Raw genomic sequence first — 112397 nt, 5'->3', positions numbered from 1 at the left:
CTTCGACGCCGCCGGGATGTCGACGTTGTCGACCCCGATGCCAGCCCGGCCGATCACCTTCAGATTGGTGGCCTGGGCCAGGATCTTCTCGGTCACCTTGGTGGCCGACCGGATGGCAAGGCCGTCATACTGTCCGATCACCTGGGCCAGCTTGTCCTTGTCCTTGCCAAGGGAGGGTTCGAAATCCACCTCGATCCCGCGGTCGCGGAAGATCTGCACGGCGGTTTCGGAAAGCTTGTCGGAAACGAGTACCTTGGGGGCCATGTCAGGCTCCTTTTCGCATGAAATGTGGGGGCGACGCGCGCGGCCCTCCGCATCGGGGGCGGACGCGCGCGGCCGGAAGGTTGTTCAGGCGGCTTTGGAAAGTGCGGCGATCTCGGCCCGGTAGGCCCAGTCGATCCAGGGCATCAGCGCACGCACATCGGCGCTTTCCACCGTCGAGCCGCACCAGATCCGCAGACCAGGCGGCGCATCGCGATAGGCGCCCACGTCCAGCGCCACGCCCTCGTTCTCCAGCCGCTTCGCGACCGCCTTGGCAAAGGCCGCGCCGTCGGTGATGCGCGGATCGGTGAACTTCAGGCACACGCTGGTGGTCGAGGCCGTCGCCGGGTCCACGGCCAGGTTCTCGATCCAGTCATGGGCGGCGACGAATTCCGCCACCGCCGCGGCATTGTCATCGGCGCGCTTGATCAGCGCGGGAAGGCCGCCAATGGATTTCGCCCAGTTCAGCGACACCAGGTAATCCTCGACCGCCAGCATCGAGGGCGTGTTGATCGTCTCGCCCTTGAAGATGCCCTCGATCAGCTTGCCGCCCTTGGTCATGCGGAAGATCTTCGGCAGCGGCCATGCGGGGGTATAGCTTTCCAGACGCTCGACCGCGCGGGGGGACAGGATCAGCATTCCGTGCGCGGCCTCGCCGCCCAGCACCTTCTGCCAGGAGAAGGTGGTGACATCGAGCTTGTCCCAGGGCAGATCCATCGCGAAGGCGGCGCTGGTCGCGTCGCAGATCGTCAGGCCCGCGCGGTCGGCGGGGATCGCGTCGCCGTTCGGCAGCCGCACGCCCGAGGTGGTGCCATTCCAGGTGAAGACCACGTCGGTGTTGAAATCGACCGTTCCGAAATCGACGATCTCGCCGTATTCGGCGGTCTTCACATCGGCGTCGATCTTCAGCTGTTTGACCACGTCGGTCACCCAGCCCGCGCCGAAGCTTTCCCAGGCCAGCATGGTTGCGCGGCGCGCGCCCAGCATCGACCACAGCGCCATTTCCACCGCGCCGGTGTCCGACGCGGGCACGATACCGATGCGGTAATCGTCCGGCACGCCGAGGATTTCGCGGGTAAGATCAATGGCCTGCTTCAGCTTGGCCTTGCCCACGGCGGCACGGTGCGACCGCCCCAGGGGCGCGTCGGCAAGCAGATCCAGCGAATAGGTGGGGATCTTGGCGCAGGGGCCAGAGGAAAAACACGGATTGGCCGGCCGCGTAGCCGGGGTCTTGATGGTCATCGGTGGTATCCTTACAGATATGCGCCCCTCGTTGGGGAGGGGTGTCCCACCGCCGCTCATACGCCCCGCCCGGTACTGGCGCAAGCGAAATTATTGCGCTATTGCGCCGCTTGATCGCCCGTATGCGACCTTGCCGCCCGCCTTTGTTGTTCCGCCTCATTGCCATCCCCATCCCCGACCGGAGCCCCCATGCAGATCGTTACCCTCCTCGCCAATCCCGATCGCGCCAATCTGTCGCGCACGGGGGTCGACACGCTGCGCCGCGCCTGGGGCGGGGGCGAGGTGCGGTGGCTCGACCCCGGGATCGCGGTGGAATTCCCGCTGGAATCCGTGCCTTCTGATTTCCGCGCGCGCTGGCAGGAGTTGCAGGATCAGGGCTTCGATCTGAACATCCTGCCCGCCGAGGGGCGGCGCAAGAAAGTGCTGCTGGCGGATATGGATTCGACCATGATCGGCCAGGAATGCGTCGACGAACTGGCCGCCGAGGCCGGCGTCGGCCCCCGGGTGGCCGAGATCACCGCCCGCGCGATGAACGGCGAACTGGATTTCGAGGGTGCCCTGCGCGAGCGGGTCGCGCTGCTGGCAGGGCTGCCCGCCGAAGTGATCCACAAGGTGCTGGCCGAGCGCATCACCTTCACCCCCGGCGGACGCAAGCTGATCGGTACGATGAAGACCCAGGGTGGCTATACCGTGCTTGTCTCGGGCGGGTTCACCGCGTTTTCCGAGGCGGTGGCGACCTACCTGGGGTTCGACGAGAACCGCGCCAACGTGCTGCTTGTCGAGGATGGCAAGCTGTCGGGCAAGGTGGCCGAGCCGATCCTGGGGCGCGCGGCCAAGGTTGCCGCCCTAGAGGCCACCTGCGCGCGGCTGGGCGTGGCCGAGGATCAGGTGATCGCGGTGGGCGACGGGGCCAACGATCTGGACATGCTGCACAGGGCCGGCTGCGGCGTGGCGCTGCACGCCAAGCCCACCGTCGCCGCGCAATGCGAGGTCCGGGTCAACCACGGCGACCTGACCGCGTTATTGTACCTTCAGGGCTACGGCCGGGACGAGATCGTCGCCGCCCCGTAAAGCTGGCTAGCGCTGGCGTCCGCCGGCCGAATACAGCACGTCGCCATGACGCGGCACCCGTCGATAGGGGTGCGACACAAGCGCGAAGCCCTGATCGCGGAAGTGGGTGTCGACATCGTCAAAACGCGCCCCGCCCTCATAGAAGGGCTCGCGCGAGATTTCGCATTTGCAGAAGGCGAAGTCCCGCAGGGATTCGCCCAGGCCGCGCAGCACCGCCAGTTCGTGACCCTGCACGTCGACCACCAGCAAGGCCTTGCCGGCCGCGCCCGGGGCGATGCCGTGATCTGCCATGATCTCTGGCAGGGTCTGGCTATGCAATTGCACCACTTCGCCGGTTTCCTCGACCTGCGTGAAACGTTGCCTGAACCGCTCGGACGCGCGATAGACAGAGGATGATGCGCCATCGCCGTTGAAGCGATGAAATTCCATCTTGGCCCCCGGCGTCGACGACACAAGGCCCAGATGCGCGATATGGCGGCCCGGGCCCCGGTGAGCGTCAAGCACCTGTTGCAAGGTGGTATGGGTGTCGGGGTCGGCTTCGATCCACAGCACCGTTCGGGCACCGAAGCTTTCGTAAAGCGCGCGATCCTCGGCGTGATGAGCGCCGACATGGACCACCAGGTCGACCGGCCGCGCGCGCATCGCGATCAGTTCGAACTTCGAACTGCGCAGGCGGCGGCGCAGCCCCGGCGGCAGCTTCCGCTTGACGGCGCGTTCGACGCCCTGAAGGAATTTGACCACTGAACGACCTTTCCCAGGGGGCTAAATCAGATGCCCTAGATTCGTAACATCCTGGGTTCATAATTTCGAGTACTTGAAGGCAAAGATACCTTAGGCGAAGCCCGGAGCGGTCCGCAGCCCGCCGGTTTCGATCCCGCGCCAGTTGCGTTCCGGTCCCAGCCGTTTCAGGGCCGCCGGATGGGCCGCATCCAGAACGCCCAGCCGGATCAGAAGCGCGGTGATCGCGGCCTCGGCGGCGCGGGTGCCGCCGTCCACGATCTTCAACGCGATGCCCAGCCGCTGTTCGGGCAGGATCGCGACAAAGACCGCCTCGGCCCCGGTCTTGATCGCCACGCGGCCGCCCATCGCGCGCATCAATTCGGTGCAGGCGCGGCCCTCGCCCGCGACCATCTCGGGATGCGCGCGCATCGCGTCGCGCAGCCGCGCCGCCGCCGCCGCCCGCGCGCCGGCCTTGCCGTCGGCACCGGCGAAATAGGCCATTGCCCGGCCCAACCCGGCAATCGAAGTAGCGAAATTCGGCGCCGAGCAGCCGTCAATCCCGTTGCCAGGGCTGGCCTCGCCGGTGACCTCCTCAAAGGCCGCGCGCACCGCCTGCTGCACCGGATGGGCGAGGTCGACATATTCGGGCCCCGCGCCCAGGTGCTTGGTCAGCGTAAGGAACCCCGCGTGCTTGCCCGAGCAATTGTTGTGGATCTGGCAGGGGCTTGTGTCCGAGCACATCAACCCCTTCATCGCCTCTTTGTCGCTCGGCATGTGCGATCCGCAGCGTAGATCGGCCTCGGCCAAGCCCAGCCCGTCCAGCCAGCCGCGCACCGTGTCGGTGTGGATCGCCGCGCCCGAATGGCTGGCGCAGGCCAGGGCAAGACGCCGCGCATCCAGACCCACGGCATCGGCGGCGCCGCTTTCCACCAGCGGCAGAGCCTGCAGCATCTTGCACGACGAGCGCGGATAGATCAGCGCATCCGGATCGCCCCAGGCCTCGACGATATCGCCGCCGGCGTCGCAGATCACCGCATGGCCCAGATGAGCGCTTTCGCACCGGTCCCCACGCCACAATTCGATCATCGGTGCAGGTTCCATTCGGCTTCCCCTCAATCATGCGCGATTTCTTGCCATTGGCCTTTGAAAGCGCGCGCGTTTCAAGCTAACACGGGGATATCGAGTTGAGTTGGCCCCCGCCACTGGAAAAGGTACGATCCACGTACCGGCGGCGGGGCGAGGCATGGATAGAATAGGGACAGGGACCGAGATGACACTCACCAAAGCGCGCGTCCTGATTGGCGCGCTCGCGGCAGTGGCGATGTTCGCGCCGGCAACCGGGGCTTTCGCCCAGGCCTCCAACAACCGCGTCGCCGTGAAGACCGACTGGAGCGTGTTCACCGAAGGCAACCCGAAGGAATGCTGGGGCGTTTCCAGCCCGAAATCCTCTCGCATCACCGAAAACGGCAAGCCGGTGAAGGCGCAGCGCGGCGATATTCTTCTGTTCGTCACCTACCGCCCCGGCCATGATGGCAAGGGCGAGGTCTCGTTCACCGGAGGCTATCCCTTCGCCAAGGATTCCACCGCCGAGATAAAGATCGGCAATGACAGCTTCACCATGATCACCGATGGCGAATGGGCCTGGCCCAAGTCGCCCGACGATGACCCGAAGGTGATCGCGGCGATGAAGCAGGGCGCCGATGCGGTGCTTACGGCCCACAGCGCACGCGGGAAACAAACGCAGGATACCTTCTCGCTGTCGGGTTTCACCGCCGCCGCCGAGGATGCCGCGACCCGCTGCAAATAGGGCGCGGACGCTGGGCTGCCGGCCCGCGGGAGATGTACGAACACGCCGCGCCCCAAGGCCCTGGGGCGCGGCGTCTTTCATCTTCCCTGTTCCAATGCCGCCGTGCATGCCCTATATGAGCCACTTTCCAACGCCCGGACCCGTGCCATGACCGCCGAGACGCCCCGCAAGACGCCGCTTGCGCCGATCACCCAGGATGTCGTCACCTTGCCCCGCAAGCTGCCCGAGGGCGGGCGGATCAATCTTGTCGGTCTGACCCGCGACCAGATGCGCGACGCATTGATCGCCGCCGGCACGCCCGAGCGCCAGGCGAAGATGCGGGTGGGTCAGATCTGGCAGTGGATCTACCACTGGGGCCTGCGCGACTTTGCCGGGATGACCAATCTCGCAAAGGATTACCGCGTACTTCTGGACGCGCATTTCAGCATCGAGATCCCGGAACTGATCAGCCGCCAGATCAGCGAGGACGGCACCCGCAAATATCTGGTCCGCATCGCCGGCGGGCACGAGGTGGAAACCGTTTATATCCCCGAGGAAGGGCGCGGCACGCTCTGCATCTCGTCGCAGGTGGGCTGTACGCTGACCTGCTCGTTCTGCCACACCGGCACGCAAAAGCTGGTGCGCAACCTGACGGCCGGAGAGATCGCGGGCCAGGTGATGCTGGCGCGCGACGATCTGGGCGAATGGCCCCAGCCCGGCCAGCCCAAGGACGAAACGCGGCTGGTATCGAACGTCGTATTGATGGGCATGGGAGAGCCGCTTTACAATTTCGACGCCGTGCGCGACGCGATGAAGGTGGTGATGGACAACGAGGGCCTCAGCCTTTCGCGCCGCCGCATCACGCTCTCGACCTCGGGCGTGGTGCCCGAGATCGCCCGCGCGGCGGAAGAGATCGGCTGCCTTCTGGCAGTCAGCTTCCACGCCACCACCGACGCGGTGCGCGATCGGCTGGTGCCGATCAACAAGCGCTGGAACATCGAGACCCTGCTGGGGGCGCTGCGCGACTATCCCCGCCTGTCGAATTCCGAACGCATCACCTTCGAATATGTGATGCTCAAGGACGTGAACGACAGCGACGAGGACGCCCGTCGCCTGGTGAGGCTGATTGCCGGCATTCCGGCAAAGATCAACCTGATCCCGTTCAACGAATGGCCCGGCGCGCCCTATCGGCGCTCGGATTGGGAGCGGATCGAGACCTTCGCCGATATCGTCCACAAGGCAGGCTATGCCTCGCCGATTCGCACGCCGCGCGGCGAGGACATCATGGCCGCTTGCGGACAGCTGAAATCGGCGACGGAACGGGCGCGGAAATCACGCGCGCAGATCGCCGCCGAAGCTGGCCTCTGAACTGCCTCCCACCTTTCACATCCTGGCGCATATGGGCGTGAGAAATCGGGGCAGGACGTGATCCCGCCCCGGCTGTGTCTGTCAGGAAAGCGCGCACCGCGCCGTGTCAGTGTCGCACCGGGGCCGGGGCATTGCGGCAATATAGCCAGATAACCGGATGCATGCCCTGCGGCGGCAGCGCGGGGCGGAACCTGGGGCGTGGGCGGCGCGGACGCGGCGGTGGAGACGGCCAGGGCGCATAGTAAGTATTTGCGAAAGGCATGGAAGGGTCGCTCTAGATAAGGTTGTCGTGCAGGCGTTTCACCAGCAGATCGTGACCTTTCTCGGGCAGGTCTTGCGCCTTTCCATGGCAATAATTCCAAGCTCTTGCTAATCCGGGTTCATGACCGCGACCATCGCCTTGCCGAACCCAGTTGCGCGGCGGCTTTTCCTGCAGCGTCACGGCCTGGCCGAGTCGCCGTCGGGGCCCGCGCGTGGCGCCGATTTGCTGGCGCTGATCGAAAGGCTCGGCTTCGTTCAGGTCGACAGCATCAACACGGTGGCACGGGCACATGACCTGATCCTGTTCTCGCGCCGCCCGGCCTACCGGCCTGCGGCGCTGAAGCAGTTGCTGGAACGCGACCGGACGCTGTTCGAACACTGGACCCATGATGCCTCGGTTATCCCGGCTCGATTTTACCCCCATTGGCAGATCCGGTTCAATCGCGACCGCGCCCGCCTGGCCGAGCGCTGGCGGCGCTGGCAAGGTCCGGGGTTCGAGGGGAAGTTCGAAGAGATCCTTGACCACGTCGCCCGGCATGGGCCGGTCTCCTCGGCCGAGGTCGGTGCCGGCGAGGCCCGCGGGTCGGGCGGCTGGTGGGACTGGCACCCGTCGAAAACCGCGCTCGAGTATCTCTGGCGGGTGGGCAGGCTCTCGGTCACCCGGCGCGAGGGGTTTCGCAAGTTCTACGATCTGACCGAACGGGTGCTGCATCCGCGCCATTGCACCCTGGTCCCGCCGCAGGCCGCGACGATCGACTGGGCCTGCGACGCGGCACTCGACCGGCTGGGGTTCGCCACCGCGGGAGAGATCGCGGCTTTCTTCGCCACCGTCACGCCGGCCGAGGCGCGCGACTGGTGCGCCGCCGCGCTGGCGCAAGGCGATCTGGTCGAAGTCTTGGTGGAAGGCGCCGACGGCAGCCCTCGTCGCGCGTTCTCCCGCCCCGATGTGCTTCAGGCTGCCTCCGCCGCCCCTGTGCCCCCGGGACGCGTCCGAATCCTCAGCCCTTTCGATCCTGCCCTGCGCGACCGAGCCCGGGCCGAGCGGCTGTTCGGTTTTTCTTACCGCATCGAGGTCTTCGTTCCGGAGGCAAAGCGCCGCTACGGCTATTACGTCTTCCCGGTGCTAGAAGGTGATCGCCTGATCGGCCGCATCGACATGAAGGCCTGGCGCGACGCGGGCGTGCTGCGCGTCCGTGCCTTCTGGCCCGAGGCGGGCGTCGACATGGGCAAGGGCCGGTGCGCGCGGCTGGAGGCGGAACTTAACCGCATGGCGCGGTTCGCGGGCTGCGAACGGGTGGACTTCGCCTCCGGCTGGGCGCGCGGTGGTTAGGCCGCACGCGGGGGGCTGTCTGCCCCCCTGCGCCCCCCGAGAGTATTGTGGCCAAGATGAAGGGAAGCCGGCTCTACTTCATCTTGGCCCAAATACTCGCGCCGCAGGCTCGCGCGTCAGCGCGACCGGATCATCCCCATGATATCGAGCGTTTGCGCCAGGATCGGCGCGGCGATCGCATCGGCTCGTTCGGCGCCCTGGCCCAGGATGCGGTCAATTTCGGCCGGGTCGGCCATTAGCCGGGCCATCTCGGCCGAGATCGGTGCCAGTTTCGAGACCGCCAGGTCCGCCAGCGCCGGCTTGAAGGCGCCGAAGCCCTGGCCTCCGTGGCTGCGCAGCACCTGGTCCACGCTTTCGCCCGAAAGTGCTGCGTAGATGTTCACCAGGTTGCGGGCCTCGGCGCGATCCTTAAGGCCCTCGGCCTCGGACGGCAGCGGCTCGGGGTCGGTGCGGGCCTTGCGGAACTTCTGCGCGATCGTGTCGGCGTCGTCCGTCAGGTTGATCCGGCTCATGTCCGACGGGTCGGATTTCGACATCTTCCTGGTGCCGTCGCGCAGGCTCATCACCCTTGTCGCGGAGCCTTCGATCGCCGGCTCGGGGATCGGGAAGAAATCGGTCTTGTAGTCGTGGTTGAACTTGGCCGCGATGTCGCGGGTCAGTTCGACATGCTGCTTCTGATCCTCGCCCACCGGCACCTGCGTCGCATGATAAAGCAGGATGTCCGCGGCCATCAGCGACGGATAGGCGTAAAGCCCGAGCGAAGAGTTCTCGGCGTTCTTGCCCGCGGTCTTGTCCTTGAACTGGGTCATGCGGTTCATCCAGCCAAGCCGCGCGACGCAGTTGAACAGCCACGCCAGTTCCGCATGGCCCGAAACCTGGGACTGGTTGAACAGGATCGAGCGCGCCGGATCGACGCCCGACGCGATGAAGGCCGCGGCGGCCTCTCGCGTCTGGTGGCGCAGCTTCTCGGGATCCTGCCAGACGGTGATCGCATGCAGATCGACAAGACAATAGATCGTCTCGATCCCTTCGTCCTGTTTCTCGGCGAAGCGCTTGAGCGCACCAAGGTAATTGCCCAGCGTCAATCCGCCCGAGGGCTGGATGCCGGAGAATACCCGAGGCGTGAACCGGCTTTCGACGCGAGGCGTTTGGACCGCATCCGTCATTCGTGCTACTCCGTCTGGAAATCTGCGCCGCTTTCGCATATCTGCGGGGCGATCAGGCGTCAACAACCCTGGCCCGACCGGGGCGCGAGCAGGACAGATCATGCAGCACGACCATAACGCCCCGCCGCTCAATCCGATCCCGTGGGTCGTGTGGCTTTTGCTTTTGCCGATCGTCGCGATGGAGGTGGTCGTGGACCTGGGGGCCAGCGGGCTGGCGGGTGGGCCCGGCGGCATCGGCTGGCGGATCGAGTCGATCCAGGATTTCGCCTTCTCGGCGCCGCTGTTCCAGTGGATGTTCCAGAATGGCCAGTTCCCGCCCGACGCGGTGATGCGGCTGGTGACCTATCCCTTCGTCCATGCCAGCCCGATGCATGCGATCTTCGTCGCCGTCTTCCTGCTGGCGCTGGGCAAGTTCGTGGGCGAGGTGTTCCGGCCCATCGCCGTGCTGGTGATCTTTTTCGGCGCCGCGATCACCGGCGCGGTGGCCTATGGCCTCTTCGCCAACTCGCCGATCCCGCTGCTGGGCGGATATCCCGCGGATTACGGGCTGATCGGCGCCTTCACCTTCATCCTGTGGACCCGGCTGGGTGAACAGGGGCAAAGCCAGTGGGGGGCGTTCTCGCTGATCGGGATGCTGTTGGGGATCCAGCTGATCTTTGGGCTGTTCTTCGGTGCCGGGCGAGACTGGATCGCAGATCTCGCGGGTTTTGCCGCGGGCTTCGGGCTATCCTTCGTGGTGGCGCCCGGGGGCTGGCAGCGGGCGCTGTCGCGGATCCGCCGGCGCTAGCGCCCTAGCCGCGCCGAAGTGCCGCGCGGAAGTCGCTGACCCGAAAGGCGCCGAGCAGGACGCCCAACGCAAAATAGCTTACCGCCCCCGCGCCGATCAGCGACAAGAGCGCCAGATACTTGATCCCCGCCATCCCCCACAGCGGCTCAAGCAGCATTTCGGCCAGGAACAGACACATCCCCATCCCCGCCGAAGCCAGCAAGATGCGCGGCAGCCGGCGGCGGAAGCGGTCATCGAAGCTTGCCGCCGGGCCCATCGCGCGGGCGCCGGCCAGCAACAGCCAGACCATCACCCAGCCCGCCAGCGTGGTGCCCAGCGCCGCCGCGATGAACCCCACCGCCGGCGCCAGACCCAGCGCGATCGCGGCATTCACCACCATGGCGGCCAGTGCGTAGTAGAACGGCCGCCGCGTGTCCTCGCGCGCGAAGAACAGCGGCTGAAGCACCTTTTGCAGCACGAAGGCCGGCAGGCCCGCACCGTAAACCGCGACGGCCAGCGCTGTGGGCGGGACATCGGCGGCGGTGAAGCGGCCGCGTTCGAACAGCACCTGGATCAGCGGCATCGGGATCACCACAAGGGCGACCGCCGCAGGCAAGGTCATCGCCAGGGCGAATTCGGCGGCGCGCGAATAGGACGCCCGGCTGCCCGCCACGTCGCTTGCCTTCAGTCTTCGCGACAGATCCGGCAGCAGCACCACGCCGATCGCGATCGCCACCACCCCCAGCGGCAACTGATACAGGCGGTCGGCATTGTAAAGCCAGGCCACCGCGCCCTCGTAATAGCTTGCCACCTGGCGCCCGACCAGCAGGTTGATCTGCACCACCCCGCCGGCCAGCACCGCGGGCGCGGCGATCCTGGCGAGGCGCCGCATGTCGGGGGTAAGCCGCGGCCAGCGGGGATAAAGCGCGATCCCCGCGCGCCGCGCCGCGATCCAGACCAGAGCCAGTTGCGCCACGCCCGCCAGCGGCACCGTCCAGGCCAGCGCCATCCCGACGTTCCAGTGCAGCACATCGGCCCCCAGCATGGCGGCGATGAACAGCAGGTTCAGCAACACCGGCGCGGCGGCGGCGGCGGTGAAGCGCCCCACAGCGTTCAACACCCCCGAGCACAGCGCCGCGAGCGAGATCATCAGGATATAGGGAAACGCGATGCGCCCGAAGGTGACGGCCAGGTCAAAGCGCTGGTCGTCGGCAAAGCCCGAGGCCATGGCAAGCACCAGCCAGGGCATCGCCAGCTGGCCGAGCAGGGTAAAGAGGATCAGGATCGAGGCCAGTCCCGAGAACGCGTCGCGCGCGAATTCGCCGGCGGCCTCGCCGGCCTCGTGGCGCTTCGAGAACATCGGCACGAAGGCCATGTTGAAGGCGCCCTCGGCAAAGAAGCGGCGGAACATGTTGGGCAGGGCGAAGGCCACGATGAAAGCCTGCGCGGTGGGGCCCGCGCCCAGGAAGGCGGCGATCATGATGTCGCGGGCAAAACCCAGAAGGCGGCTGGCCATGGTCCAGCCCCCCACGGTGACGAAGCCGCGCACCAGTCGGATCGGTTGCATTACTGGATCGCCCTCTCGGCGCCGTCGATGATCGCCATGCGCAGCTTGCGCTCCAGCGCTTCCTGCTTCGACCGGGAATGCAGTTTCAGCCCGAACATGTCCTTGACGTAGAAGCTGTCCACCACCTGGGCCCCGAATGTCGCGATCACCGCACTTGCGATGTAGATGTTGCTGTTCGCCAGCGTCCGGGTCAGGTCGTAAAGCAGGCCGGGCCGGTCGCGGGTGTCGACCTCGATGATCGTGTAGATCTCGGAGCCCTCGTTATCGAATGTGATCGAGGTCGGGAAGCGGAATTGACGTTCGCGCTTCTTCAGCTTGTCGCGGTCCTTCAGCGCGTCGCGCGCCACCACCTCGCCCTTCAGGGTCTTGCCGATCATCTGCTTCAGGCGTGGCAGGCGGGCCTCTTCATAGGGGTGGCCCTCGGCGTCCTGCACCCAGAAGACGGCGGTGGCGAAGCCGTCCTTCGACGTATAGGTGCGCGCATCCACCACGTTCGCCCCGACCAGCGCCAGCGCCCCCGCCAGCCGCGAGAAGATGCCCGGATGGTCGGCCAGCGCGAAACAGGCCCGTGTCGCATCATGGTCGCGATCCGGGTGCAGGTCGATGCGCACCTCGTCATCGGCCAGGCCCTTCAGCAGGCCGGCAAAGACCACATGCGCCTCGGTCGGCAGGCCCTGCCAATAGGGGCCGTAATGGCGCCCGGTTTCGGCGCGCAACGCCTTGCGGTCCCAGCCTGGCAGCGCCTCGCGCAGCAGACGCTTGGCCTCGGTTTCGCGCTTGTCGCGGTTCAGCGCCTCAAGGCCGGTCTCCAGCGCTTCCGCCGTCTCGGCGTAAAGCCTGCGCAACAGCATGGCCTTCCAGTTGTTCCAGGTGTTGGGCCCGACGCCGCGAATGTCGCAGACCGTCAGCACCGTCAGCAGATCCAGCCGCTTGCGGGTCTTCACCAGCTTGGCGAAATCGCGCACGGTGCGCGGATCGGATATGTCGCGTTTCTGCGCCATGTCCGACATCAGCAGGTGATAGCGCACCAGCCATTCCACGGTTTCGCAATCCTCGGCGTTCAGCTTTAGCCGCGGCGCCACACGCCGGGCGATCTGGGCGCCCAGGATCGCATGATCCTCGGGCCGGCCCTTGCCGATGTCGTGCAACAGCAGTGCCACCACCAGAACCTTGCGGTTCACACCCTCCGTCAGGATGCGGCTGGCGATCGGCAGTTCCTCGACCAGCTCGGCATGCTCGATCTGGGTCAGGACCGAGATCGTCTGGATCGTGTGCTCGTCCACGGTGTAGTGGTGATAGACGTTGAACTGCATCATCGCGATGATGCGCTCGAATTCGGGGATGAAGGCGCCAAGCGCGCCCAGCTCGTTCATCCGGCGCAGCGCGCGTTCGGGATTGCCGTGCTTGAGCAGCATGTCCAGGAAGATCCGGTTCGCCTCTCGGCTTTCGCGCATCTCGTCGTCGATCAGATCAAGATTGGCCGAGACCAGCCGCATCGCGTCGGGATGCAGCAGATGGCCGGTGCGCAGCCCTTCCTCGAAGATGCGCAACAGGTTCAGCTTGTCGGCCAGGAAGCGTTCGGGATCGGCGATGTCGATGCGGTTCTGGCGCAGCGCCAGCCCGCCGCGCAGCTTGCGGCGGCGGCGGAACAGGCCGGCCAGCATCGGCTCGGTCTTCACATGCTGGGCTTCCAGCTGGGTCAGGAAGATGCGGGTAAGTTCCCCCACCTTGGTCGCCTCGCGAAAGTAATCCTGCATGAAGACTTCCACCGCCCGGCGCCCGGCGGCATCCTGATAGCCCATGCGTTCCGCCACCTCGACCTGCAGGTCGAAGGTCAGTTGATCCATCGCCCGCCCGGTAAGGTAATGCAGATGGCAGCGCACCCCCCACAGGAAGTTTTCAGCCTGCGCGAAGGCCGCGTATTCCTCGGGGCGGAAGACGCCCAGATCGACCAGTTCCGCCGCGCGATCCACCCGATGCAGGTACTTCGCGATCCAATAGAGCGTCTGCAGATCGCGCAGCCCCCCCTTGGCCTCCTTGACGTTTGGCTCCAGCATATAGCGCTGGCCGCCCTGGCGCTTGTGCCGTTCGGCCCGCTCTGACAGCTTGGCCTCGATGAATTCCGACCCCGTCGAGGCAAAGAGATCGGACCACAGCCTGTCCTTCAGCCGCGCGGCAAGCTCGGCGTCGCCGTCCAGGAAACGGTGTTCCAGCAGCGCGGTGCGGATCGTGATGTCACCCTTGCCCTGGCGAATGCACTCGGCCACGGTGCGGGTGGAATGGCCCACCTTCAGCCGCAGATCCCACAGCATGTAGAGCATCGATTCGATCAGGCTTTCGGCCCAGCTGGTCAGCTTCCACGGGATCAGGAACAGCAGGTCGATGTCGGAATGCGGGGCCATCTCGGTCCGGCCGTAGCCGCCTACGGCCATCAGTGCGATGCGCTGGGCCTTGGTCGGGTTGGGTAGTGGATGCAGATGGATGCGCGCGACATGCAGCGCCGCCGTCACCAGCCCGTCGGTCAGGTAGGCCTGGCTGGTGATCAACTCGCGCGCGGCCAGGGGGTGGGCATGGAACGCCTCTTCCAGTGCGGCGTTGCCGCGGCGCCTGGCCTCGGACAGCACCTTCACGGCGGCGGCACGGCGGGCCTTGGGGTCTTCGGCGGGGACGGCGCTAACGGCCTTGTCCAGTTCGGCGATCACGGCGGGCGTGTCGAAAATGCCCGACGCCGGGCAGATCAGGGCGCCCGGCGTCGGTTTGTGGATCGGGTGGAGGCCGGGGTCAGAGCCCGGCGCCGCCAAAGCTTCTTGGGGCAGGGTCAATCACTTGCACCTGGTTGTTGACGATCTGAGCGACGGCAAGCCCGCGCTGGTTGGTGCCATTGGGCAGCAGCCGGAAGATGCCGTTGACGCCGACGAAGCCCGAGGGCTGGGTCAGCGCCTGGGCGGTCAACGCGTTGGATTTTCCGGCCTTGATCAGCGCCCCGATCGCGGCGATCCCGTCATAGGCGAGGCCGGTGATCGGCAGCGGCGGGTTGCCATAGGCCTGGGCGTAGCGTGCGGCGAATTGCTGGCTCATCGACGGGTCGGGCAGGGCGAACCAGGCGCCCTGGACGCCGGGCAGCGACAGCGTCGACTGCGGGATGTCCCAACGGGTCAGGCCGATGAACTGCTCGGTCTTCGAATCGACGCCATTCTCACTGAGCAGCTGGGTCAGCAGGGGCAGGGCGCCGGCGGTGTTCGCGGCCAGGAAGACCGCGTCCGTATTGGCGTTCTTGATGTCATTGGCGATCGTCGGGGCGGCCTGCACCACGCCGTTTTGCGAATATTGATAGGTGTCGTCGGCAACCTTGGTGGCGCCGGCGCTGGCGATCGCATTTGTGATCGCGCTGTCGGCCATCTGCCCGGCGGTGGTGGTGTCATGCACCACGGCGATCTTGGTCTTGCCCTGGCTGACCGCGTATTGCATCAGCCGGCTCGCCGTGTCCGAGAAGGTCTGCCCCAGGATGAAGACATTGCCACCCGCGATCGAAGGGTTGTTCGAGAACGCCAGCACGTTGATCCCACGTGCGGCGGCGACCACGCCCGCGGCATTCGCGGCCTGGGCATAGACCGGGCCGAGGATGATCTTTGCCCCATCGTTGATCGCTTGCGTGGCGGCCTGGGTCGCCTGCTGGGGATTGCCTGCGGTCGGGTAAACGCGCAGGTCGATCTTGACGCCGTTGAGGTCCGCAATTGCAAGCCGCGCTGCGTTTTCAAGGCTTTTCGCCAGCAGGTTGTCGCTTTGCTGGGTCGATCCGGCGGGCACCAGAAGGGCCACCTGGACGGTGCCGCCGGTGTTGATCAGCGGGCCTCCGCCGGTCATCGGCTCACATGCGGCAAGGCCCAGCGCTGCCAGACCGAAGCCAAGGCGGATCAACGACTTGCGGGCACGCTTCAAAAAGGCAAACATCTGTGTTCCTGAGGCTGTCACGGGGCGCTGGCTCGGTGCAAGCCTAAGCTGATGGCCCGGTGAAGTAAACGTGTCTGAGAATGGAGGCGATGATGATCGGCGATAGCCGGCCCGCGGCGGAAGATATGACGCCTCCGGAGGTGCAATCCACCCCCGGCCCGGGAGCCCGGCCCGGCGCACGCCCGGTGCCGGCGGGGTTGCATCTGATCGCAACCCCGATCGGGGCGGCACGAGACATTACCCTGCATGCGCTGGACCTGCTGGCGGGGGCAGATGTCCTGGCTGCCGAGGATACCCGCACCCTGCGCAAGCTGATGGAAATCCATGGCCTTAGCCCCGGGGCGCGTCCGCTGATCGCCTATCACGATCATAACGGCGCCCGGGCTCGGCCGGGGCTGATGCGGGCGTTGGCCGAGGGCCGCTCTGTCGTCTACGCCTCGGAGGCGGGTACGCCGCTGGTGGCCGATCCCGGCTATCAATTGGTTCGCGCGGCGCTTGCGGAAGGCCACCCTGTCCATGCCGCGCCGGGCCCATCAGCGGTGCTCGCCGCGCTCGCGGTATCGGGTTTGCCCACCGACAGGTTCCTGTTCGCGGGCTTTCCGCCCGCCTCCGGCGCCGCCCGTGCCCGTTGGCTGGCTGAATTGGCGCCGGTGCAGGCGACGCTGGTGCTGTATGAATCGCCCAAGCGCGTTCATAAACTCTTAACCGAATCGATGAAACATTTGGGGAACGGACGGCAGGCGGCCGTCTGCAGGGAATTGACCAAACGTTTCGAAACCGTGACCCGTGGCACGCTGGCGGAATTGGCGGAGGCGTTCGCCGGGAAACCGGTCAAGGGAGAGATCGTGGTGGTGGTCGACCGGCCCGATGCGGCCCCCGCGGGGGTCGAGGATCTGGAGGAGGCCTTGCGCGCGGCGCTTGCGCGGGTTTCGCTGAAGGACGCGGTGGCAGAGGTAGCGGCGGCACTGGGCGTGCCTCGGCGTGAAGTATATCAGGCGGCGCTGAAGTTGGCGGGCGAGCGATGAACCGAAGATTGCGCGGGAAGGTATCGTATCTGGCCGGCCTCGCTGCCGAGGAAAGCGTGGCCCGCCGTTATGGGGCATCCGGTCATCGGGTGGCGGCGCGGCGCTGGCGCGGAACGGCGGGAGAGATCGACCTGATCTTGCGTAAGGGGACAGAGTTGATCTTCGTCGAAGTCAAACAGAGCAGTAACTTCGCCCGCGCCGCCGAGCACGTGACGCGGCGACAGATGGAACGTGTCTACACCGCGGCCTCCGAATTCCTGGTCGGAGAGCCGGGTGGGATGGATACGCCTTCGCGTTTCGACGTGGCGCTGGTGGATGGGGCCGGTCGGATCGACATTCTAGAAAACGCCTACGCCGCCTGATCCTCCGTTTCGAGCGTTGGGTGGCCGAGCCAAGGGGCGGACACGTAGGTTTGGCTTTGCATGCAAACGCAGGCGGGGCCGCATAGTGCGAGCCGAGTGAAGCGGACTGAGTGCTGGTTAAGTCTGGCGAACGAGTCGCAGGGCGGAGTCTGTGGGCGTTGCTCTGCGGGCCTGTCGGCGTTTCGAGGCCGGGAAGGCGCCTTGGCGGAAGCCGTTCGTGCATAGGGCAACAATTAGCGAACCCTTTGACCGATGGGCGGCCGCTGCTATGCGGCAATATTTCTCGGAACAGCTGTTCGCAGCGCCGGTCTGCCTGTTCGCTGCAAGGTACAAGTCGCTCGGGCGTGCTGATATGCTCGTCGACGCTGAACTGGCGCCCGTCGAATGGCCCGGGCTGATCGCGACGAAACGGGAAGCGGGCCGAGCTTCAGGAAATCGAAGCCCACCTTGCAAAATCCGCGTACAGCCAGCGAAGCCCTGCTTCATCGAACAACCAATCCGCTTTGGAGTTCTCCATCCAATGGGCCGCGAGATCGGCCTCGGCGTCGTTGAGCAAGTACCTCAAGTAGGCAGCGAGTTCTTTCACCGCTTGATCTCCAAACCTAAGCCGAAAGCCTTGGTAAAGTTCGTGGCGAGCGCCGGAAGCTTCCGACAACCACCCCGGATATACCAGGTAGAGGTCCTGGTGGAGTTGCAACGTGAAATCGCGAAAGGCTTGAGGGGCGGGCATATCAGTCGCTCCATGAAGAAGAGGTCTCGATTATGAAGCCGTTTGGTGGGCAAGAAGTAAATTCCACCACCTTGCCCGACGCCGACCGAAGACCGAACAATCGCGGTTGCCGACGTTCCAGCCTTTTCGCAAGGAATGGGCTGACCGCGCCAGATGCGCGTCAACCGGCCGGCAAGGGCTGCTTCTTTTGCCGTGTCAGTTGGGGAAGGTGGCGCCTCCTGTCGAGGTGGCGGCGCGCCGGGCAACGGGTCTTCGCCCCAGAGCGGGAATTGCAACTGCGCGGGACTTGCGCCATCTAGGGGCTGAAACCCGGAGGCGCGCATGGGATTGAAGATAGCACTGCAGATGGACCCGATCGGCGAGGTCAACATCGACGCTGACAGCACGTTCCGCATCGCCGAGGAGGCGCAGGCGCGCGGGCATGAACTGTTCTACTACACGCCCGACCGGATTGCCTTTCAAGAAGGGCGGGTGACGGCGCGGGGCCGGCCGGTGACGGTTCGGCGCGTGCGCGACGATCACGTCAGCTACGGCGATGAGACCGAGGTTGATCTGGCAGATTTCGATGTCGTCTGGTTACGGCAGGACCCGCCTTTCGACATGGGCTATATCACCACGACCCATCTGCTGGACATGATCCATCCGGGCACAATGGTGGTGAACGATCCGTTCTGGGTGCGCAACTTCCCCGAAAAGCTGCTGGTCCTGCGCTTCCCCGATCTCACCCCCCCCACGACGATCGCGCGGGATCTGGCCACCCTGCGGGCCTTCAAGGAGCGCCACGGCGAAATCATCCTCAAGCCGCTTTACGGCAACGGCGGGGCCGGCGTCTTCCGGTTGGGCGAGGGAGATCGCAACCTGGCCTCGCTGCATGAATTGTTCGCCTCGATCAATCGCGAGCCACTGATCGTACAGAAGTATCTGCCAGCCGTTACCAAAGGCGACAAGCGTATCATCCTTGTCGATGGCGAACCGGTCGGCGCGATCAACCGGGTCCCCGCCGCGGGGGAGGTGCGTTCCAACATGCATGTTGGCGGACGGCCCGAAAAGGTCGGCTTGACCGAACGCGACCGTGAAATCTGTGCCGCCATTGGTCCCACCTTGCGCGAACATGGCCAGATCTTCGTCGGCATCGACGTGATTGGCGATTGGCTGACGGAAATCAACGTGACCTCGCCTACAGGTATCCAGGAACTGGAACGTTTCGACGGCACCAATGTCGCCGCGCGGATCTGGGAGGTGATCGAGGCGCGGAGGGCCGAGGGGTGAGCCGCCGGCTCGCCCTGCTTTCCTTCCTACTGCGCCATGTCGCACGTCCGCGCCTGGCACGGGTCACCGATCCGATCCAAGCGCGTGCCGATTTTGCCCGCACCGCGCGCGGCCTGTTCCGGGCACCCCCCTATTCCGTTATGTTGCCCGGTTCGGTAAGGGGCGAGGCCCACTCTGCGCGTGAAATCCCAGGTCTTTGGGTCTCTTGCGGACCGGTCCATCAGCGTCGGGTGCTGCTTTACCTGCATGGCGGCGGCTATGTGACCGGCAGCCCCCAGACCCATGCCGCGATGGTCGCGCGGCTGTCGAAGATCGCCGGCCTGCGCGCTTTCCTGCCGGCCTATCGGCTGGCGCCCGAAAATCCCGCGCCGGCCGCGCTTGACGACGCGATCGCCGCCTGGAACGGGTTGTTCGCGCTGGGCTACGATCCGGACCGCATCGTCCTGGCCGGCGACAGCGCCGGCGGCGGCCTTGCCTTCGCGCTGCTGGCCGCGCTTTGCGCCCGCGGGACGCCGCCTCGCATGGTCCTGGGCTTTGCGCCCTGGGTCGATCTGACGGGGCGTGGTGCTTCGCTTGCCGCCAATGCGGGGCGCGATGCGCTGCTGCCGGCCCGCCGTTTCAACGAACTGGCGAAGATGTATGCCGGTCTGATTCCGCGCGACGATCCGCGGGTTTCGCCCCTGTTCGCCGATTTTCCCGGGGCGCCGCCGGTGCTGCTGCAGGTCTCGGACGATGAGATCCTGCGCGACGACAGCCTGCGCCTGGCCCGCCGGCTTGAGGATTTCGGCGCCCGGGTGACCGTCCAGCGTTGGCCGCGTGCCCCGCATGTCTTTCAGATCTTCGACGGCTGGATCCCCGAGGCGCGCGCCGCGTTGCTGTCCGCGGGACAGGCGATTCGCGACAGTTTCAGCCCGGCACCCCGGTCAGGCGGAAGCTGACGGCCTCGGCCACATGGTGGCGCCGGACGCGGTCCGAGGCCTCCAGATCGGCGATGGTGCGCGCCACCCGAAGCACCCGGTGATAGCCCCGCGCCGACAGGCCGAAACGCTCGGCCACCCGGGCAAGCAGGGCGCGCCCTTCATCGTCCGGCGCGGCGATTTCCTCTAGCAGGCGGCCTTCGACATCGGCGTTGACCCGCGCTGTGGTGCCATCGAGCCGCGCGGCCTGACGCGCCCGCGCCGCCGCGACGCGCGTCGCGACATCGGACGAGGACTCACCCGATGGCGGCAGGTCGAGATCGGTATAGGCGACCGGCGGCACCTCGATCCGCAGATCGAAGCGGTCCATCAGCGGCCCCGATATCCGGCCTAGGTAATCGGCGCCGCATTGGGGCGCCCGGGCGCAGGCGCGACCGGGGTCGGACAGAAAGCCACAACGGCAGGGGTTGGCCGCCGCCACCAGAAGGAACCGCGCCGGATAGCGGACATGGGCGTTGGCGCGCGCGACGGTAACTTCGCCGGTCTCGATCGGCTGGCGCAAGGTTTCCAGAACCTGGCGCGGGAATTCCGGGAGTTCGTCGAGAAACAGCACCCCGTTGTGGGCCAGGCTGATTTCGCCCGGCCGGGCGCGGCGGCCGCCGCCGACGATCGCCGCCATCGAGGCGGTGTGATGCGGTTCGCGGTACGGTCGGACGCGCGATATCCCCCCCGAATCGATCAGTCCCGCCAGGGAATGGACCATCGAAGTCTCCAGCGCCTCGGCCGCGGAAAGCGGTGGCAGAAGACCGGGCAGACGGGCGGCCAACATCGATTTTCCAGCACCTGGCGGCCCGGTCATCAACAGGTGATGACGTCCGGCGGCGGCGATTTCCAGGGCGCGCTTGCCGCGTTCCTGCCCCTTGACGTCGCGCAGGTCGCGCGCCGCGACATCGGGGGTCACTTCGCCGGCCTCTGATGGGGAAAGCGGCTGCTGCCCGGTGAAATGGCGCACCACATCGGCCAGCGACCCCGCCGCCAGCACTTGCGCGGCGCCAACCCAGGCGGCCTCGGCTCCGCAGCCGCGCGGGCAGACAAGGGCGCGGTCGGCCTCGGCGGCGGCCATCGCGGCGGGCAGGGCACCCGCGACCGGCACCAACGAGCCGTCAAGCGACAGCTCGCCCAGGGCAAGGCTGGTGTCGACCGCGTCATGTGGCAGGATTTCGAGCGCCGCGAGCAGCGCCATCGCCACAGCCAGATCGAAATGCGAACCTTCCTTCGGCAGATCCGCCGGAGAGAGGTTCACCGTGATCCGCTTGGCCGGCAGCGCGATCGACAGCGCGCTGAGCGCCGCCCGCACCCTTTCACGCGCCTCGCTGACCGCCTTGTCGGGCAGACCCACGATCGCGAAACCCGGCAGGCCGGGGGTGACGGCGCATTGCACCTCGACTGCGCGTGCCTCGACCCCTTCAAACGCCACCGTATGGGCCCTAGCCACGTTCCGCCCCCTTGCCCCGCAACACCGCGCTCAAGGTTAGGCCCGGATTGGTTAGCGAAGTGTAAACGTGGCCAAGGGCAGCGGGGTCGATGCCGCGCAGTGTCGGGCATCGCGGGGCGGCGCCCGGGCCGGGCGACGCGACCGACGCCGCGGGCCGGAGCAGCAAGTCGCGATCTGACGCGACCGGACGAGTCGCGCGATGCCGTGCCATGTCGTGGGCGGGTTCCCGCCCCATCGCGGGCAATGTCGGTCCGCTGCGGCTGGCGGCTGGCGGTGGCCCGCCGACATTCCAGGGGCCGCCGCCGTCGAGGCAAGGCCTATCGACGGCCGCCGATCGAGCGAAAAACGATTGCGTCCCGGGAGGCATGTATAAGCATATGTAATTATGATATTTTATCAAAAGCCCGGCGTTCTGCGCAGACGGTTTCCTACGCCGATCGCGGGCCGCCGCCGACCCGACCCCAATGTTCCGTGCATCTTCGCACAGGGCTTCTGCGCGCCGATTTGATGCATTCGTCAAAAAAAGTTTTGAACCGAACGGTTCATTTATGCGTATACTCATTGGCAAACCCGGCCACCGGTGGCCGGAGAAGGGGGTTTCGATGGCGCTCGACGGACCGACGGACCAAATCCTGCCGCGTCAGGCGATGAAGGCTGAACTCCTCGACGCCGAGACGGAGCTGCGGCTGGCCTATGCGTGGCGCGACCGGCGTGACGAGGCGGCGCTGCATCGCCTGATCAACGCCTATATGCGGCTGGCGGTGTCCATGGCGGCGAAGTATCGCCGCTACGGCGCGCCGATGAACGATCTGATCCAGGAGGCGGGCCTTGGCCTGATGAAGGCGGCCGACAAGTTCGACCCCGACCGCGGGGTGCGTTTTTCGACTTATGCGGTGTGGTGGATCAAGGCGGGGATACAAGATTATGTGATGCGCAACTGGTCGATGGTGCGCACGGGATCGACCTCGAACCAAAAGACGCTGTTCTTCAACCTGCGCCGCGTGCAGGCCAAGCTGGAGCGCGAGGCCGAAGCCCGGGGCGAGGCCCTGGACGGTCATCAGCTGCGCGCCAAGATCGCCTCGGAGGTGGGGGTGCCGCTGGCCGATGTCGAGATGATGGAAGGGCGGCTTTCGGGTTCCGATTTTTCGCTGAATGCGACCCAGGCGGCGGATGAGGACGGCCGCGAATGGATTGACACGATCGAGGACGACCATGCCCAGGCGGCCGAACTGGTCGAGGAAATTCATGACCGCGACGCGTTGCGCGGCTGGCTGATCGAGGCAATGTCGGTGCTGACAGACCGCGAGCGGTTCATCGTGCGCGAGCGCAAGCTGCGTGACCAGCCGCGGACCCTGGAAGAACTGGGCACCGAGTTGGAACTTTCGAAGGAACGCGTGCGTCAGATCGAGGCGGCGGCCTTTGCCAAGATGCGCAAGGCGCTGGAAGGAAAGTCACGCGAGTTGCACGATTTCCTGGCCTGACAGCGCCGCCGGCGGGGGGCTGTCTGCCCCCCCGGTTCCGGACGGTGTCCGGAACGCCCCCCCCCGAGAGTATTTTTCCCAAGATGAAGGGAAGGGAGCCGCAGGTGCCCGATGTCCAAGCCGGGGGCCAAGGTGACGGGCCGGTTGTCGGCGGCGGCGCGGCGTCCTAGAACCAGAGTGGGGCCGCTGGGGCCTTTCTGGGAGGGTCGGCGCATGATCGCGGGCAAGCGGGTGCTTCTGATCGTTGGTGGCGGGATCGCGGCCTACAAGGCGCTGGAACTGGTGCGGCTATTGCGCAAGGCGGGCGTTTCGGTGGTGCCGGTGCTGACCCGCGCGGGGGCAGAGTTCGTGACGCCGCTGTCGTTGTCGGCGCTGGCGGGCGCGCGGATCTATTCCGAGCTGTTCGATCTGACGGATGAGGCCGAAATGGGCCATATCCAGCTGTCGCGGGCGGCGGATCTGGTGGTGGTGGCGCCGGCGACCGCCGATCTGATGGCGAAGATGGCGGGCGGGCAGGCGAACGATCTGGCCTCGACCCTGCTGATGGCGACCGACAAGCGCGTGCTGATCGCGCCCGCGATGAATGTGCGGATGTGGGAGCATCCCGCGACCCGGCGCAATCTGGCCGTCTTGGAAGGCGACGGGGTTCTGGTGGTCGGACCCGAGGCGGGCGAGATGGCTTGCGGCGAATTCGGCCCCGGCCGGATGGCCGAGCCCGAGGATATCCTGTCCGCGATCGGCGCGGCGCTGGGGGCGGGGCCGCTGGCCGGGCGCCATGTGGTGGTGACCTCGGGGCCGACGCATGAGCCGATCGACCCGGTGCGTTATATCGCCAACCGCTCGTCCGGCGCGCAGGGCACGGCGATCGCGGCGGCGTTGGCGGCGCTGGGGGCGCGTGTAAGTTTCGTCACCGGGCCGGCAAGCGTGGCGCCGCCGCAGGGGGTAGAGGTCCTGCGGGTCGAGACCGCGCAGCAGATGATGGCGGCGGTCGAGGCGGCCTTGCCCGCCGATGCGGCGGTGTTCGCGGCCGCGGTGGCCGATTGGCGGGTTGCGAACGCGGCGGGGCGGAAGATGAAGAAGGACGGGTCGGGCCGCGCGCCGGCGCTGGAATTCACCGAGAATCCGGATATCCTGGCCAGGATTTCGAAGATGCGCGACGGGCGGCCGAAACTGGTGGTGGGCTTCGCGGCCGAGACCGACGATGTGGTGGCCCATGCCACCGCCAAACGCGCGCGCAAGGGATGCGACTGGATTGTCGCGAATGACGTAAGCGCAGGCACGGGCATCATGGGCGGAGCCGAGAATGCCGTGACGCTGATTTCGGACGGCGGCGCCGAGACCTGGCCGCGCATGGCCAAGGACGCAGTCGCCCGCCGCTTGGCCGACCGCATCGCGGAGGCTCTGGCATGACCCCCCCGACCCTGCGCGTCCTGTGGGAAGATTGGGCCGACCGCGATATCGCCTTGCCAAGTTACCAGACCGAAGGGGCGGCGGGTGCCGACATTCGTGCCAATCTGCGCCCCGAGGATCGTGCCGGCGGTTTGGTTCTGGCGCCGTTGGAACGGGCGCTGGTGCCCACCGGCCTGCGGGTCGAGATCCCGCGAGGATACGAGATGCAGATCCGCCCCCGCTCTGGCCTGGCGCTGAAGCACGGGATCAGCCTGGCCAACCCGCCCGGCACGATCGACAGCGATTACCGTGGTCCGCTGGGGGTGCTGTTGATCAACCTCGGGGCCACGGCCTTCACGGTCGGGCATGGTGATCGGATCGCGCAGATGATCGTCGCACCGGTGGTGCAGGCGCGGCTGGAAGTGGTGGACGGATTGGGCGAGACGGCGCGCGGCGCGGGCGGCTTCGGCTCGACCGGCAGGCGGTGAGGCACAATGAAGCTGGTTCTTCTGATTGCGATTGGGCTGTGGGTCCTGGGCTGGGCGCTGGGCGCGTCGCTCAGGGCGCGGGCCTGGCTGGTGGCGCTGCTTATCGGCGTGGTGATGGGCATTCAGCTGATGCTGCCCCCGGGCCATCCACTGCGCATCGCGACCGGCGGCGACATCCGCAACTGGCTGCTGGTGGCGGGCATTCTGGCCATCGTGCTGGCCTATCGCGAGGGGCTGCACCGGCTGCGCGCCAGGGCCCGGCCCCCGGCCTCGGCGCGTGACACCGATGCGGCCGCGCCGCCGGCCGCAACGCCCCCCGCATCCCCCGCCCGCCTTTATGCCGAGGGAGAGCTTGACCGCTATGCCCGCCACATCATGCTGCGCGAGATCGGTGGGCCGGGTCAGAAGGCGCTGAAACAGGCGCGTGTGCTGGTCGTCGGCGCCGGCGGGCTGGGGGCGCCGGTGCTGCTTTATCTGGCGGCGGCCGGGGTCGGCACGATCGGGGTGATCGACGACGACGTGGTCGATCTTTCCAACCTGCAACGTCAGGTGATCCACGACACGGCCCAGTTGGGAAATGCCAAGGTTGCGTCGGCGGCGGCGCGGATGCGGGCGTTGAACCCCTTCGTCACGGTCGAGGAATATCCCGCAAGGCTGGACGAGGAGAGCGCCGATGAAATCTTCGCGCGCTACGACCTGATCCTAGACGGTTCGGACAATTTCGACACGCGCTATCTGGTGAACCGGGTGGCGGCGGGTCAGGGAAAGCCGCTGATCGCCGCGGCCATCACCCAATGGGAAGGCCAGATCAGCCTTTACGATCCTGCCCATGGCACGCCGTGCTACCAATGCGTCTTCCCCGAACGCCCGGCGCCCGGCCAGGTGCCAAGTTGCGCCGAGGCAGGCGTGGTGGGGCCGCTGCCGGGCGTGCTGGGGACGATGATGGCGCTGGAGGCGGTGAAGCATGTCACCGGCGCGGGCGCCACCCTGCGCGGAGAGATGATGGTATATGACGGGCTTTGGGGCGAAAGCCGCAAGTTCAAGCTGGCCCGGCGCCCCGACTGCCCCGTCTGCGGCGCGCGGGCAGGCTAGGCGGCTTTCGGCAATCGTCGGGCGCCGCGCTGGACCTTCCCGCCCGGGGGCCATAGCTAATGGGGGCCAAAGGAGGCCGCCATGACCAATCCACTGCTTTCCGACTGGACCGGCCGGTTCCAGCTTCCGCCCTTCGCCGCGATCGCCGATGCCGATTTCGCCCCCGCGTTCGATGCCGCCCTGACCGAGGCGCGCGCCAGGATCACCGCGATCGCCGAAGACCCCGCCGCGCCCAGTTTCGCCAACACGATCGAGGCGCTGGAACTGGCCGAGGAAACCCTAGATCGCGTGGCGGGGGTGTTCTTCAACCTCGCCGGTGCCGACAGCAACCCCGCGCGTGAGGCGCTGCAGCGCGACCTGGCGCCGAAACTGTCGGCTTTTTCGTCCGAACTGGTTATGAACCGGCCTCTGTTCGAACGGATCGAGGCGCTGTGGCAGGGGCGCGACGGCCTGGGCCTGAACGACGAACAGATGCGCGTGCTCACCCTTTACCGGCGGATGTTCGTGCGCGCCGGCGCCCAGCTGGAAGGAAGCAAGGCCCAGCGCCTGACCGAGGTCAAAAGCCGCCTTGCCGTGCTTGGCACCCAGTTCACCCAGAACCTGCTGGCCGATGAACGCGAATGGTTCATGGAACTGGCCGAGGACCAGCTGACCGGCTTGCCCGATTTCGTTGTCGCCTCGGCCCGCGCCGCGGCTGAAGAGCGCGGCCTCGATGGCTGGGCGATCACGCTCAACCGGTCTTTGATCGTGCCGTTCCTGCAATTCTCTTCCCGCCGCGATCTGCGTGAAACCGCCTATAAGGCCTGGGTGGCGCGCGGCGAGAACGGCAACGACCACGACAACCGCGAGATCGCGCGCGAGATCCTGGCGCTGCGCGAGGAGCGCGCGCATCTGCTGGGCTATCCGAATTTTGCGGCCTACAAGCTGGAACCCGAGATGGCCAAGACGCCGCAGGCGGTGCGCGATCTGTTGATGCAGGTCTGGCGCCCGGCGCGCGCCAAGGCCAATGCCGATGCCGAGGTGCTGACCGCGCTGATGCACCGCGACGGCATCAACGGCGACCTCGAGCCCTGGGACTGGCGCTATTATTCCGAGCAGCGGCGCCGCGACGAGCACGACCTCGATGAGGGGCAGCTCAAACCCTACCTCTCGCTCGACGCGATGATCGCGGCCGCCTTCGACGTGGCCAATCGTCTGTTCGGGCTGGAGTTTCGCGAACTTGACGCCGCGCTCTACCACCCGGACGTGCGCGCCTGGGAGGTGACGCGCGAAGGTCGGCACATGGCGGTGTTCCTGGGCGATTATTTCGCCAGGTCCTCGAAACGCTCGGGCGCCTGGTGTTCGGCCTTCCGCGCGCAGCGCAAGCTGGGCGGAGAGGTGCGGCCTGTCGTGGTGAACGTGTGCAACTTCGCCAGGCCGGCCAAGGGGCAGCCGGCGCTGCTAAGCTATGACGATGCGCGTACGCTTTTCCATGAATTCGGCCATGCGCTGCACCAGATGCTGTCCGACGTGACCTATGGCTTCATCTCCGGCACCTCGGTGGCGCGCGATTTCGTGGAACTGCCCAGCCAGCTATATGAGCATTGGCTGGAGGTGCCCGAGGTGTTGAAGACCCATGCGAAGCACTGGCAGACCGGCGCGGCCATGCCCGCCGACATGTTGCAGCGCCTGCTGAATGCCGCGACCTATGATCAGGGCTTCGCGACGGTCGAATATGTGGCCTCGGCGCTGGTCGATCTGGCTTTCCACGACGGCCCGGCGCCGGCCGACCCGATGGCGAAACAGGCCAAGGTGCTGGCCGAACTGGGAATGCCCCGCGCGATCCGCATGCGCCATGCGACGCCGCATTTCGCGCATGTCTTCTCGGGCGACGGCTATTCCTCGGGCTATTACAGCTACATGTGGTCCGAGGTGATGGACGCGGACGCATTCGAAGCCTTCGAGGAAGCGGGCGACGCTTTCGACCCGGTGACCGCCGAGAAACTGGAGACATTCATCCTGTCGGCCGGTGGCTCGGAAGAGGCCGAGGCGCTTTACATGAGCTTCCGGGGCCGGCTGCCAGGGGTCGAGGCGCTGTTGCGCGGGCGGGGGCTGGTGCCGGCGGTCTAGGCAGGGGCGTCGCTCCCTGCGCCACCGGGACGTTCCAGCCGGTAGGACAGAATGCTTCTGGCGCTGTTTCCTGGCGCAGATATTCCGCCCGATGCCGCCGCCGCGCCGCTGCTGGCGTCGGGGCCGGGTTGCCGGCCTGCGGCGGCAGCGGCGACGGGCGGCGCCGGGACCCGCGAAGGCGCCAGCGCCCCTGTTGCGCACGCGGCGTCCGACCGGTCCGCATCGCTAGCCGCCCACCAAGGTTTCGGCGATCTGCACCGCGTTGAGGGCGGCACCCTTGCGCAGCTGGTCCCCGACCACGAAGAGGCTCAGGCTGCACCCGGTCGGATCGCCCAGATCGGTGCGGATGCGGCCGACGAAGACGTCGTCCTGGCCGGACACTTCCGAGGGCATCGGAAAATGATTTGCCTCGCGGTCGTCCAGTATCCGCAGGCCGGGGGCCGCGGATAGCATCGCGCGGGTCTCGGACACGCTGACCGGCGCGTCGAAAACGAGCGTCAGGGCGATGGCATGGGCGCGCAGCACCGGCACCCGGATGCAGGTGATCCCGATCGGCAAGCCCGGCGCGCCCAGGATGCGCCTTGTCTCGGCGATGACCTTCAATTCCTCTCCGTTGTAGCCAGAGCGCGGGTCGACCTCTGCGTTGTGGCTGAACAGGTTGAAGGCGTAAGGGTGGGGCAGGATGGCGGGCGTGTATTCGCGGCCGTCCAGTGCCGCCGCGGTGCCGGCGCGCAGCTCCTCCATCATCGCGGCGCCGCCGCCCGAGGCCGCCTGATAGGTCGCGGCCTGGATCCGGCGGATCGGATGGACGCGGTTCAGGGGCGCCAGCGCGACGGTCATGATCGCGGCCACGCAATTGGGGTTGGCGATTATCCCGCCGGAACCGTTCAGCCCGCCATGCCCGGCCAGCACCGCACCGTTGACCTCGGGCACGACCAACGGCACTTCGGGTGCCATGCGGAAGGCCGAGGAATTGTCGATCACCACCGCGCCCGCTTCGGCCGCCAGCGGCGCGTAATGGCGTGAAATCGTCGCCCCGGCCGAGAACAGCGCGATGTCGATGCCGTCGAAGCTTTCGTCCGTAAGCTCCTCGATCACCAGTTCGGCGCCGCGGAAGCGCACCCGCCGCCCCGCCGACCGGGCCGATGCGAAGAGGCGCAGCGAGGCCAGGGGGAAGGCGCGCGCTTCCAGGCAGGCGATCAATTCGGCCCCGACCGCGCCGGTCGCGCCGACGACGGCCACGCGGGGCGCGGGGCGGCTGCGCGGCGGCGCCAGGCCTGGGGCGGCGACGGCCGGGGAAAGGGCCTCTTCATCGGGATGTGGTTCGGTCAGCATGATCTCGCTCTCGGTTCGGCGGGAGGAGGGGGGCTGATTTCCGTTTCAGGCCCGCTCCATCCCGGAGGGGCCTGGTGGTGGTCGTCAGTCGCCTGAACACACCCGCAGAACCCCCGCCGAGGCGGTGGTCTTTACGGTGTGTTTAATCTGGGCGGTCATCTGCGACATAACTGCCCCATAGCGCGAAATCCGGCCTCGATCAAGCCTGAGCGTGGCGCGCGCCTTGCGGCAGTCTTGACGGCCCGGTCGCTGCCGCCTATCCCCCGTCTATGTCCAACGGAGAGCGCCCGATGACCACGCAAGTGCCCGAGACCGAGATCGTGTCTGCCTGGAAAGTCGCCTGCGACGGCGGCGAGGGCGCGCTGGGTCATCCCCGCGTCTGGCTGACGATCCCGCATGATACCGGCTTCGTCGAATGCGGCTATTGCGACAAGCGCTACATTCACGAGAGCAAGAATGCCCCGGTCGCCGAAAGCTTCGAGGAAAAGATCGCCGACACCGCCGAGGAATAATGGCATCGCCCCCGGCGCGCGCGGGGCTCGGCGGCGGGCGCGCGGCGAAGAGCCCCAAGGGAGAGTGCGATGACGTTCGGCAAGGGCCACCACCTGCATCTGATCGACGGCTCGGCCTTCATCTTCCGCGCCTATCACGCGTTGCCGCCGCTGACCCGCAAATCCGACGGTCTGCCGGTCGGTGCGGTCGCGGGCTTTTGCAACATGCTGTTCAAATATGTCGAGGGCTGGAACGGCGGCGAGGCCCCCACCCACGCGGCGGTGATCTTCGACTATTCCTCGAAGACCTTCCGTAACGAGATATTCCCCCAGTACAAGGCCAACCGCCCCGATCTGCCCGAAGATCTGCGGCCCCAGTTCCCGCTGACGCGCGAGGCCACGCGCGCCTTCAACATCGCCTGCATCGAACGCGAGGATTACGAGGCCGACGACATCATCGCGACGCTGGCCACCCAGGCCGACGCGGCGGGCGGATCGGTCACCATCATCTCGTCCGACAAGGATCTGATGCAACTGGTCGGCGGCGGGATCGAGATGTTCGACGCGATGAAGAACCGCACGATCGGCGTCGATGAGGTGATCGAGAAATTCGGGGTGAAGCCCGACCGGGTGGTCGATGTGCAGGCTTTGGCCGGTGACAGCATCGACAACATTCCCGGCGCGCCCGGGATCGGGGTGAAGACGGCGGCACTTCTGATCAATGAATTCGGCGATCTCGAAACCCTTCTGGCCCGCGCCGAAGAGATCAGGCAGCCCAAGCGCCGCGAGACGCTGCTGACCATGGCCGAACAGATCCGCACCTCGCGCCGGCTGGTGGAACTGTGCCGCGAAACCCCGATGGGCGGGACCACCCTGGACGATCTGGAGGTACGCGATCCGGTGCCCGACGATCTGCTTGGGTTCCTGTCGCAGATGGAGTTCCGCAGCCTGACCAAGCGGGTGGCCGAAAAGCTGGGGGTCGAGCCACCCGCGGTGGCCGAAGCCGTCGCCCACGCCCAGGCCGACAGCGCCGCGGCCGCGCCCCGGCCGGAACAGCCCGCGATCGACCCGGACGCCTATGAATGTGTCCGCGACGCGGACGCGCTGGCCCCCTGGATTGCGGCGATCCGTGAACGCGGCTATGTCGCTGTCGACACCGAGACCACCAGCCTTGACGAGATGCAGGCCGATCTGGTGGGCATCTGCCTGTCGGTGGAACCGGGGCGCGCCTGCTATATCCCCCTGGGCCACCGTCCGCCGGGCGACGCGGGCGACGATCTCTTTGGCTCGGACGCGCTGGCAGAGGGCCAGATGCCGCTGGACCGCGCGCTGGCGCTGCTCAAGCCCGTGCTCGAGGATGACGCGATCCTCAAGATCTTCCAGAATGCCAAGTACGACACCAAGATCTTCGCCCGGTATGGCGTGCACGCAGCGCCGATCGACGACACGATGCTGATGTCCTATGCGCTGCATTCCGGGCTGCATGGCCACGGCATGGATACTTTGTCCGAGGAATATCTTGGCCACCGCCCGATTCCGATCAAATCGCTGCTGGGCTCGGGCAAGTCGCAGATCACCTTCGATCGGGTGCCGATCGCGGAAGCGGTGAAATATGCCGCCGAGGATGCCGATATCACCCTGCGCCTGTGGCAGGCTTTCAAGCCGCGATTGCACCGCGCCCGGGTGACGACGGTCTACGAGACGCTCGAGCGTCCGCTTGTGCCCGTCCTGGCCGAGATGGAGATGACCGGCGTCGTGGTCGACCGCGATGTCCTTAGCCGGATGTCGAACGCCTTCGCGCAGAAGATGGCCGGCCTCGAGGCCGAGATCCGGGAACTCGCGGGCGAGGATTTCAACGTGGGCTCCCCCAAGCAACTGGGCGAGATCCTGTTCGACAAGATGTCGCTGCCCGGCGGCCAAAAGGGCAAGACCGGCGCCTATGCGACCGGGGCCGACGTGCTAGAGGATCTGGCCGCCGAGGGCCACGACCTGCCGGCCAGGGTACTCGATTGGCGCCAGCTGTCGAAACTGAAATCGACCTACACCGACGCCCTGCAGACCCATATCAACCCCGACACCGGGCGGGTGCACACGTCCTATGTCCAGACCGGGGCGAACACCGGGCGGCTGGCGTCGACTGATCCGAACCTGCAGAACATTCCCGTGCGGACCGAAGAGGGCCGGCGTATCCGCGAGGCCTTCGTCGCGCCGGAAGGCAAGCTTCTGGTCAGCCTCGACTATTCCCAGATCGAGTTGCGCATTCTCGCCCATGTCGCGGATCTGGCAGAGATGAAGCAGGCGTTCCGTGACGGGCTCGATATCCACGCGATGACGGCGTCCGAGATGTTCAACGTGCCGATCGAGGGCATGGACCCGGGTGTCCGCCGCCAGGCCAAGGCGATCAATTTCGGCGTGATCTACGGGATTTCCGGCTTTGGCCTGGCGCGCAACCTGCGCATTCCGCGTGCCGAGGCGCAGGGTTTCATCGACCGCTATTTCGAACGCTTCCCCGGCATCAAGGCCTATATGGACGCGACCGTCGCCTTCGCGAAGGAGCACGGCTATGTCCAGACGCTGTTCGGCCGCAAGATCCACACCCCCGAGATCGCCGCGAAGGGGCCCAAGGCCGGATTTGCCCGTCGCGCGGCGATCAACGCGCCGATCCAGGGCGCGGCGGCCGACGTGATCCGGCGCGCCATGGTGCGGATGCCCGCGGCCATCGCGGGGCTGCCTGCGAAGATGCTGCTGCAGGTCCATGACGAATTGCTGTTTGAGGTTGAGGAAGGCGCGGTCGATGCCACCATCGCCCGGGTGAAGGCGGTGATGGAGGGCGCGGCAGAGCCGGCGGTGAGGCTGGACGTGCCGCTGATCGTCGATGCCGGCCGGGGCCGGAACTGGGCCGAGGCGCACTAGGGGCGGCGCCGTTCAGCGGCGCTTCGCAAGCCTCTTGCGTTCGAGGGGGGCGCGGCCCCCCATCCCCCCCGGAGTATTTTCGCCAAGGTGAACAGCGAAGGTGGCGACAGTACTCACGCCGGAAGGCTGAAGCGTGCAGGGGGCGCCGTCGTTGATGTCGGCCCCGGCGGTGCCGGGTATGACCAGTCTGTCGGGCAGCCGGCCTTGCGTGGCGTGGATCCGGGCGCCGCTGGCGGGCCTGAGAACTGCCGGCGGCCGGCCGAGAAGATATGTGACTGGCGGTGCGGGTTTCCGATGCGCGGTGAAACCACCACCCGTCTGGGGCAACGTCACGCCAAGATCGCCGGGCGGCCCCGCGCCGCCATTGATCCGCGCCGGTGCGATGCCGCGCGTCTTGGGTCGCCTGCAGATGCCCGAGGACCGCGCCGCGTTCAGAACGTCTCGACCCAGGGCCGCAGCGAGAGTTCCTCGGACCAGGCCGAGCGCGGCTGATCGACCAGCGCCAGGTAGCTTTGCGCGATCGCGGCGGGGTCGAGCATCGAATCCGGCGCGTCGGCGGCCTCGATGCGGCCGGGGTTGCGGATCCGGCCGTCGATGTTGATCCAGGCGACATGGATGCCCTTGGGGTGCAATTCGCGCGCCATGGATTGGGCCAGGCCGCGCTGCGCGAACTTGCCCATCGCGAAGCTGGCCGATTGCGGGAAGCCCTTCACCCCGGCCGACGCGCCGGTGAACAGGATCGTGCCGTGAATGCCGTCCCGTGCCGGGGCGGCCAGCATCGCCCGCGCCGCGGCCTGCCCCACGAGGAAGGCGCCGAAGGCGGTGACCTCCAGCGCGTGGCGGACCTCTTCGGCATCGACCTCGGTGATCGGGCCGCGCACCCGGGCCGAGGGGTTGTAGACAACGGTGCGCGGCGCGGTTCCCAAGGCGGCGAACAGCGCCGCCACCTGGGCTGGGTCGGCGGCGTCGCAGGAATGGCGGCTTGCGCCGGTATCGTCGGCGATGTCGGCCAGCTTGTCGGTATCGCGGGCGGCCAGTGCCACGGCATCGCCGCGTGCGGCGAAGGCGCGGGCCAGCGCAGCGGACAGGCCGGCGCCCGCACCGACGATCAGGGTCAAGGGTCTGGTCATGCGTATCTCCCGGGGTTTGGCGCAGGCTGGACCGCGCGGCGCGGCTTGTCAAAGGCCGTTCCCCGGACGCGCGGGCGCCCCACGGACGCCCTGGCGCCCTGATCCGGCGGGCGGTGCGGCGCCGGGCTTTCACCTGGGCGCGGGCCGGGCCATAGTGGCGGCGCAAAAGCGGAGAGGGCACCATGGCTGACGAGGTTCTGATCGAGGTCGACACGGCCGGGGTGGCCGAGGTGGTTCTGAACCGCCCCCGGAAGAAGAATGCCTGGACGATGGCGGTCTTCGACGGGCTGGCCGCGGCGGCGGCCGATTTGCGCGCCCGCAAGGGCCTGCGCGCGGTGATCTTGCGCGGCGCCGGGGGGTGTTTTTCGGCCGGTATCGACCTGAGCGTGCTGCAAGGCTTTGCCGCCGATTTCGATGCGATTCGCGCCCAGATGCTGACGCCGCCCGATGGCCAGGCGGCGAACCGTTTCCAGGCGCCGGTGACGGCCTGGGCCGATCTGCCGGTGCCGGTGATCGCGGCGATCGACGGCGTGGCCTTCGGGGCCGGGATGCAGCTTGCGCTTGGGGCGGATTTCCGGATCGCAAGCCCCGGCGCGCGCCTGTCGATCATGGAGGCGAAATGGGGCATAATTCCGGATATGGGCATCAGCCAGAGCCTGCCAAAGCTGATCCGCGCCGATCTGGCCAAGGAACTGATCATGACCGGGCGCGTTCTGGAAGCGGAAGAGGCGCTGAGCCTGGGTCTGATCACCCGCATCTCTTCCGATCCGCTGGCGGCGGCACGCGACATGGCGGCTGCGCTTGCCACCCGCTCGCCCGATGCGCTTGCGGCCTCGAAGGCGCTGGTCGAACAGGCCTGGACCCTGCCGCCGGGTGCCGGGCTTGGCCTAGAGGCACGGCTGCAGGCTGATATCATCGGCGCGACGAACCAGTTGGAGATGGTGATGGCCAACCTGCAAAACCGTCCGCCAAAATTCCGCTAGGACCGCACCCGGGTAGCACCATGCCGCATGATCACCACCATCACCATCACGTCGATCCCGAGGCGGGCGACGGACGTGTCGCGCTGGCCGTCGCCGTGAACTTGATCCTGACGGTGGCGCAGATCGCGGGCGGGATCTTCTCGGGCTCGGTCGCGCTGATCGCGGATGCGATCCACAATTTTTCGGACGCGCTGACGCTGGTGATCGCCTATGCCGCGCGCCGTATCGCCAGGCGCCCGGCGGATGCGACGATGACCTTCGGCTATGGCCGGGCCGAGGTGGTGGCCGCGATGGTCAACTACACATCGCTGATCCTGATCTCGATCTGGCTGGCGGGCGAGGCCATGCTGCGCCTGTTCCATCCGCCGCAGGTCGAGGGCGGGATTGTTGTCGTGCTGGCCGGGCTGGCGCTGATCGTCGATTTGGCAACCGCCACGCTTACCTATGCGATGTCGAAGAACAGCATGAACATCCGCGCGGCCTTTCTGCACAACCTGGCCGACGCGGCGACTTCGGTCGCGGTGATCGTGTCGGGCGGGCTGATCATGCTGTTTGACTGGCGGCTGGCCGACCCGATCGTGACGCTGGCGATCTCGGGCTGGATCCTGTGGCACGCGGTCCGCGAGATCGGGCCGGCGATCCGCATTCTGATGCTCGGCGCGCCGCCCGAGATCGAGGCGAAGGCGCTGATCGCTCGGATCGGCGACGTTGAAGGCATCAGCGGCGTGCATCACCTGCATCTGTGGCAGATCGACGAGCATGAGACCTCGATCGAGGTGCATCTGGTCGTCGAGGACGCGGGGGCCGAGGTCGAGGTGCGCCGCATGCTGAACCGCGAGTTCGGAATTCATCATGCGACGTTGCAGGTCGAGGCGCCCGGCGATACTTGCGAAGCCCCCTGCATGATCGGGCACGCGGCGCGCTAGGCGGATCTGGCCAGCATTGGGGCGCGCCGCTATACCTCAAGCACAAGGGGGCAGTGGTCAGAGACCTCGGGGGAACGGATCACGTCGAAGCGCCGGACAGCGTCCTCGGAATTGACCAGCATGTAATCCGCGAACCGCCCCGGTTTTTCGTAATGCGCGGTCCTTGTGCCGGCGAAGCCGCGCGTCGTCACCAACTCGGTGAAGCCGTGGTCTGCAAGGTGGTTCAGGGTCTCGCTGCCTGGCTCGACGTTGAAATCGCCGCAGGTGACGCGCAGATCGCGCAGCCCATGCATGTGCGTGATGCTGACCGGCCTTTGCCGCGCGCCGTTGTAGACCCGGATCGCATGGGCGCTGCGCGACCTTGGATGATCGCCGAAACCATCGGCGGCGAAGCCCTTGAGCACGAAGCCCTGGGCCTGCGCGCTCACCGGCAGCGACTGATGCACGAAGGTGGCAAGCCCCCATTGCGACGCGACGGCCCGGTCGCCGTCCCACAGGTCCCCCTGCGCGGCGGGGCAGAAGATGGCGCAATGCGCGGGCAGGGCTGCGGCAGCACATGGTTGCCGTCTCGATATGTCAGCCAGTCCTGCCCGGCCCGGGGGCTATGCACGACCTCCTGCAGGCACAGAACGTCCGGCCGTTCTGCCGCGATATAGGGGGCAAGCTGCCGATGCAGCCTGTCGCCCCAACCGCTCAGGCAGATGATCTTCCTGCCGCCGCTCCGCCACCGCGCGGGACCTCAGACGTGCTGGGCGCCGTTTACTTCGATCTCGGTACCCGAGACATAGCTCGATTCCTGGGCGCAGAGGAACCAGATGACGCTGGCCACCTCGGCGGGCTGGCCGAGGCGGCGCATCGGCAACTCGGCCACGATTTTCTCGGTGCCAGGGCTTAGGATCGCGGTTTCCACCTCGCCCGGCGCGATGGCGTTGACGCGCACGCCAAGGGGGCCGAAATCATGCGCCATCTCGCGCGTCAGCGCAGCCAGCGCGGCCTTCGATGTCGCATAGGCCGCCCCGGCGAAAGGGTGCACCCGGCTACCGGCGATCGAGGTCACGTTCACCACGCTGCCCCGTGCCGCGGCCAATTCGTCCTTCAGGCCGCGCGCCAAGATCACGGGGGCGAAGAAATTCACATGAAAGACCTGGCCCCAGGTCTTGAGATCGGTGTCAAGCGTGCTTAGCCGCGCCCCGCCCGCTCCCTTGGGGGAAATCCCCGCGTTGTTCACCAGCGCGTCGAGCCGGCCATCCAGCTTTTCGCGGATCACCTCGATCGCGGCGATGGTGCGGTTCGGTTCGGCCAGGTCGATCTCGATATGGTTTTCCGCGCCGCCGGGCCAGGGGCAGCGCGGATCGAAGGGCTGGCGCGAACAGGTCAGCACCCGCCAGCCCTCGGCCGAGAAGCGCTTGACCGTGGCGTGACCGATGCCGCGGCTGGCCCCCGTCAGAACCAATGTCTTCTGCCGTTCCGCCATTCTGCTTTCTCCTGACGCCCGGGAAAGCCTAACCGCGCCAGCCGGAAGTGCAATGGTCCGCAGCAGCGAACGCGGCGCGATCTGGGCGGAACCGCGGCTGTCAGCTGGACCTCGGGCCTTGGCAGGGGGCTTCGTCTGTTCTACCACTTCTTTCCGAGCCCCAGGACATGCCCCATGAAGAAGCAGATCATGCGTGACCCGATCGCCACCGCCCGGACCCTCTCCGAGGCACTCCCCTACCTGCAGCGCTATAGCGGCGCCGTGGTCGTCATCAAGTTCGGCGGCAACGCCATGGGCGACGATGAGGCCATGGCCGAATTCGCCCGCGACGTGGTGTTGCTGCGACAGGTCGGGGTGAATCCGGTGGTCGTGCATGGCGGCGGGCCGATGATCAACAAGCTGCTGGGCCAGCTTGGGATCAAATCCGAATTCGTGCGCGGCAAGCGGGTGACCGACAAGGCCACGGTCGAGGTGGTCGAGATGGTGCTGTCGGGCCTTGTCAACAAGCGTATCGTCCAGGCGATCAATGACGAGGGCGGGCGCGCCGTGGGGATCTCCGGCAAGGATGACGACCTGATGGTCTGCGTTGCCGATGATCCGGAACTGGGCTTCGTCGGCAAGCCGGTCGAGATGAACGTCGAGATCATCCGCGACCTCTATCGCGCCGGCATGATCCCGGTGATCGCCCCGGTCGCGACCGGGATGGAGGACAACGAGACCTTCAACGTCAACGGCGATACCGCGGCAGGCGCGATCGCGGGCGCGCTGAAGGCCGATCGTCTGCTGCTGTTGACCGATGTGGCTGGCGTGAAGGACGCGCAGGGCAATGTCGTGACCCAGCTGTCGCCCGAAGAGGTGCGCGAGATGATCGCCAACGGAACCATCGCCGGCGGCATGATCCCGAAGACCGAGACCGCGTTGAAGGCGCTGGAGGACGGGGTGCGCGCCGTGACCATCATCGACGGCACCGTGCCCAACGCCTGCCTCCTGGAATTGTACACCGAACACGGGGCTGGCAGCATCATCCGCTCGACCGAGCCAAGCGTGAGGCCGCGCATCAGGTGAGCCGGCTGCGCGCCATCGCCGATGCCGCGGCCCGCGATCGTCTGGCTGTTCTGGGCGCTTTCCATCCCGAAACGGGCGGCACGCTGGTGTTGCTGGGACCGGCGGAACCCGGCTTCTGGCCGCATTTGACCGCGCAACCCGAATGGCGTGATGGCGCCCCCCATCCGATGGACCGCTGGTCGGCAAGGGTGATCGGCGCGCTCGCGGCGGATTTCGGCGCCGAGGCCCGCTTTCCCTTCGGCGGCCCGCCCTATCATCCATTCTATACCTGGGCGCTGGCCTCGGGCCGCGCCTGGGCCTCGCCAGTGGCGCTGCTGGTCCATGACAGTGCCGGGCTGATGGTTTCCTTTCGCGGGGCGCTGCTGGTGCCGGAGCGGCTCGACTTGCCCCCGGTGCCGACGGCGGCCCCTTGCGCGACCTGCGCCGCCCGGCCCTGCCTCGGGGCTTGCCCGGCCGGGGCGCTGGGCGCGGACGGCTATGATGTTGCCGCCTGTCATGCCTTTCTTGATCGGCCAGAGGGCGCTGTCTGCCGGACCGGCGGGTGCCTGGTGCGCCGGGCCTGTCCGGTCTCGGCGATCTATGGCAGGCTGGAGGCGCAGTCGGCCTATCACATGGAGCAGTTCCACCGATGACCAAGCGTCTGATCCTGATCCGGCACGCGAAATCCAGTTGGGACGACCCGATGACGCCGGATCTTGCCCGTCCCCTCAATCCGCGCGGCCGGCGTGCCGCCGCCGCGATCGGGACCTGGCTGAACTCGCGCGGGCACCTGCCCGACGAGGTGCTGTGCTCGCATGCCGCGCGCACCACCGAAACCTGGGCGCGGCTGTCGCCGGCGTTGGAGGACGCACCCGAGGCGAAACTGACGCCCACGCTCTACAATGCCTCGGTCGAGGTAATCATGGCAGTGCTGCGCCACGCTACCGGCCGCGAGGTGATGATCATCGGTCACAACCCCGGGCTGGCGGAATTCGCGCAGCGCGTGCTGATCCGACCGCCGCCGCACCCCGAGTTCCGCCGCTTCCCGACCGGCGCGACCTTGGTCGCCGAATTCGAGATATCGCAGTGGCAAGAGGCCGAGTTCGCCCAGGCCAGCATGGTCGATTTCATCGTGCCGCGCAGCCTTGAGGCCTAGACCGGTCGACGGGCGCCGGTTTATATGCGGGTAATAAAATGTTTACCGATTAACCTGTAAGCAGAAAGCAATCACAGGGCGAATATTCTCAGTTTTCGATAGTGATCCTTGTCTAAGTGTAGACAGGGATGCAAAAAAACGAGAAATATTGGAGGGGGTGCATGAATGCGATCGCGAAACAACGTTGGGCTCGCTATAGTTTTCTCTAGGTCGTTTGAATTTCAAGGGCGATGCAGGGTTGTATGCGTGACGAGCCGTCGTTTGTGCCGCATCTTCCGATGACAGGCGTCGCATCGTTGCGGACGGTAGTTCCAGCCCCGCGAATTGATGGCGGTGCGGATTGCAGGTTTTCACGCGTCTGACATTCTTGGGATGTAGGGGCGCCACTCATCAAGACCTTCCGGCGGCGCAAGGCTAGACCGGATCAAAATCAGGGACTGACATGCTTTTCGTTCCGCTGCTGGTTGCCTTTTTGACATCCCTCGCCATCGGGGGGGTGATCCTTCGAACCCGTCACCTGCACGGCCAGTTCACGGTCGACGGAACGATCGGAGCCCAGAAGATTCACCGCGGCGAGGTGCCGCGAATCGGTGGGCTGGCGGTTGGCGTCGGCCTGCTGGCGGGCGGGCTTTGGATGAGCTTGGCCGGCGTCAATCAGTGGTGGCTCTTCGCGGTCTGCGCCGTTCCCGTCTTCATCGCCGGATTCTGGGAGGATCTGACCAAGCGGGTCAGCGTCATGACCCGGTTGCTGGCGACGATCATGGCAGGAATGATATTCTCCAACGCGACCGGCTACGCGTTGCACCATCTGGATATTCCGGGCGTCGATTCGATCCTGGCGGTGCCGCTGGTCGCATTGTTCTTTACCGGATTCGCGATCGGCGGGGTGGCCAACGCGCTGAATATCATCGATGGCTGCAACGGTCTGGCGTCGGGGGCGGGGATGATCCTGCTCGGCGCGTTCGGGCTGATTGCCTGGCAGGCGGGCGATATTGCCTTAATGTCGGTCAGCCTGACGACGCTCTGTGCTGTTGGCGGGTTCTTCGCACTCAACTTCCCCAGTGGGCGGATCTTCCTGGGCGATGCCGGGGCCTATTCGATCGGCTTCCTGCTGGCTGCGCTTGCCGTGGCGCTGCCCGCCCGCAACCCTGAGATCTCTCCTATCATCGGTCTCTTGGTGTTGATCTACCCTGTCAGCGAGACGGTGTTTTCGATCCTGCGCCGCATGGGGCGGGGCAATGGCGCGGTTGGCCGGCCCGACCGGCAGCATCTGCACAGCATCGTCTTCCGCGCGCTGAACGGCGTGATCGAGAACAAGACCCATCGCAATTCGACCAGCGCCGCTGTGCTTTGGCTGCTGCCGCTGATCTCGTCGGTGATGGCGGTGGTGGTGGCGCGCGACAGCACGGCTGAAGTGCTTGCCGTGACCTTGCTCAACGTTCTGCTCTACCGCGGCGCCTATGGCCTGGCCGTGGCCCGGGCGCGGGTTCGGCGGCGGCTTGGGGGCGTCGGGTCGAACTAGGGCAGGCAAGCGCCCGTTCCGGGAAGTCCCGGACCCGGGTGCGCCGTCCCTTTCTCGTGTCGATGCGGTGCTGAAGGCCCTAGATCAGCCCCGCTTCCGCGAACAGCGCCTTCAGGTCTGCCTCGGGACGCGCCCCGAAATGGCTGATGACCTCGGCCGCCGCGACCACGCCCATGCGGCCGCACAGCTCCAGCGGGTGCCCCATTGCCAGACCGTAGAGAAAACCCGCGGCGAACTGGTCGCCCGCGCCCGTGGCATCCACCGGCACGACGCGGGTGACAGGGACGGTCGCTTCCTCGTCTCCGCGCACCAGCACGACATCCTGGCCCGAGCGGGTGCAGACGATCAGACCACTGTCGCGCGCCGCCTGTTCCAGCGCGGCGCTCAGATCGGTCTGGTAGAGCGCCTCCCATTCATGCTGGTTGCCGATGACATAGTCGAGCTCTCGCACCAGGCCGCGGAAATCCTCGCGGTGGCGGTCGACACAGAACGGATCGGACAGCGCGATGCCGGCCTTGCCGCCATTCGCGTGGCAGACCTGCACGGCGCGCTCGAACGCCTGCTTGCCCTTTGGCTTGTCGTAAAGGTAGCCTTCGAGGAACAGGATCTCGGCCTGGCCGGCCACGTCATCGGCCACGTCCTCGGGGCCCAGCTCTGCCGAAATCCCCAGATAGGTGTTCATCGAGCGCTCGCCATCGGGCGAGACGAAAATCATCGAACGCGAGGTGGGCAATTCGCCCCCCGCGACGGGCGGGTTGACGAAATCGGTGCCGCCCCTGGCCATCTCGTCGGCGTAGAAGCGCCCCAGCGCATCGTCGCGTACCCGGCCGATGAAGGCGGTGGACAGGCCCAGATTGCCGATCCCGGCCAGCGTGTTCGCGACAGAGCCGCCGGGCGCCTGTGTGCGGTCCTTCATCGCGCCGTACAGCATTTCGCCGCGCTCGCGCTCGACCAGCTGCATGATGCCCTTCTCGATCCCCATGAGATCAAGGAAGCTGTCGTCGCTTTGGGTCAGCACGTCGACGATGGCGTTGCCGATTCCGACAACCTTGTAGGTCTTGGTCACAGAGTCTTCTCCTCGAAGGGGCAGAGATCGCGGATCAGGCAATCGGGGCAGCGCGGCTTGCGGGCTGTGCAGATGTAGCGGCCGTGCAGGATCAGCCAGTGATGCGCGTGTTGCTGGAATTCGGCGGGGATGTTGTCCTCGATCGCGCGTTCCACGGCGACCACGTCGCGCCCGGGGGCGATACCGGTGCGGTTGCCGATGCGGAAAATATGGGTGTCGACCGCCTGGGCCGGCTGGCGGAACCACATGTTCAACACCACGTTCGCTGTCTTGCGGCCGACGCCGGGCAGTGCCTGAAGCGCAGCGCGCGACGACGGCACCTGGCCGCCGTAAAGGTCCACCAGGATGCGCGACAGCTTCATCACGTTCTTCGCCTTCTGGCGGTAAAGGCCGATCGTCTTGATATGTTCGGTCAGGCCATCCTCGCCCAGCGCCAGCATCTTTTCGGGCGTGTCGACGATCTGGAACAGGGCGCGCGTGGCACGGTTCACCCCCGCATCCGTCGCCTGGGCCGACAGCGCAACCGCGACCAACAGGGTATAGGCGTTGATATGCTCCAGCTCGCCCTTGGGTTCGGGCTCGGCCGCGCGGAAACGCGTGAAGATCTCGTGGATCAAGTGATAATCAAGCTGCTTCGCCATCCGCAGAGGTATGCAATGCCGGGTCCCGCAGGGCAAGGGCACAGGGCAGGCGCGAGGGTAGGCTCGGGCCGCCGGCGCGCGCTTGGGGGGCGTTAACGCGGTCTTCAACGTGATCGACGAAGATCGGACGAAACCATGCAGGCGGTCCGATGCCCTTTATCTACTCCCCCGACGCGCTTTTCTACGACTCGGCCGCGAACGCCTGGTCGCTGCGACCGGATTACGACCCAAAGCTGCACCGGGTCGAAATCACCTTTTCGGACGACGACGGCAAGCTTTCCGGTGACAATTCAAAAGATGAGGTCGGCGCTGATGCGAACCAGACCGCCGAGGTGCGGGACTGGGAAGGAAACCTGATCTCCTCGGGCCTCGTCTATGACGAGGAAGCCTATGAGGTTGTGCGCCCGGACTCGACCCATTTCCGAATTGATCGGCTGGAAATCGGCGGACAGCATGTCGGCTATGTCACCACCGATCTGCTGGAACCTGGTGTCACCTATTCGATGTATGAGACGGAAAACGTCTATGAACCAGGGGGAGAGGAGGAGCATTCCGAAGACAATCGCCTTAGCTATACGCAGATTGCGGATGTCCCCTGTTTCTTGGCCGGAACCAGTGTGATGACCGAGCAGGGGATGGTGCCGGTGGACTGGCTGCGCCCCGGGGATCGCTTGTTGACGCGCGACCGTGGTTTTCAGCCTCTGCTCTGGGTGGGCCGCTTCGAACTGGGGCAGACGGGTGAGGCGCTGCCAGCCGAATCCCGACCGGTTGAAATTGAGGCCGGGGCGCTGGGGGCTGGGCAGCCTGCGACCAAATTGCGGGTGTCGCCCCAACATCGGTTGCTGTTGCAACATCCTCAGATGCAATTGTGCTTCGGCCATGAAGCGATGTTCTGCGCCGCCGATTTCCTGACCGGCTGGCCGGGGGTCAGCCGCCCTCATCGGCGTGGTCCGGCGATCTATTATCACCTGCTTCTGCCGCACCATGCGGCGGTACTGTCAGACGGGCAATGGACGGAATCGCTGTTTCTCGGCGATCAGATGGAAGAGATCGTGCCTGCCGCCGAACGCACTGCGCTGCGGCGTCGGGCTGACGCGGCGGGGCTGGGCCACGAAGTGACCGCCTATCCCTGCCTGCGCCGCTGGGAGGTTGCCTTGCTGACGCCGCCGCAGGTCAAGGACGATACCGACGATCTGTCGTGCGCCTGGACCGAAGAGGGCGCACGAGCCCGGGCCTGAGGCCCCGATGATCGCGATCGCGCCGGGACGGTTCACCAGCGGTCCAACGCCGCTTCGTCCTCGTCCTTCGCGGCGACCCATTCGGTCCCCGCCTCGGTGATTTCCTTCTTCCAGAAGGGCGCACGCGATTTCAGGTAATCCATCAGGAATTCGGCCGCCGCGAAGGCCTCGGCGCGGTGGGCGGCGGCGGTGGCGACCATCATGATCGGCGCGCCGGGTGCCAGCCGCCCGAAGCGGTGGATCACCAGGCAATCGAGAAGTTCCCAGCGCGCCGTGGCCTTGGCGACGATCTGGGCGATCGCGCGCTCGGTCATGCCGGGGTAGTGCTCGATTTCCATCGCCTTCAGGCCGCCGCCGGGCAGGTCACGCACGATGCCCGAGAAGGTGGCGATCCCGCCGACCCCCGCGCCCTGACCAAAGCTCGCCAGTTCCGCGCCGATATCGAAGGCTGCTTTCTGGACGCGAACCGTCATGTCAGCCCCCGGTCATCGGCGGGAAGAAGGCGACCTCTCGCACGCCCATCAGCGGGGCATCGAAATCGGCAAGCTCCTGATCCAGCGCCACGCGGATCGCGGCGGGGTTCTCGAAAGCCGCGGCATAGCGCGGCTCGCGCGCGCAAAGCTCGGCGACCAGTTCGCGCACCGTGGCGGCCCCGGTTTCGACCTGCTCCTTGGGCAGGCCGATGCGTTCGCGCAGCCAGGCGAAATAGAGCACTTCAATCATGTTTGCCCCCTTTCAGATGGGGCAGCGCCTTCAGGAAATAGTCGAGCCCGGTGACAAATGTCAGCGCCGCCGCGATCCATATCAGGACCAGACCGGCGACCGTCGCCTCGGAAGAGGTCCAGCGCAGCACCCGCTCTTGCGTGTTCTCCACATAGCCAAGGCCGGTGCCCAGGAACAGCACGGCGATTGCCAGCATCTGGAAGGTGGTCTTCCACTTGGCAAGCTTCGTGACCTTCAGCAGACCCGCCGTGTCGCCCAGATATTCGCGCAGGCCCGACACGAAGACCTCGCGGAACAAGATCACCGTGGCGGGCAGGATCAGCCAGGGGTTCATGCCCGAATAGCCGGTGATGACCACCAGGGCGATCACCACCATCGCCTTGTCGGCGATCGGATCCAGCATCGCGCCGAACTTCGATTCCTGACCCCAGCGCCGCGCAAGGTAGCCGTCGATCCAATCGGTCATCGACGCCAGAACGAATAGGCCAAGGGCCAGCCAGTCGGCGGCGGGGCGGGCGAAGTACAGAAACATCACCGGCACTCCGGGGGCCGCGAACAGGCGCAGCACGGTCAGGGCATTGGGAATCCACCATCTCATGAGGTCTAAGTAGAGGCTTGCGAGGCGGCTGGAAAGTGCTTCCGCGACGGGGCGCATGAAGAGTTCGCGACAATGTGGCCGTTGAAGCGCGCCCAGTTGGTGCGGACGGGCAGGGGCGGCGAATGGTCAGCCGTGGTGGAAGAAATCATAGATCGTCTGCGCGACCTTGTCCGAGATCCCTTCCACCGCCTGCAGATCCGACAACCCGGCGCGGCTGACCGCCTTCGCGCTGCCGAAATGCGCCAGCAGTGCGCGTTTGCGCGCGGCGCCGATGCCGGGCACGTCGTCCAGGGGATTGGCGCTCATGGATTTGGCGCGGGCGGCGCGGTGGGTGCCGATCGCGAAGCTGTGCGCCTCGTCGCGCAGGCGCTGGATGAAATAAAGCACCGGATCGTTGTGGCGCAGCGCGAAGGGGCGCTGCCCGGGGCGGTGGAATTCCTCCTTGCCGGCGTCGCGGTCGATGCCCTTGGCGACGCCGACCATGGGGATATCCTCGACCCCCATCTCCTGCATGATCCCCGCCACGGCCGAAACCTGCCCCGCGCCGCCGTCGATCAGCAGAAGGTCGGGCCAGGAGCCGCCCTGACGGTCCGGGTCTTCCTTCAAGAGGCGGGTGAAACGGCGGGTCAGCACCTCTTTCATCATGCCGAAATCGTCGCCCGGGGTGATCTCGGTCCCCTTGATCTTGAACTTGCGGTACTGGCTTTTGACAAAGCCCTCGGGCCCCGCGACGATCATGCCCCCGACCGCATTGGTGCCTTGAATGTGCGAGTTGTCATACACCTCGATCCGCTTCGGCGGCGCGGGCAGATCGAAAGCCTCGGCCAGCCCTTTCAGCAGCCGCGTCTGGCTGGCGCTTTCCGCCAGTTTCCGCGCCAGGCTTTCGCGCGCGTTGCGGGCGGCGTTCTCGACCAGCTCTGCCTTTTCACCGCGCTGCGGCACGGCCAGTTCGACATTGCGTCCGGCGCGGGCCGACAAAAGCTCATGCGTCAGGTCGCGGTCCTCGATCTCATGCGAAAGCAGGATCAGCCGGGGCGGGGGCTTGTGTTCGTAGAACTGCGCCAGGAACGCCTCGAGGATCTCTCCTTCTTCGGCGCCGGCGCCGGTGCGGGGGTAGAAATCATGGTTGCCCCAGCTTTGATGGCCGCGGATGAAGAACACCTGCACGCAGGCCTGGCCGCCCTCGGCATGGACGGCGATCACATCGGCCTCTGGCACGGTGCGCGGATTGATGCCCTGGGCCGATTGCACCTGGGTCAGCGCCTTGATCCGATCGCGCAAGGCGGCCGCGCGCTCGAATTCCATCGCGTCCGAGGCCGCCTGCATCTCGGCCGCCAGGCTGGCCTGGATCGTCGTGGTCTTGCCCTTCAGGAAGGCCTCGGCATCGGCGATCAGGCCCTCATATTCCTCTTTGCCGACCATGCCGACGCAGGGCGCGCAGCAGCGTTTGATCTGATACAGCAGGCATGGCCGCGTGCGGCTTTCGAACATCGTGTCGGTGCAATTGCGCAAAAGGAAGACCCGCTGCAACTGGTTCAACGTCCGGTTCACCGCCGCGGCCGAGGCGAAGGGGCCGAAATAGCTGCCCTTTTCCGAGCGCCGCCCCCGGTGCTTCTTGATTTGCGGAAACGCGTGGGTGCGGCTGATCAGGATATTGGGAAAGCTCTTGTCGTCGCGCAGCAGCACATTGTAGCGCGGCTTGAGCTGCTTGATCAGGTTCTGTTCCAGCAGCAGCGCCTCGGTCTCGGTCCGCGTGGTGAGAAACATCATCGACGCGGTTTCCGATATCATCCGCGCGATGCGCTGCGAATGGCCGGTGGGGCGGGCATAGTTCGACACCCGGGCGCGCAGATTGCGCGCCTTGCCAACATAAAGGACCTCGGATTTCGCGTTCAGCATCCGGTAGACACCGGGAGAGCTGTCTAGAAGGCGCAGGTAGGACTGGATCACCGCATGCCCGGTGGCGGTCGCTTCCGTCTCGGTTGTGGCTTCGGGGTTGTTTCTTGTGGCGGGCGTTTCAGTCATGGCGATGGCATTGATTCCTGGTGGAGCTGCACTCTATGAGCGCCGATGACAAGTGAAAAGCTGTCCACGGTTTCTGTGGATAAGTCTGGTGGAAACTTTGGGTCAGACCGGATTTTCCCTTCGTTTTAGGAAATTTCTTTGCTTTGATTAATTTTTGTGCATTAATTCAAGATACTGTATTTGCAGCATAAAATTTCAAGATGAAAGCAAGCGCCTGATATTCCTGACAGATTCCTGACGATTCTGTGACAGTTCGCCCTGACGTGGACAAGTCAAGAGCGAAGCGGGTTCATGTTGCCGCAGGATCAGGGTTCGACGCCCAGGTTGTCTGGGGTTTGCCAGGCCAGGTGCTGGCCGCCATCAGGGCACAGAAGCTGTCCGGTCACGCCGTCGGCATCGAGGAAATAGCCCAGTGCGGCGATGACGTCCCCGGTGGCCGCGCCGCGGCCAAGTACGGTTGCGGCGCGCTGGCGGGCAAACTGGTCTTCGGTCTGGCGCGCGCCCCGCAGCGTCGGGCCCGGGCCGATCGCATTGACGCGGATGTCGGGTGCCAACCCCTGCGCCGCGACGCGGGTGAAGGCCCAAAGCCCCATCTTGGCGATCGTGTAGGACAGGAATTCGGGGGTCGGCTTCAGCACGCGCTGGTCGATCATGTTCACCACCACCGCCCGGGCCACCGGTTCGCCCCGCGCATCCTTCGCCGCCGCCGGAGCCTGCGCCGCGAAGGCCTGGGTCAGCTGCGCCGGTGCGCGCAGGTTCGACCCCAGCGCGCGGTCCCAGCTATCGCGGGTCATGCTTCGGATGTTGTCGTGATCGAAGATCGACGCGTTGTTGATCAACACGCTCAGCGGCCCACCCAGTGCCTCGGCCGCGCGGCCCACCAGCGCCTCGGTCGCGTCTTCGTCCAGCAGGTCCGCCCGCAGCGCCTCGGCCCGGCGACCCATGGCGCGCAACTCGGCCACCGTGTCGGCCGCGGCCTCGGCCGAGGTCGCATAATGGACCGCCACATCGAAGCCGCGCGCGCCAAGGTAAAGCGCCATCGCCCGGCCCAGGCGTTTCGCCGCCCCCGTTACCAATGCCCGACCCGGCTCCATCCCGGCTCCTCTCAATGCGTCAGCGCGACCAGAAAGGCGACGTAGCCCGCGATCAGGGTGAATCCCCAGAACCGGGTGATATCGCGCCGGCCCAGCACGAACGGCGCCAGCGCCAATGTCGCGACCAGCATCGCCCACAGGTCGAAATCCAGCATCGACGCGGGCACCGGCAGCGGGCCAAGCAGACCCGCGATGCCGATGATCCCCAGCAGGTTGAACACATTCGACCCGATGACATTGCCCATCGCAACGTCGGCCTCGCGCCGCAGCGCCGCGGTGATCGAGGTCGCCAGTTCCGGCAATGATGTCCCCACCGCCACCAGCGTCAGCCCGATCACGGTTTCCGAGACGTCATAGATCCGGGCGATGCCCACCGCGCCGTCAACCAGCAGGTCCGCCGCCAGCGGCAGGCCGATCAGGCCCAGCACGGTATAGATTGCGATGCGCCACATCGGCAACGCCGGATCGGCGCCCTCAAGGTCCTCTTCCTCGGCGTCGCGGTGGGCCTTGGCCTTGCGGTAATTGTCCCACAGCATCAGGCCCAGCCCGGCCAGCAGCACCAGGGCATGCGGCCAGCGGATCGGCCCCAGGAACGCGACCAGCACGAACAGAAGCGTCGCGGCCAGCATCGTCAGATAGCTGCGCCTGGCGTGTGCGTCGCCCGCGTGGATCACCGAGATCACAGCCGGAATGCCCAGCACCAGCAGGATATTGGCAATGTTCGATCCGACGACATTGCCCAGCGCGATCCCGGGCGCGTGATCCAGAACCGCCTTGACCGACACCAGAAGCTCGGGCGCCGAAGTGCCGAAGGCCACCACCGTCAGCCCGACGATCAGCGACGGGATCCCCAGCCGCAATGCCAGGTTCACCGCGCCGCGCACCAGCAGATCGCCCGCCACCACCAACAGCACCAGCCCGACAAGGACGGCAAGGACGTCATGCACCATCAGCGCCGGTCCTCGCACTGGCACTTGCCCGGCCCGATGCGGTAGCGCCCGCAGTGTGGGCATTTGCCGGGTTTCGACAGCTTGCGCCCCTTCGTGCCCGGTACCCGCAGGCGCCCGAACATTGCCAGCACCAGCATGGCGATCAGGAAGAAGCTGACGAATTTCACCATCGCGTCAAAGCCCGAACCGCGCCATCAGGGCGCGTTCCTTGGCCTCGGCCGCGGCACCGGCCAGCGCCTCGGCCCCCAGCCGGCGCAGCAGTCCGCGCCTTGGCCCGTAGGTGCGGAAGCGAACCTTTTCGCCGTAGGTTTCCTTCATCTTCGGCACCAAATGGGCGATGCCGTCGGCCAGCCCCAGTTGCACCGAACGCGCGCCCAGCCAGAAGGAGCCGTCGAACAGTTCCTCCGCCGTGTCCAGCTTGGCGCCGCGCCGCGCCCGGACCTGGCCTATGAAGATCTCGTGCAGCGGCCCGTGCAGCGCCTTCAGGCGTTCCACTTCCTCGGGGCGTTCGGGCAGGAAGGGGTCAAGGAAGCTTTTCGATTTCCCGGCCGTATGCACGCGCCGTTCGATCCCGTGGCGGGCGATGAAATCTGCGAATCCGAAGCTTGACGAAATCACCCCGATCGAACCGAGGATCGATGTCTCATCCGCCCAGATGTGATCGGCCGCGGTGGCCAGCCAATAGCCGCCCGAGGCCGCCACGTCCTCGACGAAGGCATGAACGGGGATCCGCTTTTCTTCGGCCAGGCGGCGGATGCGGGCGGCGATCAGGCTTGATTGCGCGGGCGACCCGCCGGGCGAATTGATTTGCAGCGCCACCGCCTTTGGCCTGCCCTTGGAAAAGGCGCGCTCGATCAGCGGCGCGAGGGCGGCATCGTTCATGCCGCCGTCAAGGCGGCCGCCGGCCATGATCATGCCTTGAAGGCGCAGTACGGCCACGGTCGGTTTGGAGCGTCCTGGAAGAAAGGTGAATGCCATCGTCCCGATGTAAGCCGGGCCAACCCGCGCGACAAGACGGCAGGCCCCGCGGGGGCCAGGAATGTTGCCCCAGCGCACAAAAAATCGTGGTGTCCCCGCCCGCCCTCCACCCGCGCCGCCCCCAGCCCCGCCACCGCCGGGAAAGGCCGTTCCCGCGTTGTGGCTGCCCGGCCGGTCGCATCCCGTTTCCCGCGCCGCGCGCACCGTGCTACACCGAAAGCGCGGCCCACCCCGGCCGCGCCCAGCCGCGGAGGCCCCCGTTGATCGACAAGCTAGAGATGTTCATGGCGCTTGCGGCCGAAAAGCATTTCGGCCGCGCGGCCGATGTTTGCGGTGTGACGCAGCCGACGCTGTCCAGCGCCATCAAGCAGCTTGAGGATCAGCTTGGCGTGCAACTGGTGTGGCGCGGATCGCGCTTTCAGGGGCTCACGCCCGAGGGGCTGCGGGTGCTCGAATGGGCGCGCCGCATCGTCGGCGATGCCCGTACCCTGCGCGAAGAGATGCGCGCCGTACGCGAGGGCCTGTCCGGCGTCCTGCGCATCGGGGTGATCCCCACCGCGCTGCCGATGATCGCCCGGCTGACCGATCCCTTCACCGAACGTCATCCCAATGTGCGTCTGATGATCTATTCGCGCACCTCGATCGAGATCCTGAAGGAGATCGAGGATCTGGAGCTGGACGCCGGTGTCACCTATCTGGACAACGAGCCGCTGGGCCGGGTCGCGCGGGTTCCGCTGTATTCAGAAGGCTACCAACTGCTGGTCACGCGCGGCATGGCGTTGGCCGATCGGTCCTCGGTCGATTGGGGGGATCTGGATGGCGTGCGGTTGTGTCTGCTGACCGGCGACATGCAAAATCGTCGGATCGTGAACCACCACCTTGCCGCCGCCGGGGTAGAGGTCGACGCGCAGATCGAATCGAACTCGATGCTGGCGCTGCTGGCCCATGTGGCGACCGGGCGTTGGGCCTCGATCGTGGCCGAACCGGTCGCGGAACTGTTCCAGTGCGACGATATTCGCGCGATCCCGATCCGCGCCCCCGATGCACACCATCAGGTCGGACTGATCGCCCCCTGGCGCGAGCCGCATACGCCGCTGCTGGAAGCACTTCTGGAAGATGCAGCCAAGATCGCGCGCATCGCCTGAGTTCGATTGGAATTTTCTATTAACCGACGATAAGTCGCTATTGATTTGCCTATCATCGGAACTAGAACCACCGAAGCACAATTCGGAGGTTCCCCATGGCGCAGCCCAGCCCAGATATCGCGTCCCGCGTGGAAGAGATCATTGCCGACCATGCGGCGCTTGAAGGGCCATTGCTGCCCATCTTGCACGCCGTGCAGGCGGCCTTTGGCCATATCCCGCGCGACGCGCTGCCGGTGATCGCCGACAAGCTGAATCTGTCGCGCGCCGAGGTGCACGGGGTGATGTCCTTCTACCACGACTTCCGCGAGGACCAGGCCGGGCGCCATGTGCTCAAGCTTTGCCGCGCCGAGGCCTGCCAGGCGATGGGTGCGGACCGCGTGGCTGCCCATGCGCGCGGCAAGCTGGGCATCGAATGGCACCAGACCACCCAGGACGGCGCCGTGACGTTGGAACCGGTGTTCTGTCTGGGGCTTTGTGCCTGTGGCCCGGCCGCGATGGTTGACGGCAAGGTCGTTGGCCGGGTCGACGAGGCAAGGGTGGACGAATTGCTGGCGGAGGTGCGCTGATGAAGATTTACGTTCCGCGCGATGCCGCCGCGAAGGCGCTGGGTGCCGATGATGTCGCTGCCGCCGTTCAGGCCCAGGCGGCCAAGCGCGGCCTCGACGTGACGCTGGTGCGCAACGGCACCCGCGGCATGATCTGGCTGGAGCCGCTGGTCGAGGTCGAGACCGAGGCGGGTCGCGTGGCCTTCGGCCCGGTCGCGGCCGGCGACGTGGCGGCGCTGTTCGACGCTGACTTCAACGACCATCCTCTGGCGCTTGGCCCGACCGAGGATCTGCCCTGGATGAAGGGCCAGACCCGCCTGACCTTTGCTCGCGTCGGCGTGATCGACCCGCTCGATCTGGACGATTACGAGGCCCACGGCGGCCTGGCCGGCCTGCGCCGGGCGCTGGACATGACCGGCGACGAGGTCGTCGCCGAGGTCACCGAATCCGGCCTGCGCGGCCGCGGCGGGGCGGGCTTTCCCACCGGCATCAAGTGGCGCACGGTCGCGGGCGCGAAGGCCGCGCAGAAATACATCGTCTGCAACGCCGACGAGGGCGACAGCGCCACCTTCGCCGACCGGATGCTGATGGAAGGCGACCCCTTCACCCTGATCGAGGGCATGGCGATCGCCGGTATCGCCACCGGCGCGACGCGCGGCTATGTCTACATCCGCTCGGAATATCCCGACGCGATCGAGGTGATGGAAGCCGCGCTGACAGTGGCGCGCGAGCGCGGGTTGCTGGGCGACAGCGTGCTGGGGTCCGGCAAGGCCTTCGACATGTGGGTGCGCGTGGGCGCCGGTGCCTATGTCTGCGGCGAAGAGACATCGCTGCTCAACAGCCTTGAGGGCAAGCGCGGCGTGGTGCGCGCCAAGCCGCCGCTGCCGGCGCTGGAGGGCTTCCTGGGCCAGCCTACCGTTGTGAACAACGTCATCTCGCTGGCCACGGTGCCGGTGATCTTGGAAAAGGGCGCCGGGTTCTACAAGGATTTCGGCCTTGGCCGGTCGCGCGGCACCATCCCCCTGCAGATCGCGGGCAACGTGAAACACGGCGGGCTCTACGAGGTCGCCTTTGGCCTGACGCTGGGCCAGATCGTGGACGAGATCGGCGGCGGCAGCGCCTCCGGCCGCCCGGTCAAGGCGGTGCAGGTGGGCGGCCCCTTGGGCGCCTATTTCCCGCGCGATCTGTTCGACACGCCCTTCGGCTATGAGGAATTCGCAGGCAAGGAGGGGCTTATCGGCCACGCCGGCCTGACTGTGTTCGACGACAGCGCCGATATGCTGGCCCTGGCCCGTTTCGCGATGGAATTCTGCGCGATCGAGAGCTGCGGGAAATGTACCCCCTGCCGCATCGGCGCGGTGCGCGGCGTGGAAACGCTCGACCGCATCGCGGCGGGCGACGGCGCCGGCATCGCGCTGCTGACCGACCTGTGCCACACCATGAAACTCGGCTCGCTCTGCGCGCTGGGGGGCTTCACGCCCTATCCGGTGATGAGCGCGCTCACCCATTTCCCCGATGATTTCACCGGGTGCCAGAAGGAGGCCGCCGAATGAAAGACTTCATCCTTCCCGAAAGCCTCGATCAGGATTTCGGCACCCCCGCCAGCCGGTCGAAGACGCTTGTGACGCTGACAATCGACGGCTTCGAGGTCACCGTGCCCGAGGGCACCTCGGTGATGCGCGCCGCCAAGGAGACCGGGATCGCCATCCCCAAGCTCTGCGCCACCGACATGGTAGATGCCTTCGGCTCCTGCCGGCTGTGCCTGGTCGAGATCGAGGGCCGCGCGGGCACGCCGGCATCGTGCACCACGCCGGTCGCGCCGGGCATGGTGGTGCGCACCCAGACCAGCCAGCTGAAGACCCTGCGCCGCGGGGTGATGGAGCTGTACATCTCCGACCACCCGCTGGATTGCCTGACCTGCGGCGCCAACGGCGATTGCGAATTGCAGGACATGGCGGGCGCCGTGGGCCTGCGCGACGTGCGCTATCCGGCGGGCGCGAACCATTATGATGACGGCACGGGCACCTTGGCGGCGGGCGACGCGCGGGCGCGCGGCCGGGCGCCGGTGGGCGATCTGGGCAATCCCGACTGGCTGCCCAAGGACGAATCGAACCCCTATTTCACCTATGATCCGTCGAAATGCATCGTCTGCTCGCGCTGCGTGCGGGCCTGCGAAGAGGTGCAGGGCACCTTCGCGCTGACGATCGAGGGTCGGGGCTGGGACAGCCGGGTTTCGGCCGGCATGGCGGGCGACAACTTCCTGGGCTCGGAATGCGTCAGCTGCGGCGCCTGCGTGCAGGCCTGCCCGACCGGCACCTTGCAGGAGAAATCGGTGATCGAGATCGGCGTGCCCGAGCATTCCGTCATCACCACCTGCGCCTATTGCGGCGTGGGCTGTTCCTTCAAGGCCGAGATGCGCGGTGACGAACTGGTGCGCATGGTGCCCTGGAAGGACGGCAAGGCGAACCGCGGCCATAGCTGCGTGAAGGGCCGGTTCGCCTGGGGCTATGCCCAGCACAAGGACCGCATCCTGAAGCCGATGATCCGCGACAAGGTCGAAGAACCCTGGCGCGAAGTCGAATGGGACGAAGCCTTCAGTTTCGCCGCCAAGCGCCTGCGCGGCCTGCAGGAAACCTACGGCAAGGACTCGATCGGGGTGATCACCTCGTCGCGCTGCACCAACGAGGAAACCTATCTGGTGCAGAAGCTGACCCGTCAGGTGTTCGGCAACAACAACACCGACACCTGCGCCCGGGTCTGTCATTCGCCCACCGGCTATGGCCTGGGCCAGACCTTCGGCACATCGGCGGGCACGCAGGATTTCGACTCGGTCGAACATTCCGACGTCATCATCGTGATCGGCGCCAACCCGACCGATGCGCACCCGGTCTTCGGCTCTCGCATGAAGAAGCGGCTGCGTCAGGGCGCCAAGATCATCGTGATCGACCCGCGCCGCATCGACCTGGTGAAATCGCCCCACATCAAGGCGGCCCACCACCTGCCGCTGCGCCCGGGCACCAACGTGGCGATGCTGACCTCGCTGGCCCATGTCATCGTGACCGAGGGCCTGATGGATGAGGCCTTCATCCGTGAGCGCTGCGATTGGGACGAGTTCCAGGATTACGCCGAATTCGTCTCGGCCCCGGAAAACAGCCCCGAGGCGCTGGAAGCCGCGACCGGCGTTCCGGCCGCCGAAGTGCGCGCCGCCGCCCGGCTGTTCGCCACCGGCGGCAATGGTGCCATCTACTACGGCCTCGGTGTGACCGAGCACAGCCAGGGCTCGACCGCGGTGATCGGCATTGCCAACCTCGCCATGCTGACCGGCAACATCGGCCGGCCCGGCGTGGGCGTGAACCCGCTGCGCGGCCAGAACAACGTGCAGGGTTCTTGCGACATGGGATCCTTCCCGCACGAACTGCCGGGCTACCGCCATGTGAAGAACCCCGAGGTGCGCGAGATTTTCGAATCGCTCTGGGGCACCAAGCTGTCGGACGAGCCGGGCCTGCGCATCAACAACATGCTCGATGCCGCGACCGAGGGCACCTTCAAGGGGATCTACATCCAGGGCGAGGACATCCTGCAATCCGACCCCGACACCCACCATGTCGCGGCCGGGCTGAAGGCGATGGACTGCGTGATCGTGCATGACCTGTTCCTGAACGAGACCGCGAACTACGCCCATGTCTTCCTGCCCGGCTCGACCTTCCTGGAAAAGGACGGGACGTTTACCAACGCCGAACGCCGCATCAACCTGGTGCGCGAGGTGATGAAGCCCAAGACCGGCATGGCCGATTGGGAGGTCACCCAGGCGCTGGCCAACGCGATGGGCGGGAACTGGAGCTATACCCACCCGCGCGAGGTGATGGCCGAGATCGCGGCCACCACCCCGAGCTTTGCCAACGTCAGCTTCGATCGGATCGCCCAATACGGCTCGGTCCAGTGGCCGTGCAACGACACGACCGCGCCCGAAGGCACGCCGATCATGCATGTCGACGGCTTCGTGCGTGGCAAGGGCAAGTTCATTCGCACCGAATATGTCGCGACGGATGAAAAGGTGGGGCCGCGCTTCCCGCTTCTGCTGACCACAGGGCGGATCCTCAGCCAGTACAACGTCGGCGCGCAGACGCGGCGCACGGACAACACCGCCTGGCACCCCGAAGACCTGCTGGAGATCCACCCCCAGGACGCCGAGGACCGCGGCGTGCATGACGGCGATTTCGTCCGCCTGGCCAGCCGCACGGGGGAAACGACACTGCGCGCCAAGGTGACCGACCGGGTGGCGCCGGGGGTGATCTATACCACCTTCCACCACCCCGACACCCAGGCCAACGTGATCACCACCGACTATTCGGACTGGGCGACCAACTGCCCGGAATACAAGGTCACGGCGGTGCAGGTGTCGCCCTCGAACGGCCCGTCCGAATGGCAGGTGGAATACGAGGCGCAGGCCAAGGCGTCCCGGCGCATCCTTACGGCGGCGGAATGATGCGTGCCCACCGCCCCCTGACCCGCCGCGTCTATCGCGGCGGCGGCTATGCCGAGGCGCCGCGCGAGCTGCCCGAGGAAATGCCGGTGGCGCTGTCGTTCAACGGCACCACTCAGGCGGTGATGATGGCCACGCCCACGGATCTGGAGGACTTCGGGCGCGGCTTCGCCTTGACCGAGGGCATCGCCACACCCCAAGAGATCACCGAGATCCGGGTGACGGTGCAGGCGCGGGGCATCGACGTGCAGATCTGGCTGGTCGAGGCCGCCGAACAGCGCCTGGCCGCCCGCCGCCGCCATATGGCGGGGCCGGTGGGCTGCGGGCTGTGCGGTCTCGATTCGATCGACGCGGTGCTGCGCGATGTGGCGCAGGTGCCGGCCAGCGATCTGCGCCTGAGCCCGGCGCAGGTGCAGGAGGCGATCGCGGCGCTGCCCGGTCACCAGGCATTGCACGACACCACCCGCGCGGTGCATGGCGCGGGCTTCTACCGCCCCGGCGAAGGCGTCGTCGCCACGCGCGAGGATGTCGGCCGCCACAATGCGCTGGACAAGTTGGCCGGTGCGCTGCTTGCGCAGGGCACTGACGCAGGCGCCGGCGCGTTGGTTCTGACCAGCCGGGTCTCGATCGACATGGTGCAGAAATGCGCCGCGATCGGGGCGCCGGTGCTGATCGCCGTCTCTGCGCCTACCGCGCACGCCGTCCAGCTGGCCCGAGACGCCGGCATCACCCTGATCGGCCTGGCCCGCCCAGACGGGTTCGAATTGTTCACCCATCCCTCCCGCATCCGCCCGGAAAGGACCAAGAATGTCGCCTGACAAGATGATCCGCATGGCAAACCAGATCGCCACCTTCTTCCATTCAAAACCCCATGACGAGGGCGTGAGCGGCGTGGCCAACCATATCAGCGACTTCTGGGATCCCAGGATGCGCAGCCAGTTGTTCGCCCATGTCGAGGCCGGTGGAGAGGGGCTGGATCCCCTGGTGCTGGAGGCCGCATCCGCGATCCGCCGCCCGAAGGCCGCCTAAGGCGTCGGGCGCCCGGTTCGAGTATTTTTGCCAAGATGAAGGGCAGGGGCGTGGCCCCGCGCGCTTGGCCCGCTTGCCGCGCAAGGGCGCTTTCCCGGGCCGCTGATCCGCGCCTGTGGCCATCCTTCCGCAGTCTTTCACGCAGCCGGGCGCCCGCGTCGTCCATGGCTTGAGCCTGCCTCCGCGAAGTGCGACAAAACGCCCGAGCCGGACCGGAGGAGACCATGGCCAACACCTTGTATGACGCGCTTTTCGCCCCTCTCGCAGGGCGTGCAAGCCCGTTTCTGATCCTGCCCGATGGGGCCGAGGTTTCGGGGGATGCCTTTCACCGCATGATCGCGCGTTTCGCGCATGTGCTGCGGGCCCAGGGCGTGGTGCCGGGCGACCGGATCGCCGTGCAGGTGGCCAAGACACCCGAGGCGCTGGCGCTTTACGGCGCGGCGGTGGCGGCGGGGGCGATCTTCCTGCCGCTCAACACCGGCTATACGCCCGACGAGGTGGCCTATTTCCTCGGCAATGCCACGCCGCGGCTGTTCGTCTGCGACGGAACCCGGGCCAAGGCGCTGGCCCCGATCGCGGCCGCCAGCGGCGCGCGGCTGGAGACACTGAACGCCGATGGCTCGGGCAGCCTGACCGAGCAGGCCGCGAACCAGCCCGACGCGCTAACCCCGGCCGAACGCGGGCCCGACGATCTGGCGGCTTTCCTTTATACCTCGGGCACCACCGGGCGGTCGAAGGGCGCGATGCTGAGCCATGCGAACCTGCTGTCGAACGCCGAGGTGCTGGTCGATTACTGGCGCTTCACCGATGCCGACGTGCTGCTGCACGCGCTGCCAATCTTCCACACGCACGGCCTTTTTGTGGCCTGCAACGTATCGCTTCTTGCGGGCGGGGCGATGATCTTCCTGCCGGGCTTCGACCTGGACCAGGTAATCCGCCTGCTGCCCCGGGCAACCTCGATGATGGGGGTGCCGACCTTCTATACCCGGCTGCTGGACGATCCGCGTTTCACCCGCGACCTGACGCGGCACATGCGGCTGTTCACCTCCGGCTCGGCGCCGATGCTGACCGAGACCCACCTGGCCTTCGAGGCGCGCACCGGCCAGCGCATCCTCGAACGCTATGGCATGACCGAGACCAACATGAACACCTCCAACCCCTATGACGGCGAGCGCCGGCCGGGCACCGTGGGCTTTCCGCTGCCCGGGGTCGAGGTGAAGATCACCGATCCCGACACCGGCGGGGCCCTGCCGCAGGGCCAGGCCGGCATGATCGAGGTGCGCGGCCCGAACGTTTTCCAGGGCTATTGGCAGATGCCCGAGAAGACGGCGGAGGAGCTGCGCGAAAACGGCTTCTTCATCACCGGCGACATCGGTCAGATCGACGCCGACGGTTATGTCAGCATCGTCGGCCGGCAGAAGGACCTGATCATCTCGGGCGGCTACAACGTCTATCCCAAGGAGGTGGAGCTGATCCTCGACGAGCAGCCGGGCGTGCTGGAATCCGCGGTGATCGGTGTGCCGCATCCGGATTTCGGCGAGGCGGTCTTTGCCGTCCTTACCCCGGCCGGCGAGGGGCCGGACGAAGGCGCGATCCGCGCCGCGCTGGGGGCGAGCCTGGCGAAGTTCAAGCAGCCCAAGGGATATGCGGTGCTGCCCGAACTGCCACGCAACACCATGGGCAAGGTGCAAAAGGCGCTTCTGCGCACGCAATTCGCCAAGACCTTCGCCTAGGGCGCGGGGCCGGCGCCTCCTCTTACTAGTCGAAGGTGCCGGTTACCCGACCGAACAGCATGAAGGCGCGGGCGGTGCGGGTTTCGGCCAGATCGGCCAGATCCTGATCCGAGGCGATCTTTTCGAAGCTGACCAGGGTCTTGTCGAACTGGCGCAGGAAATGATGCGCCGCGTCGCGGAAGATCGGGTCCGAGCGCATCCGTCCCGCGGTGAGCGCCAGGCTGGAGCGGTCGCGCACGCCCCCCAGCGCGGCGATCGTCTGGCCGCGCTCTCCCTGCGCGAAGCGGCGCCAGACCTCGGTGCGGGCCCGGTCGGGTTTCAGGTCGTCCATGTAGATCCCGTCCTGGCTGAGCAGCGTCAGCACGTCCTGTGCCGCCCGGATGAGGCGGGCGAGGTCGCGATCTTCCAGCGCCGAGCGCAGGGCACGGAAGCCGTCCTTGTCATCGACCGAATCGGGGAAGTTCAGCGCACGGATGAAATCGCTTACCGGGATCGGTGGATGGAAGGCCTCGGCCGGGGTGCCCAGCGCCAGCGCCGGCTGGTCTTCGCCCGGCGCGGCGGGGGCCAGCGTCAGCGCGGCCTTGCGGTCGGCCGAGGGGATCACCCGGGTGTGGTCGCGGCGCGAGCTGAAGGTGGCAAGGGCGGATTCGGTCTGGCGCTGGGCGGCCGCGATCTCGTCCAGCTTGCGCTCGACCGTAGGGCGCAGGCCCAACGCGTTGGCCTGGCTTTGCTGCACATAGGCGGCGCGCAGCCCGTCGACGGCGGCTTGCAGACGGGCGGCCTCTTCACGCAGCCCGCGCACGGTGCGCGCGGTCAGCGCGGCCACCCAGATCATCGCGATCGGCAGGAAAACCGCCAGCAGCGTCATCACCGCCGTCAGCACGTTGCGGTCGCTCGCCATGCCGCCGGTCATCATGAAGAATGCGCCGACCGCGACAACCCAGGCCAGGGTCAGCGCCACCGCGATCACTTCGGTCGTGGTGACCGGCTCCGACGCGGGCTGGCGCGAAAAGATGCCCGTGTCCATGCCCCGGCCGGCTGCTGGCCCGGGGGCGGCTGCGTCCTGGGGCTTGGCGCTGCCCTTCGGCGCGCCTTTGGCTGCCGTCCGACGCCGGCCGTCAGGCGCGTCAGAGCCTTCGGCCTGGGGGGGGATCGAGGTCTTGGTCATCTCCGGTTCTCCGGCGAATCCGCATTGGACGGGGCGTCGCGGCTCAGAGATAGCGGATGCTGAGAATCTCGTAGCTGCGCTCGCCGCCTGGGGTGCGCACCTCGACGCTGTCGCCCTCGTCCTTGCCGATCAGGGCGCGCGCCAGGGGTGACTTGATGTTCAGCAGTCCGCGCTCGATGTCGGCCTCGGCCTCGCCCACGATCTGATAGGTGCGTTCCTCGTCGGTATCCTCGTCGACCAGCGACACGGTCGCGCCGAACTTGATCGTGCCCGACAGCTTGGTCGGGTCGATCACTTCGGCGCGCGCCAGCAGGCCTTCGAGTTCCTTGACGCGGCCTTCGATGAAGCTCTGCTTTTCGCGCGCCGCGTGATATTCGGCATTCTCCGACAGGTCGCCATGTTCGCGCGCCTCCGCGATGGCGCGGATCACGGCCGGGCGTTCCACCGACTTCAACTGCTTCAGTTCATTGTCGAGCGCGGCATGGCCGGCGCGGGTCATCGGTATCTTTTCCATCGGTCACTTTGCAAAAAAGACGCCACTTGGCCGAACTACGGCCATGGCGTCAATCCATTTCTTGTCCCCACCTGACCGCAGCGACGGGGCAAATGCAAGGGGCAAGCACCGCCGCCGTCCGCCATGAGCCGCGATTTGCCGTCGGCCTCGGCCGCGCGGACCAACGGGTGGGATCGGGGCCAAGTGACGTTGCGCCACGGTGGCACCGGGGCAGCCCCGGGGGCGTTTGTGAGCGCTCACAACGATTGCGATGCGCGGCCGGGCGCGCTAACGCTGGGCCAGGGCATAAAGGGAAGCGCCCGCGCCCGGCTGCGCCGAGGTCCGCACACGAAAGGACGAGAGATGACCGAGACCACCCGTGAAGCGATGGAATATGATGTGGTGATCGTCGGCGCGGGCCCTGCCGGCCTGTCCGCGGCGATCCGTCTGAAGCAACTCGACGCTGATCTGAACGTGGTGGTGCTGGAAAAGGGCTCGGAGGTGGGCGCGCACATCCTTTCGGGCGCGGTGCTGGATCCTTGCGGGCTGACCAGGCTGATCCCCGACTGGAAGGAAAAGGGCGCGCCGCTCAACGTGCCGGTGAAGGAAGACAATTTCTTCCTGCTGGGCGAGTCCGGCAAGATGCGCATCCCCAACTGGCCTATGCCCCGGCTGATGTCGAACCACGGCAATTACATCGTCTCGATGGGCAATGTCTGCCGCTGGATGGCCGAACAGGCCGAGGCGCTGGGGGTCGAGATCTTCCCCGGCATGTCTTGTTCTGAACTCGTCTATGACGACAAGGGCGGCGTGAAGGGCGTGGTCGCGGGCGAGTTCGGCCGCAACCCTGACGGTACCGAGGGCCCGGGCTATGAGCCGGGGATGGAACTGCACGGCAAATATGTCTTTCTGGCCGAGGGCGTGCGCGGGTCACTGTCCAAGGAGGTGATCGCGAAATACGACCTCTCGTCGGGGCATGAGCCGCAGAAATTCGGCCTCGGGATGAAAGAGATCTGGGAGATCGACCCCGAGAAGCACCGCGAAGGCACGGTCACCCACACGATGGGTTGGCCGCTGGGGTCGAACGCCGGCGGCGGGTCGTTCATCTATCATCTTGAAAACAATCAGGTCTATGTGGGGTTTGTGGTTCATCTGAACTACCGAAACCCCTATCTTTACCCCTATATGGAATTCCAGCGCTTCAAGCATCACCCGATGGTGGCCGAGCTTCTGAAGGGCGGCAAGCGCGTGGCCTATGGCGCGCGGGCGATTTCCGAGGGTGGCTTTCAGTCGATGCCGAAGATGGTGGCGCCGGGTGTGGCGCTGCTGGGGTGTTCGGTCGGCATGGTCAACGTGCCGCGTATCAAGGGCAACCATAACGCAATGCTGTCGGGCATCGCCGCCGCCGAGGCCGCGCACAAGGCACTGGCCGAGGGCCGTTCGGGCGACGAATTGACCGCCTACGAGGCCGAAGTTCGGGGCGGCGATATCGGCGCCGACCTGAAGAAGGTGCGCAACGTCAAGCCGATGTGGTCGAAATGGGGGATGTTCCCGTCGCTTGCGCTGGGGGGGCTGGACATGTGGACCAACAGCCTTGGCTTTTCGCTGTTCGGCACGCTGGGCCACGGCAAGACCGACGCGGCGGCGACCGGTGAGGCTAAGGATTTTCAGCCGATCGATTATCCCAAGCCGGACGGGGAGCTCAGCTTCGACCGGCTGACCAACGTCAGTTTCTCGTTCACGAACCATGAGGAAAGCCAGCCCTGTCATCTGAGGCTGAAGGACCCTGCGGTGCCGATCTCGGTAAACTTGCCGAAGTACGCCGAGCCGGCGCAGCGCTACTGCCCTGCCGGCGTCTATGAGGTCCTCGGAGAGGGCGCCACGGCGAAGTTCCAGATCAACTTCCAGAACTGCGTGCATTGCAAGACCTGCGACATCAAGGACCCCAGTCAGAATATCAACTGGACCACGCCGCAGGGCGGGGATGGGCCGAACTATCCCAACATGTAGCTGCGACGGCTTCAGGGCCGGGGGTTTCACACCCCCGGACCCCCGTGGAGTATTTTCGCCAAGATGAAGGAAGATGCGCCCCGACGGGGTCTTGACGGTAGGGCGAGCCGGCTGGGCGCCGCCGCCGGCGGGGACCAGACCGATGGCGCAGTCATCGGTACATCCGAAAGACAAATGGCGCCGGGCCGCAGACGCGCTCATTGCAACGAAAAACGCGACGCCCTGGGGCGCCGCGTTTCGGTTTGCTTCGGGTGCCGCTCGGCGGGGTCGATCAGGCCTCTGCCTCTGCCTCGTCGCCTTCACCGCCTTCGTCCTCGGCCTCGCTCGCCCGCAGCCCGGAGGGCGCGGCGATGTTGGCGATGACGAAGTTGCGCTCGATCGTCGGCTTGGCGCCTTCGGGCAGGGTGACATCGTTGATGTGGATGACATCGCCGATTTCCTTGCCGGTCAGATCGACGGTGATGTGATCGGGGATATCGCCCGCCGTCACTTCCAGCTCGACTTCGGGGCGGACCACGACAAGCGTTCCGCCACGCTTGAGACCGGGCGCGGCCTCATGACCTTCGAAGGTCACATGGATGAACAGGTTGATCCGGGTGGTCCGCTTGAGGCGCATGAAATCGACATGCGTCGGCAGGTCCTTGACCACGTCGCGCTGCACGCCGCGGCAGATGACGCGGACGTCTTCCTGGCCGGGCACCTTCAGATTGAAGAGCGTCGACAGGAACCGGCCGGCCTTGAGCCGGGTCAGCAGCGGGTTGAATTCGAGGTTGATCGGAAGCGGATCGAGGCCGCCACCATATACGATACCGGGTACGTAGCCCTCACGACGAGCTTGACGAGCGGCCCCCTTGCCTGTCCCCGTCCGTACCTCGGCGTGAAGATCGGGGATCTTGCCAGCCATTTGAGGTCTCCATTGGTTGAATTGGCCGTCCTCCAAGGGTGCACGGCCATGAGAAGGGGCCTATAGGGCAGATTTGCCATGAAGGGAAGGAAAAAGCGCGCCGATCCGTGGCCGTGCATGGCGGAAGGGTCCGGACGCCTCCGGCGGGCGTATTTCGGGAACAATGAAAGGACTTTTCCGGCTTTCATTGTTCTTCAAATACGCAAGCGGCACCGAGCATCCCATGCGGTGTCCGGGTGTCAGGCCCAGCGACCCTCAAAGTCATCCGGGATGAGCAGGTTCTGAAGGCCCAACTCCTTCACGTCGCGCTCGCCGCAGAGAGCCATCGAGATGTCCAGCTCCTTCTGGATGACGTCGAGCGCCTTGGTCACGCCGGCCTCGCCCATCGCGCCCAGGCCGTGCAGATAGGCGCGTCCGATATAAGTGCCCCGCGCGCCCAGCGCGAGCGCCTTCAGAACGTCCTGGCCCGAGCGGATGCCGCTGTCCATATGCACCTCGATCTTGTCGCCGACGGCGCGGACGATGCGCGGCAGCATCCGGATCGAGGAAAGGGCGCCGTCTAGCTGCCGCCCGCCATGGTTCGACACGATCAGAGCGTCGGCCCCGAAATCGGCGCAGAGACGGGCGTCATCCTCGTCCAGAACGCCCTTGAGGATCAGCTTGCCGCCCCACATGTCGCGCACCCGCGCGATCTTGTCCCAGTCGAGTTTGGGGTCGAATTGTTCATTGGTCCAGCTCATCAGCGAAGAAGCATCTCCCACGCCCTTCGCATGGCCCACGATATTGCCGAAGAAGCGCCGCTTGGTGCCCAGCATCCCCAAGCCCCAGCGCCATTTGGTCGCCAGATCCAGCATCGTCGGCAGGGTCATCTTGGGCGGCGCTGAAAGGCCGTTCTTCAGATCCTTGTGGCGCTGGCCCAGGATTTGCAGGTCGAGCGTCAGCACAAGTGCGTCGCAGCCGGCATTCCGGGCGCGTTCCAGCGTGCGTTCGACGAAATCCCAGTCGCGCATGACATAAAGCTGGAACCAGAAGGGCTTGGTCGTATGGGCGGCCACGTCCTCGATCGAGCAGATCGACATGGTCGAAAGTGTGAAGGGCACGCCGAAGCGTTCGGCTGCGCGGGCGGCCTTGATCTCGCCGTCGGCGGATTGCATGCCGCACAGTCCTACCGGCGCTAAGCCCACAGGCATTGCCACGTCGCGGCCGATCATGGTGCTGGCGGTGGTACGTCCCGACATGTCCACCGCCACCTTCTGGCGCAGTCGCAGCTTGGCGAAATCGCTGGTGTTGTCGCGGAATGTCTGTTCGGTGTAGCTGCCGCTTTCGGCATAATCGTAGAACATCTTCGGCGTACGGCGGCGGTGCAGGCGCTTGAGATCGTTGATGTTGGTGATGACAGCCATGACGGGGCCTTTCGCAGGATTGGTAAAGCGCGGTTACCAATACGTGAGTCTTGTGGCAAGTTGCCTGCGCGAAAGTGGCTTGCGCGTGGCTTCGGGTGCAAGCGAATTCAGCGCCCACAAGCCGGGATTTCCCGCACCCGTTGCGGGAACGATCCGTGCATGGTGTCGTTTTGCCGCCTGCGCCGCCCCAGGCCCACTGTCATCACGGTCGCCGGACCTGGGGCCGGGGCCCTTTGTCGATTGTCTCGAATCGAGCCAGATCTTGCCCGCAGGCGGATGAAGAGGGCCGGGAACAACAGAAGGGTCGCGGCTGCATGGGGCCATCGGAGAAGTTCGCCAGAACGCTCAGTTCCCGCACATCGCCTTCGCGGTCTGGCCGAAGTTCTGGTAGCGGTTCCAGAAGGCATTGTCCTGTCGTGAATCCGAAACCCGGACTTCCTGCGCCTTGTGCGGATCGCGGAAGAAGCTGGCGGCGCGATTCTGGTCGCGGCTTCCCAGGGTCAGATCCGCCGCCCGCTGGATGCAACTGCACAGTGCCGGTGTTGCGGGCCGGTCGGATTGGATGCAGGCGCGGCTGATCGCCCCCGCCTGAAGAGACGCCGCCGGGATGGAAAGCACCGCTGCCGCCAGAAGAAGCCTTGTCATGTCACTGCCTCGTCATGATTGTTGGATCCCGGGCGCGCGGTTGACCCCGCGCTGCCCGTACTGCCCCCGCACTATGGCCCGAAAACCAAGTATTTTCAATGCAAGCGGGGTTTTCACGCGGGGGGGCGGCCATGGTCGGGACGGTTTCGGCAAGATCATGCCGATTCGGCGATCGGCGTCCCGGGGCGCGCGCGGCAGATCAGATCAGACGCGGCACAAACACGATCAGGCCGATACCGAGCGCCCCGATGGCGCAGATCAAGACGCCCGCCGCGGCGACATCCTTCGCGTCGCGGGCAAGTGCGCTCCACTCGGGGCTGGCGATGTCGACGACATGCTCGATCGCGGTGTTCAGGGCCTCGGCCGCCAACACCAGCGCGATTGCCAGGATCAGCGCCAGCCATTCCCCCGGCGACACCTGCAGATAGGCCGCCAGCGCCACCACGATGGCCGCGGCTACAAGGTGAAGCCAGGCGTTGGGCTGGCGCAGCAGAACCGCAAGACCGCGGGCAGCGTGAACGAAACTGGCAAGCCTCGGGTGACGCCCTGGCATCGGATCTCAGAACTTCTTGGTATAGGACAGCGACAGGCCGCCATCGGTCGGTGCCAGGGTCAGCTGGTTCGCGAAGGGCGTGGTGAAGATGCGCGCCGAGGCAAAGCCGATCGCCGCCCCGGCGAGCACATCCTGGGCGTAGTGCTTCTTTGCCTCGATCCGGGCCAGGCCCGTCAGGGCGGCGGCGCCGTACATCAGCGGAACGTAGGAGCTGTATTCCTGACCATAACGGATATCGAAATAGGTGGCGGCCGCGAAGGCAAGCGCCGTATGGCCGGAGGGAAAGCCGCGATTGTTCGATCCGTCCGGGCGGGTCTCATGGACCACGGACTTGAGCGCCTCGACCGCCAGAAAGGTCACCCCGGCGGTTTCCAGCCCTTGCCTGAACCCCGTCTTGTCGGATTTCGACAGGGTCGTCGCCACGGCCGCGCCGCCCAGCCCCAGCGCAAGCCCTGTCGACACATTGTCCCATGCCTGCGCCTTCCCCGCGACGGCCGTTTGTGGTGCGAACGTGCCAAGCGACAGCAGGACGGCAAGACTGACGGGGCGGACAAAGGCTGCGTTCATATGAGATCTTTCCTTGCAAGGGACCAGGCGCCGCCGGGTCAGCAGGTTGTTCCTGTTTGCGCGGGGCGCGCGGCTTCACTATCGGTGTTCGGACTGCCGATTGCGATTCCTTCCGCCTCCATCGCGGTAACGTGACATTTCTGCATCCCGTTGCGCAAGCGGCGCCGGACCCGACAAGATGGCCAGGGAACCAGGACGGTCAGGAAACCGCGAAAAGCGACCGACGCGCCGCCACGCACCGGGCGGTCGGACGGCCGAGAAGGAGGTGTCGTCTGATGCCTTGCCCGAAGGCGGCCTGCCCAGGGCCTTCGCGGGACCTGGGCAGACCGGATTTCGCGGCCGTTCGGGACGGCGGCCTACATCGATTTCTTCGCGTTGACCTGCCAGACCTCGTCGACGATCTTGCGATCGCGGTAGACCAGCACATAGCGCACCGGGACCGAGGGCTTGCCGACGAAATGCACGTTCGCCGTCACCGTCATGCCCTTGGCGTCACCGGCGACATCGATGGCCGAGGCGGTTTCACGCGTCTTGCCCATCAGGTGGATGAACTTGCTCCAGACCTTTTTGATCTCGGCTTTGCCGTGATAGGTGCCGTTCAAGGGGCCGCCGACCCATTGCAACGTGGCACCCGGGGCGTACTGACTCATGATCCGGTCAAGATTGGCGCCGGCGATGGCCTTGAAATGCATCTGTGCGTCCGGGGCCTTCATCGAGGCCACGGCGGGCATGGCCGACAGACCAAAGGCTGCGACGAGTACGAGGGACCGGGCAATCTTGGCAGACATCTGCTGTCTCCTTCTTCGGTTGCGAAATTGAATGAAACACATTCCAACATGAGAATGCGGTTGCAGATGAATCATTAGGCCGTGTGATCACGCAGGAATGATGCCCGTTGCCTGGCGTCCCGGCCGCCCGGTCGGCTGGGTTTCGGCCCGTTGCGTGCCCCGTTTGCACCCCGTTTTGCGCCCTGTACCGGCCCCGTACCGCACCCCGCGCGCGCATCGGTCGCGGCCCTCGCGGCGCTCGTGGCGCCGTCGCTCAAAGCCCGTCCAGGACCGCCCCGGTCAGGGCCGAGGTGCCGTCTTCCAGCCCATCGATCACGTTGAAATGGTGCTTGCCCGGATCCACATGCCAGGCGCAGCCCCAGGCTTCGGACAGAAGCCGAGCCTGCCACAGGAAGGCTGGCCGCTCCTGTCCACCAACCCAGACCGCCGCCTCGCATTCCGCGCGCCGGGCCAGCAGCGCGGGGCTTTCGGCCAGCGTCTCGGCCGGCTGGAGCTGCAGCTTGTCGTTCATCGAGCTTTGCGCCAGGGGCCGCAGGTCGCTGAGCGGCGAGATCGGCACCACCCGGCGCAGGCGTGCGGCGATGGGGCCGGGCAGGGGGGCGTCCTCGCAGGCCATGCGCGCCGACAGATGGCCACCGGCGGAATGGCCGGTCACAACGATCGGCCCGCCGGCGTCGGCCCCGACTCTGGTTGCGGCTGCGCCGATGGCTGCGCCGATCTCTTGCGTCATCTGGGCGATCCGCGCCGCCGGCGCCAGCGTATAGGCCGGCATCGCGCAGGCCCAGCCCCGCGCCAGGGCGCCGGCCGCCAGATGCGACCACACGCGCGGATCGAAGCGCAGCCAATAGCCGCCGTGAATGAAAACCATCAGCCCGCGTGGCATCCCTTCGGGCAGGAAAAGATCGAGCCAGTTCCGATCGCCCGCCGCGTAGGGCAGGCCTAGAAGAGCACGCGGGCCAAGCTGGTCGCGGAAGGCTTCGGCCTTGGCGGCCCAGCGCGGCGGGTAGTCCGCCGCCCCGGGTATGAAGCCGCCGTTGTCATAGGCCCGGTCCATCTCTTCGCGCATCCGTCCCTCCCTGGTTCGACCTTTCCTAGCGTGCAGGACAGGATGGCGAAAGGCCGAAGCCCCGCGCGCGGCCGGCTGCATTCCCACCGATCGGCCGGGCGTTGCCGGTCATGCTTGCCTTGCCCGGGCGCCGCTTTAGCTAGACAAGCAACCCGGCCTCATGCTTTGAAACATCAACCGCGTGCCGGAGCCCGCCGACGGGCGCGCGCCGCCCATGACGAAGGAGAAAGAGATGCTCGATACCGCCACTGATCTGCGTTCCCTGCTCAAGGATCCCGCGCTTCTGGCAACCCAGGCCTTCGTCGCCGGCGAATGGGTCGCCGCCGATGATGGCGCCACCTTCGAGGTCACCAACCCGGCGCGCGGCGACGTGATCTGCACGGTTCCCGACATGAGCCGCGCCGAGACCGCCCGCGCGATCGAGGCCGCCCGCGTGGCGATGAAGGGCTGGGCCGCGCGCCCGGCCAAGGAACGCGCCCAGGTGATGCGCAAGTGGTTCGACCTGATGATCGCGAACCAGGAGGATCTGGCGCTGATCCTGACCGCCGAGATGGGCAAGCCGCTGCCCGAGGCGCGCGGCGAGATCGCCTATGGCGCCAGCTTCATCGAATGGTTCGGCGAAGAGGCCAAGCGCATCTATGGCGAGACCGTCCCCGGCCACATGGCCGACAAGCGTATCACCGTGATCAAGCAGCCGATCGGGGTGGTGGGGTCGATCACGCCCTGGAACTTCCCCAACGCGATGATAGCCCGCAAGGCCGGCCCGGCGCTGGCAGTTGGCTGTGGCTTCGTCTGCCGCCCGGCGTCCGAGACGCCGCTGTCCGCGCTGGCGATGGCGGTGCTGGGCGAACGCGCCGGCCTGCCCAAGGGGATCTTGTCGGTGATCACCTCGAACCGGGCCTCGGACATCGGCAAGGAGTTCTGCGAGAACCCCTCCGTGCGCAAGCTGACCTTCACGGGATCGACCGAGGTCGGCCGCATCCTGTTGCGTCAGGCCGCCGATCAGGTGATGAAATGCTCGATGGAACTGGGCGGCAACGCGCCCTTCCTGGTCTTCGATGACGCCGATCTGGATCTGGCGGTGACGGGCGCGATGGCGTCGAAGTTCCGCAACAACGGCCAGACCTGCGTCTGCGCGAACCGGATCTATGTGCAGGCCGGCGTCTATGACGAATTCGCGCGCAAACTGTCGGAAGCGGTCGCGGCGCTGAAGGTCGGCGACGGGCTGAAGGACGGCACCGACGCCGGGCCGCTGATCAACGAGGACGCGGTGGCCAAGGTAGAGGAGCACATCAAGGACGTGCTCGATCATGGCGGCTCGGTGGTGGCCGGAGGCCATCGGCACCAGATCGGTGGCACCTTTTTTGAGCCGACCGTGCTGACCGGCGTGACGCAGGACATGAAGGTCTCGACCGAGGAAACCTTCGGGCCCGTCGCGCCGCTGTTCAAGTTCGAGACCGAGGAAGAGGCGATCGAAAAGGCCAATGCCACGATCTTCGGCCTGGCGTCTTATTTCTACGCCCGCGATATCGGCCGGATCACGCGGGTGCAGGAAGGCCTTGAATACGGGATCGTCGGGGTGAACACCGGCATCATCTCGACCGAGGTCGCGCCCTTCGGCGGGGTCAAGCAATCGGGCCTGGGCCGCGAAGGCAGCCATCACGGCGTCGAGGATTACCTGGAACTGAAATACATCTGCCTTTCGGTCTGACGGCCTCCCCGGGGCCGTCGTCCCTCCGATCCGGCCCGGCATCTGCACCGGGCCGGCGCTGGGGGGGCTAGAGCACCTTCACGGGCATCCCGATTCGGGTGAGGGGGAACAGCTCGGCGATGTGCTCGTTCGCAAGCGAAATGCCTTCGCCCGCGTGGCGCAGCCTGGGGTTTTCCCCGCGGCCATGGATGCGCAACCCCTGCCAGTCTAGATAGAGCGCATGGCTGCCCAGCGGGTTGTCCGGCCCTGGCGGGATCACCCCGGGCAGGCCGGGAACCCGGGCGGCCAGGTCGGGCGCGGGGCGCCAACTGGGACCGACCACCTTGCGCACCACCTGTGTGTGGCCACGCCACAGCGGCCTGCCGCCGCTGGGCGGCGCGATCGGATAAAGACGGTGGATACTGCCGTCGCTGCCCCAGACATGCAGGGTGCGGGCCTGGGTGTCGGCCAACATGGCGCCGTTTTCGAGCGTCTCGAAATGATCTTGCCAGCTGACCGGGCCGGTCAGCGCATCCGCCCTGTATGGCAGCGTCAACATCGCCACGCCGCTTGCCACCAAGCCCAGCATACCTCTTCGCCCGAAGGCGTTTCTGCGCGTCATCGCCCATTCCTTCCTGTTTCGGGTCCGTCCTTGTTGGATAGATGGACGCGGGCCGAGTCCATGCAAGTCACGAAGTGGGTGATCCGCGCGGCCCGGCGGCAGCGCGCCGTGTCGGCCCCACCGGCGGGCAAGCTGCCGCCGATCCCGGCCCGTCCACGCGGATGTGCGGGCGCGGGAGCGAACAGTTGTCATGAAACTGACGTTTAGCTGTCATTGCGGCGATTCCTCGCGCTGCAAGAGTATTGACGGCCTTCGGGTCGCCTGTCCCCGGCCTGGCGCGTGTCCCCCCACGCAGCGCCGGTGCTGCCCCCGGATCATCTCGATGCGGTCCGGGGGCGGATCACACCCCGGTCGTTTTCCGCGGCGGATCGGGCAGCAAGGCCTGCGCCTTGGCCGATCATCGCCGCGGCAGCCGCGCCGATTGATGCAGGCCTTCGCCGCCGGTGCAACCTGTCCGGGAATTGCACCAGCAAGATCAATTGCTTCCGAATAATGCCGATGTGATGCGAACGAACGGTGCGAACGGATCCGTCTTCGTTCTCATCGCCGGCTCATGCCTCTGGGCGCGTCATTGCACCTCGGCTTCCGGGCCGCCGTTCAGCGCTTGGACCCGGGCGGAAAGCCAGGTCAGATCCTCGTCGGCGATGCCCAGTTCGTCCAGATGCCTGGCGGTATTGTAAAGATACTCGCTGTTAGGGCCGCGCCCGCCGGTCGCGCGGGCGATGATCCGGGCCTGTTGCTCCAGCGCCAGACCGCCGCAATATTGCGCATGATCCGGGTCGATCACATAGGTCAGGGCCTGCACGATCTGGCCGCCCCGCAAGGCGACCTTCTGCCGGGTTTCCAGATAGGCCGAGGAGACCAGCTCTCGTTCGCGCAGATAGGCGAGGGTTTCGTCCTCGGCGCCCGGTGCGACGGCGAAGGCCACACCGTCACAATGGGCGCCTTCCAGCGCGTCCAGCGCCAGCACGAGGCCCGGATCGGCCTCGGTTCCGCGGTGGTGGATCGAGCGCATGCAAAACGATCGGTGCCAGCCCGACAGGCGGGCGATTTCATGCCGGGCGACCGGGAAACCCGGGTTCCAGATCAGCGAGCCATAGCCGAATACCCAGGTTGTTCCGTCCGTCATTGCTGGCCCTCCGCAAACGCGCCCTGTAAACACCCATGAGCCGCAAAGGAAAAGGCCGGATGCGCCGACTGATCGCCATAGTCCTTATCTTCGCCGTGCTTTGGTTCGGCTATTGGTTCATCGCGCGCGCCGCGCTGGAACGCGGCGTGGCCGATGCCTTTCACAACGCCCGCGCCGAGGGCCGCGTCGCGCGCTATCAAAGCCTGGGCGTCACCGGCTTTCCCAACCGCTTCGACATGACGCTGGACAAGGTGGCGCTGGGCCTGCCGCTGGACGCTTCGGCGTCGGCGTCGGCGTCGACGCAGGCCCAGGCCGTGTGGCACGCGCCGCAGGTGCAGCTGATCGCGCTCAGCTATCGCCCGAACCGGATGATCGCGGTGCTCCCGGGAGCGCAGATGCTGACGCTGCCGGATCAGAAGATCACCCTGACCTCGAAGCAGCTGGCGGCGAATTTCAACCTTGCCGCCGATACCGCGCTCAGCTTCGACAGCCTGGCGCTGATCGGCGACAAGCTGGACATCACCTCCACCGACGGCTGGGCCGCGACGCTGAAACAGGGGCGACTGGCGGCGAACCGGTTGCCGGCGCCCGCCACCTATCGTGTCGGTTTCGAGGCGCTGGATCTGACGCCCAACCCGGCGCTTCGCGCGCGCCTCGATCCGAACCGCGACTTGCCGGCGGTGATCGACAAGCTGCATCTCGACGGGCGGCTGACGCTGTCGGCCCCGCTCGACCGGCATGTGGGCGAATCCCGGCCCCAGCCGCAGGCGATCACGCTGACCGACGCGCGGCTGGATTGGGGCCAGACCCGGATCGTCGCGACCGGCACCCTGCGCCGGGGCGCCGGTGGGCTGGCCGAGGGGCAGTTGGACGTGAAGATCATCCAATGGCAGCCGCTTTTGCGGATCGCCGAGGCCGACGGCGTGATCGAGCCTGCCCGCCTGGCCACCTGGCGCAAGGCGCTTCAGGCGCTGGCCCAGGGATCGGGCCGGGCCGACACGATCGACCTGCCGCTTGTCTTCGGGGGCGGCCAAATCAGCCTTGGCTTCCTGCCGCTGGGCCCCGCGCCGCGCTTCTGAAACGGCGACGGCCGGGGATCAGCCCCCGGCCTTGCTGCGGCCGAAATCGGGGGCGGCGGTGTCCTGGCCGGCCTCGATGATGCCGCGCCGGATCGCGCGGGTGCGGGTGAAATAGTCGAACAGATGCTGGCCGTCGCCGGTGCGGATCGCGCGTTGCAGGGCGAAAAGCTCCTCGGTGAAGCGGCCGAGGATCTCCAGCGTTGCGTCCTTGTTGGTCAGGAAGACGTCGCGCCACATCGTCGGATCCGAGGCCGCGATGCGGGTGAAATCGCGAAACCCGGCGGCGGAATAGCGGATCACCTCGCTATCGGTCACCCGGCCCAGATCGTCGGCCACGCCCACCATCGTGTAGGCGATCAGATGCGGTGCATGGCTGGTCACCGCCAGCACCAGATCGTGGTGGGGGGCGTCCATTTCCTCGACGTGGGCACCCATCGCCTCGATCAGGCCGCGCAGGCGCGCGGTGGCGTCTGCGTCGGCGTCCGGCAGCGGCGTCAGCAGCCACCAGCGGTTGCGAAACAGCGCGGCAAAGCCCGAGCGCGGCCCCGAATGTTCGGTCCCTGCCAGCGGATGGCCGGGGATGAAATGCACGCCCTCCGGGATCTCTGGCCCGACCGCCTCGATCACCGCCTGCTTGACCGAGCCGACATCGGTCACCGTGGCGCCCGGCCGCAGATGCGGGCCGATCTCGGCGGCCACCGCAGCCATCGCGCCCACCGGCACCGCCAGCACCACCAGATCGGCGCCCTGCACCGCCTCGGCCGCCGTCGCGTGGATCGAATCGCACAGCCCGATCTCTTCGGCGATGGCGCGGCTTTCGGCGCTTTTGGCATGGCCCGCGATATGGCCCGCAAGCCCCGCCTCGCGCATCGCATGGGCCATGGAAGAGGCGATCAGCCCCAGCCCGATCAGCGCGACCCGGTCGTAGACCTGCGCCATCACCGCTGTCCCTTGAACTGCGCCACCGCATGGGCGACCCGGCGGCAGGAGGCTTCGTCCCCCACCGTGATCCGCAGGCAATGCGGCAGGCCGTAGCCCGCGACCCGGCGCACGATCAGCCCCTGGGACTTCAGATGCGCGTCGCAGGCCTCGGCCTCGGCCGCGCTGGCAAAGCGGGCGAGGATGAAATTCGCCGTCGAGGTGTCCGAAGGCACGCCGACCTCGGCCAGCGCCTCGGCCAGCCAGGCGCGCAGGCGGGTGTTGTCTGTGCGGCACTTCACGACCCAGTCCTGATCGCGCACCGCCGCTTCGGCGGTCTCCAGCTGTGCGACCGACAGGTTGAACGGCCCGCGGATGCGGTTCAGTACGTCGATGATCTGCTTCGGCCCGTAGCCCCAGCCGATCCGCAGGCCCCCCAGTCCGTAGATCTTGGAGAAGGTTCGCGTCATCACCACGTTCGACCGCGCCTCGACCAACGCCTTGCCGCCGTCGAAGCCCTCGACATATTCGGCATAGGCGCCGTCGAGCACCAGAATCGCCTGTTTCGGCATCTCCTCGGCCAGCCGCGCCACCTCGGCCCCGCCGATCATCGTGCCGGTGGGGTTGTTGGGATTGGCCAGGAAGACGATCCTGGTCTTTTTCGTGCAGGCTGCGAGGATCGCGTCGACATCGACGACGCGATCGCGTTCCGGCGCCACCACCGGCGTCGCGCCGACCGCGCGGGTCAGCACGTCGTACATCAGAAAGCCGTGCTCGGTGCGCACCACCTCGTCGCGCGGACCCGCATAGGCCTGGCAAAGCAGGGTCAGCACCTCGTCCGAGCCGACCCCGCAGATCACCCGCGCGGGATCGAGCCCATGCACCTCGGCGATTGCCTCGCGCAGGGCGGCATGGTCGGTCGAGGGATAGCGGTGAAGTTGATGCACCGCCCGCGCATAGGCGTCGCGCGCCTTCTGAGACGGCCCGTAGGGGTTCTCGTTCGAGCTGAGCTTTACGGCATTCTCGATGCCTGCGACATGAGATTGGCCACCCTCGTACAGGGCGATGTCCATGATGCCGGGCTGCGGGCGGATCGCGTCACTCATGTTCAACTCCTTGGTCCTGGCCGGGTCTTAGCGGTCGGCGCGGGGGCTTGCCAGAGGTTTGAACGGTGCGGTCGGCGGAAAAGCAAAAGGGCCGCACCGGATGGCGCGGCCCCCGTATAGGGTGATCCATCCGAAGGGGATCAGTTCTTCGCGTAATATTCCACGACGAGGTTCGGCTCCATCTGCACCGCGTAGGGCACATCGCCAAGCGCCGGGGTGCGCACGAAGGTGGCGGTCATCTTCGAATGGTCGGCCTCGATGTAATCGGGCACGTCACGCTCGGGCAGGCCGACGGCTTCCAGTACGATGGCCAGCTGGCGCGAGCGGTCGCGCACGGCGATCACGTCGCCTTCCTTGACGCGGTAGGACGGGATGTTGACGCGCTTGCCGTTCACCGTGACATGGCCGTGGTTCACGAACTGGCGCGCGGCGAAGATGGTGGGCACGAACTTGGCGCGGTAGACAACGGCATCCAAGCGGCGCTCCAGCAGGCCGACCAGGTTCTCGCCGGTGTCGCCCTTGACGCGCTCGGCCTCGCCATAGATGCGGCGGAACTGCTTCTCGGTCAGGTCGCCGTAGTAACCCTTGAGCTTTTGCTTGGCGCGCAGCTGGGTGCCGAAGTCGGACAGCTTGTTCTTGCGGCGCTGGCCGTGCTGGCCGGGGCCGTATTCGCGGCGGTTCACCGGGGATTTCGGACGGCCCCAGATGTTTTCGCCCATCCGGCGGTCGATCTTGTACTTGGCAGAGGTGCGTTTGGTCACCGCTGATCTCCTTCTTGCATTGCGAAGGGCGTTGTCCTTTCCCCGAAGGGCGACAGGCATCCCCTTGCGGGGGCCGCCAACACCAATGACGCCGGGGGCGCATGGCACCCGGACGTGGGGCTTATACAGGCGCCAAGGCCGGAGTCAACGCCCGCCGCGCTGCGAAATGCGCAGGCTGGCGGCGCGACCCCGCCCGCGGTTGGCTGCGGACCGCGGCAAAAGCAAGGGGCATTCTGTGCTCTTCGCCCTGGCCGGAATGCCCCATGGGGCCTCGAGGACTGCCCCCGGGCGCCTGGTCCGGCGTCCGGCACGCCCGCATATGGCCGGCGCGCGGAACGCTCTTGCCCCTATGGATTGCCAGCACGGCCAAGGGGCAGTAGCTTAAAGGGCCAGCCCCTGCTCGTGAAAGGACCCATTGTGATCCGTGCCCTCCGCTTCGGCCTTCTGTCCACTTTTTCGGCGGCGTTGATCGCCTTGCCGCCGGCCCTGTCGGCCCAGGCGGCGACCCAGCCGGCGACCAAGGCCGCGCAGGGTGCGGCGGGCGAGGCATTGCTGGCGCCCGGGGTTGCCGGCGCCTATCTGGCCGCGCGCCAGGCCAGCCGCGACAGGGATTACTCTGCCGCGGCGCGTTACGCGGGCGATCTGCTGGCGCGCAAGGTCGAACGCCCCGCAGTGATGGAAACCGCGATCCAGTCCGATCTGGCGCTGGGCGATTTCGCCGCCGCGGCCCGGGTCGCGGCGCAGATGCATTCCCTCGGCATCCGCAGCCAGGTGGGGCAACTGGTGCGGATCGCCGATCAACTGGGCAAGGCACAATATGAGGCGGTGCTGACCGAACTGTCCAGGAACGACGGGGTCGGGCCGCTGGTGGACGGGCTGGTCACCGGCTGGGCCGATCTCGGCGCCGGCAAGATGAGCGAGGCGATCGCCGCCTTCGACAAGTTGGCGAAGACGCCGGGGATGCAGGCCTTCGGCCTTTATCACAAGGCCCTGGCGCTGGCTTCGGCGGGCGATTTCGAAGGCGCCGAGAAAATCCTGGGCGGCGATCATTCCGGCCTGCGCCTGACCCGCCGCGGGGTCATCGCCGAGGCCGAGGTTCTGAGCCAGCTGGAGAAGAACGATGCCGCCCTGGCGCTGCTGAACCGACATTTCGCCCCCGGCCGGGATCCGGGCGTTGACGCGCTTCGCGACCGGCTGAAGGCGGGCGAGACGCTGCCGTTCTCGGTCGTGCGCACGCCGCGCGACGGGTCGGCCGAGGTGTTCTACTCCGTCGCCACCGCGCTGCAGGGGCAGGCCTCGAACGGCTATGTGCTGCTGTTTTCGCAGATCGCACTGCATCTTCGCCCGCATCTGACTTCGGCCGCGCTGTTGTCGGCGGGGCTGCTGAGCGACGAAGACCAATATGACCTGGCGCTGAAGATCTACGGCAGCATCCCGCAAAACGATCCAGAGCATTTCATGGCCGAGATGGGGCGCGCCGAGACGCTTTACGCCCAGGGCCACAGCCAGGAGGCGACCGCCGCGATGGCGCTGCTGGCCAAGGCCTATCCCAAGGTCATCAACGTGCAGATCGGCTATGGCGACATGTTGCGCCGTCAGAAGATGTGGGCAGGCGCGATCAAGGCCTACGACAACGCCATCGCGCTGATCGGCCCGAAGCCCTCGGCGCAGCAATGGTCGGTTTTCTATCTGCGCGGCATCGCCGAGGAGCGATCCGGCGATTGGGCCCGGGCCGAGCCCGACCTGCGCGAGGCACTGAAGCTGAACCCCGACCAGCCCGATGTGCTGAACTATCTTGGCTATGCGTTGGTGGACCGGGGCGAAAAGCTCGACGAGGCGCTGCCGATGATCAAGAAGGCGGTCTCGGAACGGCCCGATGATGGCTATATCCGCGACAGCCTTGGCTGGGCCTATTACAAGCTGGGCGACTACGACAAGGCTCTGACGGTGATGGAGAAGGCCTCGCAGCTGGAGCCGGTCGATCCGGTGGTCACCGACCATCTGGGCGATGTCTACTGGATGGTGGGGCGCAAGCTGGAGGCGCAGTTCCAGTGGCGCCGGGCGCTGTCTTACGGGCCGGACCCGGACGAGGCCAAGCGCATCCGGCTGAAGCTGGAAAAAGGCCTGGATGCGGTGCGCGAAGACGAAGGCAAGGGCGTCGACAAGGGTGTGGGCAAGGCCGCTTCCGAGCCGACGAAGGCCGCCGATCCCGCGCCGGCGGCCAAGTCCAAGCCCGGGGCCATCAATGGCGGCTGAGGCCCTTGCGCCCGCCAAGATCAATCTGACGCTGCATGTCATCGGCCGCCGGGCCGATGGCTACCACTTGCTCGACAGCTTGGTGGCCTTCGTCGATCTGGGCGACCGCGTCGGCGTGGCGCCGGGCGACGGGCTAAGCCTGCGCGTCAAGGGCCCGCGCGCAGCCGGGGTTCCTGCGGATGACAACAACCTGATGCTGCGCGCGGCCCGGCTGCTGGCCGCCGGGGCAGGGGCGGAGGTGGGGGCCGATCTGGGGGCGGCCCTGACGCTGGAGAAATGCCTGCCCATGGCGGCGGGGATTGGTGGCGGCTCCTCGGACGCGGCGGCGGCGCTGCGGCTTTTGTCTAGGCTTTGGGGGCTGCCGATGCCCGATACGCGGGCGCTGATGGCGCTGGGGGCGGATCTGCCGGTCTGCGCCGCCGCGCGACCGGCCCGGATGCGCGGCCTGGGCGAGCGGCTGGACCCCGCGCCCGCGCTGCCGCCGGTCTGGCTTGTGCTGGCCAATCCGGGCATGGCGCTGGCGACGCCCGCGGTCTTCGGCGCGTTGTCCCGGCCCGAGAACGCGCCGATGCCCGAAACCCTGCCCGATTTCCCCGATGCCGTGGCACTGGCGGCCTGGCTGCGCGCGCAGCGCAATGATCTGGAACCGGCGGCGACCGCGATCTGCCCGGCGGTCGCGCAGGTGTCGGCGGCGCTTGCGGCGCAATCGGGCTGCCTGTTGGCGCGGATGTCGGGATCCGGCGCAACCTGCTTTGGGGTGTTTGCAAGTCCCGCGACGGCGCAAGCCGCGGTGGCGGCCTTGCGCGCGGCGCGCCCCGACTGGTGGGTGGAAGCCGCGGGCCTTTGGCAGCCGGCCGGCGACGCGGCCTAGTCCGGCAGGCTTGGGTCGTTCGCGGCCCGCACCAGGCGGGTCAGGTCCGACAGGCGTTCGACCTGGCGGCCGGAGCGGTCGAAATTCGACGGCGCGAGCCAGGCCTCATAGGCCGCCCGCAGCGCTGGCCATTCGCTGTCGATCGCGGCGAACCAGGCGGTATCTCGGTTGCGGCCCTTGACCACGGCCGCCTGGCGGAAGACGCCCTCGTAGCTGAAACCCAATCGCTGCGCCGCGCGGCGCGACGCCCGGTTCAGCGCGTTGCATTTCCATTCGTAGCGCCGATAGCCCGCCTCGAACACCCGGCGCATCATCAGATACATCGCCTCGGTCGCGGCGCGGGTGCGCTGCAATTCGGGGGCATAGTTGATATGGCCGACCTCGATCGAGCCGGCCTCGGGTGCGATGCGCAGGAAGCTGGCCACGCCGCCCAGATGGCCGGTTTCAAGATTGCGGATCGCGAAGAAAAGCGGATCGTCCTGGCCCTGGCTTTCTCGCGCCCAGCGGTGATAGGCGGCGGCGGAACCGAAGGGGCCATAGGGCAGGTAATCCCAGATCGCATCGTCGGCGGAATTGGCGCGGTGCAGATCGGCGGCATGGGCATCGGCGTCGAGTGGCTCTAGCCGGGCGAACCGGCCTTCCAGCGCCGCGCGCTCTGGGCGCGGCGGGGGCGTCCAGCCGGGGACCGGGCGGCCGAGGTCGGTCTGGGCCATGGGGCACTTCCTTGGGTTGCTTGCCGGTGCGTCCTTGGCCTAGCGCAGGCGGCAGGGCCGGGCAATCCCCTTGCGCCGGGCCGGGTCCTACAGCAGCAGGCGCGGATCATCGCCCATGTCGAGACCGGGGAAGATCTTGTCTTGCAACAGATCGCGACCGATCCCGTACATGCCGCGCATCGCCCAGGCAGGGTAGAGGCGCACGTCGGCGGTGGGCATCAGGTCGCGGCGCTGGTAAAGATCGGCCTCCTCCAGCCCGGGCCATTTGCCGTAGACCCGCCCGCCGCGGATCGCGCCGCCCGCCATCAGCATCGCGCCACCGGTGCCGTGATCGGTGCCCCCGGTGCCATTTTCGCGCGCGGTGCGGCCGAATTCGGTGACCGCCAGAACCGTGGTGCGCTGCCACAGCGGCCCCAGGCCAGATTTCAGCGTCAGCACCGCCTGTGACAGCCCCGAAAGCTGCCGCCGCAGCACCCCGGCCTGGCCGCGGTGGCTGTCCCAGCCGCTGATCGAGAAGGCGGCGATGCGGGTCTCCTGGCGCATCCGCTCGGCGGTGAACTTTGCCAGTGCCGCGGCCTGGTCGGCCCGGTTCGCGGCCTTGCGCATCATCGCCGGGCTCATCGCGCGCTCGTCGCCAAGCTGGTCGGCCAGGTCCATCGCCTCCTCACCGGCGTCGCGAAACAGCGGGTCGTCGTGATAGACCTGTTCCAGCAGCACCCGGCTTTGCTGGCTTAGCACCAGCCGGGTGTCGGGGGCCCAGCTGCGAAAGGGGGCGCGGCCCTCGATCACCTTCATCTCGTCGCGGCCCACGGCAAAGGCGGTCTGCGCCGCGATCCCTGGCACCGATTGCAGCATCCGGTTCAGCCAGCCGTCGCGCACCCGCAGATCGGGCACGTCAAGGCCGGTCCCGGCCTCGAGGATATCCTGGCCGTCGAAATGGCTGCGCTTGTTGCGGTAGGGGGTGGCGACGGCATGGGCAAAGCCCAACTCGCCCGCCTGCCACAGCGGCATCAGATCGGCCAGCGCCGGATGCAGCGCGAAGAAATCGTTCAGCATCAGGGGCGGGGCGTTGCCGTTCAGCGAGGGGCCGCGCAGCGCCGCCCAGGCGCGGTCGCCCGCCGGGCGCACCACGTCCAGCCCGTCCATCGCGCCGCGCAGGATGATCACCACCAGCCGGTCCTCGCCCGGGGCCGAGGCCAGGGTCACATGGGTCATCAGCGGCCAGGCGGCGGCCGAACATCCGATCAGCGCCGAAGCCCGCAGGAAGGCCCGCCGCGTCGGTTGGGAAGAGGATATGTCGCGCATGGGGGGCCTCGTTCAGCGGCGGTTGAAATCGGCCGAGGCCAGGATCAGCCCCACGCCTTCGGCTTTGCTTTCGGCCCGCCGCGCGGCGGTAATCAGCGTCGGGCTGGCGGCCTCGGCCAGCGCGGTCCGGGCGAATTCGCGCGGGTCGGGCAATTCGTCATCCGTGAAGCGCCCGGCCTTCATCGCCCAGCCGATCCGCGCGGCCAGACCCTGCGGGGTGATCCAGGCGCTGGCGTCCTCGTGCCAGCCGTCGGGTCCCGATGGCTGCTGCCAGGGCTGGCCCATCAACTTCAGCGGCACCGCCAGGAAGCGTTGCACCCGCCCGGGATCCAGGCCGGCCAGGGTTTCCGGCGGCGTGCCCAGCCCGCGCAGCGAGGCTGCGATGAAATCCCAGGGCTGGCGCGCCTTGCCCGCGGGTCCGATCGGCGCCCAGGCCGCGGGATGGGCCAGCATCGCCGCGTAGACCGTGGGCAGGTGCCCGTCCGAGCGCTGGTAGGCCTCGGTCATCGCGGACACCATCCCGGGATCGGGCCGGTCCGAGACGAAATGCACGGCCAGTTCGCGCGACAGGTGCCGTGCGGTGGCCGGATGCACGGCGATGTCGTCGAGCGCGGCGTAGATATCCGACAGCCGCGCCGGCTCCTCGCCGCCATAGCGGCGGCCCAGAACGGTTTCGGCCCCCGGTTCGGCCCGGCCGGGGCGGAAGACAAAGCCGCCCTCGCTGTTGAAGCCCAGGCCGGTCAGCAGCTTGGCGAATTGGCGCACATCGGTCTGGGTATAGGGGGCACCGACGCCCAGCGTGTGCAGTTCCAGCAATTCGCGGGCGAGGTTCTCGTTCAGGCCGAACTTGCGCTTGTGGGCCGCGTCGGCGCGCAGCGCGGCCCGCGACCGCGGCCCGACCGAGCTGTTTTGATCCAGATAGATCAGCATCGCCGGATGGGTCGTCGCGGCCTTCAGCATGTCGGCGAAGTGGCCCGCCAGATGCGGGCGGATGGCTTCTTCGGCGAAGGCATAGGGCAGCAGGGCCATCGCCGGCCCCTTGGCGGCGACGGTGAAGTGATTGGCCCAGAAATATTGCAGCCGCTCGCGAAAGCCGTCGGACGAGTGCACCGCGCGCTGCAACTGGCTGACGAAGGCCCGCGCCTGGGCGCCGCGCAGGGCCAGCCGTGCCGCGCGCACCCGGTCCTGTCGGCTGCCGTCGCCCGCCATCTTTTCCATCGCGCGGGCCTCGCGCAGCGCCCGCGCGCCGTCCACCGCCTGGACGAGCGAGGGCAGGGGATATGTCTTGGCAACCATGTCCGGCGCCCGCAGTCCTGCCAGCAGCGCCTGCGGATCCGCCGGCGGGGCGATGTCGGGCGACAGGCCATAGCCGAAGCGGATCGCGGCGATCGTGGGGGAATAGCTCAACTGCGTCTCCTCGGGGGCGGTCCGGCGCATGGGGTGCCGTCGGGCCGCGGGTGAACAGGCTTAGTGTATCATTCCCCGCGAACGCGGCGTGAGAGACATTCCGTCGCTTTCGAACCAATTTGGCTGCGCGGGCGCGGCGGGGCGGCGTTGGGAAATCGCCCATCGTGACGCGACCGCGGAACAATCCGGGGGATGGGCGGTTCTGGTCAGGTGGCGCAAGACGAGGAGAGGATAATGCCCGACATCTATGCCGAGATCACAGCCGACCACGACAAGCATCGCGAACTGATGGCCCGGATCGCCGATACCGAGGGCGCCAGCGCCGACCGCAAGGCAGCCTGGGAGACGTTCTATTATGACATCAAATCCCATGCGGCAGCCGAGGAAGAGACCTTCTATTCGAAGCTGATGGAAAAGACCTGGGGCCAGGATGCGGCGCGCCATTCGGTGCAGGAACATGCCGAACTGGACGATCTGCTCGACGCGCTGAACGAGATGGACATGTCGTCGTCCGGGTGGCTGAACAAGTTCAGCAAGCTGCAGCATGACTACACCCATCACATGGACGAGGAAGAGCGCGACATCTTCGCCCGCGCGCGCGAAGTGATCGACGACGATCGCGCGGCGCAGTACGGAGCGGCGTTTCGCAGCCGCAAGGTGAAAGAAAAGGGGATGGTCGACGCGAAGGCGGACGATCAGGTCGAGGAATAGGGGCGGCGCCGGTGTGCGAGGCAAGGCCGCGGGCGGGGGGCTGTCTGCCCCCCTGCGCCCCCCGAGGATATGTGTGCCAAAGTGAAAGAGGCGGTTCTGGCCGGGGGGCGGTGCCGGGCCTAGTCCTCGTGCGGGACCACCCGCAGGCCGAGTTCACGAAGCTGCTCGTTCGTGGGGTCCGAGGGGGCGTTCATCATCAGGTCCTCGGCGCGCTGGTTCATGGGGAACATGATGACCTCGCGGATGTTGACCGTATCGGCCAGCAGCATCACGATCCGGTCGATCCCCGCCGCGCAACCGCCGTGGGGCGGCGCGCCATAGCGGAACGCCTTGACCATGCCGCCAAAGCGTTTCTCGACCTCTTCCTTGGGGTAGCCCGCGATCTCGAAGGCCTTGAACATGATCTCGGGGCGGTGGTTGCGGATCGCACCCGAGAGGATCTCATACCCGTTGCAGGCAAGGTCGTACTGATAGCCCAGCACGTCCAGCGGATCGCCCTGCAGCGCCTCGAGGCCGCCTTGCGGCATCGAGAACGGGTTGTGTTCGAAGTCGATCTTGCCGGTCTCGGGGTCCTTCTCGTAGATCGGAAAATCGACGATCCAGGCAAAGGCGAAGCGGTCCTTTTCGGTCAGGCCCAGTTCCTCGCCGATGACGTTGCGGGCGCGGCCGGCGACGGGTTCGAACACCTTCGGCTTGCCGCCCAGGAAGAACGCCGCGTCGCCCACGCCAAGGCCCAGCTGCTGGCGGATGGCCTCGGTCCGCTCGGGGCCGATGTTCTTGGCAAGGGGGCCCGCGGCTTCCATCTCGCCCCCCTGGTCGCGCCAGAAGATATACCCCATCCCCGGCAGGCCCTGTTGTTGGGCGAAGGCGTTCATGCGGTCGCAGAACTTGCGGCTGCCGCCGGTCGGCGCCGGGATTGCGCGGATCTCGTTGCCTTCTGTCTCCAGCAGTTTCGCGAAGATCGCGAAGCCGGAGCCGCGGAAATGCTCGCTGACATCCTGCATCTTGATCGGGTTGCGCAGGTCGGGCTTGTCCGAGCCGTACCAGAGCGCGGCGTCGCGATAGGCGATGCGCGGCCAGTCCTGATCGACGCGCTTGCCGTCGGCGAATTCCTCGAAGGTGCCGCGCAGCACCGGTTCGACCGCCTGGAACACGTCCTCCTGCTCGACAAAGCTCATCTCGACGTCGAGCTGGTAGAAGTCGGTGGGCGAGCGGTCGGCGCGCGGATCCTCGTCGCGAAAGCACGGCGCGATCTGGAAGTAGCGGTCGAACCCCGCCACCATGATCAGCTGCTTGAACTGCTGCGGCGCTTGGGGCAGGGCGTAGAACTTGCCCGGATGCAGCCGCGACGGCACCAGGAAATCGCGCGCGCCCTCGGGGCTGGAAGCGGTGATGATCGGGGTCTGGAACTCGGTAAAGCCCGAATTCCACATCCGGTCGCGCATGGATTTGATAACGCGCGAGCGCAGCATCATGTTCTGGTGCAGGCTCTCGCGGCGCAGGTCGAGGAAGCGGTAGGCAAGGCGCGTCTCCTCGGGGTAGTCCTGATCGCCGAAGACCGGCAGCGGCAGTTCCTCGGCCGGGCCCAGCACGGTGAGGTCGCGGATATAGACCTCGATCTCGCCGGTCGGCAGCTTGGGGTTTACCAGCGCCGCGTCGCGGGCCTTCACCGTACCTTCGATCTGGATCACCCATTCGGCGCGCACCTTCTCGACCTCCTTGAAGGCGGGCGAGTCGCTGTCGGCCAGCACCTGGGTCATGCCGTAATGATCGCGCAGGTCGATGAACAGCACGCCGCCGTGGTCGCGGACCCGGTGGACCCAGCCGGAAAGACGGACGGTCTGGCCGACATCGGCCTTGGTCAGGGCGGCGCAGGTATGGCTGCGATAGGCGTGCATGATCTTCCCCTTTGCGAGGCGCGGGTGTGGTTTCGCGCCGATACACCCCGCGCGGGCCGGGAAGTCAAGCGGGCGAGGGCGAAAGCCGGTTCCGCGGCGATCGCCGCCGAGGATTGTGCGGCGGCCGGATCCTGCCGGAATCGGGCCTTTGCCTGCGCGACAATCCGTCCTAGATTTTCGAAGGTGGGGGCAATGAATTTGTGTTCCCGAAGGGGAAGATCCGCAGAAAACGATCGGAAGGAGGGTGTGGATGTGGACCTGGCTTCTTGACCGAATGTTGTCGGGGCTTGTTCGGCATGGAACGCTGATCATGCATATGCCGGACGGCAAGACCTTACGCCACGGCGACGGCGGCGCGCCGACGGTGGAGGTCAGCCTGACCGATCCGGCCTTGCCGCGCAAGCTGGTGCTGAACCCGGACATGGCGCTGGGCGAGGGCTACATGGACGGCTCGGTGGTGATCAAGGACGACGACCTTTACGGGATGCTGACGCTGGCCTTGTCCAATGTCGCCGCCGCGCCCAGGAACTGGCGCGAATGGACGATGAAGATGCACAGGCTGATGCGCTGGATCGAACAGTTCAATCCCGCCAGCCGCGCGAAGCGCAACGTGGCGCATCATTACGACCTTTCGGGCGAGCTATACGATCTGTTCCTGGATGAGGACCGGCAATATTCCTGCGCCTATTTCCGCGACCCCGATTACACGCTGGAAGAAGCCCAGTCGGCCAAGAAGCACCACATCGCCAAGAAGCTGCTGATCGAGCGGGGGATGACGGTGCTGGATATCGGCTGCGGTTGGGGCGGGCTGGCGCTGACGCTGGCGCGCGATTACGGCGCCAAGGTCCTGGGCGTGACGCTGAGCGAGGAGCAATACAAGGTGGCCGTCCAGCGCGCCAAGGACGCGGGGCTGGAGGATCAGGTCGAATTCCGGCTTTGCGATTACCGCAACGTCTCGGGGCAGTTCGACCGGATCGTCTCGGTCGGCATGTTCGAACATGTCGGCGTGCCGCAGTACCGCACCTATTTCCGTGCCGTGCATGACCGGCTGGCGCCCGGCGGGATCGCGCTGATCCATTTCATCGGCCGGCCCACGCCGCCGGGCGCCACCAGTCCCTGGATCACCAAGTACATCTTCCCCGGCGGCTACTGCCCTTCGCTGTCCGAGACCATGGCGGCGATGGAGCGCGAACACCTATACGAGACCGACATCGAGATCTGGCGCCTGCATTATGCCGAGACGCTGAAGAACTGGCATGACCGCTTCATGGCCAATATCGACAGGGCCAAGGCGCTTTATGACGAGCGTTTCTGCCGGATGTGGCGCTATTACCTGATCGGGTCTGAACTGACCTTCCGCTACAACGGCCAATGCGTGTTCCAGATCCAGCTGGCCCACAAGCAGGACGCGGTGCCGCTGACACGCGACTATCTATACGTCGACGCGGCGGAACATTCCCAACAGGTGCAGCGCCGCGCGGCGGAATAGGCGCGGCGGGTGGAATGAGGTTCACCCATCTTTGAATCGTGGCGCGCGACGCCCCCGGGCTCGCGCGCTTCTACGCCGGGGTCTTCGGATGCAAGGAACGGCGCCCGCCGCGGCGGCTTTTGGGCACGGCCGTCGCCCGCGGCAATGGCTTGCCGAGGGTGGGGCTGCTGTCGGTCTGGCTGACGCTGCCGGGGGTCGAAGCCCCTTTCCTGGAGATCCACCAATATGACCGGGCCGTGGATCGCCCGCCGCCCGCCGTGAACGCGCCGGGCTATGGGCATATCTCCTTTGCCGTGGACGACATCCGCGAAACCCGCGCCGCGATCTTGGGCGCGGGCGGCCGCGCGCAGGGCGAGATCACAGATCTCGGCGTGGCCGGGGCGCCGGTCCTGGTGGTCTACATGCGCGACCCCGAGGGCAATCTGGTCGAGATCGAAGAGGCCCGGGCCGGCACGACGCCGTGAACGCAGCCGAGATTCCGCGCCGCGCCCGCCGACGGCGCCCTTCTGGGCTTGCGCGTGGCGCCTTGGTGGCTATAACCCCGACAATTTGCGCGATTGGGGGTCAGGACGATGCCGAAGAGAACCGATATCAAGTCGATCATGATCATCGGAGCCGGCCCCATCATCATCGGCCAGGCCTGCGAGTTCGACTATTCCGGCGCCCAGGCCTGCAAGGCCCTGCGCGAGGAAGGCTACCGGGTGATCCTGGTGAACTCGAACCCCGCGACGATCATGACCGATCCGGGGTTGGCCGATGCCACCTATATCGAGCCAATCACCCCCGAGGTTGTCGCGCGCATCATCGAGGAAGAGCGCCCCGACGCCCTGCTGCCCACCATGGGCGGCCAGACCGGGCTGAACACCTCGCTGGCGCTGGCGGATATGGGCGTGCTGGACAAGTTCGGCGTCGAGCTGATCGGCGCCAACCGCGATGCCATCGAGATGGCCGAGGACCGCAAGCTGTTTCGCGAGGCGATGGACCGGCTGGGGATCGAGAACCCCAAGGCCACGATCATCGCCGCGCCGAAGCTGGCGAACGGCAAGTACGACATCAAGGCCGGCGTGGCCCAGGCGATGGACGCGCTGGAAGAGATCGGCCTGCCCGCGATCATCCGCCCTGCCTTCACCCTGGGCGGCACCGGCGGCGGCGTGGCCTATAACCGCGACGATTACGAACGCATCTGCCGGTCGGGACTGGATGCCTCGCCGATGGCGCAGATCCTGGTCGATGAATCGCTTCTGGGCTGGAAGGAATACGAGATGGAAGTCGTGCGCGACCGCGCCGACAACGCCATCATCGTCTGCGCGATCGAGAACGTCGACCCGATGGGCGTGCACACGGGCGATTCGATCACCGTCGCCCCGGCGCTGACGCTGACCGACAAGGAATACCAGATCATGCGCAACGGCTCGATCGCCGTGCTGCGCGAGATCGGGGTCGAGACCGGCGGCTCCAACGTGCAATGGGCGATCAACCCCGCCGACGGCCGGATGGTGGTGATCGAGATGAACCCCCGGGTCAGCCGGTCCTCGGCGCTGGCATCGAAGGCCACCGGCTTTCCGATCGCCAAGATCGCGGCGAAGCTGGCGGTGGGCTATACGCTGGACGAGTTGGACAACGACATCACCAAGGTCACCCCGGCCTCGTTCGAGCCGACCATCGACTATGTCGTCACCAAGATCCCGCGCTTCGCCTTCGAGAAGTTCCCCGGTGCCAAGGCCGAACTGACCACCGCGATGAAGTCGGTCGGCGAGGCGATGGCGATCGGCCGCACCATCCACGAATCGCTGCAAAAGGCACTGGCGAGCCTGGAGACCGGGCTGACCGGCTTTGACGAGATCGCGATTCCGGGGGCTGACGGCCCCGCTGGCAAGGCCGCGATCATCAAGGTGCTCAGCGCCCAGACGCCGGACCGGCTGCGCCTGATCGCCCAGGCCATGCGCCACGGGCTGACGAACGACGAGATCCAGCATGCCACCGCCTTTGATCCGTGGTTCCTGGACCGCATCCGCGAGATCGTCGAGTCCGAAGAAGAGATCCGCCGCGAAGGCCTGCCGATGAACGAGGACGGCCTGCGCCGGCTCAAGATGATGGGCTTCACCGACGCGCGCCTGGCCAAGCTGACCGGCCGCGACGAAGGCCAGGTCCGCCGCGCCCGGCGCAATCTAGGCGTCAAGGCGGTGTTCAAGCGCATCGACACCTGTGCGGCCGAATTCGAGGCCCAGACCCCCTATATGTATTCCACCTATGAAAGCCCGGTGATGGGCGAGGTCGAATGCGAGGCGCGGCCCTCGGACCGCAAGAAGGTTGTGATCCTGGGCGGCGGTCCGAACCGGATCGGCCAGGGGATCGAATTCGACTATTGCTGCTGCCATGCCTGTTTCGCGCTGACCGACGCGGGCTATGAGACGATCATGGTCAATTGCAACCCCGAGACGGTCAGCACCGATTACGACACTTCGGACCGGCTCTATTTCGAACCGCTGACACTGGAACACGTGCTGGAAATCCTGCGGGTGGAGCAGGAGCGCGGCACGCTCCATGGCGTCATCGTCCAGTTCGGCGGCCAGACGCCGCTGAAGCTGGCCAATGCGCTCGAGGCCGAGGGCATCCCGATTCTCGGCACCTCTCCCGACGCGATCGACCTCGCCGAAGACCGCGAGCGGTTCCAGAAGCTTCTCAACAAGCTGGGCCTCAAACAGCCGGTCAACGGCATCGCCCATTCCGACGCCGAGGCTTTCCGCATCGCGGCCGATGTGGGCTATCCGCTGGTGATCCGGCCCTCCTATGTTCTGGGCGGCCGCGCGATGGAGATCGTGCGCGACGACGCGCACCTGGAACGCTACATTCGCGAGGCGGTGAACGTGTCGGGCAAGAACCCGGTGCTGCTGGACAGCTACCTGACCGGCGCGATCGAGGTCGACGTGGATGCGCTGTGCGATGGCGAGACCGTGCATGTCGCAGGGATCATGGAGCATATCGAGGAAGCCGGGGTGCATTCGGGCGATAGCGCCTGCTGCCTGCCGCCGCATTCGCTGTCGCGCGACACGGTCGAGGAGCTGAAGCGCCAGACGGTGCTGATGGCCAAGGGGCTGAACGTCGTCGGCCTGATGAACGTGCAATTCGCGATCAAGGACGGGGTGATCTATGTGCTGGAGGTGAACCCGCGTGCCTCGCGCACCGTGCCCTTCGTGGCCAAGGCCACCGACAGCGCCATCGCCTCGATCGCCGCTCGGCTGATGGCGGGCGAGAAACTGTCTGCCTTCCCGATGCGCGCGCCCTACCCCGAAGGGGTGGGCCCCGATACGCCGCTGCCGCTGGCCGACCCGCTGACGCTGGCCGACCCGAAGACGCCGTGGTTCAGCGTGAAGGAGGCGGTGATGCCGTTTGCCCGCTTCCCCGGCGTCGACACGATCCTTGGCCCCGAGATGCGCTCGACCGGCGAGGTGATGGGCTGGGATCGGACCTTCGCGCTGGCCTTCCTGAAGGCGCAGATGGGCGCGGGCACGAAGCTGCCGGACGAGGGCCGGGTGTTCGTCTCGATCAGGGATGCCGACAAGACCGAGGCGATGGCCCGGGCGGTGCGCGATCTGGTGGGCATGGGCTTTTTCGTCGTCGCCACGCGTGGCACGGCGGCCTTCCTGGAAGGGGCGGGCGTGGCCTGCGAGGTGGTGAACAAGGTCTATGAGGGGCGCCCGAACATCGTCGACCGGATGAAGAACGGCGAGGTCGCGCTGGTCTTCAACACCACCGAGGGCGCGCAGGCGATCGAGGACAGCCGCGAGATCCGCGCGGTCGCGCTTTACGACAAGATCGCCTATTACACCACGGCGGCGGGTTCGATCGCCGCGGTCGAGGCGATGAAGGCCCGCGGCGACGGCGAGATCGGGGTGCGCACGCTGCAGGGATGAGGCCCGACCCCGGCCCTGCCGGGGCGAAATCGCTCCGGCGGAGCGATTTCACGGCCGAACGCCCGGCGGTAGTGCCGGGCGCGCGGGCTTGCAGCGACGCTTTTCCCCGGTAGCGCCCCGCCCGGTCTTGATCCCCGCGCCGCAACCGGGCAAATCCCCCTCATGGCCAAGCTCTATTTCCACTATTCCACCATGAACGCGGGCAAGTCGACGCTGCTTCTGCAGGCGTCGCACAACTACCGCGAGCGCGGGATGCAGACCTATCTGGTGACCGCGCAGTTCGACGACCGGGCGGGCGAGGGGCGGATCGGGTCGCGCATCGGGATCGGCGAGGCCGCGGATACCTTCGCCCCGGGCGAGGACCTCTTCGCCAAGATCAAGGCGCGGCTTGATGCCGGCCCCGTCGCCTGCGTCTTCTTCGACGAGGCCCAGTTCCTGAGCGAGGATCAGGTCTGGCAACTGGCCCGCGTGGTGGATGATCTGCGGGTGCCGATCATGTGCTACGGCCTGCGCGTCGATTTCCAGGGCAAGCTGTTCCCCGGCTCGGCCGCGCTTCTGGCGCTGGCGGACGAGATGCGCGAGGTGCGCACCATCTGCCATTGCGGCAAGAAGGCCACCATGGTCGTGCGCAAGGATGCCGATGGCCGGGTGGTCAGGGATGGTGCCCAGGTGCAGATCGGCGGCAACGAAAGCTATGTCGCGCTGTGCCGGCGCCACTGGCGGGCCGCGATCGAGGGCTAGAGGGCCGCGCCCGCGCTGTTGACCCTGCGCGGCGCCGCCGCCCGCCCGCGATCCTTCGCCCGGCTCTTGCGCGCGCCTGCCCGTTGCGCGGGCGCGCGCGATCGCCTAAATCCTGCGCATGAGCATCAAACCGATCCTGATCCACCCCGACCCGCGCCTCAAGAAGGTCGCCGATCCCGTGGGCATCATCACGCCAGAGCTGGGCAAGCTGGCCGAGGACATGCTGGAAACCATGTATGACGCCCCCGGCATCGGCCTGGCCGCGCCGCAGGTCGGCGTGCTCAGCCGACTTCTGGTGATGGATTGCGTGAAGGACGCCGAGGCCCCGCCACGCCCCATGGTGCTGTTCAACCCCGAGGTCACCTGGACATCGGAAGCGACGAACACCTATGAGGAAGGCTGCCTTTCGATCCCCGAGCAATATGCCGAGGTCGAGCGCCCCGCCGAAGTGCGCGTGGCCTGGACCGGCCTTGACGGCAAGCGCCACGAGGAAGCGTTCGACGGCCTCTGGGCGACCTGTGTCCAGCATGAGATCGACCATCTGAACGGCAAACTGTTCATCGACTACCTCAAACCGCTGAAACGTCAGATGATCACCCGCAAGATGGTCAAGCTGAAGCGAGAGAAGGCCCGGGCGTGAGCCTGCTGCCCATCGTCACCTGGCCCGACCCCCGGCTGACCCGGCGCTGCGCCCCCGTGCCCGCCGTCGATACCGATCTACGCCGTCTGGCCCAGGACATGCTGGAAACCATGTACGATGCGCCGGGCCGCGGGCTGGCGGGGCCGCAAGTGGGCGCGATGCTGCGGCTCTTCGTGATGGACGCCTCGTGGAAGGACGGCCGCCCGGCGCCGCGCATCGTCGTGAACCCCAGTGTCGTCGCCGCCTCCGATGACCAGGTCGCGATGGACGAGGCCTGCCTTTCGATCCCCGGCGTCAGCGCCCGCGTCACCCGCCCCGCGCGGGTGCGGCTGCGCTGGACCGCGATCGATGGCGCCGCGCGCGACGAATGGTTCGACGGCCCCGCCGCGCGCATCGTTCAGCACGAATATGACCATCTCGACGGCATCGTCACCTTCCATCGTCTCGACCCCGAGGCGCGTGCCGCGGCCGAGGAGGCCTATCGCCCGTGATCCGCCCCTTCCTGCCCTGGCCCGACAAACGCCTGCGCACCGCCGCCGCGCCGGTCACGGAGGTGACCGACGAGATCCGCCGCATCTGGGGCGACATGATCGAAACCATGGACGCGATGCCCGGCTACGGGCTTGCCGGGCCGCAGATCGGGGTGATGCACTGCCTTGCCGTGGTGGATTGCTCGGAAATGCGCGGCCAGGCGGTGCGGATGGCCAACCCCGAGATCCTGCACGCCTCGGTCCAGTCGCGCGAGCACGAGGAAGCCAGCCCCAACCTGCCCGGCGTCTCGGCGGTGATCGCGCGGCCGCGGGCCGTGACGGTGCGGTTCCTCAACGCCGACGGCGCGTGGGAAGAACGCGATTTCGTCGATCTCTGGGCCACCAGCGTGCAGCATCAGATCGACCATCTGCAGGGCCGGATGTATTTCGACCGCCTGTCGCGGCTGAAGCGCGAGCGGCTGATCAAGCGCGCCGAAAAGGCGGGGAGGGGCTGATGCGGATCGTCTTCATGGGCACGCCCGATTTCTCGGTCCCGGTGCTCGAAGCCCTGGCCGCGCGGCACGAGATCGCCTGTGTCTACTGCCAGCCGCCGCGCCCCGCCGGGCGCGGCAAGAAGGACCGCCTCAGCCCGGTGCAGGCGCGGGCCGAGGCGCTGGGCCTTCCCGTTCGCCACCCCAAAAGCCTGAAGGGTGAGGCGGCCCAGGCCGAGTTCGCCGCGCTGGGCGCGGAGGTCGCCGTTGTGGTGGCCTATGGGCTGATCCTGCCGCAGGCGGTGCTGGATGCGCCACGACATGGCTGCCTGAACATCCATGCGTCACTGTTGCCGCGTTGGCGCGGGGCAGCGCCGATCCACCGCGCGATCATGGCCGGCGATGCCGAGACCGGGATCTGCGTCATGCAGATGGAGGCCGGGCTGGATACCGGGCCGGTGCTGCTGCGCCGCGCCACCCCCATCGGGCCCGAGGAAACCACCGCCGACCTGCATGACCGGCTTTCGGCACTGGGCGCCGAGGCGATCGTCGAGGCGCTCGACCGGCTGGACAGCCTGACGCCCGTGCCGCAGCCCGAGGAAGGCGTGACCTATGCCGCGAAGATCGACAAGGCCGAGGCGCGGGTGGATTTCACCCGCCCGGCCGAAGAGGTCTGCCGCTTGATCCGCGGCCTGTCGCCGTTTCCCGGCGCCTGGGTCGCGGTCGGGGAAGAGCGGCTGAAACTGCTGCGCTGCCGCGCTGTCGCGGGACAGGCGCGGGGGGGCGAACCCGGCACGGTGCTGGGGGGGCTGACCATCGCCTGCGGCGACGGCGCCGTCGAGGTGACGCTGGCCCAGCGCCCGGGCAAGCGGCCGATGGCGGCGCAGGATCTGCTGCGCGGCTGGGATCTGCCGATCCGCCTGGGCTAGGGCGCGGCCCGGGCGCGCTTGACCTTGGCGCCGCCAGTCCACATGTGACAGCGGACGGGATGGGAACGGAGCACCAGATGGGCCTGGTTATTCTGATCGCGATCGGGGCGCTTGCCGGCTACATGGCGACCCGGATGATGGACGTAGAGGCCAATCCGGTGGTGACCATCGCGATCGGCATCGTCGGCGCGCTGCTTGGCGCACTGCTGCTGCGCGCGCTTCTGTTCATGATCGGTGCGCTGGCTGGCCTTCTGGGTGCGCTGATCGGCGCGCTGCTGTTGATCTGGATCTGGCAGAGTTTCGTCACCCGCTAGGCTAGGCGCCGCCGCTCCGTCGTTCCGCTGTCACGCCAGCCCGCTGCCCTTCGCTGCCATCGCGGTGGTCGCCGGATCAGTGCCGTCGCCGGACTCGGGCGGCGTCGCGGTGGCCTCTTCCCCGGGCGCTATCGGTGCAACGCCGCCGGCGGCCACCATGGTGCGCGTCGGGAAGGGGATGTCGATGCCGTGGGCGTCGAAGGCCTCTTTGATCTTGCGGGTGATGTCGTTGCGATAGGCGAAGTAATCCGCTCGTGCCACCCAGTTGCGCACCAGGAAATCGACCGAACTGTCATTGAGCGCCGCAACCTGCACGAAGGGCTCCGGGTCGGACAGGCTGCGCGCGTCGGCGGCAAGCACCTCTCGGATCACGCCTTCGACCTTGGACAGATCCGAGGCATAACCCACTCCGAAGGTCCATTCCGCGCGCCGCGTCGGATAGACCGAGTAATTGGTGATCATGTTGCCCCAGACCTTGGCGTTGGGCACGATGACCTGCAAATTGTCTATCGTCGCCAGTTCGATGAAGTTCAGGTTGATCGACTTCACCGTCCCCATGGTCGAGGCGACGGCCACGAAATCACCCAGCTTGAACGGCCGGAAGACGATGATCATCACCCCGGCCGCGACATTCGACAGCGTGCCTTGCAGGGCAAGCCCCACCGCCAGGCCGGCGGCGCCGATCACGGCGACGATCGAGGTCGTCTGGATGCCGAAGGTGTTGAGCACGAAAAGCACAGTGAAGGTCAGCACTGCGTAGCGGGTGATATTGCCCAGGAAGGTAAAGAGCGTGTCGTCAAGGCGCGCATAGCGCTGGCTGAGCCCGCTGATGCGCTGATCCGCCCAACGCCCCAGGATGAAGCCCGCCACCAGAATCGCAATGGCGGTAAGCGTGCTGCCCGCGACCGAGGCCAGGAAGGGGATCGTCACCACATCGGCGATGGATTTTCCCTGCAAAAGCGGGGTGTGGAAGATGTTGGTGATCAGATCAGTCATGTCGAGAGTGCGTCCATCTTCTTGGCCAGTTTCACGTCCAGTTCGGTCAGGCCGGCCGCGTCATGGGTGCTTAGTGTGACCTCGACCGTTGCATATACATTGCGCCACTCGGGGTGGTGGTTCCATTTTTCGGCCCAGATCGCCACCCGGGTCATCCAGCCGAAGGCCTCGACGAAATTGGCGAAACGGAAGGTCTTGGCGATTGCGTCGCGGCCCGGCGTCTCGGCCCAGCCGGTCCCGGACAGTTCCGTCAGCGCCGCCGCGCGGGTGTCGGGGGCAAGTTTTTCGGCCATGATCAGCTTTCCCTCTGCTGTGGGGCGCCCTTGCGAAAGGGGCCGTAGTCGCCAAGCACCTCGATCTCATGCTCGACCGCGCGTTCCTCGGCCTCGAGGAACCGGGCGATGGCCTGGCGCAGCCCGGCGTCCGCGATCCAGTGCAGCGAATGGGTCTGCACCGGCAGATAGCCCCGCGCCAGCTTGTGCTCGCCCTGCGCGCCGGCCTCGACCCGCTGCATCCCCTGCGCGATCGCATAGTCGATGGCATGATAGTAGCACAGTTCGAAATGCAGGCAGGGGTGATCCTCGATGCAGCCCCAGTAGCGGCCGTACAGCGTTTCGCGCCCGATCAGGTTCAGCGCGCCCGCGACCCACGTCCCGTCGCGTTCGGCCAGCACCAGCAGGATATCCTCGGCCATCGTCGCGTGGATCTCGTCGAAGAAGGCCCGTGTCAGATAGGGCGTGCCCCACTTGCGCGCGCCGGTGTCCTGATAGAAGCGCCAGAAGGCATCCCAGTGCTCGGGGCGCAGGGCGTCGCCGGTGAAGGCCTGGATCGTGCCGCCGAAGTCCTGCGCGGTGCGGCGCTCCTTGCGCAGGGTCTTGCGCTTGCGCGACGACAGCGCGCCCAGGAAGGCATCGAAATCAGAGAACCCGTCGTTTTCCCAGTGGAATTGCTGGGTGATGCGGTGCATCAGCCCCATCTCGGCGCCGGCCTTTGCCTCGGCCTCGGTGCAGAAGGTGATATGGACCGAGCTTAGATCATTCCGGTCGGCGATCTGCACCAGGCCCTGCACCAGCGCGGCGCGGCCGGTTTCTTCCATCCCCGGCAGGGTCAGCAGGCGCCGGCCGGTGGCGGGGGTGAAGGGCACCGCGACCTGCAGCTTGGGGTAATAGCGCCCGCCGGCGCGTTCCCAGGCATGGGCCCAGTTGAAATCGAAGATGTATTCGCCCTGGCTGTGGGATTTCACATAAAGCGGCGCGACCGCGATCACCCGGCCCTCGGCGCGCACCACCATCGGGCGCGGATCCCAGCCGGTGCCCGGCCCGACCGAGCTTGAGCGTTCCAGCGCAAGCAGGAACCGGTGGGTGGTGAACGGGTCGAGCGGCCGGCCGCCATCGGCCGCCTCGGGGCAGGCGCAGGCATCCCAATCGGCGGCAGAAATCTCCGACAGGCCGGAGAGAAGGGTGATTTCGATCTCGTCGCTCATCTTGCCTTCAGATCTGTCCCTTGCGCGTGGGCGGTCTTTTGCGCCCGCCTGCCGCCGTGCCGGCGCCCGGCGCACGCGTTCCTCCCCGCCGATCCTAACGGAACTGGGCCGGGTCGGGGGCAGGTCAAGCCGGGATCTCGGCCGCGTATTGCTCGAACGTGATGTTGCCTGCGATCCTGCGCGCCTGTGCCTCGTCCGCCGCGGACCGGATCGTCCAGCACAGGATTTCCGCGCCCTGGCCCCTCAAGGCGGCCACGCGCGGATCGCCGAGATCTTTCCATTCATGGCTGATGAAACAGGCGCTGACCCGGTCGTAATCGGGGATCGCGCTCAAATCCTGCAGGCGGGCCGGGGGGATCAGGCGCCAATCGTCGGGGCGGAAGGCGCAAGTGGTCAGCCCGCGCGGCAGATCGGGCGCAAGCCGCGCCATAGCGACCATGGAATGCGGGTTGAACGACATGACCGCGACCGGACCCGGATAAGCGGTCAGCAGCGGCGCCGCCGCGGTCTCGAGCGCGCCCACGTCGGGACCCAGCGCCCCGTCCTGGTCCTTGATCTCGACCAGCAGCGGCACGCGGCCGGCGACCTCTGCCAGAACCTGCGTCAGCGTCGGGATGCCCTCGTCGCCGCCGGTCAGCGGGATTTGCCCCAGTTCTGCGGCGGACCGGCCCCGGATCGGTCCCGTCGCGCCGGTGAGGCGTTCGAGCGAATAGTCGTGGAACACCATCGGCACGCCGTCAGAGGAAGGCTGAAGGTCGATCTCGATCCCGTAGCCCGCCATAACGGCGGCACGCACGGCGGAAAGCGAATTTTCGGGCCGGCCCGCGCCCTTGTCGTGATAGGCGCGGTGGGCGATCGGCAGGTGCAGGAACGGGCGCGGCAAGGTCATCAGCGCGGCTCGTATGCGCCGTCGGTGATTTCGAAGACGCCGTCGATCTCGACCGCGACGCCCAGCGGCAGGGCGCCGGCGCTGACGGCCGAACGGGCGTGGCGGCCGATTTCGCCCAGAACCTCGACCATCAGGTCGGAGGCGCCGTTGATCACCTTCGGCTGGTCGGTGAAGTCGGGGGTCGAATTGACAAAGCCGGTCAGCTTCACCACCCGGGCCAGGCGCCCCAGGTCACCGTCGCAGGCAGCCTTGACCTGCGCCAGCAGGCTGAGCGCGCAGCGCCGCGCGGCGGCGGCGCCCTGTTCGGTGGTCAGATCGGCGCCGATCTTGCCGGTGATCAGGCCGGTCTCGTCCTGGCTGATCTGGCCCGAGACATGCAGCAGATTGCCGGCGCGCACGAAGGGGACGTAATTGGCGGCGGGGGCCGGCGCGTCGGGCAGTGTCAGGCCCAGCTTGGCCAGGCGGGTCTCGATGGCACTCATTGCGTCCTCCGATCGCTGTCGTTCGGGCGCACGCTATCGCAGAGTCGCGGGGGCTGAAAGGGGCGTTGGGCGGGGTGCTAGCCGTCGCGCAGGGCGCGGGCGAAATAATCGGCGAAGGGTTTCCAAAGATAGGCCGCCGGGCTGTGGGGACCCGTCGCGATGAACACCTCGACCGGCATGCCGGGGATCAGTGGGCTGCCAAGGCGGGCGGCCTCGTCCGGTGCGATGGTGACCTCGGCGCGGTAATACCCCTGGCCCGTGGCCGGGTCGCTGAAGGCATCGGCCGAGACGCGGGTCAGATGCGCGGACAACTCGGGCGTGGTGCGCGCATCGAAGGCGGTCAGGCGCAGGCGGACGGGCTGGCCGCTGCGCACGGCGTCGATATCGCGCGGCGCGATGCGCGCGGTGACGACCGGCGGGCGATCCTGACGCACGATCGACAAGAGCGGCTCGGCCGGGCGCAGCACCGCGCGCGGCGTGGTCAGCACCAGGCCCTGCACCACGCCGGCAGCGGGCGCGCGCAGATCCAGCGCCGCAAGGCGCCGCGACAGGGCCGAGCGCTTTTCGGCCAGGGCGGCGATCTCGGCTTCCAGCGGGCGCAATTCGGTCAGCGCGGTCTCGCGCGCGCGGGCGTCCAGCCGGATCCGGGCGATCCCCAGTTCGGCCAACTGTCCCTGTGCTCCGGCCCGCGCCGCGACAATGGCCGCGATTCGCCCATCAAGCCGCGCCAGGTCACGCGCCAGGGCGGTGACCTGCATCGCCTGTGTCAGCCCGCGCGCGCGCAACGCCCGCTGGTCGGCCAAATCGGCGGCGACCAGCCTGCGTTCGCGGCCCAGTGCCTCTGCCTGGGTGTCGAGCCCGGTGATCTGTGCCCGGACCTGGCGCTGCCGCTCCTCCAGTTGCGCGGCTTCCTGAAGCCGGGCGTCGCGGCGCGCGTTGAACAGGCGCGCCTGGCCGGCCATCTGCGCGGCCAGGTCCGGCGCAGCGGGCATCGGCGGCCCCGGATCCGGCGCGGCGGCATTGTCGCGTTCGGCCAGAAGGCGGGCGCGGCGGGCGATCAGGGCCCAGTAACGGCTGTCGGAGACCGCCTTTTCGGACGCCAGGCGCGTATCGTCGAGCCGCGCCAGCCGCTGGCCCTGGCGCACATGACTACCCTCCGACACCTCCAGCTGCGCGATCACGCCGCCTTCGGGGTGCTGGATCACCAGCCGATTGCCTGCCGGCGCGATCTGACCGTGCGCGATGATCGCGCCCGAAAGACGCGCCAGCAGCGACCAGCCCCCGACGCCCGCGACCAGCGCCAGCAGCGCCAGCCAGCCGGCCCGCTGCGCCGGGCGGGGCGAGAGCGGCGGGTTCATGCGACACCCCCGGGGGTGGCGGCGCGCAGCACCTCGGCATGATTGCCGACTTCGGCGCGCAGCACCTGATCTGGCGGTCCCAGGGCGCGCATCTGGCCGCCGTCCAGCACCAGAAGCCGGTCGCAATCGCGGATCGCAGCCGGTCGGTGGGCCATCACCAGCACCACCCGGCCCCGCGCCTTGGCGTCGCGGATCACGGCATTCATCGCCTCCGATCCGTCATTGTCGAGATTGGCGTTGGGTTCATCCAGGATCAGCAGCACCGGATCGCCGAACAGCGCGCGCGCCAGGCCGATCCGCTGGATCTGCCCGCCCGACAGCCCCGCGCCGCCCGGACCCAGGGGCGTATCATAGCCCTGGGGCAGCGAAAGGATCATCTCATGCGCAAAGGCGCGGCGGGCGGCGGCGACAACCGCTTTCGCGTCGGGTGTGGGGTCGAGCCGGGCGATGTTTTCGGCCACCGTGCCCTCGAACAGCGGCACCTGCTGGGGCAGATAGCCCAGATGGCGCGCCAGTTCGGCAGGGGGAAAAAGCCCGATCGGCGTCCCGCCCAGGCGGATGCTGCCGGCGGCGGCGGGCCAGATCCCCGCCAGCGCGCGGGCCAGCGTGGACTTGCCCGCGCCGGAAGGCCCGATCACCCCCAAAGCCTGGCCCGGTTCCAGGGAGAGCGACAGCATCCGCAGGCTGGCCGCGCGCGCCCCGGGGGGCACTACCGTCAGTTGCTCGACCTGCAGGCGCGGCTCGGGGGCGGGCAGGGGCATCGGGGCCGGTGAGCCTGGGCATTCGGTCAGCAGCAGTGCCAGCTGCCGCCAGCCCCGGGATGCGCGTTGCAACAATGCCCACTGGCCGATGACCTGCTCGACCGGTGCAAGCGCGCGTCCCATCAGAACCGAGGTGGCGATCATCGCCCCCGGCGTCAGCGCGTCGCGCAGCACCAGCCAGGCCCCGATCCCCAGCAGGGCCGATTGCAGGAATAGCCGTCCGCCCCGGGTCGCCGAGGCGAACAGCGCGTGCCGGTCCGACAGGCGAAGCCCATCGTCGCGCGCCGCCTCCTGGTCATGGTGCCAGCGTGCCCTGCCGAAAGCCGTCAGCCCCAGCGCGCGGGCGGTCGGGGCCTCGGCCCGCAGGGCATCGGCCAGGCGGTTGGCGCGGTCCAGCGCCGCGGCGGTATTGTGGCGCAGGGCGCGGGTGGTGGCCTGGTTCAGCGCCGCCAGCGCGATCAGCAGCGCGCATCCGCCAAGCGCCGCCCAGCCCAGCAGCGGATGAAACACGAAGATCGCGGCCAGAAACAGCGGCGTCCACAGCAGATCGAACAGCGCCATCAGCACCGGCGCGCCCATCACCATGCGCAGCGCATCGAGATCGCGCAACGCGCCCTGGGCCAGCCTGTCGTCGGCGGCCACCGCGGCGCGGCTAATCTGTGCGTCGAAGATCCGCCCGCCCAGACGGTCGTGCAACAGCGCGCCGGCCCGCGCCGTCAATCGTGCCCGCGCGTGGTCAAGCACCGCCATGATCAGATAGCACAGCGCCAGCAGCAGGCTGAGCGCAACCAGGGTTTCCTCGGACCGGGCTCCAAGCACGCGGTCGTAGACCTGCAGCATGTATAGCGGCCCGGCCAGTAGCAAAAGGTTGGCGAAGGTGCCGAAAAGCGCTGCGCGTCCGATCAACGAGGCCACCGCCCGGCGGGCGTGGGCAAGCTCTGCCCGGCCCGCCGAGAAAGCGTTGCGATCCAAGCCCATTCCGCGTCGCCCCCCAAGTTCGTGTCTGTTTCCGTCCGGATGGCGATCGGCCTCGCCAGCCGCCGCCGACCGTGGCATTCTGTCCGCACCTGGCCGCTGCCGCGACGCCCGCGGCTTGCCATGATGGCGCCGAAGCCCTATCTCTGGCGCCCGTGCCAAACGGGACAGTGACACAAGAACATTGCTGGAAAGCTAAGGAATGCGGCGACGCCAGACCCTTCGCCCCCAAGCCAACCCGGGGGCGCCGATCGTGGACCTGCGACGCCTGCCCGCGGCGCGGCCTCTCTTGTTCGGTACGCTGGCGGCGGTTGCCCTTGCCGGCTGTGCGCCCGCGCCAAAGGGCGGAGGGGTCAACGACCCCTACGAGGCACAGAATCGGGCTGTCCACCGGTTCAACGTGGATCTGGACAAGACCCTGCTGAAACCCAGCGCCAACGCCTATGGCAGCGCCGTGCCCGCGCCCCTGCGCCAGGGCGTGTCGAACGTGGCGTCGAACCTGTCCGAGCCCAGCTATTTCGTGAACGATCTGCTGCAGGGCAATCTGGCCGCCGGGGTGCAGAACCTGTTTCGCTTCGTGCTGAACACCACCGCCGGGGTGGGGGGGCTGTTCGATCCGTCGACGGCGATCGGGCTTGCGCCGCGGCCAAACGATTTCGGGCGCACCCTGCATGTCTGGGGCGCGCGCCAGGGCGCCTATCTGGAGGTGCCGATCCTGGGTCCCTCGACCGAACGCGACCTGACCGGGACGATCGTCGATTTCGCGATCAACCCGCTGCGCTTCGCCCTGAACGGAAACGAGCGAAAGGCCGCGCTGCTGGCCGAGGCGGGCGCAAAGCTGGAAACCCGCTTCCGGTTCTCGTCGACGATCGATTCCATCCTATATGGATCGGCGGACAGCTATGCGCAGGAACGACTTCTTTACTTGCAGAACCGCGACTACGCACTGGGTATCAAGTCCAAGACCAACCAAGAGTTTCTAGACCCTTACGAGGATCCTTATGGCAATTGAACCTACCCGCCGCTCGGTGATCGCCGGGCTGATGGCCGGCGCGACGACGCTGGCGCTGGCCGGCCCGGTCGCGGCGCTGACCACCGCCGAGGCCCGCGATCTGGTCGATACCGTCGTGAACGACATCAACCGGGTGATCAATTCGGGCGGGTCGCTCGACCAGATGGTCGGCCAGTTCGAGCATATCTTCGACAAATACGCCGATGTCGACATCATCGCGCAATCCTCTCTGGGGATCGCGTTCCGCCGGGCGACGCCGGCACAGCGCCGGGCCTATATCGCGGCCTTCCGGGGTTATATCGCACGCAAGTACGGCAAGCGGTTCCGCGAATTCATCGGCGGCAAGATCGAGGTCACCGGCGCTCGGCAGATCAAGTCGGGCATCTACGAGGTCAGCTCGCTGGCCAAGCTGCGTGGCGAGGCGCCGTTCGATCTGAAGTGGCTGGTGTCCGACAAGGCGGGGCGCAACCTGTTCTTCAACATGATCATCGACGGCGTGAACATGCTGGCGACCGAGCGCCAGGAGATCGGCGCGATGCTGGACCGCAACGGCGGCAATATCGACAAGCTGATCGCCGAACTCAAGCATTCGGGCTAGGCCTCTCTTCCGGCACCACCCGATGCGCCGCGGACGGCCTGGCAAGACGACTTGCGGGCTGGGCGGGATGATGCCACCTAGTCATGTCCTGTCCAGCCGGAGAGCTTGCATGCCAGTCGTCAACCGCATCGCCGACTACGCCGACGAAATGAAAACCTGGCGCCGCCACCTGCACCAGCATCCCGAACTTACCTTCGAATGCCATGAAACGGCGGCCTTCGTCGCCGCCCGGCTGCGCGAATTCGGCGTCGACGAGATCCACGAGGGCATCGCCAGGACCGGCATCGTCGCGATCATCGAGGGCCGGGGCGCGGGCCCCACGATCGGCTTGCGCGCCGACATGGACGCGCTGCCCATCGACGAGGCGACGGGACTGGATCACGCCTCACGGAACCCCGGCAAGATGCATGCCTGCGGCCATGACGGCCATACCACGATGCTGCTGGGCGCGGCGAAATACCTGGCCGAGACACGCCGCTTCTGCGGCCGCGTCGCACTGATCTTCCAGCCGGCCGAGGAAGACGGCGGCGGCGGTCAGGAGATGGTGAAGGAAGGCGTCATGGATCGCTTCGCCATCACCCAGGTCTACGGCATCCACAACGCACCAAACCTGCCTTTCGGCCATTTCGCCACCAACCCGGGGCCGCTGATGGCCTCGGTCGATACGGTCTGGGTCCATGTCACCGGCAAGGGGGGGCACGGCGCCAACCCGCATGAGACGGTCGATCCGCTGGTCGCTGTCGTCGCGATGGTCCAGGGCCTGCAGACAATCGTGACCCGCAATGCCAATGCGCAGGACGACCTGGTGATTTCGGTCACCCAGATCCACGGTGGCACCGCCTCGAACATCATCCCCGAAGAGGCCTGGTTCTGCGCCACGATCCGCAATTTCAACGCCGATCTGCGCGCCCTGGTCAAACGTCGCCTCCACGAGATCGTGGGCGGCACCGCACAGGCCTACGGCGTCACCGCACGGATCGACTACGAATGGGGCTACCCGCCCACGGTGAACGACGCCGCCAAAACCGACTTCGCCGTCGAGGTGGCGGCCGAGGTTGCCGGGCCGGGCGCCGTCGACGGCCGCGCCGGACGCGAGATGGGGGCCGAGGATTTTTCCTACATGCTCGAGGCCCGCCCCGGCGCCTATCTGTTCCTCGGCACCGGCCCGGGCGCGGGGCTGCATCACCCCGCCTATGATTTCAACGATGAGATCGCCCCCATCGGGGCAAGCTTCTTCGCCCGTCTGGTCGAGACGGCGCAGCCGGTAGCGTAGCGCCATCGGCCCCCCGTGGGATATCTCCGCCAGCGGGCAGGGGTTGGAGCCGCCTTTGTCTTCTCCTTGGCGAAAATACTCCGGGGGTATGGGGGCAGGGCCCCCATCGCGGCAAACGGCTTGCGCGCCTTGGCGCGCACCGCTGGACTCCGGGTCGGGCAGGCCTTATCTCACGCGGACCATGGCAAAGCAGTCCGACCCCAATTCCAAGCTGATCGCCGAGAACCGGCGCGCGCGGCACGAATACGCGATCGAGGACGATCTCGAGGCCGGCATCATGCTGATGGGGTCGGAAGTGAAGAGCCTGCGCGAAGGCAGCGCCAATATCGCTGAAAGCTATGCCTCGGTCGAGGACGGGGAATTGTGGCTGATCAACGGCTATATCGGTGCCTATGCCCAGGCCAAGACCTGGGGCCACGAGGAACGGCGCAAGCGCAAGCTTCTGGTTTCGAAGCGTGAACTTGCCCGGCTCTGGAACGCGACCAAGCGTGAAGGCATGACGATCGTGCCGCTCAGGCTCTATTTCAACGACCGGGGCATCGTAAAGCTGAAGATCGGCATCGCCAAGGGCAAGAAGCTGGCCGACAAGCGCGCGACCGACGCCAAGCGCGACTGGAACCGTCAGAAACAGCGCCTATTGAAGCACCATTCGGGCTAATCCCTTGCCTGCCCGCGCGGGCGGCAGTAATCGGAAGGTCGAGCGAAGGAAGGAACCCCGGTGATGGACGATCCGAAGACCCTGGTGTCGACCGACTGGCTGGCCGCGCATCTGAACGATCCGGATCTGCGGGTTTTGGACGGGTCGTGGTACCTGCCCCAGATGGGCCGCGACGCGAAGGCCGAATACGATGCCGGCCACATCCCCGGCGCGCGGCATTTCGACATCGACGAGATCGCCGATCTGCGTTCCGACCTGCCGCATATGGCGCCGCCGCCCGAGAAATTCATCAGCCGTATGCGCGCCATGGGCGTGGGCGACGGCCATCAGGTGGTGGTCTACGACGGCATGGGCGTGTTCTCGGCGCCGCGTGTGTGGTGGCTGTTCCGGTTGATGGGCAAGACCGATGTCGCGGTGCTTGACGGCGGCCTGCCGAAATGGCGCGCCGAGGGCCGCGAGATCGAGGATCTGCCGCCCGTGGTGCGCGACCGGCACATGACCGTCCAGCGCCAGGCCCATCTGGTCAAGGACGTGACGCAGGTGGCTGCCGCCTCGAAGTTGGGCGATCATGAGATCATCGACGCCCGCGCGGCCGAACGTTTCCGCGGCGAGGCGCCCGAGCCACGCGAAGGCCTGCGTGCCGGTCGCATCCCGGGCTCGCGCAACCTGCCCTATGCCGAGCTTCTGCATGACGACGGCACCTTGCGCGACACCGAAGTGCTGCGCGCGGCTTTCGAGGCAGCGGGCGTGGATCTGACGAAACCTGTCATCACCACCTGTGGCTCGGGCGTGTCGGCGGCGATCCTCAGCCTGGCGCTGGAACGGATCGGGCACCGCAATCACGCGCTCTATGACGGGTCTTGGGCGGAATGGGGCATGTACAACGACCTGCGGGTCGAGAAAGGCTGAAGGCGATGCTGGGCAATCTGAAACCGCAGGCTCCGGACAAGATCTTGGAACTGATGGCGCTGTACCGCGACGATCCGCGCGCCGACAAGATCGACCTGGGCGTCGGCGTCTACAAGAACGCCCTGGGCGTGACCCCGATCATGCGCGCCGTGAAGGCCGCCGAAAAGCAGCTGTGGGAGGCCGAGACCACCAAAAGTTATACCGCGCTGGTCGGCGATCAGGGCTATCGCGACGCCATGGCCGGGCTGATCCTGGGCGCGGGCTTCGACATGGGCCGCGTGGCCTCGGCCGCGACGCCCGGGGGCACGGGGGCCGTGCATATGGCGCTGGAACTGATCAAACTGGCCGCGCCGGGGGCCAAGGTCTGGGTTTCGGATCCGACCTGGCCGAACCATCTGTCGATTCTCAAGCACCTGGGGATGGAAAGCACCGCCTACCGCTATTTCGACGACGAAACCCGCGGTGTCGATTTCGACGGCATGATGGCTGACCTGGCCCGCGTGGCCCCGGGTGACGTGGTCCTGCTGCATGGCTGCTGCCACAACCCGACCGGGGCGAACCTGAACCCGACGCAATGGGGCGAAGTCGCCGCGCATCTTGAAAAGACCGGCGCGGTGCCGCTGATCGACCTGGCCTATCAGGGCTTCGGCGATGGGTTGGAGGCCGACGCGGCCGCCACGCGGTTGCTGGCCGGGCGGCTACCCGAGGTGCTGATCGCGGCGTCCTGCTCGAAGAATTTCGGCATCTATCGCGAACGCGCCGGCATCCTGCTGGCGCTGTCGTCAGATCCGAAGGCGAAGGATCTGACACAGGGCACGCTGGCCTATCTGAACCGGCAGAATTTCTCCTTTCCGCCCGATCACGGGGCACGGCTGGTGACCATGATCCTGACCGATCCGGCGCTGAAGGCCGATTGGATGGCGGAACTGGAAGAGGTGCGGAAGAACATGCTGGCCCTGCGCGAGCAACTGGCGCAGGAACTGCGCCGCGTGACCGGCTCGGACCGCTTCGGTTTCATCGCCCAGCACCGGGGCATGTTCTCGCGCCTGGGCGCCACGCCCGAACAGGTGGCGGCGCTGCGTGCCGATCACGGCATCTACATGGTCGGGGATTCGCGGCTGAACATCGCCGGGCTGAACGACAAGACCGTGCCCATCCTGGCCGAGGCGATCGGCGCGGCGGGGATCTGAACGGGGGCGGCCCGGCCAAAGCCGGGCGGCGCCTGGCATACCGCGATACGCACCCGTCAAGCCCCGCCACCCTGGGCGCCAGTTTCGCTTCTTGGTGCGGGCGTTGCGCCGCGCGTTCGGCCGGTGCGGCCCGGGCCGCACCGGCGCCCTTAGTTGATCAGCCCGGCGTGGCGCATCGCGTCGTCGATCCGGGCTTTGGTCGCGTCGGTGACGCCGACCAGCGGCAGGCGCACCTCATTCTCGCACAGGCCAAGCTTCGACAGGCCGTATTTCGCCCCCGCCACGCCCGGCTCAAGGAAGATCGCGGTGTGCAGCGGCATCAGCCGGTCCTGATAGTCCAGCGCGGCCGCATAGTCGCCCGCCAGCGTCGCCGCCTGGAACTCGGCGCACAGCTTCGGGGCGACGTTTGCGGTGACCGAGATGCAACCCACTCCGCCCTGGGCGTTGAAGCCCAGCGCCGAGGCGTCTTCGCCCGAGAGCTGGATGAAATCCTTGCCGCAGGTGATGCGTTGCTTGGACACCCGCGTCACGTCGCCGGTGGCGTCCTTGACGCCGACGATGCGCGGCAGCCTGGCCAGTTCGCCCATGGTCTCGGGGCTCATGTCGATGACCGAGCGGCCGGGGATGTTGTAGATGATGATCGGCAGGTTGGTGGCGTCGTGCACGGCGCGGAAATGCGCCAGAAGGCCGGTCTGGGTAGGTTTGTTGTAGTAGGGCGTCACGACCAGAGCGGCATCGGCGCCCGCGGCCTCGGCGTGCTGGGTCAGGCGGATCGCCTCGACGGTGTTGTTCGATCCGGTTCCCGCGATCACCGGCACCCGTCCGGCGGCCGCCTTGACGACCTCGGCCACCACCAGATCATGTTCCTCGTGGCTCAGCGTCGGGCTTTCGCCCGTGGTGCCCACCGGAACGATGGCCGAGGAACCCTCGGCGATATGCCATTCGACCAGCTTCTTCAGCGTGTCGAGATCCAACGCGCCGTTCTTGAACGGCGTGATCAGGGCGGGAATGGACCCTTTGAACATGACACGCATCTCCTCTTACGGTTTCCGTTTCGGGCTGGCCCGGGCCGAGTCGCACCCTGTCGAATTCGGCGCAACCTAGCCCTCGTCGCGATGCTTGCCAAGTTCGTGTCTTGCGGTGGCCCGCGCTGCGGTTAGGATGGGGTGGCCCAGCCAGAACCTTCCCGCTTCATAGACGGAACCGACGACGTGATCCGCCGCGCCTTCCTAGGCTTCGCCGCCTCCCTTGCCACCCTTGCCTTCGTGCTGCCCGCCCGCGCCGGGACCGACCCGGAAGTCGTGGCGCTGGGCGAATCGCTGGGCCTGGCCGACCGGCGCGACTGGGATGCGGCGCAGGTGGCGGCGCGGCCCGCGGGGCCGGTCGGGCGCGACATCATCGAATGGAAGCGGCTGCGCGCCGGCAAGGGCGCGCTGGCCGACTACGTCGCCTTTCTGCGTCGCCGCCCCGACTGGCCCGGTCTGCCGCTTTTGCGCCGCGCCGGCGAAAAGGTGCTGGCCGAAAGCGGGGACGACGGCCAGGTGCGCGCCTATTTCGCCCATCACGCGCCGCAAAGCGCGGCCGGCGCGATGGCGCTGCAGAAGACGTTGCTGGCCGCCCGCGACCGGCGTGGCGCGGAAAAGGTGGCGCGCGAGGCCTGGGAGCATCTCTATTACGATGCCGACGACCAGAAAAGCCAACTGTCTTTGATGGGCCGCTATCTGGTCAATCACCATGTCCAGCGGCTGACCAACCTGCTGTGGGATGGTCGCCTGGACGAGGCGCGGCGGATGCTTCCGCTGGTCTCGACCACGCAGCGCCGTCTGGCCGAGGCGCGGATCGGGCTGCAATCGAACGCGAAGGGCGTCGATGCGATGGTCGATGCGGTGCGCGGCCCATTGGCGGACGACCCCGGCCTGGCGCATGACCGTTTCGTCTGGCGCTACCATCACGGTTTCGAGGCCTCGGCCGCGGATCTGCTGCTGCGCCGCTCGGCTTCGGTCGCGCGGCTGGGCCGGCCCGAGGACTGGGCCAGGATCCGCGCGGCGCTGGCGCGTGACGAGATGCGCTCGGGCGATCCGCACCGGGCCTATCGGCTGGCGTCGGAACACCATCTGAAGGATGGCGCGGCCTATGCCGATCTGGAATTCGTGGCAGGCTATGTGGCGTTGCAGAAGCTGCGACAGCCCTCGCTGGCCTATCACCATTTCAAATCGCTGGAGAAGGCAGTCAGCACGCCGATCAGCCTGGGGCGGGCGTTCTACTGGCAGGGCCGCGCGCTGGAGGTTCTGGGCAACAAGGAGGGCGCCAGCAAGGCGCTGCACGAGGGGGCCAGGTATCAATCGGCGTTCTACGGCCAGATGGCGGCGCAGCGGCTGGGGTTGCCGCTGGATCCGGCGATGCTGGGGCACCAGCGTTACGCCGATTGGCGGCGCCAGAATTTCCTGTCCTCGTCACTGGTGCAGGCCGGGCTGATGCTGGTCAAGACCGGACGCGAAAAGCTGGCGACGCGGTTCTTCCTGCAGCTGGCCGAGGGGCTGAAGGATGACGAGCTGGGGCCGCTGTCGGACATGGCGCTGGCGATTCGCGAACCCCATATCGCGTTGCGCGTCGCCAAGGCGGCGGCGGGGCGCGGTCTGGTCTTGCCGCGGCCCTATTTCCCGATGACCGACCTGGCGCATGTGAAGCTGGGGATCCCGGCGGCGCTGGCGCTGTCGATCGCCCGGCGCGAAAGCGAATTCGACGTCGGCGTGATCAGCCCGGCGGGCGCGCGGGGGTTGATGCAGGTGATGCCGGGCACCGCGCGGCTGATGTCGGACAAGTTGGGGATCGCCTATTCCAAGGCGCGGCTGACCACGGACGGCGATTACAATGCCCGTCTGGGCGCGGCCTATCTGGCCAAGCTGATTGACGAGTTCGGTCCGGCGCTGACGCTGGTGGCCTCGGGCTACAATGCCGGTCCGAAACGGCCCGAGGCCTGGATCGAGGTGCTGGGCGATCCGCGCAAGCAGGGCGTGGACCCGATCGACTGGATCGAGGCGGTGCCGATCACCGAGACCCGGAACTACGTCATGCGGGTCGCCGAAAGCTATGTCATCTATCAGGCCAAGCTGGCGGGCAAGGCGGGGTATATCCGGCTTTACCAGGCGCTGAAGGGCGATTGATCCGGCGGTGCGCGCGGGGCGCGCAAGCGATGCGTCCGAGGGGGCGCTGCCCCCTGTGACCCCCGGAGTATTTTTCCAAGGTGAAGAGGGCGAGGGTCAGTGCGCCGGCTCGACGTTGAGCCAGACGCCGCCCTCGGGGCGCAGCGTCAGGATCAGCACCGGTTTCGGGGCGCGGCCGGGGACCGGGGTGAAGCGGAAGCGGGCAAGCAGGGTGGCGAGGATGATCACCGCCTCCTGGATCGCGAAGCTGGCGCCGATACAGACACGCGGGCCGTCACCGAAGGGCAGGTACGCGTAGCGGTCGATCGCCTTGGGGTCGCTGAAGCGGTCTGGATCGAAGCGGTCGGGATCGGCCCAGAGCAGGTGATGGCGGTGCAGCGCGTAGATCGGCAGCATCACCGTCTCGCCCGGGCGTACGTCGCGGCCGCACAGCCGGTCGGGCTTTTGCGCGGTGCGCGACAGGAACGCGGCCGGCGGGTAGAGGCGCAGTGCCTCGTCCACGATCTGGCGGATATAGGGCAGGGCAGAGAGGTCCTCGGCGCAGGCGGCGCGGTCGCCCAGAACCGCCCGTGCCTCGGCCCGGGCGCGGGTCTGAACGCCCGCGTCGAAGGCGCAAAGATAGAGCGCCCAGGCCAATGTCAGCGCCGTGGTCTCGTGCCCGGCGACGATGAAGGTCAGCAGGTTGTCGCGCAGTTCCTCGGTGTTCATGCGGCGGCTGGTCTTCGGATCCTGGCCGGTCAGCAGCAGATCCAGAAGATCGGGCACACCGGCATGGGGGGCGGCGCGGCGGGCCTCGATCGCGGCGTCGGCCACCGATTTCATGTCGCCCATGCTGCGCTGGGTGAACATCCGGTTCAGCCGCGGCACCCAATCGGGCAGGCCCAGCAGATCGAAGAGCGATACTTTCGCCGTTTCCGATATGTAGCTGTTGATCGCGCGGTGCATGTCGTCGCGATCGAAGGCCTGCCCCCCCGACAGCGTGACGTCCGAGATCACCTCGAAGGTCGCGGTGACCATTTCGTGGTGCAGGTCGGCGGCGCGGCCGGTCTGGGCTTCGAGTCGGGCCGAGGCGCGTTCGGCGGCGGCCGTCATCACCGGACCGAGCGCCGCGATGTTGCGGTGCGAGAAGACCGGCGCCGCGACCCGGCGCTGCCAGTGCCAATGCGCGCCTTCGGCGATGAACAGGCTGTCGCCGATCGCCGGGCGCAGGATCGCCTTCGTCGTGTTCGACTTGGGGTAGTCGTCGACCTTTTCCTTCAGGATCCGGCGGATGCTTTCGGGATCCATCACCATGTGCCAACGGATGCCGGTGCGCCCCGACACGATCGGCTGCCGGGTGGCGATCTCGGGGATGATCTCGAGCAGGTTGCGTCGCGCATGTTTCAGCGACCCCCAAAGCCCGAGCGGCCGCGTGACGAGGGGAACCGAAACAGGTGTGGAAGGGGTCATGTCGAAGCCTTTGCTGCGCGCCCTACCAATATAGGGGGGCGCCGCCCGGGCGCAAAGCCGCCGCGGGCGCGGGTGGCCACACTGGCCGCTTCGCGCGGCTGTTGCGCGGCGGCGCGCGGCACGCTAAGCGAGGGGGAAACGAGGAGAGATGATGACCCAGGCCCTTCGCGCCTTCGCGGCGCTTCTGATCGTGTCGATGCTGTCCGCCTGCGCGGGCAAGGGCGATCTGGACAAGCCTCCGCCGCCCCTGGGGCAGTTCAAGCTGGGCCTCAACATCGTCATCGCCAAGGGCGCGCAGAAGAGCCCGATCTCGCGCAAGGCCACGGCCGAGGAATGGGAAACCGCGCTGAAGAAGGCGATGCAGGCGCGCTTTGGCCGCTATCACGGCGATCGGTTCTATGATTTCGGCATCAAGGTCGATGGCTATGCGCTTGCCCCGCCGGGCATCCCGATCGTGCTGTCGCCGAAGTCGGTGCTGGTGATCACGGCCAACGTCTGGGACGATCCGACCCAGACCGAGCTGAACGCCAAGGGTAAGCAGATCGTTGTTTTCGAAGGGCTTAGCCCGGCGACAGTGATCGGATCCGGCCTTGTGCAGACCAAGCAGGAACAGATGGACCGGCTGGCCTACAATGCGGCCAAGAAGATCGAGGAGTGGCTGCTGAAGCACCCTGAATGGTTCCCGGCCGAGGGGGCGGGCGTTCCCGAGAACCCCGACGGCACCCCCGGCACGAAACCGGCCACCCCCCGCGCCAATGCGGCCACGGCGGATCCGGAGGCCCCCAAGCCCGACCTGCCGGTCCGCGGCAAGGCCACGCCCAAGGCTGGGGCTGCCAACTGATGCTTGATTTTCCCGCCTCCAGTCGCTAAGTCGCCCGCGATATTCACTCGGGCCCGGCGGGGCCCCCGAACCACGAGGCGCTCGGCGAATGGCAAAGGCAAAGTTTGAACGTAACAAACCGCATGTGAACGTTGGCACGATCGGCCACGTTGACCACGGCAAGACGACGCTGACGGCGGCGATCACGAAGTATTTTGGTGATTTCAAGGCCTACGACCAGATCGACGCGGCGCCGGAAGA

106 protein-coding genes (1 of these 106 running past the window's edge) are annotated in these 112397 nt (G+C 67.0%); 55 read left to right on the top strand and 51 right to left on the bottom strand.

The genetic code is table 11. The annotated features are described in order from the left end of the window. Both serA and BLV97_RS00515 read right to left on the bottom strand, forming a co-directional pair. Positions 1 to 264 carry the start of a phosphoglycerate dehydrogenase gene (gene serA / locus BLV97_RS00520; protein WP_092163899.1) on the bottom strand. The gene continues 1332 nt to the left of window position 1, outside the view, so the window shows 264 of its 1596 coding nt (coding positions 1-264); the start codon lies at positions 262 to 264; its stop codon lies beyond the left edge, outside the window. Positions 265 to 348: 84 nt separating this feature from the next. Then, a complete protein-coding gene (locus BLV97_RS00515; protein ID WP_035837348.1) occupies positions 349 to 1503 on the bottom strand; it encodes a phosphoserine transaminase in 1155 nt (384 codons plus the stop codon). Positions 1504 to 1692: 189 nt separating this feature from the next. On the opposite strand from BLV97_RS00515, the gene serB reads away from it, so the two are divergent. Further along, positions 1693 to 2574, top strand: coding sequence for a phosphoserine phosphatase SerB (gene serB, locus BLV97_RS00510; RefSeq protein WP_035837350.1), 882 nt, complete (start codon positions 1693 to 1695; stop codon positions 2572 to 2574). Positions 2575 to 2580: 6 nt separating this feature from the next. Here serB and BLV97_RS00505 read toward each other — a convergent pair whose 3' ends face one another. Both BLV97_RS00505 and BLV97_RS00500 read right to left on the bottom strand, forming a co-directional pair. Then, positions 2581 to 3315 carry an FkbM family methyltransferase gene (locus BLV97_RS00505; protein WP_035837351.1) on the bottom strand — a complete coding sequence of 245 codons (735 nt, stop codon included), beginning with the start codon at positions 3313 to 3315 and terminating at the stop codon, positions 2581 to 2583. A gap of 90 nt (positions 3316 to 3405) precedes the next feature. After that, complete coding sequence (locus BLV97_RS00500) at positions 3406 to 4395, bottom strand: asparaginase (protein WP_035837353.1); 990 nt, start codon at positions 4393 to 4395, stop codon at positions 3406 to 3408. 169 nt (positions 4396 to 4564) lie between these two features. Between BLV97_RS00500 and BLV97_RS00495 the strand changes: the two genes are divergently transcribed. From BLV97_RS00495 to BLV97_RS00485, 3 genes are all read left to right on the top strand, one after another. Beyond that, a complete protein-coding gene (locus BLV97_RS00495) occupies positions 4565 to 5101 on the top strand; it encodes an invasion associated locus B family protein (protein ID WP_035837355.1) in 537 nt (178 codons plus the stop codon). A gap of 147 nt (positions 5102 to 5248) precedes the next feature. Beyond that, on the top strand, positions 5249 to 6448 hold the full coding sequence (rlmN, locus tag BLV97_RS00490) for a dual-specificity RNA methyltransferase RlmN (RefSeq protein WP_035837357.1): 1200 nt from the start codon (positions 5249 to 5251) through the stop codon (positions 6446 to 6448). Between the two features lie 394 nt (positions 6449 to 6842). Next, positions 6843 to 8039, top strand: a complete 1197-nt coding sequence (locus BLV97_RS00485; protein ID WP_092163920.1) for a winged helix-turn-helix domain-containing protein — start codon at positions 6843 to 6845, stop codon at positions 8037 to 8039. Between the two features lie 116 nt (positions 8040 to 8155). Here BLV97_RS00485 and trpS read toward each other — a convergent pair whose 3' ends face one another. Then, entirely contained in the window at positions 8156 to 9205 is a 1050-nt protein-coding gene (trpS, locus tag BLV97_RS00480) for a tryptophan--tRNA ligase (protein ID WP_035837362.1), read from the bottom strand. Between the two features lie 100 nt (positions 9206 to 9305). Here trpS and BLV97_RS00475 point away from each other — a divergent pair, with 100 nt between their 5' ends. Continuing rightward, positions 9306 to 9992: a rhomboid family intramembrane serine protease gene (locus BLV97_RS00475; protein ID WP_035837363.1), complete on the top strand. Its 687-nt coding sequence runs from the start codon at positions 9306 to 9308 to the stop codon at positions 9990 to 9992. Between the two features lie 4 nt (positions 9993 to 9996). Here the strand turns inward: BLV97_RS00475 and murJ are convergent, their stop codons facing one another. Genes murJ through BLV97_RS00460 form a run of 3 tightly spaced genes read right to left on the bottom strand, consistent with a single transcriptional unit; the run spans position 9997 to position 15489 of the window. Next, on the bottom strand, positions 9997 to 11538 hold the full coding sequence (gene murJ, locus BLV97_RS00470) for a murein biosynthesis integral membrane protein MurJ (RefSeq protein ID WP_035837364.1): 1542 nt from the start codon (positions 11536 to 11538) through the stop codon (positions 9997 to 9999). Continuing rightward, the gene (locus BLV97_RS00465; RefSeq protein ID WP_081824854.1) at positions 11538 to 14360 is read right to left on the bottom strand and encodes a [protein-PII] uridylyltransferase; all 2823 of its coding nucleotides are present in this window, start codon (positions 14358 to 14360) and stop codon (positions 11538 to 11540) included. The genes murJ and BLV97_RS00465 overlap by 1 nt, the downstream gene beginning before the upstream one ends. Further along, positions 14320 to 15489, bottom strand: a complete 1170-nt coding sequence (locus BLV97_RS00460) for a penicillin-binding protein activator (protein WP_035837366.1) — start codon at positions 15487 to 15489, stop codon at positions 14320 to 14322. The genes BLV97_RS00465 and BLV97_RS00460 overlap by 41 nt, the downstream gene beginning before the upstream one ends. 125 nt (positions 15490 to 15614) lie before the next feature. Here BLV97_RS00460 and rsmI point away from each other — a divergent pair, with 125 nt between their 5' ends. The 5 genes from rsmI (at position 15615) to BLV97_RS00435 (ending at position 19813) form a co-directional block, all read left to right on the top strand. Continuing rightward, on the top strand, positions 15615 to 16514 hold the full coding sequence (gene rsmI, locus BLV97_RS00455; RefSeq protein WP_035837400.1) for a 16S rRNA (cytidine(1402)-2'-O)-methyltransferase: 900 nt from the start codon (positions 15615 to 15617) through the stop codon (positions 16512 to 16514). An 8-nt stretch (positions 16515 to 16522) separates the two neighbouring features. Beyond that, positions 16523 to 16876, top strand: a complete 354-nt coding sequence (locus tag BLV97_RS00450) for a YraN family protein (RefSeq protein WP_035837368.1) — start codon at positions 16523 to 16525, stop codon at positions 16874 to 16876. A 268-nt stretch (positions 16877 to 17144) separates the two neighbouring features. Next, positions 17145 to 17642: a hypothetical protein gene (locus BLV97_RS20650; protein ID WP_143037465.1), complete on the top strand. Its 498-nt coding sequence runs from the start codon at positions 17145 to 17147 to the stop codon at positions 17640 to 17642. 285 nt (positions 17643 to 17927) lie between these two features. Next, positions 17928 to 18875 (top strand): glutathione synthase, encoded by a 948-nt coding sequence (gene gshB / locus BLV97_RS00440; protein WP_035837372.1) that lies wholly within the window; start codon positions 17928 to 17930, stop codon positions 18873 to 18875. Next, positions 18872 to 19813, top strand: a complete 942-nt coding sequence (locus tag BLV97_RS00435) for an alpha/beta hydrolase (RefSeq protein ID WP_035837374.1) — start codon at positions 18872 to 18874, stop codon at positions 19811 to 19813. Before gshB ends, BLV97_RS00435 begins: the two co-directional genes overlap by 4 nt. Here BLV97_RS00435 and BLV97_RS00430 read toward each other — a convergent pair. Then, positions 19782 to 21287, bottom strand: coding sequence for a YifB family Mg chelatase-like AAA ATPase (locus tag BLV97_RS00430; protein WP_035837377.1), 1506 nt, complete (start codon positions 21285 to 21287; stop codon positions 19782 to 19784). The two genes, BLV97_RS00435 and BLV97_RS00430, sit on opposite strands and share 32 nt — an antisense overlap. Positions 21288 to 21889: 602 nt before the next feature. Here BLV97_RS00430 and BLV97_RS00425 point away from each other — a divergent pair. The 5 genes from BLV97_RS00425 (at position 21890) to BLV97_RS00405 (ending at position 27846) form a co-directional block, all read left to right on the top strand. Further along, a complete protein-coding gene (locus BLV97_RS00425) occupies positions 21890 to 22768 on the top strand; it encodes an RNA polymerase factor sigma-32 (protein WP_035837379.1) in 879 nt (292 codons plus the stop codon). Positions 22769 to 22981: 213 nt separating this feature from the next. Then, on the top strand, positions 22982 to 24178 hold the full coding sequence (coaBC, locus tag BLV97_RS00420) for a bifunctional phosphopantothenoylcysteine decarboxylase/phosphopantothenate--cysteine ligase CoaBC (protein WP_035837381.1): 1197 nt from the start codon (positions 22982 to 22984) through the stop codon (positions 24176 to 24178). Then, complete coding sequence (gene dut, locus BLV97_RS00415; protein ID WP_035837384.1) at positions 24175 to 24645, top strand: dUTP diphosphatase; 471 nt, start codon at positions 24175 to 24177, stop codon at positions 24643 to 24645. Before coaBC ends, dut begins: the two co-directional genes overlap by 4 nt. Before the next feature lie 6 nt (positions 24646 to 24651). Continuing rightward, entirely contained in the window at positions 24652 to 25737 is a 1086-nt protein-coding gene (locus BLV97_RS00410; protein ID WP_035837387.1) for a HesA/MoeB/ThiF family protein, read from the top strand. 81 nt (positions 25738 to 25818) lie between these two features. Further along, positions 25819 to 27846, top strand: coding sequence for a M3 family metallopeptidase (locus BLV97_RS00405; RefSeq protein ID WP_035837389.1), 2028 nt, complete (start codon positions 25819 to 25821; stop codon positions 27844 to 27846). Between the two features lie 225 nt (positions 27847 to 28071). Here the strand turns inward: BLV97_RS00405 and BLV97_RS00400 are convergent, their stop codons facing one another. Continuing rightward, positions 28072 to 29181 (bottom strand): aspartate-semialdehyde dehydrogenase, encoded by a 1110-nt coding sequence (locus BLV97_RS00400; RefSeq protein WP_081824855.1) that lies wholly within the window; start codon positions 29179 to 29181, stop codon positions 28072 to 28074. Between the two features lie 290 nt (positions 29182 to 29471). Between BLV97_RS00400 and BLV97_RS00395 the strand changes: the two genes are divergently transcribed. Together BLV97_RS00395 and polA are read left to right on the top strand one after the other, a co-directional pair. Continuing rightward, positions 29472 to 29693: a zinc-finger domain-containing protein gene (locus tag BLV97_RS00395; protein WP_035837392.1), complete on the top strand. Its 222-nt coding sequence runs from the start codon at positions 29472 to 29474 to the stop codon at positions 29691 to 29693. A 69-nt stretch (positions 29694 to 29762) separates the two neighbouring features. Further along, entirely contained in the window at positions 29763 to 32585 is a 2823-nt protein-coding gene (gene polA / locus BLV97_RS00390; protein WP_035837394.1) for a DNA polymerase I, read from the top strand. A gap of 431 nt (positions 32586 to 33016) precedes the next feature. Here the strand turns inward: polA and BLV97_RS00385 are convergent, their stop codons facing one another. Then, entirely contained in the window at positions 33017 to 33715 is a 699-nt protein-coding gene (locus tag BLV97_RS00385; RefSeq protein ID WP_035837396.1) for an SDR family NAD(P)-dependent oxidoreductase, read from the bottom strand. Positions 33716 to 33897: 182 nt separating this feature from the next. Between BLV97_RS00385 and BLV97_RS00380 the strand changes: the two genes are divergently transcribed. Both BLV97_RS00380 and BLV97_RS00375 read left to right on the top strand, forming a co-directional pair. Further along, positions 33898 to 34698 carry a crotonase/enoyl-CoA hydratase family protein gene (locus tag BLV97_RS00380; RefSeq protein WP_092163898.1) on the top strand — a complete coding sequence of 267 codons (801 nt, stop codon included), beginning with the start codon at positions 33898 to 33900 and terminating at the stop codon, positions 34696 to 34698. A 20-nt stretch (positions 34699 to 34718) separates the two neighbouring features. After that, positions 34719 to 35624: a cation diffusion facilitator family transporter gene (locus BLV97_RS00375; RefSeq protein WP_035837616.1), complete on the top strand. Its 906-nt coding sequence runs from the start codon at positions 34719 to 34721 to the stop codon at positions 35622 to 35624. 29 nt (positions 35625 to 35653) lie between these two features. On the opposite strand, the gene BLV97_RS21085 is transcribed toward BLV97_RS00375, so the two are convergent. The 3 genes from BLV97_RS21085 to BLV97_RS00365 all read right to left on the bottom strand — a co-directional run bounded on the left by BLV97_RS21085 (position 35654) and on the right by BLV97_RS00365 (position 37098). Then, positions 35654 to 36052 carry an endonuclease/exonuclease/phosphatase family protein gene (locus tag BLV97_RS21085; protein ID WP_160169138.1) on the bottom strand — a complete coding sequence of 133 codons (399 nt, stop codon included), beginning with the start codon at positions 36050 to 36052 and terminating at the stop codon, positions 35654 to 35656. Next, positions 36049 to 36246: a hypothetical protein gene (locus BLV97_RS21850; protein WP_342028507.1), complete on the bottom strand. Its 198-nt coding sequence runs from the start codon at positions 36244 to 36246 to the stop codon at positions 36049 to 36051. The genes BLV97_RS21085 and BLV97_RS21850 overlap by 4 nt, the downstream gene beginning before the upstream one ends. A gap of 117 nt (positions 36247 to 36363) precedes the next feature. After that, positions 36364 to 37098 (bottom strand): SDR family oxidoreductase, encoded by a 735-nt coding sequence (locus BLV97_RS00365; RefSeq protein WP_035837618.1) that lies wholly within the window; start codon positions 37096 to 37098, stop codon positions 36364 to 36366. A gap of 186 nt (positions 37099 to 37284) precedes the next feature. Between BLV97_RS00365 and argB the strand changes: the two genes are divergently transcribed. From argB to BLV97_RS00345, 4 genes are all read left to right on the top strand, one after another. Beyond that, positions 37285 to 38163: an acetylglutamate kinase gene (gene argB / locus BLV97_RS00360; protein WP_035837624.1), complete on the top strand. Its 879-nt coding sequence runs from the start codon at positions 37285 to 37287 to the stop codon at positions 38161 to 38163. After that, positions 38160 to 38795, top strand: a complete 636-nt coding sequence (locus BLV97_RS00355; RefSeq protein ID WP_092163897.1) for a ferredoxin — start codon at positions 38160 to 38162, stop codon at positions 38793 to 38795. Before argB ends, BLV97_RS00355 begins: the two co-directional genes overlap by 4 nt. Next, entirely contained in the window at positions 38792 to 39298 is a 507-nt protein-coding gene (locus BLV97_RS00350) for a SixA phosphatase family protein (protein ID WP_035837620.1), read from the top strand. The genes BLV97_RS00355 and BLV97_RS00350 overlap by 4 nt, the downstream gene beginning before the upstream one ends. A 442-nt stretch (positions 39299 to 39740) precedes the next feature. Next, positions 39741 to 40820, top strand: a complete 1080-nt coding sequence (locus BLV97_RS00345) for an MraY family glycosyltransferase (protein ID WP_092163896.1) — start codon at positions 39741 to 39743, stop codon at positions 40818 to 40820. Between the two features lie 79 nt (positions 40821 to 40899). Here BLV97_RS00345 and BLV97_RS00340 read toward each other — a convergent pair whose 3' ends face one another. Together BLV97_RS00340 and nth are read right to left on the bottom strand one after the other, a co-directional pair. After that, positions 40900 to 41886, bottom strand: coding sequence for an adenosine kinase (locus tag BLV97_RS00340; protein WP_035838226.1), 987 nt, complete (start codon positions 41884 to 41886; stop codon positions 40900 to 40902). Next, complete coding sequence (gene nth, locus BLV97_RS00335; protein WP_035838228.1) at positions 41883 to 42527, bottom strand: endonuclease III; 645 nt, start codon at positions 42525 to 42527, stop codon at positions 41883 to 41885. The genes BLV97_RS00340 and nth overlap by 4 nt, the downstream gene beginning before the upstream one ends. Before the next feature lie 149 nt (positions 42528 to 42676). Between nth and BLV97_RS00330 the strand changes: the two genes are divergently transcribed. Beyond that, complete coding sequence (locus BLV97_RS00330; RefSeq protein ID WP_092163895.1) at positions 42677 to 43765, top strand: Hint domain-containing protein; 1089 nt, start codon at positions 42677 to 42679, stop codon at positions 43763 to 43765. 32 nt (positions 43766 to 43797) lie between these two features. Here the strand turns inward: BLV97_RS00330 and BLV97_RS00325 are convergent, their stop codons facing one another. The 8 genes from BLV97_RS00325 to BLV97_RS00295 all read right to left on the bottom strand — a co-directional run bounded on the left by BLV97_RS00325 (position 43798) and on the right by BLV97_RS00295 (position 50064). Further along, complete coding sequence (locus tag BLV97_RS00325; RefSeq protein WP_035838230.1) at positions 43798 to 44238, bottom strand: molybdenum cofactor biosynthesis protein MoaE; 441 nt, start codon at positions 44236 to 44238, stop codon at positions 43798 to 43800. A gap of 1 nt (position 44239) precedes the next feature. Further along, the gene (moaD, locus tag BLV97_RS00320; RefSeq protein WP_035838256.1) at positions 44240 to 44485 is read right to left on the bottom strand and encodes a molybdopterin converting factor subunit 1; all 246 of its coding nucleotides are present in this window, start codon (positions 44483 to 44485) and stop codon (positions 44240 to 44242) included. Further along, entirely contained in the window at positions 44481 to 45086 is a 606-nt protein-coding gene (gene pgsA / locus BLV97_RS00315; RefSeq protein ID WP_035838232.1) for a CDP-diacylglycerol--glycerol-3-phosphate 3-phosphatidyltransferase, read from the bottom strand. Before pgsA ends, moaD begins: the two co-directional genes overlap by 5 nt. 126 nt (positions 45087 to 45212) lie before the next feature. Then, entirely contained in the window at positions 45213 to 47111 is a 1899-nt protein-coding gene (gene uvrC / locus BLV97_RS00310; RefSeq protein ID WP_081824891.1) for an excinuclease ABC subunit UvrC, read from the bottom strand. A 305-nt stretch (positions 47112 to 47416) separates the two neighbouring features. Beyond that, positions 47417 to 48205: an SDR family oxidoreductase gene (locus BLV97_RS00305; protein ID WP_035838234.1), complete on the bottom strand. Its 789-nt coding sequence runs from the start codon at positions 48203 to 48205 to the stop codon at positions 47417 to 47419. Positions 48206 to 48216: 11 nt separating this feature from the next. Continuing rightward, positions 48217 to 49155, bottom strand: a complete 939-nt coding sequence (locus BLV97_RS00300; protein ID WP_035838236.1) for a calcium/sodium antiporter — start codon at positions 49153 to 49155, stop codon at positions 48217 to 48219. Continuing rightward, positions 49155 to 49325 (bottom strand): hypothetical protein, encoded by a 171-nt coding sequence (locus BLV97_RS21075; protein ID WP_035838238.1) that lies wholly within the window; start codon positions 49323 to 49325, stop codon positions 49155 to 49157. The genes BLV97_RS00300 and BLV97_RS21075 overlap by 1 nt, the downstream gene beginning before the upstream one ends. A gap of 4 nt (positions 49326 to 49329) precedes the next feature. Continuing rightward, positions 49330 to 50064 carry a S49 family peptidase gene (locus BLV97_RS00295; protein ID WP_373296436.1) on the bottom strand — a complete coding sequence of 245 codons (735 nt, stop codon included), beginning with the start codon at positions 50062 to 50064 and terminating at the stop codon, positions 49330 to 49332. A 329-nt stretch (positions 50065 to 50393) separates the two neighbouring features. Here BLV97_RS00295 and BLV97_RS00290 point away from each other — a divergent pair, with 329 nt between their 5' ends. From BLV97_RS00290 to BLV97_RS00260, 7 genes are all read left to right on the top strand, one after another. After that, positions 50394 to 51278: a LysR family transcriptional regulator gene (locus tag BLV97_RS00290; RefSeq protein ID WP_035838242.1), complete on the top strand. Its 885-nt coding sequence runs from the start codon at positions 50394 to 50396 to the stop codon at positions 51276 to 51278. A gap of 95 nt (positions 51279 to 51373) precedes the next feature. Next, positions 51374 to 51844 carry a formate dehydrogenase subunit gamma gene (locus tag BLV97_RS00285; RefSeq protein ID WP_035838244.1) on the top strand — a complete coding sequence of 157 codons (471 nt, stop codon included), beginning with the start codon at positions 51374 to 51376 and terminating at the stop codon, positions 51842 to 51844. After that, positions 51844 to 53376 (top strand): formate dehydrogenase beta subunit, encoded by a 1533-nt coding sequence (locus tag BLV97_RS00280; protein WP_035838246.1) that lies wholly within the window; start codon positions 51844 to 51846, stop codon positions 53374 to 53376. The genes BLV97_RS00285 and BLV97_RS00280 overlap by 1 nt, the downstream gene beginning before the upstream one ends. Next, positions 53373 to 56309, top strand: a complete 2937-nt coding sequence (gene fdhF, locus BLV97_RS00275; RefSeq protein WP_035838248.1) for a formate dehydrogenase subunit alpha — start codon at positions 53373 to 53375, stop codon at positions 56307 to 56309. The genes BLV97_RS00280 and fdhF overlap by 4 nt, the downstream gene beginning before the upstream one ends. After that, on the top strand, positions 56309 to 57124 hold the full coding sequence (gene fdhD, locus BLV97_RS00270) for a formate dehydrogenase accessory sulfurtransferase FdhD (RefSeq protein WP_425285082.1): 816 nt from the start codon (positions 56309 to 56311) through the stop codon (positions 57122 to 57124). Before fdhF ends, fdhD begins: the two co-directional genes overlap by 1 nt. Then, entirely contained in the window at positions 57114 to 57335 is a 222-nt protein-coding gene (locus BLV97_RS00265; RefSeq protein WP_035838533.1) for a formate dehydrogenase subunit delta, read from the top strand. Before fdhD ends, BLV97_RS00265 begins: the two co-directional genes overlap by 11 nt. Before the next feature lie 224 nt (positions 57336 to 57559). Beyond that, positions 57560 to 59068 carry a malonate--CoA ligase gene (locus BLV97_RS00260; RefSeq protein WP_035838535.1) on the top strand — a complete coding sequence of 503 codons (1509 nt, stop codon included), beginning with the start codon at positions 57560 to 57562 and terminating at the stop codon, positions 59066 to 59068. 25 nt (positions 59069 to 59093) lie between these two features. Here BLV97_RS00260 and BLV97_RS00255 read toward each other — a convergent pair whose 3' ends face one another. Both BLV97_RS00255 and greA read right to left on the bottom strand, forming a co-directional pair. Then, the gene (locus tag BLV97_RS00255) at positions 59094 to 60095 is read right to left on the bottom strand and encodes a hypothetical protein (protein WP_035838537.1); all 1002 of its coding nucleotides are present in this window, start codon (positions 60093 to 60095) and stop codon (positions 59094 to 59096) included. 184 nt (positions 60096 to 60279) lie between these two features. Further along, positions 60280 to 60750 (bottom strand): transcription elongation factor GreA, encoded by a 471-nt coding sequence (greA, locus tag BLV97_RS00250; protein ID WP_035838539.1) that lies wholly within the window; start codon positions 60748 to 60750, stop codon positions 60280 to 60282. A 342-nt stretch (positions 60751 to 61092) separates the two neighbouring features. On the opposite strand from greA, the gene BLV97_RS00245 reads away from it, so the two are divergent. Continuing rightward, a complete protein-coding gene (locus BLV97_RS00245) occupies positions 61093 to 62739 on the top strand; it encodes an electron transfer flavoprotein-ubiquinone oxidoreductase (RefSeq protein ID WP_035838541.1) in 1647 nt (548 codons plus the stop codon). A gap of 271 nt (positions 62740 to 63010) precedes the next feature. Here BLV97_RS00245 and BLV97_RS00240 read toward each other — a convergent pair whose 3' ends face one another. The 7 genes from BLV97_RS00240 to BLV97_RS00210 form a co-directional block, all read right to left on the bottom strand. Next, the gene (locus BLV97_RS00240) at positions 63011 to 63643 is read right to left on the bottom strand and encodes a 50S ribosomal protein L25/general stress protein Ctc (RefSeq protein ID WP_092163893.1); all 633 of its coding nucleotides are present in this window, start codon (positions 63641 to 63643) and stop codon (positions 63011 to 63013) included. 239 nt (positions 63644 to 63882) lie between these two features. Continuing rightward, entirely contained in the window at positions 63883 to 65046 is a 1164-nt protein-coding gene (locus BLV97_RS00235) for an alpha-hydroxy acid oxidase (RefSeq protein ID WP_035839181.1), read from the bottom strand. Between the two features lie 345 nt (positions 65047 to 65391). Then, positions 65392 to 65691 carry a hypothetical protein gene (locus BLV97_RS00230; protein ID WP_035839183.1) on the bottom strand — a complete coding sequence of 100 codons (300 nt, stop codon included), beginning with the start codon at positions 65689 to 65691 and terminating at the stop codon, positions 65392 to 65394. A 199-nt stretch (positions 65692 to 65890) separates the two neighbouring features. Continuing rightward, positions 65891 to 66244: a diacylglycerol kinase family protein gene (locus BLV97_RS00225; RefSeq protein WP_035839186.1), complete on the bottom strand. Its 354-nt coding sequence runs from the start codon at positions 66242 to 66244 to the stop codon at positions 65891 to 65893. A 6-nt stretch (positions 66245 to 66250) separates the two neighbouring features. Further along, positions 66251 to 66811 (bottom strand): phosphatase PAP2 family protein, encoded by a 561-nt coding sequence (locus tag BLV97_RS00220; protein WP_051645891.1) that lies wholly within the window; start codon positions 66809 to 66811, stop codon positions 66251 to 66253. 356 nt (positions 66812 to 67167) lie between these two features. Further along, complete coding sequence (locus BLV97_RS00215; protein WP_051645892.1) at positions 67168 to 67599, bottom strand: nuclear transport factor 2 family protein; 432 nt, start codon at positions 67597 to 67599, stop codon at positions 67168 to 67170. 253 nt (positions 67600 to 67852) lie between these two features. After that, positions 67853 to 68665 carry an alpha/beta hydrolase gene (locus BLV97_RS00210; RefSeq protein WP_035839189.1) on the bottom strand — a complete coding sequence of 271 codons (813 nt, stop codon included), beginning with the start codon at positions 68663 to 68665 and terminating at the stop codon, positions 67853 to 67855. A gap of 232 nt (positions 68666 to 68897) precedes the next feature. Between BLV97_RS00210 and BLV97_RS00205 the strand changes: the two genes are divergently transcribed. Next, a complete protein-coding gene (locus BLV97_RS00205; RefSeq protein ID WP_035839192.1) occupies positions 68898 to 70376 on the top strand; it encodes an NAD-dependent succinate-semialdehyde dehydrogenase in 1479 nt (492 codons plus the stop codon). 67 nt (positions 70377 to 70443) lie between these two features. On the opposite strand, the gene BLV97_RS00200 is transcribed toward BLV97_RS00205, so the two are convergent. Continuing rightward, on the bottom strand, positions 70444 to 70977 hold the full coding sequence (locus BLV97_RS00200; protein WP_035839195.1) for a L,D-transpeptidase: 534 nt from the start codon (positions 70975 to 70977) through the stop codon (positions 70444 to 70446). A gap of 568 nt (positions 70978 to 71545) precedes the next feature. Next, on the bottom strand, positions 71546 to 72106 hold the full coding sequence (locus BLV97_RS00195) for a gamma-glutamylcyclotransferase (RefSeq protein ID WP_035839198.1): 561 nt from the start codon (positions 72104 to 72106) through the stop codon (positions 71546 to 71548). A gap of 59 nt (positions 72107 to 72165) precedes the next feature. Here BLV97_RS00195 and BLV97_RS00190 point away from each other — a divergent pair, with 59 nt between their 5' ends. Continuing rightward, positions 72166 to 73185 carry a DUF2125 domain-containing protein gene (locus BLV97_RS00190; protein WP_035839201.1) on the top strand — a complete coding sequence of 340 codons (1020 nt, stop codon included), beginning with the start codon at positions 72166 to 72168 and terminating at the stop codon, positions 73183 to 73185. Between the two features lie 18 nt (positions 73186 to 73203). Here BLV97_RS00190 and BLV97_RS00185 read toward each other — a convergent pair whose 3' ends face one another. The 3 genes from BLV97_RS00185 to rpsD all read right to left on the bottom strand — a co-directional run bounded on the left by BLV97_RS00185 (position 73204) and on the right by rpsD (position 75970). Then, positions 73204 to 74124 carry a prephenate/arogenate dehydrogenase family protein gene (locus BLV97_RS00185; RefSeq protein WP_035839204.1) on the bottom strand — a complete coding sequence of 307 codons (921 nt, stop codon included), beginning with the start codon at positions 74122 to 74124 and terminating at the stop codon, positions 73204 to 73206. Further along, positions 74124 to 75209 carry a histidinol-phosphate transaminase gene (gene hisC / locus BLV97_RS00180; RefSeq protein ID WP_035839208.1) on the bottom strand — a complete coding sequence of 362 codons (1086 nt, stop codon included), beginning with the start codon at positions 75207 to 75209 and terminating at the stop codon, positions 74124 to 74126. The genes BLV97_RS00185 and hisC overlap by 1 nt, the downstream gene beginning before the upstream one ends. Before the next feature lie 140 nt (positions 75210 to 75349). Continuing rightward, entirely contained in the window at positions 75350 to 75970 is a 621-nt protein-coding gene (gene rpsD / locus BLV97_RS00175) for a 30S ribosomal protein S4 (protein ID WP_035839211.1), read from the bottom strand. A 417-nt stretch (positions 75971 to 76387) separates the two neighbouring features. On the opposite strand from rpsD, the gene BLV97_RS00170 reads away from it, so the two are divergent. Beyond that, the gene (locus BLV97_RS00170; protein ID WP_244520922.1) at positions 76388 to 78226 is read left to right on the top strand and encodes a tetratricopeptide repeat protein; all 1839 of its coding nucleotides are present in this window, start codon (positions 76388 to 76390) and stop codon (positions 78224 to 78226) included. After that, entirely contained in the window at positions 78216 to 79097 is an 882-nt protein-coding gene (locus BLV97_RS00165; RefSeq protein ID WP_035839580.1) for a 4-(cytidine 5'-diphospho)-2-C-methyl-D-erythritol kinase, read from the top strand. Before BLV97_RS00170 ends, BLV97_RS00165 begins: the two co-directional genes overlap by 11 nt. Here the strand turns inward: BLV97_RS00165 and BLV97_RS00160 are convergent. The 3 genes from BLV97_RS00160 to BLV97_RS00150 all read right to left on the bottom strand — a co-directional run bounded on the left by BLV97_RS00160 (position 79094) and on the right by BLV97_RS00150 (position 82522). Further along, complete coding sequence (locus BLV97_RS00160; protein ID WP_035839582.1) at positions 79094 to 79810, bottom strand: GNAT family N-acetyltransferase; 717 nt, start codon at positions 79808 to 79810, stop codon at positions 79094 to 79096. The genes BLV97_RS00165 and BLV97_RS00160 overlap by 4 nt on opposite strands. A gap of 87 nt (positions 79811 to 79897) precedes the next feature. Beyond that, the gene (locus tag BLV97_RS00155) at positions 79898 to 81115 is read right to left on the bottom strand and encodes a DUF1501 domain-containing protein (RefSeq protein WP_035839584.1); all 1218 of its coding nucleotides are present in this window, start codon (positions 81113 to 81115) and stop codon (positions 79898 to 79900) included. A gap of 12 nt (positions 81116 to 81127) precedes the next feature. Next, complete coding sequence (locus BLV97_RS00150; protein WP_035839586.1) at positions 81128 to 82522, bottom strand: DUF1800 domain-containing protein; 1395 nt, start codon at positions 82520 to 82522, stop codon at positions 81128 to 81130. A 234-nt stretch (positions 82523 to 82756) separates the two neighbouring features. Here BLV97_RS00150 and BLV97_RS00145 point away from each other — a divergent pair, with 234 nt between their 5' ends. Beyond that, a complete protein-coding gene (locus tag BLV97_RS00145; RefSeq protein WP_035839588.1) occupies positions 82757 to 83233 on the top strand; it encodes a hemerythrin domain-containing protein in 477 nt (158 codons plus the stop codon). Between the two features lie 119 nt (positions 83234 to 83352). Here BLV97_RS00145 and aspS read toward each other — a convergent pair whose 3' ends face one another. Beyond that, positions 83353 to 85131 carry an aspartate--tRNA ligase gene (gene aspS / locus BLV97_RS00140; protein WP_035839591.1) on the bottom strand — a complete coding sequence of 593 codons (1779 nt, stop codon included), beginning with the start codon at positions 85129 to 85131 and terminating at the stop codon, positions 83353 to 83355. A gap of 250 nt (positions 85132 to 85381) precedes the next feature. Here aspS and BLV97_RS00135 point away from each other — a divergent pair, with 250 nt between their 5' ends. The 9 genes from BLV97_RS00135 to BLV97_RS00095 all read left to right on the top strand — a co-directional run bounded on the left by BLV97_RS00135 (position 85382) and on the right by BLV97_RS00095 (position 94119). Further along, positions 85382 to 86620 carry an SAM-dependent methyltransferase gene (locus BLV97_RS00135; protein WP_035839595.1) on the top strand — a complete coding sequence of 413 codons (1239 nt, stop codon included), beginning with the start codon at positions 85382 to 85384 and terminating at the stop codon, positions 86618 to 86620. 38 nt (positions 86621 to 86658) lie between these two features. Continuing rightward, entirely contained in the window at positions 86659 to 87084 is a 426-nt protein-coding gene (locus tag BLV97_RS00130) for a VOC family protein (protein WP_244520921.1), read from the top strand. A gap of 108 nt (positions 87085 to 87192) precedes the next feature. Beyond that, positions 87193 to 90534, top strand: a complete 3342-nt coding sequence (gene carB / locus BLV97_RS00125; RefSeq protein WP_035839598.1) for a carbamoyl-phosphate synthase large subunit — start codon at positions 87193 to 87195, stop codon at positions 90532 to 90534. Between the two features lie 162 nt (positions 90535 to 90696). After that, positions 90697 to 91275, top strand: a complete 579-nt coding sequence (locus tag BLV97_RS00120; protein ID WP_035839600.1) for a thymidine kinase — start codon at positions 90697 to 90699, stop codon at positions 91273 to 91275. Between the two features lie 118 nt (positions 91276 to 91393). After that, entirely contained in the window at positions 91394 to 91915 is a 522-nt protein-coding gene (gene def, locus BLV97_RS00115) for a peptide deformylase (protein ID WP_035839603.1), read from the top strand. Then, the gene (gene def / locus BLV97_RS00110; RefSeq protein ID WP_035839605.1) at positions 91912 to 92406 is read left to right on the top strand and encodes a peptide deformylase; all 495 of its coding nucleotides are present in this window, start codon (positions 91912 to 91914) and stop codon (positions 92404 to 92406) included. Before def (BLV97_RS00115) ends, def (BLV97_RS00110) begins: the two co-directional genes overlap by 4 nt. After that, positions 92403 to 92900, top strand: a complete 498-nt coding sequence (gene def / locus BLV97_RS00105; RefSeq protein ID WP_035839608.1) for a peptide deformylase — start codon at positions 92403 to 92405, stop codon at positions 92898 to 92900. Before def (BLV97_RS00110) ends, def (BLV97_RS00105) begins: the two co-directional genes overlap by 4 nt. Next, the gene (gene fmt, locus BLV97_RS00100; protein ID WP_035839611.1) at positions 92900 to 93805 is read left to right on the top strand and encodes a methionyl-tRNA formyltransferase; all 906 of its coding nucleotides are present in this window, start codon (positions 92900 to 92902) and stop codon (positions 93803 to 93805) included. Before def (BLV97_RS00105) ends, fmt begins: the two co-directional genes overlap by 1 nt. Before the next feature lie 77 nt (positions 93806 to 93882). After that, positions 93883 to 94119, top strand: a complete 237-nt coding sequence (locus tag BLV97_RS00095; protein ID WP_035839614.1) for a GlsB/YeaQ/YmgE family stress response membrane protein — start codon at positions 93883 to 93885, stop codon at positions 94117 to 94119. Positions 94120 to 94149: 30 nt separating this feature from the next. On the opposite strand, the gene BLV97_RS00090 is transcribed toward BLV97_RS00095, so the two are convergent. From BLV97_RS00090 to BLV97_RS00060, 7 genes are all read right to left on the bottom strand, one after another. Further along, a complete protein-coding gene (locus BLV97_RS00090; protein ID WP_081824938.1) occupies positions 94150 to 95115 on the bottom strand; it encodes a mechanosensitive ion channel family protein in 966 nt (321 codons plus the stop codon). Further along, complete coding sequence (locus BLV97_RS00085; RefSeq protein WP_035839617.1) at positions 95112 to 95408, bottom strand: 4a-hydroxytetrahydrobiopterin dehydratase; 297 nt, start codon at positions 95406 to 95408, stop codon at positions 95112 to 95114. The genes BLV97_RS00090 and BLV97_RS00085 overlap by 4 nt, the downstream gene beginning before the upstream one ends. 2 nt (positions 95409 to 95410) lie before the next feature. Continuing rightward, complete coding sequence (locus tag BLV97_RS00080; protein ID WP_035839619.1) at positions 95411 to 96598, bottom strand: GNAT family N-acetyltransferase; 1188 nt, start codon at positions 96596 to 96598, stop codon at positions 95411 to 95413. 124 nt (positions 96599 to 96722) lie between these two features. Next, on the bottom strand, positions 96723 to 97487 hold the full coding sequence (locus BLV97_RS00075; protein WP_092163892.1) for a glycerophosphodiester phosphodiesterase family protein: 765 nt from the start codon (positions 97485 to 97487) through the stop codon (positions 96723 to 96725). Further along, complete coding sequence (locus tag BLV97_RS00070) at positions 97487 to 97969, bottom strand: RidA family protein (protein ID WP_035839624.1); 483 nt, start codon at positions 97967 to 97969, stop codon at positions 97487 to 97489. Before BLV97_RS00070 ends, BLV97_RS00075 begins: the two co-directional genes overlap by 1 nt. Positions 97970 to 98046: 77 nt before the next feature. Continuing rightward, on the bottom strand, positions 98047 to 99327 hold the full coding sequence (locus BLV97_RS00065; RefSeq protein WP_035839627.1) for an HlyD family type I secretion periplasmic adaptor subunit: 1281 nt from the start codon (positions 99325 to 99327) through the stop codon (positions 98047 to 98049). Beyond that, positions 99324 to 101066, bottom strand: a complete 1743-nt coding sequence (locus tag BLV97_RS00060) for a type I secretion system permease/ATPase (protein WP_035839630.1) — start codon at positions 101064 to 101066, stop codon at positions 99324 to 99326. The genes BLV97_RS00065 and BLV97_RS00060 overlap by 4 nt, the downstream gene beginning before the upstream one ends. A gap of 199 nt (positions 101067 to 101265) precedes the next feature. On the opposite strand from BLV97_RS00060, the gene BLV97_RS00055 reads away from it, so the two are divergent. From BLV97_RS00055 to BLV97_RS00030, 6 genes are all read left to right on the top strand, one after another. Next, positions 101266 to 102075, top strand: a complete 810-nt coding sequence (locus BLV97_RS00055; protein ID WP_081824939.1) for an MlaA family lipoprotein — start codon at positions 101266 to 101268, stop codon at positions 102073 to 102075. Further along, on the top strand, positions 102065 to 102673 hold the full coding sequence (locus BLV97_RS00050; RefSeq protein ID WP_035839633.1) for an MlaC/ttg2D family ABC transporter substrate-binding protein: 609 nt from the start codon (positions 102065 to 102067) through the stop codon (positions 102671 to 102673). Before BLV97_RS00055 ends, BLV97_RS00050 begins: the two co-directional genes overlap by 11 nt. A gap of 109 nt (positions 102674 to 102782) precedes the next feature. Then, complete coding sequence (locus tag BLV97_RS00045; RefSeq protein WP_035839636.1) at positions 102783 to 103946, top strand: M20 aminoacylase family protein; 1164 nt, start codon at positions 102783 to 102785, stop codon at positions 103944 to 103946. Positions 103947 to 104127: 181 nt separating this feature from the next. Beyond that, positions 104128 to 104604 (top strand): SsrA-binding protein SmpB, encoded by a 477-nt coding sequence (gene smpB, locus BLV97_RS00040; protein WP_035839639.1) that lies wholly within the window; start codon positions 104128 to 104130, stop codon positions 104602 to 104604. Positions 104605 to 104664: 60 nt separating this feature from the next. After that, positions 104665 to 105513 carry a 3-mercaptopyruvate sulfurtransferase gene (gene sseA, locus BLV97_RS00035; RefSeq protein WP_035839641.1) on the top strand — a complete coding sequence of 283 codons (849 nt, stop codon included), beginning with the start codon at positions 104665 to 104667 and terminating at the stop codon, positions 105511 to 105513. 5 nt (positions 105514 to 105518) lie between these two features. Beyond that, the gene (locus BLV97_RS00030; protein ID WP_035839644.1) at positions 105519 to 106703 is read left to right on the top strand and encodes an amino acid aminotransferase; all 1185 of its coding nucleotides are present in this window, start codon (positions 105519 to 105521) and stop codon (positions 106701 to 106703) included. Between the two features lie 149 nt (positions 106704 to 106852). Here BLV97_RS00030 and dapA read toward each other — a convergent pair whose 3' ends face one another. Further along, positions 106853 to 107728, bottom strand: coding sequence for a 4-hydroxy-tetrahydrodipicolinate synthase (gene dapA, locus BLV97_RS00025; protein ID WP_035839647.1), 876 nt, complete (start codon positions 107726 to 107728; stop codon positions 106853 to 106855). A 141-nt stretch (positions 107729 to 107869) separates the two neighbouring features. Between dapA and BLV97_RS00020 the strand changes: the two genes are divergently transcribed. Next, positions 107870 to 109867, top strand: a complete 1998-nt coding sequence (locus BLV97_RS00020) for a lytic transglycosylase domain-containing protein (protein WP_244520920.1) — start codon at positions 107870 to 107872, stop codon at positions 109865 to 109867. 96 nt (positions 109868 to 109963) lie between these two features. Here the strand turns inward: BLV97_RS00020 and BLV97_RS00015 are convergent, their stop codons facing one another. Beyond that, positions 109964 to 111316, bottom strand: a complete 1353-nt coding sequence (locus BLV97_RS00015) for a cytochrome P450 (protein ID WP_035839650.1) — start codon at positions 111314 to 111316, stop codon at positions 109964 to 109966. 151 nt (positions 111317 to 111467) lie between these two features. Here BLV97_RS00015 and BLV97_RS00010 point away from each other — a divergent pair, with 151 nt between their 5' ends. Continuing rightward, positions 111468 to 112157: a hypothetical protein gene (locus BLV97_RS00010; protein ID WP_244520919.1), complete on the top strand. Its 690-nt coding sequence runs from the start codon at positions 111468 to 111470 to the stop codon at positions 112155 to 112157. A gap of 88 nt (positions 112158 to 112245) precedes the next feature. Further along, positions 112246 to 112397: GTP-binding protein (locus BLV97_RS00005; protein ID WP_244520939.1), on the top strand; the 152-nt coding region annotated here is incomplete at its 3' end.

Source organism: Allgaiera indica (genome assembly GCF_900106675.1).
GTDB lineage: Bacteria > Pseudomonadota > Alphaproteobacteria > Rhodobacterales > Rhodobacteraceae > Acidimangrovimonas > Acidimangrovimonas indica.
The sequence above is the reverse complement of the archived record's forward strand: the minus strand, read 5'-3'. Positions and strand labels throughout refer to the sequence as shown.

Bases quoted from the DNA above. Each gene is read 5' to 3' on its own strand.
- BLV97_RS00515 (WP_035837348.1), bottom strand. From the start codon at position 1,503: ATGACCATCAAGACCCCGGCTACGCGGCCGGCCAATCCGTGTTTTTCC.
- serB (WP_035837350.1), top strand. From the start codon at position 1,693: ATGCAGATCGTTACCCTCCTCGCCAATCCCGATCGCGCCAATCTGTCG.
- BLV97_RS00500 (WP_035837353.1), bottom strand. From the start codon at position 4,395: ATGGAACCTGCACCGATGATCGAATTGTGGCGTGGGGACCGGTGCGAA.
- BLV97_RS00495 (WP_035837355.1), top strand. From the start codon at position 4,565: ATGACACTCACCAAAGCGCGCGTCCTGATTGGCGCGCTCGCGGCAGTG.
- rlmN (WP_035837357.1), top strand. From the start codon at position 5,249: ATGACCGCCGAGACGCCCCGCAAGACGCCGCTTGCGCCGATCACCCAG.
- trpS (WP_035837362.1), bottom strand. From the start codon at position 9,205: ATGACGGATGCGGTCCAAACGCCTCGCGTCGAAAGCCGGTTCACGCCT.
- BLV97_RS00475 (WP_035837363.1), top strand. From the start codon at position 9,306: ATGCAGCACGACCATAACGCCCCGCCGCTCAATCCGATCCCGTGGGTC.
- murJ (WP_035837364.1), bottom strand. From the start codon at position 11,538: ATGCAACCGATCCGACTGGTGCGCGGCTTCGTCACCGTGGGGGGCTGG.
- BLV97_RS00460 (WP_035837366.1), bottom strand. From the start codon at position 15,489: ATGTTTGCCTTTTTGAAGCGTGCCCGCAAGTCGTTGATCCGCCTTGGC.
- rsmI (WP_035837400.1), top strand. From the start codon at position 15,615: ATGACGCCTCCGGAGGTGCAATCCACCCCCGGCCCGGGAGCCCGGCCC.
- BLV97_RS20650 (WP_143037465.1), top strand. From the start codon at position 17,145: ATGCGGCAATATTTCTCGGAACAGCTGTTCGCAGCGCCGGTCTGCCTG.
- gshB (WP_035837372.1), top strand. From the start codon at position 17,928: ATGGGATTGAAGATAGCACTGCAGATGGACCCGATCGGCGAGGTCAAC.
- BLV97_RS00425 (WP_035837379.1), top strand. From the start codon at position 21,890: ATGGCGCTCGACGGACCGACGGACCAAATCCTGCCGCGTCAGGCGATG.
- coaBC (WP_035837381.1), top strand. From the start codon at position 22,982: ATGATCGCGGGCAAGCGGGTGCTTCTGATCGTTGGTGGCGGGATCGCG.
- dut (WP_035837384.1), top strand. From the start codon at position 24,175: ATGACCCCCCCGACCCTGCGCGTCCTGTGGGAAGATTGGGCCGACCGC.
- BLV97_RS00410 (WP_035837387.1), top strand. From the start codon at position 24,652: ATGAAGCTGGTTCTTCTGATTGCGATTGGGCTGTGGGTCCTGGGCTGG.
- BLV97_RS00405 (WP_035837389.1), top strand. From the start codon at position 25,819: ATGACCAATCCACTGCTTTCCGACTGGACCGGCCGGTTCCAGCTTCCG.
- BLV97_RS00400 (WP_081824855.1), bottom strand. From the start codon at position 29,181: ATGCTGACCGAACCACATCCCGATGAAGAGGCCCTTTCCCCGGCCGTC.
- BLV97_RS00395 (WP_035837392.1), top strand. From the start codon at position 29,472: ATGACCACGCAAGTGCCCGAGACCGAGATCGTGTCTGCCTGGAAAGTC.
- polA (WP_035837394.1), top strand. From the start codon at position 29,763: ATGACGTTCGGCAAGGGCCACCACCTGCATCTGATCGACGGCTCGGCC.
- BLV97_RS00385 (WP_035837396.1), bottom strand. From the start codon at position 33,715: ATGACCAGACCCTTGACCCTGATCGTCGGTGCGGGCGCCGGCCTGTCC.
- BLV97_RS00380 (WP_092163898.1), top strand. From the start codon at position 33,898: ATGGCTGACGAGGTTCTGATCGAGGTCGACACGGCCGGGGTGGCCGAG.
- BLV97_RS00375 (WP_035837616.1), top strand. From the start codon at position 34,719: ATGCCGCATGATCACCACCATCACCATCACGTCGATCCCGAGGCGGGC.
- BLV97_RS00365 (WP_035837618.1), bottom strand. From the start codon at position 37,098: ATGGCGGAACGGCAGAAGACATTGGTTCTGACGGGGGCCAGCCGCGGC.
- BLV97_RS00350 (WP_035837620.1), top strand. From the start codon at position 38,792: ATGACCAAGCGTCTGATCCTGATCCGGCACGCGAAATCCAGTTGGGAC.
- BLV97_RS00345 (WP_092163896.1), top strand. From the start codon at position 39,741: ATGCTTTTCGTTCCGCTGCTGGTTGCCTTTTTGACATCCCTCGCCATC.
- nth (WP_035838228.1), bottom strand. From the start codon at position 42,527: ATGGCGAAGCAGCTTGATTATCACTTGATCCACGAGATCTTCACGCGT.
- BLV97_RS00330 (WP_092163895.1), top strand. From the start codon at position 42,677: ATGCCCTTTATCTACTCCCCCGACGCGCTTTTCTACGACTCGGCCGCG.
- BLV97_RS00325 (WP_035838230.1), bottom strand. From the start codon at position 44,238: ATGACGGTTCGCGTCCAGAAAGCAGCCTTCGATATCGGCGCGGAACTG.
- pgsA (WP_035838232.1), bottom strand. From the start codon at position 45,086: ATGAGATGGTGGATTCCCAATGCCCTGACCGTGCTGCGCCTGTTCGCG.
- uvrC (WP_081824891.1), bottom strand. From the start codon at position 47,111: ATGACTGAAACGCCCGCCACAAGAAACAACCCCGAAGCCACAACCGAG.
- BLV97_RS00305 (WP_035838234.1), bottom strand. From the start codon at position 48,205: ATGGAGCCGGGTCGGGCATTGGTAACGGGGGCGGCGAAACGCCTGGGC.
- BLV97_RS00300 (WP_035838236.1), bottom strand. From the start codon at position 49,155: ATGGTGCATGACGTCCTTGCCGTCCTTGTCGGGCTGGTGCTGTTGGTG.
- BLV97_RS21075 (WP_035838238.1), bottom strand. From the start codon at position 49,325: ATGGTGAAATTCGTCAGCTTCTTCCTGATCGCCATGCTGGTGCTGGCA.
- BLV97_RS00295 (WP_373296436.1), bottom strand. From the start codon at position 50,064: ATGGCCGGCGGCCGCCTTGACGGCGGCATGAACGATGCCGCCCTCGCG.
- BLV97_RS00285 (WP_035838244.1), top strand. From the start codon at position 51,374: ATGGCGCAGCCCAGCCCAGATATCGCGTCCCGCGTGGAAGAGATCATT.
- BLV97_RS00280 (WP_035838246.1), top strand. From the start codon at position 51,844: ATGAAGATTTACGTTCCGCGCGATGCCGCCGCGAAGGCGCTGGGTGCC.
- fdhF (WP_035838248.1), top strand. From the start codon at position 53,373: ATGAAAGACTTCATCCTTCCCGAAAGCCTCGATCAGGATTTCGGCACC.
- fdhD (WP_425285082.1), top strand. From the start codon at position 56,309: ATGCGTGCCCACCGCCCCCTGACCCGCCGCGTCTATCGCGGCGGCGGC.
- BLV97_RS00265 (WP_035838533.1), top strand. From the start codon at position 57,114: ATGTCGCCTGACAAGATGATCCGCATGGCAAACCAGATCGCCACCTTC.
- BLV97_RS00260 (WP_035838535.1), top strand. From the start codon at position 57,560: ATGGCCAACACCTTGTATGACGCGCTTTTCGCCCCTCTCGCAGGGCGT.
- BLV97_RS00255 (WP_035838537.1), bottom strand. From the start codon at position 60,095: ATGGACACGGGCATCTTTTCGCGCCAGCCCGCGTCGGAGCCGGTCACC.
- greA (WP_035838539.1), bottom strand. From the start codon at position 60,750: ATGGAAAAGATACCGATGACCCGCGCCGGCCATGCCGCGCTCGACAAT.
- BLV97_RS00245 (WP_035838541.1), top strand. From the start codon at position 61,093: ATGACCGAGACCACCCGTGAAGCGATGGAATATGATGTGGTGATCGTC.
- BLV97_RS00240 (WP_092163893.1), bottom strand. From the start codon at position 63,643: ATGGCTGGCAAGATCCCCGATCTTCACGCCGAGGTACGGACGGGGACA.
- BLV97_RS00235 (WP_035839181.1), bottom strand. From the start codon at position 65,046: ATGGCTGTCATCACCAACATCAACGATCTCAAGCGCCTGCACCGCCGC.
- BLV97_RS00230 (WP_035839183.1), bottom strand. From the start codon at position 65,691: ATGACAAGGCTTCTTCTGGCGGCAGCGGTGCTTTCCATCCCGGCGGCG.
- BLV97_RS00225 (WP_035839186.1), bottom strand. From the start codon at position 66,244: ATGCCAGGGCGTCACCCGAGGCTTGCCAGTTTCGTTCACGCTGCCCGC.
- BLV97_RS00220 (WP_051645891.1), bottom strand. From the start codon at position 66,811: ATGAACGCAGCCTTTGTCCGCCCCGTCAGTCTTGCCGTCCTGCTGTCG.
- BLV97_RS00215 (WP_051645892.1), bottom strand. From the start codon at position 67,599: ATGTCTGCCAAGATTGCCCGGTCCCTCGTACTCGTCGCAGCCTTTGGT.
- BLV97_RS00210 (WP_035839189.1), bottom strand. From the start codon at position 68,665: ATGCGCGAAGAGATGGACCGGGCCTATGACAACGGCGGCTTCATACCC.
- BLV97_RS00205 (WP_035839192.1), top strand. From the start codon at position 68,898: ATGCTCGATACCGCCACTGATCTGCGTTCCCTGCTCAAGGATCCCGCG.
- BLV97_RS00200 (WP_035839195.1), bottom strand. From the start codon at position 70,977: ATGACGCGCAGAAACGCCTTCGGGCGAAGAGGTATGCTGGGCTTGGTG.
- BLV97_RS00195 (WP_035839198.1), bottom strand. From the start codon at position 72,106: ATGACGGACGGAACAACCTGGGTATTCGGCTATGGCTCGCTGATCTGG.
- BLV97_RS00190 (WP_035839201.1), top strand. From the start codon at position 72,166: ATGCGCCGACTGATCGCCATAGTCCTTATCTTCGCCGTGCTTTGGTTC.
- BLV97_RS00185 (WP_035839204.1), bottom strand. From the start codon at position 74,124: ATGGCGCAGGTCTACGACCGGGTCGCGCTGATCGGGCTGGGGCTGATC.
- hisC (WP_035839208.1), bottom strand. From the start codon at position 75,209: ATGAGTGACGCGATCCGCCCGCAGCCCGGCATCATGGACATCGCCCTG.
- BLV97_RS00165 (WP_035839580.1), top strand. From the start codon at position 78,216: ATGGCGGCTGAGGCCCTTGCGCCCGCCAAGATCAATCTGACGCTGCAT.
- BLV97_RS00160 (WP_035839582.1), bottom strand. From the start codon at position 79,810: ATGGCCCAGACCGACCTCGGCCGCCCGGTCCCCGGCTGGACGCCCCCG.
- BLV97_RS00155 (WP_035839584.1), bottom strand. From the start codon at position 81,115: ATGCGCGACATATCCTCTTCCCAACCGACGCGGCGGGCCTTCCTGCGG.
- BLV97_RS00145 (WP_035839588.1), top strand. From the start codon at position 82,757: ATGCCCGACATCTATGCCGAGATCACAGCCGACCACGACAAGCATCGC.
- aspS (WP_035839591.1), bottom strand. From the start codon at position 85,131: ATGCACGCCTATCGCAGCCATACCTGCGCCGCCCTGACCAAGGCCGAT.
- BLV97_RS00135 (WP_035839595.1), top strand. From the start codon at position 85,382: ATGTGGACCTGGCTTCTTGACCGAATGTTGTCGGGGCTTGTTCGGCAT.
- carB (WP_035839598.1), top strand. From the start codon at position 87,193: ATGCCGAAGAGAACCGATATCAAGTCGATCATGATCATCGGAGCCGGC.
- BLV97_RS00120 (WP_035839600.1), top strand. From the start codon at position 90,697: ATGGCCAAGCTCTATTTCCACTATTCCACCATGAACGCGGGCAAGTCG.
- def (WP_035839603.1), top strand. From the start codon at position 91,394: ATGAGCATCAAACCGATCCTGATCCACCCCGACCCGCGCCTCAAGAAG.
- fmt (WP_035839611.1), top strand. From the start codon at position 92,900: ATGCGGATCGTCTTCATGGGCACGCCCGATTTCTCGGTCCCGGTGCTC.
- BLV97_RS00095 (WP_035839614.1), top strand. From the start codon at position 93,883: ATGGGCCTGGTTATTCTGATCGCGATCGGGGCGCTTGCCGGCTACATG.
- BLV97_RS00090 (WP_081824938.1), bottom strand. From the start codon at position 95,115: ATGACTGATCTGATCACCAACATCTTCCACACCCCGCTTTTGCAGGGA.
- BLV97_RS00085 (WP_035839617.1), bottom strand. From the start codon at position 95,408: ATGGCCGAAAAACTTGCCCCCGACACCCGCGCGGCGGCGCTGACGGAA.
- BLV97_RS00080 (WP_035839619.1), bottom strand. From the start codon at position 96,598: ATGAGCGACGAGATCGAAATCACCCTTCTCTCCGGCCTGTCGGAGATT.
- BLV97_RS00075 (WP_092163892.1), bottom strand. From the start codon at position 97,487: ATGACCTTGCCGCGCCCGTTCCTGCACCTGCCGATCGCCCACCGCGCC.
- BLV97_RS00070 (WP_035839624.1), bottom strand. From the start codon at position 97,969: ATGAGTGCCATCGAGACCCGCCTGGCCAAGCTGGGCCTGACACTGCCC.
- BLV97_RS00065 (WP_035839627.1), bottom strand. From the start codon at position 99,327: ATGAACCCGCCGCTCTCGCCCCGCCCGGCGCAGCGGGCCGGCTGGCTG.
- BLV97_RS00060 (WP_035839630.1), bottom strand. From the start codon at position 101,066: ATGGGCTTGGATCGCAACGCTTTCTCGGCGGGCCGGGCAGAGCTTGCC.
- BLV97_RS00055 (WP_081824939.1), top strand. From the start codon at position 101,266: ATGCGGCGACGCCAGACCCTTCGCCCCCAAGCCAACCCGGGGGCGCCG.
- BLV97_RS00050 (WP_035839633.1), top strand. From the start codon at position 102,065: ATGGCAATTGAACCTACCCGCCGCTCGGTGATCGCCGGGCTGATGGCC.
- BLV97_RS00045 (WP_035839636.1), top strand. From the start codon at position 102,783: ATGCCAGTCGTCAACCGCATCGCCGACTACGCCGACGAAATGAAAACC.
- smpB (WP_035839639.1), top strand. From the start codon at position 104,128: ATGGCAAAGCAGTCCGACCCCAATTCCAAGCTGATCGCCGAGAACCGG.
- BLV97_RS00030 (WP_035839644.1), top strand. From the start codon at position 105,519: ATGCTGGGCAATCTGAAACCGCAGGCTCCGGACAAGATCTTGGAACTG.
- dapA (WP_035839647.1), bottom strand. From the start codon at position 107,728: ATGTTCAAAGGGTCCATTCCCGCCCTGATCACGCCGTTCAAGAACGGC.
- BLV97_RS00015 (WP_035839650.1), bottom strand. From the start codon at position 111,316: ATGACCCCTTCCACACCTGTTTCGGTTCCCCTCGTCACGCGGCCGCTC.
- BLV97_RS00010 (WP_244520919.1), top strand. From the start codon at position 111,468: ATGACCCAGGCCCTTCGCGCCTTCGCGGCGCTTCTGATCGTGTCGATG.